The organism is Rhizobium mongolense subsp. loessense, from assembly GCF_900099775.1.
GTDB lineage: Bacteria > Pseudomonadota > Alphaproteobacteria > Rhizobiales > Rhizobiaceae > Rhizobium > Rhizobium loessense.
On record NZ_FMTM01000002.1, the window covers coordinates 343,741 to 457,996 of the forward strand.

General features: G+C 59.4%; 106 protein-coding genes and 3 pseudogenes (1 of these 109 cut by a window edge). 43 read left to right on the forward strand and 66 right to left on the reverse strand.

Annotated features, from left to right (window positions below):
• The 4 genes from BLP23_RS09275 to BLP23_RS33630 form a co-directional block, all read right to left on the reverse strand.
• Positions 1-126: the beginning of a hypothetical protein gene (locus tag BLP23_RS09275; RefSeq protein WP_092584589.1), read on the reverse strand. Its footprint begins 150 nt before the window's first position; the window shows 126 of its 276 coding nt (coding positions 1-126); the start codon lies at positions 124-126; the stop codon falls past the left edge of the window.
• A 398-nt stretch (positions 127-524) separates the two neighbouring features.
• Positions 525-743, reverse strand: coding sequence for a hypothetical protein (locus BLP23_RS09285; RefSeq protein WP_092584591.1), 219 nt, complete (start codon positions 741-743; stop codon positions 525-527).
• Between the two features lie 131 nt (positions 744-874).
• Positions 875-1,084, reverse strand: coding sequence for a cold-shock protein (locus BLP23_RS09290; RefSeq protein ID WP_003588915.1), 210 nt, complete (start codon positions 1,082-1,084; stop codon positions 875-877).
• An 826-nt stretch (positions 1,085-1,910) separates the two neighbouring features.
• Positions 1,911-2,054, reverse strand: a complete 144-nt coding sequence (locus BLP23_RS33630) for a hypothetical protein (RefSeq protein WP_167363860.1) — start codon at positions 2,052-2,054, stop codon at positions 1,911-1,913.
• A gap of 254 nt (positions 2,055-2,308) precedes the next feature.
• Here BLP23_RS33630 and BLP23_RS09300 point away from each other — a divergent pair, with 254 nt between their 5' ends.
• Together BLP23_RS09300 and BLP23_RS09305 are read left to right on the forward strand one after the other, a co-directional pair.
• Entirely contained in the window at positions 2,309-2,806 is a 498-nt protein-coding gene (locus BLP23_RS09300; RefSeq protein ID WP_092584593.1) for a cupin domain-containing protein, read from the forward strand.
• A gap of 306 nt (positions 2,807-3,112) precedes the next feature.
• Complete coding sequence (locus BLP23_RS09305) at positions 3,113-4,579, forward strand: MDR family MFS transporter (RefSeq protein WP_092584594.1); 1,467 nt, start codon at positions 3,113-3,115, stop codon at positions 4,577-4,579.
• A gap of 762 nt (positions 4,580-5,341) precedes the next feature.
• Here the strand turns inward: BLP23_RS09305 and BLP23_RS34385 are convergent.
• Positions 5,342-5,560: a hypothetical protein gene (locus tag BLP23_RS34385; RefSeq protein ID WP_074073006.1), complete on the reverse strand. Its 219-nt coding sequence runs from the start codon at positions 5,558-5,560 to the stop codon at positions 5,342-5,344.
• Between the two features lie 600 nt (positions 5,561-6,160).
• On the opposite strand from BLP23_RS34385, the gene BLP23_RS09315 reads away from it, so the two are divergent.
• Positions 6,161-7,075, forward strand: a complete 915-nt coding sequence (locus BLP23_RS09315; RefSeq protein ID WP_092584595.1) for an aldo/keto reductase — start codon at positions 6,161-6,163, stop codon at positions 7,073-7,075.
• Positions 7,075-7,755 (forward strand): DUF6064 family protein, encoded by a 681-nt coding sequence (locus BLP23_RS09320; protein ID WP_092584596.1) that lies wholly within the window; start codon positions 7,075-7,077, stop codon positions 7,753-7,755. Before BLP23_RS09315 ends, BLP23_RS09320 begins: the two co-directional genes overlap by 1 nt.
• A gap of 192 nt (positions 7,756-7,947) precedes the next feature.
• On the opposite strand, the gene BLP23_RS33035 is transcribed toward BLP23_RS09320, so the two are convergent.
• From BLP23_RS33035 to BLP23_RS09340, 4 genes are all read right to left on the reverse strand, one after another.
• Positions 7,948-8,544: a hypothetical protein gene (locus BLP23_RS33035; RefSeq protein WP_139187047.1), complete on the reverse strand. Its 597-nt coding sequence runs from the start codon at positions 8,542-8,544 to the stop codon at positions 7,948-7,950.
• A gap of 119 nt (positions 8,545-8,663) precedes the next feature.
• Positions 8,664-9,104 (reverse strand): SyrB-like regulator, encoded by a 441-nt coding sequence (locus BLP23_RS09330; RefSeq protein ID WP_092584598.1) that lies wholly within the window; start codon positions 9,102-9,104, stop codon positions 8,664-8,666.
• 108 nt (positions 9,105-9,212) lie between these two features.
• Entirely contained in the window at positions 9,213-9,443 is a 231-nt protein-coding gene (locus BLP23_RS35225) for a hypothetical protein (protein ID WP_407691780.1), read from the reverse strand.
• Positions 9,444-9,478: 35 nt separating this feature from the next.
• Positions 9,479-9,748 carry a hypothetical protein gene (locus tag BLP23_RS09340; RefSeq protein WP_092584600.1) on the reverse strand — a complete coding sequence of 90 codons (270 nt, stop codon included), beginning with the start codon at positions 9,746-9,748 and terminating at the stop codon, positions 9,479-9,481.
• 73 nt (positions 9,749-9,821) lie between these two features.
• Here BLP23_RS09340 and BLP23_RS09345 point away from each other — a divergent pair, with 73 nt between their 5' ends.
• From BLP23_RS09345 to BLP23_RS33040, 3 genes are all read left to right on the forward strand, one after another.
• Complete coding sequence (locus BLP23_RS09345) at positions 9,822-10,052, forward strand: helix-turn-helix transcriptional regulator (RefSeq protein ID WP_092584601.1); 231 nt, start codon at positions 9,822-9,824, stop codon at positions 10,050-10,052.
• The gene (locus tag BLP23_RS09350; RefSeq protein WP_092584602.1) at positions 10,049-11,311 is read left to right on the forward strand and encodes a type II toxin-antitoxin system HipA family toxin; all 1,263 of its coding nucleotides are present in this window, start codon (positions 10,049-10,051) and stop codon (positions 11,309-11,311) included. The genes BLP23_RS09345 and BLP23_RS09350 overlap by 4 nt, the downstream gene beginning before the upstream one ends.
• Before the next feature lie 232 nt (positions 11,312-11,543).
• Positions 11,544-12,026 carry a hypothetical protein gene (locus BLP23_RS33040; RefSeq protein ID WP_139187048.1) on the forward strand — a complete coding sequence of 161 codons (483 nt, stop codon included), beginning with the start codon at positions 11,544-11,546 and terminating at the stop codon, positions 12,024-12,026.
• 30 nt (positions 12,027-12,056) lie between these two features.
• Here BLP23_RS33040 and BLP23_RS09360 read toward each other — a convergent pair whose 3' ends face one another.
• Both BLP23_RS09360 and BLP23_RS09365 read right to left on the reverse strand, forming a co-directional pair.
• A complete protein-coding gene (locus BLP23_RS09360) occupies positions 12,057-12,452 on the reverse strand; it encodes a DUF983 domain-containing protein (protein ID WP_092584604.1) in 396 nt (131 codons plus the stop codon).
• Positions 12,453-12,600: 148 nt separating this feature from the next.
• Positions 12,601-14,004: an aminotransferase-like domain-containing protein gene (locus BLP23_RS09365; RefSeq protein WP_092584605.1), complete on the reverse strand. Its 1,404-nt coding sequence runs from the start codon at positions 14,002-14,004 to the stop codon at positions 12,601-12,603.
• A 511-nt stretch (positions 14,005-14,515) separates the two neighbouring features.
• Between BLP23_RS09365 and BLP23_RS09370 the strand changes: the two genes are divergently transcribed.
• On the forward strand, positions 14,516-14,818 hold the full coding sequence (locus tag BLP23_RS09370; RefSeq protein WP_092584606.1) for a hypothetical protein: 303 nt from the start codon (positions 14,516-14,518) through the stop codon (positions 14,816-14,818).
• A 758-nt stretch (positions 14,819-15,576) separates the two neighbouring features.
• On the opposite strand, the gene BLP23_RS09375 is transcribed toward BLP23_RS09370, so the two are convergent.
• Positions 15,577-16,455: a LysR substrate-binding domain-containing protein gene (locus BLP23_RS09375; protein WP_092584607.1), complete on the reverse strand. Its 879-nt coding sequence runs from the start codon at positions 16,453-16,455 to the stop codon at positions 15,577-15,579.
• 110 nt (positions 16,456-16,565) lie between these two features.
• On the opposite strand from BLP23_RS09375, the gene BLP23_RS09380 reads away from it, so the two are divergent.
• Together BLP23_RS09380 and BLP23_RS09385 are read left to right on the forward strand one after the other, a co-directional pair.
• Positions 16,566-17,495, forward strand: a complete 930-nt coding sequence (locus tag BLP23_RS09380; protein WP_092584608.1) for an NAD-dependent epimerase/dehydratase family protein — start codon at positions 16,566-16,568, stop codon at positions 17,493-17,495.
• A gap of 16 nt (positions 17,496-17,511) precedes the next feature.
• Complete coding sequence (locus BLP23_RS09385) at positions 17,512-18,132, forward strand: LysE family translocator (protein WP_167363861.1); 621 nt, start codon at positions 17,512-17,514, stop codon at positions 18,130-18,132.
• Between the two features lie 211 nt (positions 18,133-18,343).
• On the opposite strand, the gene BLP23_RS09390 is transcribed toward BLP23_RS09385, so the two are convergent.
• The 6 genes from BLP23_RS09390 to BLP23_RS09415 form a co-directional block, all read right to left on the reverse strand.
• Complete coding sequence (locus BLP23_RS09390) at positions 18,344-19,417, reverse strand: lipocalin-like domain-containing protein (RefSeq protein WP_092584610.1); 1,074 nt, start codon at positions 19,415-19,417, stop codon at positions 18,344-18,346.
• Positions 19,407-21,821, reverse strand: coding sequence for an ABC transporter permease (locus BLP23_RS09395; RefSeq protein WP_092584611.1), 2,415 nt, complete (start codon positions 21,819-21,821; stop codon positions 19,407-19,409). Before BLP23_RS09395 ends, BLP23_RS09390 begins: the two co-directional genes overlap by 11 nt.
• Positions 21,821-22,477 carry an ABC transporter ATP-binding protein gene (locus BLP23_RS09400; protein WP_092584612.1) on the reverse strand — a complete coding sequence of 219 codons (657 nt, stop codon included), beginning with the start codon at positions 22,475-22,477 and terminating at the stop codon, positions 21,821-21,823. Before BLP23_RS09400 ends, BLP23_RS09395 begins: the two co-directional genes overlap by 1 nt.
• Positions 22,478-23,094: 617 nt before the next feature.
• The gene (locus BLP23_RS09405) at positions 23,095-23,670 is read right to left on the reverse strand and encodes an exopolysaccharide biosynthesis protein (protein ID WP_233426664.1); all 576 of its coding nucleotides are present in this window, start codon (positions 23,668-23,670) and stop codon (positions 23,095-23,097) included.
• 78 nt (positions 23,671-23,748) lie between these two features.
• Complete coding sequence (locus BLP23_RS09410) at positions 23,749-24,051, reverse strand: hypothetical protein (RefSeq protein WP_092584614.1); 303 nt, start codon at positions 24,049-24,051, stop codon at positions 23,749-23,751.
• A gap of 52 nt (positions 24,052-24,103) precedes the next feature.
• Positions 24,104-25,087, reverse strand: a complete 984-nt coding sequence (locus tag BLP23_RS09415; RefSeq protein ID WP_092584615.1) for a TerC family protein — start codon at positions 25,085-25,087, stop codon at positions 24,104-24,106.
• A gap of 609 nt (positions 25,088-25,696) precedes the next feature.
• Between BLP23_RS09415 and BLP23_RS09420 the strand changes: the two genes are divergently transcribed.
• Entirely contained in the window at positions 25,697-26,371 is a 675-nt protein-coding gene (locus BLP23_RS09420) for a L,D-transpeptidase (RefSeq protein WP_092584616.1), read from the forward strand.
• Between the two features lie 14 nt (positions 26,372-26,385).
• Positions 26,386-26,928, forward strand: a complete 543-nt coding sequence (locus BLP23_RS09425; RefSeq protein ID WP_092584617.1) for an OmpA family protein — start codon at positions 26,386-26,388, stop codon at positions 26,926-26,928.
• Positions 26,929-27,272: 344 nt separating this feature from the next.
• Here the strand turns inward: BLP23_RS09425 and BLP23_RS09430 are convergent, their stop codons facing one another.
• Positions 27,273-28,037 (reverse strand): response regulator transcription factor, encoded by a 765-nt coding sequence (locus BLP23_RS09430; RefSeq protein ID WP_092584618.1) that lies wholly within the window; start codon positions 28,035-28,037, stop codon positions 27,273-27,275.
• A gap of 13 nt (positions 28,038-28,050) precedes the next feature.
• Complete coding sequence (locus BLP23_RS09435) at positions 28,051-29,289, reverse strand: GAF domain-containing sensor histidine kinase (protein WP_092584619.1); 1,239 nt, start codon at positions 29,287-29,289, stop codon at positions 28,051-28,053.
• Between the two features lie 283 nt (positions 29,290-29,572).
• Here BLP23_RS09435 and BLP23_RS09440 point away from each other — a divergent pair, with 283 nt between their 5' ends.
• The 5 genes from BLP23_RS09440 (at position 29,573) to BLP23_RS09460 (ending at position 34,927) form a co-directional block, all read left to right on the forward strand.
• Positions 29,573-30,589 carry an ABC transporter substrate-binding protein gene (locus BLP23_RS09440; RefSeq protein WP_092584620.1) on the forward strand — a complete coding sequence of 339 codons (1,017 nt, stop codon included), beginning with the start codon at positions 29,573-29,575 and terminating at the stop codon, positions 30,587-30,589.
• Positions 30,590-30,655: 66 nt separating this feature from the next.
• A complete protein-coding gene (locus BLP23_RS09445) occupies positions 30,656-32,107 on the forward strand; it encodes a sugar ABC transporter ATP-binding protein (RefSeq protein ID WP_092584621.1) in 1,452 nt (483 codons plus the stop codon).
• Positions 32,104-33,051, forward strand: a complete 948-nt coding sequence (locus BLP23_RS09450) for an ABC transporter permease (protein WP_092584622.1) — start codon at positions 32,104-32,106, stop codon at positions 33,049-33,051. Before BLP23_RS09445 ends, BLP23_RS09450 begins: the two co-directional genes overlap by 4 nt.
• Positions 33,048-33,998 carry an ABC transporter permease gene (locus BLP23_RS09455; protein WP_092584623.1) on the forward strand — a complete coding sequence of 317 codons (951 nt, stop codon included), beginning with the start codon at positions 33,048-33,050 and terminating at the stop codon, positions 33,996-33,998. Before BLP23_RS09450 ends, BLP23_RS09455 begins: the two co-directional genes overlap by 4 nt.
• A 14-nt stretch (positions 33,999-34,012) precedes the next feature.
• Positions 34,013-34,927, forward strand: coding sequence for an SMP-30/gluconolactonase/LRE family protein (locus tag BLP23_RS09460; RefSeq protein ID WP_092584624.1), 915 nt, complete (start codon positions 34,013-34,015; stop codon positions 34,925-34,927).
• 157 nt (positions 34,928-35,084) lie between these two features.
• On the opposite strand, the gene BLP23_RS09465 is transcribed toward BLP23_RS09460, so the two are convergent.
• Together BLP23_RS09465 and BLP23_RS09470 are read right to left on the reverse strand one after the other, a co-directional pair.
• Positions 35,085-36,530 (reverse strand): ATP-binding protein, encoded by a 1,446-nt coding sequence (locus BLP23_RS09465; RefSeq protein ID WP_092584625.1) that lies wholly within the window; start codon positions 36,528-36,530, stop codon positions 35,085-35,087.
• Positions 36,527-37,249 (reverse strand): response regulator, encoded by a 723-nt coding sequence (locus BLP23_RS09470; RefSeq protein ID WP_092584626.1) that lies wholly within the window; start codon positions 37,247-37,249, stop codon positions 36,527-36,529. Before BLP23_RS09470 ends, BLP23_RS09465 begins: the two co-directional genes overlap by 4 nt.
• Before the next feature lie 363 nt (positions 37,250-37,612).
• Between BLP23_RS09470 and BLP23_RS09475 the strand changes: the two genes are divergently transcribed.
• From BLP23_RS09475 to BLP23_RS09490, 5 genes are all read left to right on the forward strand, one after another.
• Positions 37,613-38,002, forward strand: coding sequence for a c-type cytochrome (locus BLP23_RS09475; RefSeq protein ID WP_324613726.1), 390 nt, complete (start codon positions 37,613-37,615; stop codon positions 38,000-38,002).
• Between the two features lie 105 nt (positions 38,003-38,107).
• Positions 38,108-38,278, forward strand: a complete 171-nt coding sequence (locus BLP23_RS33635; RefSeq protein ID WP_167363862.1) for a hypothetical protein — start codon at positions 38,108-38,110, stop codon at positions 38,276-38,278.
• 96 nt (positions 38,279-38,374) lie between these two features.
• Positions 38,375-38,845: a (2Fe-2S)-binding protein gene (locus BLP23_RS09480; protein ID WP_092584628.1), complete on the forward strand. Its 471-nt coding sequence runs from the start codon at positions 38,375-38,377 to the stop codon at positions 38,843-38,845.
• A 10-nt stretch (positions 38,846-38,855) separates the two neighbouring features.
• The gene (locus BLP23_RS09485) at positions 38,856-41,030 is read left to right on the forward strand and encodes a xanthine dehydrogenase family protein molybdopterin-binding subunit (protein ID WP_092584629.1); all 2,175 of its coding nucleotides are present in this window, start codon (positions 38,856-38,858) and stop codon (positions 41,028-41,030) included.
• 97 nt (positions 41,031-41,127) lie between these two features.
• Positions 41,128-41,451, forward strand: a complete 324-nt coding sequence (locus BLP23_RS09490) for a hypothetical protein (RefSeq protein ID WP_092584630.1) — start codon at positions 41,128-41,130, stop codon at positions 41,449-41,451.
• A gap of 349 nt (positions 41,452-41,800) precedes the next feature.
• Here the strand turns inward: BLP23_RS09490 and BLP23_RS09495 are convergent, their stop codons facing one another.
• From BLP23_RS09495 to BLP23_RS09560, 15 genes and pseudogenes are all read right to left on the reverse strand, one after another.
• On the reverse strand, positions 41,801-42,115 hold the full coding sequence (locus tag BLP23_RS09495; RefSeq protein WP_092584631.1) for an EthD family reductase: 315 nt from the start codon (positions 42,113-42,115) through the stop codon (positions 41,801-41,803).
• 46 nt (positions 42,116-42,161) lie between these two features.
• Positions 42,162-42,320 (reverse strand): annotated as a pseudogene (locus tag BLP23_RS34390) (IS5/IS1182 family transposase); the annotation flags it as partial.
• Positions 42,321-42,329: 9 nt separating this feature from the next.
• Positions 42,330-42,463, reverse strand: a pseudogene (locus tag BLP23_RS34395) (transposase); the annotation flags it as partial.
• A gap of 96 nt (positions 42,464-42,559) precedes the next feature.
• Complete coding sequence (locus BLP23_RS09505) at positions 42,560-43,501, reverse strand: ABC transporter ATP-binding protein (RefSeq protein ID WP_092584632.1); 942 nt, start codon at positions 43,499-43,501, stop codon at positions 42,560-42,562.
• A 22-nt stretch (positions 43,502-43,523) separates the two neighbouring features.
• Entirely contained in the window at positions 43,524-44,159 is a 636-nt protein-coding gene (locus tag BLP23_RS09510; RefSeq protein ID WP_092584633.1) for an ABC transporter permease, read from the reverse strand.
• Positions 44,156-44,788 carry an ABC transporter permease gene (locus BLP23_RS09515; protein ID WP_028739468.1) on the reverse strand — a complete coding sequence of 211 codons (633 nt, stop codon included), beginning with the start codon at positions 44,786-44,788 and terminating at the stop codon, positions 44,156-44,158. Before BLP23_RS09515 ends, BLP23_RS09510 begins: the two co-directional genes overlap by 4 nt.
• 40 nt (positions 44,789-44,828) lie before the next feature.
• Complete coding sequence (locus tag BLP23_RS09520) at positions 44,829-45,647, reverse strand: phosphate/phosphite/phosphonate ABC transporter substrate-binding protein (protein WP_092584634.1); 819 nt, start codon at positions 45,645-45,647, stop codon at positions 44,829-44,831.
• Positions 45,648-45,653: 6 nt separating this feature from the next.
• Complete coding sequence (locus BLP23_RS09525; RefSeq protein WP_092584635.1) at positions 45,654-46,658, reverse strand: ornithine cyclodeaminase family protein; 1,005 nt, start codon at positions 46,656-46,658, stop codon at positions 45,654-45,656.
• 118 nt (positions 46,659-46,776) lie between these two features.
• Positions 46,777-47,709, reverse strand: a complete 933-nt coding sequence (locus tag BLP23_RS09530) for a glycine betaine ABC transporter substrate-binding protein (RefSeq protein ID WP_208603135.1) — start codon at positions 47,707-47,709, stop codon at positions 46,777-46,779.
• Between the two features lie 70 nt (positions 47,710-47,779).
• Positions 47,780-49,276: an HAL/PAL/TAL family ammonia-lyase gene (locus BLP23_RS09535; RefSeq protein ID WP_407691781.1), complete on the reverse strand. Its 1,497-nt coding sequence runs from the start codon at positions 49,274-49,276 to the stop codon at positions 47,780-47,782.
• Between the two features lie 5 nt (positions 49,277-49,281).
• On the reverse strand, positions 49,282-50,049 hold the full coding sequence (gene hutC, locus BLP23_RS09540) for a histidine utilization repressor (RefSeq protein ID WP_092584637.1): 768 nt from the start codon (positions 50,047-50,049) through the stop codon (positions 49,282-49,284).
• Positions 50,046-50,897: a MaoC/PaaZ C-terminal domain-containing protein gene (locus tag BLP23_RS09545; RefSeq protein ID WP_092584638.1), complete on the reverse strand. Its 852-nt coding sequence runs from the start codon at positions 50,895-50,897 to the stop codon at positions 50,046-50,048. The genes hutC (BLP23_RS09540) and BLP23_RS09545 overlap by 4 nt, the downstream gene beginning before the upstream one ends.
• A complete protein-coding gene (locus tag BLP23_RS09550) occupies positions 50,894-51,700 on the reverse strand; it encodes an SDR family NAD(P)-dependent oxidoreductase (protein ID WP_092584639.1) in 807 nt (268 codons plus the stop codon). Before BLP23_RS09550 ends, BLP23_RS09545 begins: the two co-directional genes overlap by 4 nt.
• Complete coding sequence (locus tag BLP23_RS09555; protein ID WP_092584640.1) at positions 51,697-53,247, reverse strand: acyl CoA:acetate/3-ketoacid CoA transferase; 1,551 nt, start codon at positions 53,245-53,247, stop codon at positions 51,697-51,699. Before BLP23_RS09555 ends, BLP23_RS09550 begins: the two co-directional genes overlap by 4 nt.
• Before the next feature lie 101 nt (positions 53,248-53,348).
• The gene (locus BLP23_RS09560) at positions 53,349-54,374 is read right to left on the reverse strand and encodes a YeiH family protein (protein WP_092584641.1); all 1,026 of its coding nucleotides are present in this window, start codon (positions 54,372-54,374) and stop codon (positions 53,349-53,351) included.
• Between the two features lie 102 nt (positions 54,375-54,476).
• Here BLP23_RS09560 and BLP23_RS09565 point away from each other — a divergent pair, with 102 nt between their 5' ends.
• From BLP23_RS09565 to BLP23_RS09600, 8 genes are all read left to right on the forward strand, one after another.
• Entirely contained in the window at positions 54,477-55,400 is a 924-nt protein-coding gene (locus BLP23_RS09565) for a LysR family transcriptional regulator (RefSeq protein WP_092584642.1), read from the forward strand.
• A gap of 126 nt (positions 55,401-55,526) precedes the next feature.
• Positions 55,527-56,213, forward strand: a complete 687-nt coding sequence (locus BLP23_RS09570) for a helix-turn-helix domain-containing protein (RefSeq protein ID WP_022713957.1) — start codon at positions 55,527-55,529, stop codon at positions 56,211-56,213.
• 436 nt (positions 56,214-56,649) lie between these two features.
• On the forward strand, positions 56,650-57,783 hold the full coding sequence (locus BLP23_RS09575) for an aminomethyl transferase family protein (protein ID WP_092584643.1): 1,134 nt from the start codon (positions 56,650-56,652) through the stop codon (positions 57,781-57,783).
• Between the two features lie 10 nt (positions 57,784-57,793).
• Entirely contained in the window at positions 57,794-58,399 is a 606-nt protein-coding gene (locus tag BLP23_RS09580; protein WP_092584644.1) for a dimethylamine monooxygenase subunit DmmA family protein, read from the forward strand.
• Positions 58,396-59,361, forward strand: a complete 966-nt coding sequence (locus BLP23_RS09585) for a PDR/VanB family oxidoreductase (protein WP_092584645.1) — start codon at positions 58,396-58,398, stop codon at positions 59,359-59,361. The genes BLP23_RS09580 and BLP23_RS09585 overlap by 4 nt, the downstream gene beginning before the upstream one ends.
• A 30-nt stretch (positions 59,362-59,391) precedes the next feature.
• Positions 59,392-60,432 carry a heme-dependent oxidative N-demethylase family protein gene (locus tag BLP23_RS09590; protein WP_092584646.1) on the forward strand — a complete coding sequence of 347 codons (1,041 nt, stop codon included), beginning with the start codon at positions 59,392-59,394 and terminating at the stop codon, positions 60,430-60,432.
• A 50-nt stretch (positions 60,433-60,482) separates the two neighbouring features.
• Positions 60,483-61,820: an NAD(P)-binding domain-containing protein gene (locus BLP23_RS09595; protein ID WP_022713951.1), complete on the forward strand. Its 1,338-nt coding sequence runs from the start codon at positions 60,483-60,485 to the stop codon at positions 61,818-61,820.
• A gap of 113 nt (positions 61,821-61,933) precedes the next feature.
• Positions 61,934-62,533 (forward strand): methyl-accepting chemotaxis protein, encoded by a 600-nt coding sequence (locus tag BLP23_RS09600; RefSeq protein ID WP_092584647.1) that lies wholly within the window; start codon positions 61,934-61,936, stop codon positions 62,531-62,533.
• A 3-nt stretch (positions 62,534-62,536) separates the two neighbouring features.
• Here BLP23_RS09600 and BLP23_RS09605 read toward each other — a convergent pair whose 3' ends face one another.
• Positions 62,537-64,906 (reverse strand): trimethylamine N-oxide demethylase, encoded by a 2,370-nt coding sequence (locus tag BLP23_RS09605; RefSeq protein WP_092584648.1) that lies wholly within the window; start codon positions 64,904-64,906, stop codon positions 62,537-62,539.
• Positions 64,907-65,152: 246 nt separating this feature from the next.
• On the opposite strand from BLP23_RS09605, the gene BLP23_RS09610 reads away from it, so the two are divergent.
• A complete protein-coding gene (locus tag BLP23_RS09610) occupies positions 65,153-66,937 on the forward strand; it encodes a trimethylamine N-oxide permease (RefSeq protein WP_092584649.1) in 1,785 nt (594 codons plus the stop codon).
• A 729-nt stretch (positions 66,938-67,666) separates the two neighbouring features.
• Here BLP23_RS09610 and BLP23_RS09615 read toward each other — a convergent pair.
• The 3 genes from BLP23_RS09615 to BLP23_RS09625 all read right to left on the reverse strand — a co-directional run bounded on the left by BLP23_RS09615 (position 67,667) and on the right by BLP23_RS09625 (position 72,154).
• Positions 67,667-71,062 carry an acyl-[ACP]--phospholipid O-acyltransferase gene (locus tag BLP23_RS09615; RefSeq protein WP_092584650.1) on the reverse strand — a complete coding sequence of 1,132 codons (3,396 nt, stop codon included), beginning with the start codon at positions 71,060-71,062 and terminating at the stop codon, positions 67,667-67,669.
• Positions 71,063-71,154: 92 nt separating this feature from the next.
• Positions 71,155-71,436, reverse strand: a complete 282-nt coding sequence (locus tag BLP23_RS09620) for a YiaA/YiaB family inner membrane protein (RefSeq protein ID WP_092584955.1) — start codon at positions 71,434-71,436, stop codon at positions 71,155-71,157.
• Positions 71,437-71,467: 31 nt separating this feature from the next.
• The gene (locus BLP23_RS09625; protein ID WP_092584651.1) at positions 71,468-72,154 is read right to left on the reverse strand and encodes a PspA/IM30 family protein; all 687 of its coding nucleotides are present in this window, start codon (positions 72,152-72,154) and stop codon (positions 71,468-71,470) included.
• 108 nt (positions 72,155-72,262) lie between these two features.
• Here BLP23_RS09625 and BLP23_RS09630 point away from each other — a divergent pair, with 108 nt between their 5' ends.
• Positions 72,263-72,880: a TetR/AcrR family transcriptional regulator gene (locus tag BLP23_RS09630; protein WP_092584956.1), complete on the forward strand. Its 618-nt coding sequence runs from the start codon at positions 72,263-72,265 to the stop codon at positions 72,878-72,880.
• A gap of 316 nt (positions 72,881-73,196) precedes the next feature.
• Here the strand turns inward: BLP23_RS09630 and BLP23_RS09635 are convergent, their stop codons facing one another.
• From BLP23_RS09635 to BLP23_RS09665, 6 genes are all read right to left on the reverse strand, one after another.
• A complete protein-coding gene (locus BLP23_RS09635; protein ID WP_092584652.1) occupies positions 73,197-74,042 on the reverse strand; it encodes a carbohydrate ABC transporter permease in 846 nt (281 codons plus the stop codon).
• A gap of 6 nt (positions 74,043-74,048) precedes the next feature.
• Entirely contained in the window at positions 74,049-74,966 is a 918-nt protein-coding gene (locus BLP23_RS09640; RefSeq protein WP_407691782.1) for a carbohydrate ABC transporter permease, read from the reverse strand.
• A 121-nt stretch (positions 74,967-75,087) separates the two neighbouring features.
• Positions 75,088-76,341 (reverse strand): ABC transporter substrate-binding protein, encoded by a 1,254-nt coding sequence (locus BLP23_RS09645; RefSeq protein ID WP_092584654.1) that lies wholly within the window; start codon positions 76,339-76,341, stop codon positions 75,088-75,090.
• A gap of 604 nt (positions 76,342-76,945) precedes the next feature.
• Positions 76,946-78,091, reverse strand: coding sequence for an ABC transporter ATP-binding protein (locus BLP23_RS09655; RefSeq protein ID WP_092584656.1), 1,146 nt, complete (start codon positions 78,089-78,091; stop codon positions 76,946-76,948).
• Between the two features lie 128 nt (positions 78,092-78,219).
• Positions 78,220-79,158, reverse strand: a complete 939-nt coding sequence (locus BLP23_RS09660; protein ID WP_092584657.1) for a PfkB family carbohydrate kinase — start codon at positions 79,156-79,158, stop codon at positions 78,220-78,222.
• A 1-nt stretch (position 79,159) separates the two neighbouring features.
• Positions 79,160-79,960: a beta/alpha barrel domain-containing protein gene (locus BLP23_RS09665; protein ID WP_022713937.1), complete on the reverse strand. Its 801-nt coding sequence runs from the start codon at positions 79,958-79,960 to the stop codon at positions 79,160-79,162.
• A gap of 232 nt (positions 79,961-80,192) precedes the next feature.
• Here BLP23_RS09665 and BLP23_RS09670 point away from each other — a divergent pair, with 232 nt between their 5' ends.
• Positions 80,193-80,954, forward strand: coding sequence for a DeoR/GlpR family DNA-binding transcription regulator (locus BLP23_RS09670; RefSeq protein WP_022713936.1), 762 nt, complete (start codon positions 80,193-80,195; stop codon positions 80,952-80,954).
• Between the two features lie 159 nt (positions 80,955-81,113).
• Positions 81,114-82,148 carry a LacI family DNA-binding transcriptional regulator gene (locus BLP23_RS09675; RefSeq protein WP_092584658.1) on the forward strand — a complete coding sequence of 345 codons (1,035 nt, stop codon included), beginning with the start codon at positions 81,114-81,116 and terminating at the stop codon, positions 82,146-82,148.
• Here the strand turns inward: BLP23_RS09675 and BLP23_RS09680 are convergent.
• The gene (locus BLP23_RS09680; RefSeq protein ID WP_092584659.1) at positions 82,136-83,089 is read right to left on the reverse strand and encodes an alpha/beta hydrolase; all 954 of its coding nucleotides are present in this window, start codon (positions 83,087-83,089) and stop codon (positions 82,136-82,138) included. The genes BLP23_RS09675 and BLP23_RS09680 overlap by 13 nt on opposite strands.
• Before the next feature lie 9 nt (positions 83,090-83,098).
• Positions 83,099-84,247, reverse strand: coding sequence for a Gfo/Idh/MocA family protein (locus BLP23_RS09685; protein ID WP_092584660.1), 1,149 nt, complete (start codon positions 84,245-84,247; stop codon positions 83,099-83,101).
• Between the two features lie 434 nt (positions 84,248-84,681).
• On the opposite strand from BLP23_RS09685, the gene BLP23_RS09690 reads away from it, so the two are divergent.
• From BLP23_RS09690 to BLP23_RS09715, 6 genes are read left to right on the forward strand one after another with little or no spacing between them, the layout of a single operon-like run.
• A complete protein-coding gene (locus tag BLP23_RS09690; RefSeq protein WP_092584661.1) occupies positions 84,682-85,503 on the forward strand; it encodes a sugar phosphate isomerase/epimerase family protein in 822 nt (273 codons plus the stop codon).
• Positions 85,504-85,513: 10 nt separating this feature from the next.
• Positions 85,514-86,590: a Gfo/Idh/MocA family protein gene (locus tag BLP23_RS09695; protein ID WP_092584662.1), complete on the forward strand. Its 1,077-nt coding sequence runs from the start codon at positions 85,514-85,516 to the stop codon at positions 86,588-86,590.
• Positions 86,590-87,411 carry a sugar phosphate isomerase/epimerase family protein gene (locus BLP23_RS09700; RefSeq protein ID WP_092584663.1) on the forward strand — a complete coding sequence of 274 codons (822 nt, stop codon included), beginning with the start codon at positions 86,590-86,592 and terminating at the stop codon, positions 87,409-87,411. The genes BLP23_RS09695 and BLP23_RS09700 overlap by 1 nt, the downstream gene beginning before the upstream one ends.
• Positions 87,408-88,241: an alpha/beta fold hydrolase gene (locus BLP23_RS09705; protein WP_092584664.1), complete on the forward strand. Its 834-nt coding sequence runs from the start codon at positions 87,408-87,410 to the stop codon at positions 88,239-88,241. Before BLP23_RS09700 ends, BLP23_RS09705 begins: the two co-directional genes overlap by 4 nt.
• Positions 88,238-88,960 carry a ribulose-phosphate 3-epimerase gene (locus BLP23_RS09710; protein WP_092584665.1) on the forward strand — a complete coding sequence of 241 codons (723 nt, stop codon included), beginning with the start codon at positions 88,238-88,240 and terminating at the stop codon, positions 88,958-88,960. The genes BLP23_RS09705 and BLP23_RS09710 overlap by 4 nt, the downstream gene beginning before the upstream one ends.
• On the forward strand, positions 88,960-89,904 hold the full coding sequence (locus BLP23_RS09715; RefSeq protein WP_092584666.1) for an ROK family protein: 945 nt from the start codon (positions 88,960-88,962) through the stop codon (positions 89,902-89,904). Before BLP23_RS09710 ends, BLP23_RS09715 begins: the two co-directional genes overlap by 1 nt.
• A 326-nt stretch (positions 89,905-90,230) precedes the next feature.
• Here the strand turns inward: BLP23_RS09715 and BLP23_RS09720 are convergent, their stop codons facing one another.
• Positions 90,231-91,769, reverse strand: a complete 1,539-nt coding sequence (locus BLP23_RS09720) for an FAD-dependent oxidoreductase (protein ID WP_092584667.1) — start codon at positions 91,767-91,769, stop codon at positions 90,231-90,233.
• A gap of 443 nt (positions 91,770-92,212) precedes the next feature.
• Between BLP23_RS09720 and BLP23_RS09725 the strand changes: the two genes are divergently transcribed.
• A complete protein-coding gene (locus tag BLP23_RS09725; RefSeq protein ID WP_092584668.1) occupies positions 92,213-92,500 on the forward strand; it encodes a DUF1330 domain-containing protein in 288 nt (95 codons plus the stop codon).
• A gap of 45 nt (positions 92,501-92,545) precedes the next feature.
• On the opposite strand, the pseudogene BLP23_RS33060 reads toward BLP23_RS09725, so the two are convergent.
• Positions 92,546-92,718: pseudogene (locus tag BLP23_RS33060) on the reverse strand (IS1595 family transposase); the annotation flags it as partial.
• Positions 92,719-92,768: 50 nt separating this feature from the next.
• On the opposite strand from BLP23_RS33060, the gene BLP23_RS09730 reads away from it, so the two are divergent.
• Positions 92,769-93,338 (forward strand): chloramphenicol phosphotransferase CPT family protein, encoded by a 570-nt coding sequence (locus BLP23_RS09730; protein WP_092584669.1) that lies wholly within the window; start codon positions 92,769-92,771, stop codon positions 93,336-93,338.
• Between the two features lie 112 nt (positions 93,339-93,450).
• On the opposite strand, the gene BLP23_RS09735 is transcribed toward BLP23_RS09730, so the two are convergent.
• The gene (locus BLP23_RS09735) at positions 93,451-96,528 is read right to left on the reverse strand and encodes an AAA family ATPase (RefSeq protein WP_092584670.1); all 3,078 of its coding nucleotides are present in this window, start codon (positions 96,526-96,528) and stop codon (positions 93,451-93,453) included.
• Positions 96,525-97,667 (reverse strand): exonuclease SbcCD subunit D, encoded by a 1,143-nt coding sequence (locus BLP23_RS09740; protein ID WP_092584671.1) that lies wholly within the window; start codon positions 97,665-97,667, stop codon positions 96,525-96,527. Before BLP23_RS09740 ends, BLP23_RS09735 begins: the two co-directional genes overlap by 4 nt.
• Positions 97,668-97,743: 76 nt before the next feature.
• On the opposite strand from BLP23_RS09740, the gene BLP23_RS09745 reads away from it, so the two are divergent.
• The gene (locus tag BLP23_RS09745; protein ID WP_092584672.1) at positions 97,744-98,574 is read left to right on the forward strand and encodes a BrxR family transcriptional regulator; all 831 of its coding nucleotides are present in this window, start codon (positions 97,744-97,746) and stop codon (positions 98,572-98,574) included.
• Positions 98,575-98,766: 192 nt separating this feature from the next.
• On the opposite strand, the gene BLP23_RS09750 is transcribed toward BLP23_RS09745, so the two are convergent.
• The 13 genes from BLP23_RS09750 to BLP23_RS09815 form a co-directional block, all read right to left on the reverse strand.
• Positions 98,767-100,059, reverse strand: a complete 1,293-nt coding sequence (locus BLP23_RS09750) for a hypothetical protein (protein WP_092584673.1) — start codon at positions 100,057-100,059, stop codon at positions 98,767-98,769.
• A gap of 44 nt (positions 100,060-100,103) precedes the next feature.
• Positions 100,104-100,835: a histidine utilization repressor gene (gene hutC, locus BLP23_RS09755; protein WP_092584674.1), complete on the reverse strand. Its 732-nt coding sequence runs from the start codon at positions 100,833-100,835 to the stop codon at positions 100,104-100,106.
• A 61-nt stretch (positions 100,836-100,896) separates the two neighbouring features.
• Entirely contained in the window at positions 100,897-101,910 is a 1,014-nt protein-coding gene (locus tag BLP23_RS09760; RefSeq protein WP_092584675.1) for a zinc-dependent alcohol dehydrogenase, read from the reverse strand.
• 2 nt (positions 101,911-101,912) lie between these two features.
• On the reverse strand, positions 101,913-103,241 hold the full coding sequence (gene hisD, locus BLP23_RS09765) for a histidinol dehydrogenase (protein WP_092584957.1): 1,329 nt from the start codon (positions 103,239-103,241) through the stop codon (positions 101,913-101,915).
• Positions 103,242-103,282: 41 nt separating this feature from the next.
• Positions 103,283-104,083 (reverse strand): ABC transporter permease, encoded by an 801-nt coding sequence (locus BLP23_RS09770; protein WP_092584676.1) that lies wholly within the window; start codon positions 104,081-104,083, stop codon positions 103,283-103,285.
• A complete protein-coding gene (locus tag BLP23_RS09775) occupies positions 104,080-105,024 on the reverse strand; it encodes an ABC transporter permease (protein ID WP_092584677.1) in 945 nt (314 codons plus the stop codon). Before BLP23_RS09775 ends, BLP23_RS09770 begins: the two co-directional genes overlap by 4 nt.
• A 69-nt stretch (positions 105,025-105,093) precedes the next feature.
• A complete protein-coding gene (locus BLP23_RS09780) occupies positions 105,094-106,209 on the reverse strand; it encodes an ABC transporter substrate-binding protein (protein WP_092584678.1) in 1,116 nt (371 codons plus the stop codon).
• Between the two features lie 33 nt (positions 106,210-106,242).
• Complete coding sequence (locus tag BLP23_RS09785; protein WP_092584679.1) at positions 106,243-107,376, reverse strand: ABC transporter ATP-binding protein; 1,134 nt, start codon at positions 107,374-107,376, stop codon at positions 106,243-106,245.
• Between the two features lie 313 nt (positions 107,377-107,689).
• Positions 107,690-108,457 carry an SDR family NAD(P)-dependent oxidoreductase gene (locus tag BLP23_RS09790; protein ID WP_092584680.1) on the reverse strand — a complete coding sequence of 256 codons (768 nt, stop codon included), beginning with the start codon at positions 108,455-108,457 and terminating at the stop codon, positions 107,690-107,692.
• 538 nt (positions 108,458-108,995) lie between these two features.
• On the reverse strand, positions 108,996-110,990 hold the full coding sequence (locus BLP23_RS09795) for a glycosyltransferase (RefSeq protein WP_092584681.1): 1,995 nt from the start codon (positions 110,988-110,990) through the stop codon (positions 108,996-108,998).
• Positions 110,972-112,204, reverse strand: coding sequence for an HlyD family secretion protein (locus BLP23_RS09800; RefSeq protein ID WP_092584682.1), 1,233 nt, complete (start codon positions 112,202-112,204; stop codon positions 110,972-110,974). Before BLP23_RS09800 ends, BLP23_RS09795 begins: the two co-directional genes overlap by 19 nt.
• Positions 112,205-112,959: 755 nt before the next feature.
• The gene (locus BLP23_RS09810; RefSeq protein ID WP_092584683.1) at positions 112,960-113,547 is read right to left on the reverse strand and encodes an RES family NAD+ phosphorylase; all 588 of its coding nucleotides are present in this window, start codon (positions 113,545-113,547) and stop codon (positions 112,960-112,962) included.
• On the reverse strand, positions 113,544-114,233 hold the full coding sequence (locus BLP23_RS09815) for a hypothetical protein (protein WP_233426666.1): 690 nt from the start codon (positions 114,231-114,233) through the stop codon (positions 113,544-113,546). The genes BLP23_RS09810 and BLP23_RS09815 overlap by 4 nt, the downstream gene beginning before the upstream one ends.
• Positions 114,234-114,256 lie beyond the last annotated feature (23 nt).

The following is a 114,256-nucleotide window of genomic DNA, read 5'->3' on the forward strand; positions in this document are numbered from 1 at the left end:
ATGCGTCTTGAATGAAGCCTCGCCGCCGCCGTGATACATGTCTCTGATGACCATGCGCAGAATTTCCTGGATAGCGATCTGCCAGGCCGTATTGATCGACTGAAGTTCCTTCGTATCCTGTGCCATTGAGGCTTCCTGTGGTGTGAGTGAACTGTCAGCCTGCCTACTGGCCATGCTCGTTGTTGCCCCTTCAACCGCACAATTGCATCTCCAGGGTGTTTCACGTTCAAGACGAGGCGATGCGGGAAGTCTCCGCGAGGGCGATCTCCGAGCGCCGCCGATAACTCGCTTGTTTTGCCTTGCGGTTGGCATACCCGATCGCGTTTGCCTTTCTAGCCCCGTCATCGTCAATAACCCCTGCGATACGAACCCTCTCGGCTCCCCGGGTATGATTTTCGGCCAGCGCAGCAACCAGTTGCTTCCGTCTCAAGGCGGTTCCGCTCATCTAGCATCAATCGCGTGCGCTCGAGGCGTCGGGCATCCCTCCCCGCAGCAATCGCCGTCCGCTCGGGTTGAAATAACGGTCATCTGGCCTTGGGGCGTTTTGCAAGCAGGGCGGAGGTTCCCATGTCATTGAGCTCCCTTGCAAGGCGCGCCTCACGGAGCCGTATGGTCTTCGCCTCTCGGGACTGGGCAACGGCGTCGAGCTCTTCGATCGCCTTGTTCTTTGCGAAGAACTGCGTCTGGATACTGCCAAAAGCGATCTCCGCCTGTTGGCGAGATTTGCTGTAGGTCTCTGTCATCTTGGCTCCGATAAGGCAGGCTCGACGCGCGAGCGAAAGCAAAAAGGCCAGGCAAATCGCCTGGCCCCGAATTGATAGCCTGCTTCCGGCAGTACCAGTACATCCGTGGTCAAAGGAAAGCAGATATCGATTTAAGCGTTCTGAAGATTGCAGGCCGACATCTTGCCCGACTTGTTGTCGCGCTCGAGATCGAAACCAATCTTCTGGCCTTCGACGAGTTCGCGCATTCCGGCACGCTCGACGGCAGAGATGTGAACGAAGGCGTCAGCGCCGCCGTTGTCCGGCTGAATGAAGCCGAAGCCCTTTGTGGAATTGAACCATTTAACTGTGCCAGTGGTCATGATGAACCCTTTCATAGCAATATTGAAGAACCGCAGCGCCAACGCGATGCGGACGGGATAGCGATTTTTGAAAGGAAGTTCGTTCAGGCCGCGGTGCCAATCGCGCGATAACCAATCTAGCAAGCAAAATTCGACAATCAGTCATATAACTGACCTAAGCCGTGTCGTCAACTATTAGTTTTCGGCTTATGTGCGCGTCATCTTTTGGTTGTTCTCGCCACCCCTACACGTGATAGGGCTGCCTTCTTGGAGAACATCGTGCTTTGAACTGCCGAAGGGCGTTCAGGAACCAAGCCGGGGCTCAGGCAATCGTCGCAGATTCCGCAGCCGTCCGGGTCCATAAGCTGGCTTCGGCGGCTGCGCTGGCAACACAGGCAGATAAAGGAGTTCTGCGACGGCCCGCGTGGTTGCGGCGGCAATATCTCGATTTCGTAACAGGAAGGTTCGACTGATGACGGGGCCATTTTTTTCACTCCTCGTACGCTCCCGCAATTGAGATAGGAACGGCAGTCCGCTCCTGCAAGCACCCAATGGAGCAGCACGAGCGGATCGCGGGCGCAGTTGTTCCTGCTAGTCTATTTGGTCAGATCATGTACCGGCGGGTGATGCCGAGGTCGATGCCGTCGCAGGCGAAAGTGACGACGATCCGCGATCCGTCTGGAATATGCGAAGAGCGGCGGCTTCGACGCGCCGAGCGTGATTTTTGCGGGCGGTCACGAAGCGGCTCCCATTGTGCCGCACCGCTTCGATTTCGCTAAGACGTGCGCTGCAGACGCTCCAAAAGGCGCCCGATAAACTGAAGATCAATGTCGATCAGCGTCAAGTGCTAGTCGACACGACCAACCGCGACGGTCAAGTCAAGGCCGGCGGCATCGTCGAACCATTCGAACTGATTAAGGTCGGTCGAGATTGGCGATCGCCACAAGTTCGATTTTCCGAACGCCAGCGATACGGACAAAGGCTTGGTCACCGCTTCGGTATCCTCTACATTCTCAACGAACCATCGAAGCGGTCTTCGATCGCCAGTGGTTCCGATCGACGAGGTGAACGGTGTACCGGCACTGGGAACTGCCGATGCAGGCGACCATTGTAATCGAGCGGATGTCAGAGCGGCTGGCTGGTCCGCACCGAGCGCCGATGTCGTCGACACTGTTCGCAACTCAACGTATGGGCGGCCGCCTGATCGAGCAATCCAGATCCAAATAGACGAGAATCGAGAATAAAGTGACTCACGACCACAATCACGACGACGACCAGCACCACCATGCGCAAGACCATTGGCGCGAGAATGGCGTTAAGGTCATTCCCGGCAATTCGCTCGATCCGAATACGGCACAGACACCTGGCATGAACCGCGCCACCGCCGTCAGCAAGGCGCGCGCCGGAGCGGAGAAGATCTGGGCCGGTACCGTGACGATCCATGCCAATGCCAAGACCGGCGCTCACCATCATGGCGATCTCGAAAGCATCATCTACGTGGTCAAGGGCAAAGCCCGGATGCGGTGGGGAGAGGAGCTTCAGTATACGGCTGAAGCTGGTCCTGGCGATTTCATCTACGTGCCGCCATTCGTTCCCCATCAAGAAATCAACGCCAGTCAGGACGAGACCCTGGAATGCGTCCTCGTCCGCTCGGGCCAGGAACCGGTGGTCGTCAACCTTGATATCGAACCGGTCGAAAAGCCGGAAGAGGTCCGCTGGATTGATCCAATCCACCGCGAGTAATTGATCGGTAACGCGAATGGACGACGTAATGTCGAGGCGTTTTGCTTTGTTCGGTCATCCGCGCGCTTAAGACGCATCTTCAACCTGATGTTAGCCTGCTTGGCCGAATCCGGCGATTCACTTGCGATCCATGGTGCTTTCGTACCTGATTTTGGTCAGCAAGCCTGTGATTCGATCGTGGCAGCCTGGGGCGGTAGCGGCCACATCGTTGCTTGACGCGAGGGTCCTGAGGAGTAGTTAGGTCCTCATGCAATAGCCCGTCATCGCCACCGAGCCTCTCACCCCCCTTTTTCCGAAGAGCCATCTATGTCTGAAAAAACTTCCCATCGCGGGCTCGTTGTGGTCGCGATCATGGCAAGCATGGCGATGATTGCCATCGAAGCAACGATCGTTTCGACGGCCATGCCGCAAATCGCCGCCCAGCTGGGGCAGATCAACCTCTATGCCTGGGTTTTCTCGTCATTCCTGCTGACGCAGACGGCGACAACCGTTGTTTTCGGCAAGCTCGCGGATATTTATGGCCGCAAACCGATGATCCTCCTGGGTATCGGATTGTTCCTGTTCGCATCCGTGCTTGCCGGCTTCGCATGGTCGATGCCGTCGATGATTGCTTTTCGGCTGCTCCAGGGTATCGGTGCAGGATCGATTCAGCCCGTCGCCATGACGGTAGTTGCCGATCTTTTTCCCGGAAACCAGCGCGGCAAGGTCCAAGGCTATCTCGCAAGCGTTTGGGCGCTGTCGGCCGTCGTCGGCCCGCTCCTCGGCAGCCTGATCATTCACAATCTCCCATGGGCCTGGGTATTCTGGATCAACGTGCCGGTCGGACTTCTCGCCGCATTGGGGTTCATATTGTTTTTGCACGAGGAGAAGCGGAGCCGAATAGCCTCTGTCGACGTGCTCGGCGCCGCACTTTTCGCCATTTCGATTTCCTCACTGATGATTGCCTTGACGGAAATGGAAAGTGCCGTTTCAGGCCAAGCCATCGCTGCCCTCGTCGTCTTTGCCGTCACTCTGGCCGCTTTCATCTGGCAGGAGCGTCGTGCCGAAGCGCCCATGGTCGCTCCGGACCTGTGGCTGAAACGGCCGATAGCGTTCGCAAACCTGGCGGTCTTTTTCGCAAGTATGTCGATCATGGGTCTGACGACCTTCCTTCCGATGTACGTGCAGACGGTTCTCAACCGCTCCCCTCTCGTGGCAGGTTTCGCATTGACCATGTTGCTGCTGGGTTGGCCCTGCGGTGCAACGATCGCATCCCGCCAGTTTGCCCGCTTCGGTTTGCGACCCATCATGATCGCCGGCAGCGTCTGCATTCCGGCGGGCACGTCCCTGCTGGTTCTGCTGACGCCTTCGAGTTCGGCTGTCCTGGCTGGCGCCGGTTCATTGGTGATGGGTTTCGGCATGGGATTGCTCAACATCTGTGCCTTGATCCTCACGCAGGAAAGCGTGAATTGGTCTGAACGCGGCAGCGCGACCGCCTCGAACGTCTTCTCGCGCAATCTCGGTAGCACGCTCGGCGCAGCCGTGCTCGGTGCAGTACTGACATATGGCCTGGGGCACACCGCCAGCGGCCAGGCGATAACGCCGGAGCAACTGCGGGCGCTCTTGAATGGCACGGGTGCGGTCGTCACTCGTGCAGAAGAGCTCCGGCTCGTCCTTCAGCATGCACTACATTCTACCTTCTTGGTCATGCTGGTGACTGCCGTATTGATCGTTCCAGCCTGCCTTTTTGTTCCGCGACCCTTGGAACGTCGGGAAATACAGCAGGAGGCCTGAGGAGGCGATCTCCGGTCATGCCCCTTTGGTATCGTTAGCGCTCGCTAAGCGTTCGATCTCGATTGCGCCCTGGTGATTGTGCTTTCGGGGTCGACCCCATGACTTTGTCCATAGTTATTCTTCCCAGTCGTCGTCGGACTGAGTTTCGGCATAGCGTTGGACCCCACCGCATGGTTGAACATTGACCCCGACGCCGGGCCGAAGGAAGTCAAACTTCTGTGCAAATTCGCAAGCAAGTATGTGACGAAGCGGAGCCATCCGGCTGCAGGAACCTAGGAAGATTTTGTCGAGATGGAGAATGGCGGTCGACCCGGCGCGGGCGAAGGAACGTTTTCAGGAGCCTGTGCCGCGCGCCTATGTCGGATGCAAGTGCGCCAAGCTTCATGGCGCTTTACCGACGCAGGGAACAAACATCTGGGAGGGCTTGCAACGTCGGCCGGTTTCTCAACCTACTCAACCTCATCGTCTGCCTGTCGTAAGCGTGCCGTGATGACCGCCCGGTGGCGCACAGGTTGCCTGCCATGGATTTAAGCGGCGTTATAGCCGCGCGTCCCGTTCCAGAGAGCAACGCATCGATCTAGTTTGCGAGATAATCCGCGATCTGGTCGATCATGTCAGCGAGATCGGCTTAACACTGATTTCGTCGTGGCAATTGGAAGGTTGCGCATCGTTTGAGCCCTGCGAGCTGCTCCGCCAACACCTCGTTGACGGGGCACGCCAAAGCTATTGACCAGAGCGCACCGTTCCCTTCCGACGCCCTGCTTATAACTGAGACCTCTTGCCGCGATATGTCTTTGGTGGCGGCAGAGCTTCGTGTGCTTGCGCCAGCGTCTCCAACCAAGCCGCCAGACCCTCTGGAATTTCCTCGTTTCCCGCTTCAAGCGCCTCGATCCATGACAACTCGCATTGAAGCGCGGACGCAATGTTGATCGGCGTCCAACGGATGTGCAGGAGGCATTCGGAAAATCGTTCGGGTGTCATGGTTGCGGGCATTTTTCTGGCAAGTGATTCCGGTTTGCGCACAGTCGCACAAAGGTTGTCGGAGTCAATCGTGCATCATCTAAGGGCAAAGTTAACTCACCCGACGCGGATTGCCCTTGTTTCACGCAACCCCTGATCCAAACCGGACATCAATGCCCCTCACCGGCCTCAGCTCGAAGGCCCGTTTCGGCGGGCCGGAGCCCTGGAACGGGAACTTGGCCGAGCCTTGGCCAACTCTTGAGACGATGCTTTCTGAAGACACGCTCCTTGGCCATCGGCATAGGCGAGATTGTGGCAGCGTGTCCGGCGGCTCATTTGCACCGGCTCGGCTTCGCGTCCTAGCGAGGCGCATGCGTCCGCGTCCCAAGTCCCAGATGATACGACGTGCGCCTTGCGGCATTCCATTCCGCCATAGAGTTGCTGAAAGCCGTTGCTCGGCGAAGTCCACAACGACTGTCGGCGGGCGTCACTATATTAGCCGCGGTCGACGCTTTGCAGACCCTCGGCAACGTTCTAAAATCGCGGTGGAAGCCCGAGACGATCGAGATCGGCCATCGCCTCATCGGGTTCGCCAGTTGCCGCCGATGTCACGGAGACCGGATGCTGACGACACGTCGAATGCTGATGCAGTCCTCCCTAGCTGTGATGGCCGCAATTCCGTCGCTCTTGGCACATGCCCAGGATCAGCGGCCTGTCGCGCGCCGCATCCCTTCGACGGGCGAAGCGATTCCGGCCGTTGGACTTGGGACTTGGATCACCTTCAACGTCGGAGACGATCCGACGCTTAAGGACGAATGCGCGGACGTCATGGCAGCCTTCTTCGAGGCTGGCGGACGCATGATCGATTCTTCGCCGATGTACGGATCATCGCAGCCAGTCGTCGGCCATGGCTTGCAAAAGCTCGGGCAGCCGGCGGCACTTTTTTCGGCGGAGAAGGTCTGGACGTCCTCGGGAACTGACGGTCCAAGCCAGATCGAGCAATCCCGCCGACTCTGGGATGTGCCGCGCTTCGACCTCATTCAGGTCCACAACCTCCTTGCCTGGGAGGCGCATCTGCAAACCCTGTTCGCAATGAAGGCGGCTGGCTCCGTACGCTATGTCGGGATTACGACCTCCGAAGGGCGCCGTCATGATCTTCTTGAACGGATCATGCGCCACGAAGCCATCGATTTTGTGCAACTCTCCTATAATATTATCGATCGCGAGGCCGAAGAGCGGATCCTGCCGCTAGCGGCGGAACGTGGAATTGCCGTGATCATCAACCGGCCCTTCCGGCAAGGCGCGCTGACTAGTCGGCTTGAGGGCGAACCTATGCCCGAATGGGCGGCCGAACTAGGTGCATCGAGTTGGGCCCAGTTCCTCCTGAAGTTCATTCTCTCCCATCCGGCCGTCACCGTCGCGATCCCAGCAACGACCCGTGTCGACCATGTGCGTGAGAACGTCGCGGCGGCGACGGGCCCCTTGCCAGACGCCGCCACTCGCGAGCGCATGGTAGCCCATGTGCAGGATCTTTGATGTCGGAATGGTGGACCTACAGCCTTGAGGATTTTCTGCTCTTTTCGCCACGCGTCTACTGGCGGATGTTCGAGTTGCACAATGCGATCCTCTGGCCGCTACAGGCACTCACACTGGCTTCCGGCTTTGCCATGGCTGCCCTTATCATGCGGCAGTCTTCTGCCTCTGGGCGCTGCGTCGCCCTCGTTCTCGCGATCCTTTGGGCCTTCGTCGGATGGTCTTTTCTATGGAACCGTTACGCGACCATAAACTGGACCGCCGCCTACGTCGCACCGGCATTTGCCCTTGAGGCCCTACTGCTCTTCGTCATCGGCACGCTGCTTAACGGACTTGTCTTTTGCCGGCGCGGACCCGCCGCCTGGACGGGATTTGCGCTCCTTGCCTTCGCGCTCGCCGGGCAGCCGCTGCTAGCGCCGCTGCAGGGACGGGTCTGGACCTCGTCCGAGATCTTTGGCGTCGCGCCCGATCCGACAGCGATCGGAACGTTGGGCTTCCTGCTTCTCGCCCGCAGCAAGTTCTTACCTCTGCTCCTTCCGATCCCCCTCCTCTGGTGTTTCTTGAGCGGCCTAACCCTCTGGAGCATGAGAGCGCCGGAGGCATGGGCATCATTTGCGGCCGTGGCGCTCACGCTTGCAGTCTGCATCGGAGCGATCCTCGACCAGCGACAACCGACCGCATGATTGTTGCGATGCCGCTGCGTGAAGGAAGGCGCTGTCTCTCACCGCCCGCCAGTGGAGAGCGCCTCCTGGAAGCCACTGCCACAACAGCTATGCGGCGATGTTGGCGTGATCCTCTCGGAGCGTGGACGTCGAATATCTCTGCCATCCAGGGCAAGCCGGTTTGTCAGGGCAACCGCCAGGAGATATGTAGTCTCACGATCCGTCAAATCGCTCAAGCATCTGTGCAAGCTGAAGATTCTGCAGATGCAGCTTTTGCGCCAATTGGCTTCTCAGTTGCCTGATCTCCTCGTCCAGGCTTGCCACCTCATCGAAGAAGCCTTCTCGAGAGGACGAGGATTGCGCACTTTGATTGCTATTTGCGATGGCAGCGTTCCCCGAAACCATGCCGGCGCGGGTTCTCTTCGAGCGTTCCGGCCGCTTGGCCCGCGGTGTTCGTGGAGATTTTTTACTTGGCTTGCTTTCCGGCACCAACGCATGCGCATCGGCATCGGGTTGGCTAATCTCATGACGAATGGGCCTTTGGACCTCTTCCCCATCGCTTGGCGGCGAGATTGCCGGGGTAACATCAAGATCGCTGTCGGGTTCATCTGAAGTCGTATCAACAGCGGGATTCTCAATGTGGTCAGGACGACCGGATACTTCCGTCGCGTCGGATGAAAGCGCCGACGCGTGTCGTGCGCCGCTTTCGTTCGCCTCGGTATCGGCATCATCCCCAACCGAATTCTCTCGTGTTTCTGTCGGCCGTCCTCGCGACGCTAACTGAGCAAGGAATTTCCATGGTGTTTTCATAGTGCTTCAACCTCGAGCAATCCGCAGCAGGGCGTTGCCGCAGCTTTAGATCCGGGCTCGCGATTGAGGTCGGCGAGTTTCTCTACCGTCGATCGCCCAATCGCCCCGACCCTAGTCGATCAGACGAGCCCGAGCCGCTTGCGCAGATCGGTATTTTCCGCGCGAAGCTTATCTGCCAGGGTTTTGCGGAGCCTTTTATTCTCTTCTTCAAGCTGAGTAAGATCTGCCAACTCATCGAGAGCTGGTAGCGGCGCCTTGGCTGTTTTTGCGGTTTGCTTTGGCGCCCGATTTCTACCGGTGTCCTTGATGGCGTCCTTGCTCGTGCTCTTGGCGGTGATTTTAGTTTCTTGGGGCGTCAGCTTTGCCTGCCCGGCTCCTTCACCACGCTTCCTGCGACTACTGGGCAGCTGCGCGGTCTTCGCAAGTGATGCAGCTACCGTTGCTCCGGCAGATGCCTTTTCGCCCCGTAGTGCGCGCGGCTTTTTAGGCGCTGGCACTTTTGCCGCTGCATCCGTCTCTGCGACTTCGGTAATGGAGCCCGTATTGTTCTCGTCAGCCATCAATTATCTCCCCTCTGTAGGCAAGAGTTCTTTTGAGCTGAGTGAAAGACGGAGTCAACATGAGCGCGCCCTGGATAAGCGCTTCTATAGCAACCTCACCGATCTCGGTCAGATCCATTTCTCTTGTAAACTTGAGCGCGGTTGATCCGGTAACGCTATTTGCCAATCCCTCGTGGTCATAACCACCGGGGCGCGGCGGATAAGATCAAGAGCCTCATCAATACCAAATGCGCTAAGGTCGCGTTGAAGGGACGACTTCGAGACGCCTCTCATGGCCTGTCCCAGATGATCGCGATCAACGCGCCGCAACTTGCCGTCACTGACCGAATTAATCGCCACCTTCAAGCCAAAGTCGCCTTCAATTTTTGCTTCATCTAATTGCCAACCATCAGCAAATGGCGTGACAAGATTCGATCCGACGCTTTGAAAAGCACCACGGCGCAGGAGCTTTTATTCTTTACCTCAGGAATCGGATTGAAGACTTTTATGTCAGGAAGCCATGTCGGGACCTTCTGAATGCTCTTGAAAATATAAGCAGCCGCATCCTGCCCACCGATTTTGGAGTGGCGGATTTCGACCTCTCTCTTAGAGGAACTAAATTCCCGATCGGGAAATTTTTCTGACTCAGTCAGCTTAGAAATCATTTGTTTTCCCGATCGGGAAAATTTTATAGACAGAGAGCGGATTTCTTTGGTAATTTCCCGATCGGGAAAATCAATGGCAAAACAAGTCAGAAGTCCAGCCGATATCGGCGCCCTGGTCAGGACAGCCCGCAAGGAGCAAAACTTGCGGCAGGACGAGCTCGCCGGTGTCGCCGGCGTTGGCCTCCGATTCATTGTCGATCTCGAAGCCGGCAAGCCGACAGCTCAGATCGGGAAGGTGTTGCAGGTACTGCAGACACTCGGGTGCTCAATCGACATCTTTGAACCAGGTGAGCGCAGACGATGACGACAAAGGTTCTCAACGTATGGTGGGACAGTCGTGTCGTTGGCCAGTTTACCCAAGACAGGCATGGCGATATCGCCTTTATGTACGGAGAGGCATGGCTTAGCGATCGGAATACGCCGCCGCTTTCCGCCTCTTTGCCGAAGCGACCGGAACAGTTCTCGCGCCGTGAATGCCGCCCATTTTTCGGAGGCCTTCTGCCTGAAGAAAACCAGCGTCTGGTTGCGGCACAGGCTTTGGGCGTTTCGCCGGGCAATGATTTCGCACTTCTCGATCGTTTGGGCGGCGATGTTGCCGGCGCGCTTCAGCTGCTGCCGGAAGGTGAAGTTCCACCAGATGAGACGATGGATGCCAGAATCCAGCCGACGCCTCTAGATGATGCGGGGATCGTTCGGATATTGGACGCCCTTCCGAACAGGCCTCTATTGGCCGGCGAAGAGGGCTTGAGGCTATCCTTGGCAGGCGCGCAATCCAAAGTCCCTGTTGTCGTCGTCGATGGCCGGATTGCCCTTCCGCTGCCGGGTCAGCCAACCACGCACATCTTGAAGCCGCCCATAGCGCGCTTTAAAGGGACCACCGAAAACGAGGCATTCGTGATGAAGCTCGCCGCCGCGATAGGCCTCAATGTTGCCCCTTTAGAGGCAAGATCTGTGGAGGGGCGTCCATTTCTCTTGGTCGAAAGGTATGATCGCGTGCGCGATAACCTCGGCATCATGCGTCGTATCCACCAGGAAGATTTTTGCCAGGCGCTCGGCGTGCCACCGGAAAGCAAATACGCCAGCGAAGGCGGGCCGACTTTCAAGGACTGCTTCGAGCTATTGCGGCGGGTATCGGCGCGTCCCGCGGCGGATATCGCTAAGCTGCTGGACGCAGCAATTTTCAATCTGATTGTCGGAAATGCCGACGCTCACGGCAAGAATTATTCGATCCTCTACGATGATCAGGGGCCGAGGATCGCGCCATTGTATGATTTACTTTCCACGGTGCTTTATCCCGACTTGTCTTCCAAGATGGCGATGAGAATCGGTAAAGGAGCAACCATTGCCGAGATAGACGCTGAAGGATGGCAGGTATTCGCGAAAGATGTTGGAGTTGGCCTTGCTTTGGTTCGTCGACGTGTTGCCGAACTCTGTGGCGCAATCATGCAGGAGAGCGGAGAATCCGGAATCATGTCAGTTGGCGTTCTCGGTGGTCAGGGCGCTCTCGAGGTCAGCAAAATCGTAAATAATCGCGCGAAGCTTGTATCTCTGACTGTCGGTTAGATGTCAATTTTGGCCAGAAGCGAGGTGCACTCATGCTCTCGCAGGTGATGAGTTGAATTCGGTAAATCGAACTCCAATGCATATTCTATGTTTGCTAGGGTGCTTGAGAGTTCATCCATAGGCCGCCCGGTCGCGCAAGTCTTTCATTAGGCATTATCTAAATGGCAAAAACTAACCTTGTTCGCCCGAGCCGCGATGGCGATCAGTCTCACTACCTTTGGGCAGTGCGACGATGCTTAAAGCTATTGTCCGCCAACACCGACCTTGTGCAAGTTACTATCGAGGGGATATCGCCAACAGAAGGTTGAGCCGGGCAACCGTCACGGCCGCAGAAGACGTTGTCGACATCACCGAATATTTCGGCAGCGAGGATTTTGCGGATGCACGGCTCGTGCGTTACATGCAACTCAAGCATTCAACTTTGCACGCGCATCAGCCAGCCAATGGAGGAGAGAAATCAATCACGGGCTTCGCGGAGCGGTACAGGGAGTTGCTCAAGACCTTCGCTGAAGATGCGTGGCTGCGGAATTATGGCGGTCTTGGTTGGACGAAGCTCGAAACGGCTGAACTACATTCGCAAGGCCCAAAAGAAGAAGATGGCGGGCAACGCATTTGCCCGCCTGGACGAGTACTGGGACCGTCAAAGTGTCTCACACAAGAGCCAAAATCGCCCAGTGAGACAAATCGACGAAAAAATCTTGAAAAATCAATGTGAAAATAAAGAGGTGGTGGGCCCGGAGAGGACTTAAACCTCTTTCGACGCAGGAGAGGCGCGGGCTAGCTTGCCCTCTTCCGCCTTGTAGAAATATTGGCTGGCGACCAACCATCCCTTCAGCGGCCGCAAGGGCGGGATGCAAGTAGCCAGCATAAAGGGACCGGTGACCAGCAGATGGACCCACAAGGGCGCGCTATACTGGACCTCGAGCCACACGCCGAGCAGGACACTTGGCACGCAAGCGAAGCAGATGACGAAAAATGCCGGACCATCCGCCGGATCGGCGAAACCGTAGTCGAGGCCGCAGACTTCGCATTCGGGCCTAATTTTCAGGAAGCCGTTGAAAATGTGCCCCTGGCCACAGCGCGGGCATCGTCCTTTGAGCCCGGTGGTCGTCGGCGGAATTGGTGGCCACTCCGTTTGCATGACGAAAGATCCTTATACAGCACATGCAGGTATGCACGTATTGAATGAATTCATTTGACTGCATTCAATATAGTTACATTTTTCCAATTGATGCGATATGGCATATTGCCGCGGAGCTCACCTCGGATCAATTGACATGCGGACCAATCTAGAAGAAGGACGCCGCGAGTTCAGGTGAGCCTTCAAGTGCGTGCCCCATGAATTCGAGACTACCCCGCAGCTTTTCGCGGTCGATAGGGCCACCAAGGCAGACGCGCACCGCTTCCAGCGCCTGACCTTCGACCGTGAACGCGTCGCTGGCGACGACGCCAATGCCCGAGGCGCGCATGTGGCTGCCGAAGGTCGACCGCGTCCAGCCGTTCGTCAGCGGCAGCCAGATGTTGAAGCTGATGGGATCGCCCCGATAGCTACCGGGCGGAAGGATGGCTGCGACCAGTTCCTGGCGTGCCGCTGCCTCCTTGCGGATGAATCGAAGGATGACATCGGCGGTGCCATCCTCGATCCACCGTGTGGCAAGCGCCATGTTGAGCGGAGACGCCATGACATTGTTGGCACGCATGGCACTGACGAAGGGCCAGATCGCCTTGGTATCCGGTGCGACGACATAGGCCAGCCGGAGCCCGGCGCCGATGCATTTCGCCAAGCCGCCGATATGCCAGGTGAGGTCCGGAGCCATTGCTGCAAACGGCGGCGGCGCATGCAGCGGAATGAAGCCATAGGCGTCGTCTTCAATGATCGGGACGTGATATTTGCGCGCCACTGCGCAAATCTCTTCGCGCCGCCGCTCTGGGACAGTCAGGGTAAGCGGGTTCTGCAGGGTCGGGTTCAGATAAATTCCCTTGGGTTTCAATCTCTCGCAGGCTTCGGCAAAGGCTTCGGGCAAAATGCCATCAGCGTCCATCGGCAGACCCGAAAGATTGATGCGCAGTTGCGCCGCAATCGAGCGGATGCCGGGATAGGTGATGCATTCCGACAGGATGGTTTCAGAGGGCTTTGCCAGCAGGCCGCAAATCGCCAGCAGAGCCGGGTGAGCGCCGGGCGTCACGAAAATACGCTCCTGCGACGGAACAAGGCCGCGACGGCTGAGCCAGATGGCTGCGGCCGCCTTGTCCATGCCCGAGCCGCCAAATCCCTGATAGCGCAAAAGCGGGACAAGGCTGGAAGCCACTGCCGAGATGCCCTCGCGCATCCGCGTGATCAATTCCGGATCGGTCGGCTCCGGCGGCATATTCATCGAAAGGTCGATCGCCGACATACGGCGCGGATCGGGGGCGGTGTCGGACCCAAATCCCCGGCGCTCCTTGTCGGCCCCGCCAGTGACGAACGTGCCGCGGCCAACGTGCGAGGCCACCAGTCCGCGCTTCTGCGCCTCGGCATAACCACGCGCGACGGTGGTGAAATCGATATCCAGATGTTTCGCCAACTCGCGCTGCGGCGGCAGACGATCCCCGATGGCCAGATGACCGCTGCGCAAATCCATCTCGATAAGGTCGGCGATGGCCATGTAGCGGGGGCTGTTGCTTCGGCTGAGGTCGGGTCGCCAGTCTTTCATCGGAATATCACTATGTCCTTCTTCATCGGAATTGACTGTATATTGTTGCAACAATCTTCTGTCACGAAGAATGTCTCAAACACCGATGCGAATTTCGGCCAGTTAAGCCCATTCAAGCGATTGGCAGCCAAGACCCACAGCCGTGCGGTCGCCGCGGCTTGAAAGAATTGGCCGCTTGCTGCATCTCCAGGTCCAGCAGATCACTAGGCATCAAGCTTTTTGCCGTTGGCATTCAGCCTCGACTTTCCGCTGCATTCAAACGGTTTTTGCGGCCGAACATTGGCTTAGCACCAAAAGTTGCCCCGCAGAGATACGAGACAACGATCTGGAAGTCCTGCAGAAACAGAGAACGAAAGCGCGGCCACGATCACCGGCCACATCCGATCTTGCCAGTTCAACCACTTGCAAGGAAGAGAAAAGCCGCCCAGAGCAGCGGCTTTCAGGTGCGCGGTGATAGCGGTCAGGCGTGGCGGGCCTCGCGTGAAATCGCTCCATCGAGATTGGCGATCTGATGCTCTATCACGTGATAATGAAAAGCGGATATCGTGCCGTCGCTCAGAGCCATCTGGACGGCCTGCCTGTGGATCGCGGCTTCTTCCGAACGGAGATCACGAACTTCAGCGGCGCTGAGCAGCCTTCGGCCCCTGTCAGCCGCGATACGGCCGTCGGCGGCACGGATCTCAGCAAGTATGGCGTCCAATCGGCTGTCGGGGATGAACATCGGCATTGGATCCTCAAGCGGGTCATCGTCGCCTGGCTCGGTCCGAACCCAATGATCGCGACGATCATGCTTGCCGGCGTGCGCACCGTGTGAAGCACGCGAAGCATGGGATGCAGCGAAGGCGGTTGCTAGTGGGACAGATATAAGGATGGCGGTGAGCGCCGTCTTAACAATCAAAGAGCGCATTTTGCATCTCCTTAATGTGGAGGACGATTGTCTTTTCATCCTCGCGTGCGCAGTGTCGTCCAGTTCCGTCGGGTCGCGGTGGTCACTCATCGCCGGCGGTTCTCGACCTGCAGCGAGACAGGATAGAACCTTGTGAGCGAGACCTGTAATTAACAAAAGATAATTTTTGCCGCTTCTGGACGTTCCGCAATCCAGCCTACCTTTGCGTCATGGCGGTGGAATAGTGGCGGAGAGTGGCGAAGGCTCTGCCTGCCATGACAGAAATGACCCAAAAGTGCCCCCCTGACGAAACTCCGCCCACGTTCGACGAGGTGCTTTCGAGCGTTCCAAAACACCTGAATGACGGCTCCGCCGCGAAGGCATAATTGACGAAGTGTCTTTCGGCGCATAGAAGTTTGACCCCACCGTGTGCATTGACCGTGTGCATTGAACATTGACCCCAACAGCCCGCTAAATTCAGCAATCGAAGAAATGAGATACCCTGCTTCCGCCAGGGTCAATGTTCTGCGCAAGGGGTCAAACCTCCGTGCATTTTTCTCATGCCGAGGCAGGCACTGGAGAAAGTCGAGTGCAGTGGCGGTGGATCCTTTTGGTCAGCCATGTTCTTTCGCCCATTACCGCAGTGATGACGAATCTGGGGAACTCGTAGAGCAACGGACTCATGGTTAAGTGCATCGCCTCATTTCTTCGGCGATCCATGATCGGAAATGCTTCACCTGGATCTTGGTGGCACTAGAGGAGGCAGTCAGCACCCTGTAGCAGTAGGACGACGGAACGAACAGATCGGCAGCCATAACAAGTCTGCCCGCCAAAATGTCATCAGACGCGATCGCTGCGGATACCAGCGCCACCCCGTCACCCGACACCGCCGCCTGGACGAGCAACCCGGCATGGCTGAAGGCTCGGGTGAAAGACAATGTCTTCCCGAGCATGCCTCGCGCTTCCAGCAACAGCATCCAAGGGTGCGTTGAACCTTCATAGATTATTGGAAGGCCATCTATGTCATCGATCAAGAGGTCCGGGCGCCCTGACCTTTCAAGAAGGCTTGGGCTCGCGACCATCACGAAGCGATCCGGAAACGTCAAGTCGTCTGCCGCATGCGGTTCATACCTCGCATGTCGGACCACGACGTCACATTTGCCCGAGTTTAGCGGTACCGGCTCATCTGTCGCCTCCAGCCTAAAGTCGACCTCTGGATGGGCGAGGTTGAAGCGCGGGAGTCTTGGGATGAGCCATTTCATTGCGAATGAATGAGTCGTCGAAACCCGCAGCACCCGGTCGCCGCCGCCATCAGCAAGGTCGCTTATTTTCTGGTCGAGCAGCAGAACTGCCTTGGCAACAGTCTCGGCAAGTTCTTTGCCTTTATCGGTAATCGTCACACCGCGCGCGTGCCGCTCGAACAGGGGGAAGCCCAGAGTTTGTTCAAGAGTCTTGATCTGCTGGCTCACGGCAGCCGGTGTCTTATGAAGTTCAAGCGACGCAAGCTTGAAGCTCTGCCAGCGCGCGGCGCATTCGAAGTCAACAAGTCCCGCGAGGCTGCGCATTTGTCAGTCCATAATGACATAGGAATTCTTATTCATCGGCTTAGTATTTGTCGGTTGCGCTGTCAATAGATGCGTGGGAATCAAGGGGTCAGTCAGGAGCTACAATCACCATGCAAAAAAATGCCTTAGTCATAGGCGGAACCCGCTTTTTCGGCCGGCTGTTGGTAAGGCGGCTTCTCGAAGCTGGCCTCAACGTAACCGTGGCGACCCGAGGGATCACTTCGGACGACTTCGGGTCTACCGTTAGCCGCGTCACGGTCGACCGGCGCGACAAAGTTGCCATGGAGCGTGCCTTTGCTGGAAGAGGAGACTTTGACGTCATCTTCGACCAGATGTGCTATAGTCCGCTCGACGCTCGGATATCGGAATCTGTCTTCGCCGGGAGAGTGGGCCGTTACATCATGGCGTCGACCATCGAGGTCTATGCACATTTGCTCTGGGCCAAAAGAGCTCCGTTCGACGAAGATCTCATCGATCTGAGCAACGAGCGCGCAAATCCCGAATTCCCCTGGCACGACGAGGCATACTCCGAAAGCCTCTATGGGGAAGCCAAACGCGCTGCTGAGGTTTGGTTTCATCAGTCCGGCATACTGCCGGTCGTCAGCGTTCGGATCGGGCATATTCTGTCTGGGCCGGACGATTTCACCGGCCGGCTTCGAAGCTATGTTGATCGGGTATCCAGCGGCCGACCGCTCTTTTATTCGATCAACAAGGGCAAGAGTTCGTTTTTCAACCCCGCCGGAATAGCCGACTTTCTCTACTGGGCTGGGCAACAGACCTTTACTGGTGCGATCAATGCATGCGCGAACGGCACGTTGACGGCTCTGGATATCCATCAAGCGGTCGCATCAGTCATGGGAAGAGAGGCTCAATCGGAGCCCATGACCGGGATTAGCCGAGCCGCAGTACTCAGTCCATATGACTTCCCCGCCGATTACGCGATGTCGAGCAAAAGGGCTATTTCTCTAGGCTACAAAGCGCCAGATGTTTTTCAGTGGTTGCCCGGTGTCATTGCCGCACACCTCAAGCCCGCACGGTAGGCCCAGCATGTTCGCAATGGAAACGATCGCTTCGTTCGTGCTTGCCTCTAGCCTCGTAGTCCTCGTGCCAGGCCCAGCAACCTTTTTTGTGATGGGACAGGCCGGACGGGGCATGGCCGCCGCCGCCGGAGGCATTGCGGGAATTGTCGTTGGTGACATAGTCCTTATTACAGGTGCAGGCCTAGGTTTTGCGGCGCTCGTCGCCCAATGGCCTTTTCTAATTGATGCAATCAAGGTCTTTGGATCAGCTTATGTGGCCTACATCGGAATAGGGCTGATCAGGCAGGCGTTGAGTTCCCGGGGCAGCATGGACAGCCGCGGTGAGGTTGTTCCGCCCCGGCGCCAATTTGCCAAGGGAATTGCGCTGACGCTTTCCAATCCAAAACCGATTATATTTTTCGCAGGCTTCTTTCCCGCATTTCTACCGCTCGGCCACCAGCCGACCTTACTGGGGTTCTATGCATTGGGCGCGATTTTTCAGGTAGTTAATGTGTGCTACTTTGCTGCGTTGACGCTCTTGGTCCGGCTGTTCAGCCGGAGCCTCTCAAGGGCAGTTTTCCAGGCAGCGACCCTCAATCTGCTGAGCGGCATCGCCTTGTTAATTTGCAGCGGCATCCTCCTCGCTACCCTTCTGTGAGCTGAGGCAAATTGGACGAAGTAAGAGATCCGGTGCGCGAATGCGCTCACAGCCGAGTGGAACACCGCGAGACTTGCGCAATTCCATTTCAGCGGGCTGATGAACGCTTCGAACCCGTCGCCTGGTGGGTGGGGCTCTTCGACGCTGTCTCGACGTCTTTCGCCTGAGGCGCGACATAAAGTTCGGCCGCGCATATCGCGGCCGATCATCGTTAGTATCCCGTCATTTCCAGATAGCCATGCCCCCCGGCACTTCCGTTGAATGAAATTGGACCTTCCCAATAGGGCGTGGTAGTCGCCATCCACGCATGGTCGTTCAAAGGGCTAGTCGTGACGTCGAAGCCGCGCTCGGGGATCCGGACGCGCCATGCAACCGGGACATCCCGATCGCCGACGCGTGCTGTTCGCAAAGGGGTTATCTGCAGAGATCCAGGCGGCAGAGGGGTAGGCTTGCCATCCGATGAAATCCAGTTCGCCGACGTGTAGCCGCCGCGGCCGTCGCGGAGCCGAAACCCCATGACCTTTTCGCCGGAATCCAGATGAAGCGAAAACCACTCCCATCCGGTCTGATCCTTGGCGAGGGGCTGCGAGGACCATTCCCGATCAAGCCATGCCTTGCCGCTGACCCGAACGGTCTTGCCGGCAATGTCGAGAGTACCAGACACCTCATAGAACGGCTGCGAGTAATAGTAGCTCGCCTGCCTTTCGGCCGACTTCACCGAATAGCCTTGGTCTCCCTGCAGCACGAGAGGAGCGCTGGCTGAGAGTTCGAGCGTGTAGGCGAAATCTTTTCCGGTTGCGTGCAGGCTAACCTTGTCTAGCTGGTCGGCGCCCGGTTTGGGCAGGCCTTTCATTTCCCAATCATCGATCCAGGCAGAAAAGGGTACGGCCACGACACCTGCTTGGCCGACCCCTCCGCGGGCGAGTTTTTCAGCCAAGAGATGCCTATCTTTCGCCGTGATCGCGGCATGGCCCATCCAGACTTGAGGATCGGACCAGCCGCCCTCGGTCTTCGGCGCCAGGGCGGCGCGGAAAAGCGTCCATTGTACGCCGTACCGCGTCCCGTCCTCACTCTCAAGGTTTGCAGTAACGTACCACCATTCGATGCGGAATTCAGGATGGGGGCCGTGATCTGCCGGAAAACGGAGTTGTATTCCGGGACGTGGAACAGCAAAGCCCTCGGCAGTCGAGCCCAGTCCGGCAAACCCTTGCGAAATAGCGGCGGCAGGAACGGAGATTGCCGTGGCTAAGGAAACAATGGCGGCCAGAAGACCTCTAGCGTTCATTGGCAAACACCCTCAGCAAATCCGATGGCGCGACCGTCGCCAGCCGTCGGAGCGGAATAAAGACCGACAGGATCGCCGCAGCCAGCGCCACCGACCCCAGGACGAGCCAGTCCATCGGAAAAATCCGCAACGGCAGCCGCCAGCCGAAAGCCTCGACATTGACAATCGACAGCAGCACCCAGGCAAGCGCAAGGCCGACAGGGACCGCGGCAACGAAGGTCGCGAACCACAACGCCAGAGTGCGCAGCACTTCGAGCAAGGCAAGATCGCGCCGCCTGATTCCCATCGCCCAGACAGGTGCGAGCTGCGGCAGCCGAATGCCCGACAAGGTCAGCAGGCTGGAGAACATCGCAAAACCTGCAACGCCGAGGGTGAAGAGATTGAGCATTCCGGTCACGGCAAACGTCTGGTCGAAGACCGCCTGAGATTGCCGCTTCAGGGAAGCCTGGTCGATGATGTTTTCAGAAGGCAGACCGAATTCGGTCGTCAGGCGTTCCTTCAGCGCCGGGGTGTCGGCCGGCGGAACACGCACGCCATACCTCAGCTTTGGAACGTCAGTGTAATGTGCCGTCAGGGCTTCGACGCCGACGATGACCTGTCCTTTTGGATTGCCGTAGTCGGAATACACCCCAACGACCGGGAGTTTCCATTCGCCGGGCAAGATCAGACTATCGCCAATTGCGAGCCCCTTGCGACGCCAGAGCTGCTCGTTGATGAGCGCCCCTTGCCCTGCAGCCACCTGGTCCCAGACAGTGATCGTGCCCGACAGGAGCGGCCAGCTGTTGCGATAGGTCGGATCACCTGCTGCCGCGCCGAAGATCTGCAGCCTGTCTCCGAGCACCTCACCCTCGACGCTCCAGATGGGAAGAACCGACGTCGAATGGTCCAGCAGCCATGCCCGTAAGCGCATCGCTTCGTTCTCCTCTCGCGCCGTGACGTAAAGCTCGGCCGCCAGCCGTTGGTCGAGCCAGCCGATGAAAGTCAGGCGGAAGCTGGAGACCATCGTGCCGACACCGACATTGGCGGCGAGCGCCAGCAGCAGCGCCATCAGTGCCAGGCTGAGCCCAGGCAGTTGTTGCCGCGTATCGGCCCAGAACCACGTGACGAGCACGCGTGACGAGTTTCTCTGCATGATGGCAAGAAACGCCGACAGCATGCCCGGCAGCATCAGGGCCGCTCCGAGCAAGAGGCAAGCCAGGACCGCGAAGCCTGCGATCAGCCCGTGTCCGACACTCGCCAACGTGGCCGATGCGATCAGCAGAGCCAACCCGCCCAAAAGCTGCAATCGGACACCGATTGCCGTCGCACGGGCCCAGGCACGAGGCTGCGCTGCAGCCAGCAACGGCATGCGCCGGACCCGCCAGAGGCTTTGGGCCGACGACACGATCGTTCCGCCGATCGCTATTCCCAGCCCCGTTGCCCACCATTCCGGCCGGATGGTCAGCGTACCCGGGACGCTCGCTCCATACAGCCCCATAAGGGTTCCCGCCACACCGGGGAGCAACAGGGAGGCCACGAAATATCCGATCACGACGCCGATTAGCCCGGACAGGAAGGCCAGCGTCAGAAGCTCCGTCATCAGCAGGAGGTTCAGCGTCGACATGGAAAGCCCGAGAGAGCGCAAGGTCCGGAAGGTCGCTCTGCGCTGCTCGAACGCCAGGCCGACCGTCGCATAGACGATGAACAGACCGACGGCAAATGCGAGGAAACCGAATGCCGTGAGGTTGAGGTGGAAGCTGTCGGTGAGCTGGGCGACATCTGGCCGGTCGCCCGGTGGCTTTAATGCGACCTCTGGTGCGAGAATGTCAAGTGAAGGCAGATTCGGCCGCTGTTGCGGCGCAACGACGAGACGGCTCAACACACCGTGCCTTTCGAGAACCTGCTCGGCGACGGCGATATCGGTGAATGCTGCTCCGTCCGGCAGATCCGGCGACACCTCGACCTGCATCTGCGTTTGCCCCTTAAGCCTCAGGGCGGTCGCCTTGGAAACCACGAGGGTATCCCGATCCGCCATGAAGGCAGCCAGGTCATTCCACTTTTCGGTTTTAAAGCCCCGCTGCGCCTGCGCTGGCATCGTCAACGGATCACCGCCGATAATGCGCACACGGACATTTCCGAAGCGATGGTCGCCTTCGATGATGGGAGAGACATTCCAGCCTGCCCTTCTCAATCTGGAATACGTGCTTAGGGGAACGGAATGGCCGTTACTCGGCACGAGTTGCGTCAGTTCGTTCTGGTCGAGCACGGAGGCTGCCCGCGCATAACTCGCCCGTGCCTCTGCGTTGATCGCCTGGACACCCGACCAAAGCGCGGTTGCTAACGAAAGACCTAGGATAAGCGTAGCAAGCTGAAGAGGCCGACGCTGCCAATGCGAAACGAGAGCCGTTGCGGCGGTCCATATCATCAGGCGATCTTTCCGCCACTGAGATGAACGCTGCGGTCGAGCATCTGTGCCAGCCTCGAAGAATGCGTCACCATCAGCAGCGCAGCGTCTGCACTCCTCGTCAGCGCCAGCATGATGGCGAGCACCGCGTCGCCGGTCGCTTCGTCGAGATTGCCGGTCGGTTCGTCGGCGAGAACCAGGGGCGGCCGCGCGGCAAGCGTTCTGCCGATCGCCACCCTCTGCTGCTGGCCGCCGGAAAGCTGCTCGGGGTATCGGGCGAGAAGTGCCTCGATGCCAAGATTTTCCACGAGCTGCCGCTCCCAGGCAGGATTGTGCCGGCCAGCAAGCTTTGCATGAAAGGAAATGTTGGCCGCGACATCGAGCGACGGAATCAGGTTGAACTGCTGAAACACCAACCCGACCGCCGAACGTCGATACTGGGCCCTTTCCCGATCATCCAGAGCGGCAATATCTCGGCCCGCTGAAAGAATCTGCCCGACATCGGGATAGTCAAGCCCGCCGACAAGGTGAAGCAGGGTACTCTTTCCGCTTCCGGACTCCCCGGTCAATGCGACGCTTTCGCCAGCATTGAGATCGAAATCGATGCCTTTCAGGATCTCAAGAGGTCCTTCTACGGTCGAATAGGATTTTCTGACATTGCGGAGCGAGAGTAGCATCTGAGTTCGGGATCGATGAAGATGTCAGAGTATTTAGGCCTAACCGTCGGCTTTGTAACCGTTCTTGCATGGCGATTTTGGGCAGGCAGCATCAATACTCGGCGCCAGCGCATGAATGCCCAATTCCGCACACCGCGAAAGAGGTGACGATCGACATGCGAAGTGTGTCTCACGGAGACCGGTCCATCGGCGACGATCAGCTTCGGCTTCGAATGAGGGCTCACGCGACGGGACAGCGTCGTACCGGCCGACGCGAGCGCGGAAGCGATCGCAAGGATCGCGCGCTAATGCTACGACGCGATAGTCTCGCCAGCCGCTTCAGCTCGTCCGCCTTCACCTTCGGCATCAGCGCCATGCTCGGATATCGGCTTGTGCTGCGCATCCGCGATCTGCCCTCGACGCGGCCTTGCGTGTTTAATCCCGCCGGGACGCCCAAGGACGCAAGCTTGTTGATGGCAAGTCCGGGAGACCCGATCATGGCGAACTGGCCCGATTTGTTTCGCTGCGCTGCGCCGTGCTTCGGGAGCGCCACCGGTGAAGTAGATAAGAACGGAGCTGTCTGCAGGCGACCACGGCTCTTGAGGACGTTTATGGTCGACACTCGCCAGGTGGGGCCTTTACGCCGCAAAGACCATGGACGCCATCAAGCTGAGCAGAACCGCGGTTGTGACGATCGTCGCCAATGCGAGCAGCAGCCCAATCAGGGTGACGAGGCCGTCGCCCTCCATCATGGCAACTGACAAGATCAACAGCGACAACACCGGCAGCACGTTGCCAAAGGGGATCGGCAGGGCAATCACCACGGCGAGCAGGAAGATGGGGAGGCCGAGCAAGGCCTGCGCAGTCGACCCGGTGAGAACCTTCATCCGATCAGCGCGCACGACTTTCTCAACCCTTGCGATCATCGGAACCGCGTGACGGACAATAAGATCAAGCGTCGCAAAGGTAACCTGGCGGTTTCTCACGATGGCGGGCAACCACACCGTCCGACGACCCGCGCTAATCTGGAGCGAGACCAGAGCAAGCGTCGTGCCGAACACCATGCCGAACGGGCCAGGTATCGGCGTCAGGGCCGGGATTGCCAGAAACAGGACCGTGAAAGCGATGCCGGCCCGTCCCATGGATTCCAAAGCCTCGCCAATGGAGAGGCCGCCTTTCGCCCTGGCGAGTTCCAGCATCTTCCTCAGTCGCACGGAGGCCACTCCGCGCGACTGTTTGTGCTCGTCTCGTTCGCACATCTTACTCAATCCATTTCAAACCCGAACCGCGCATTACGCATCCTCGCCGGCGCCCCCCAAAACCCGAAGGAGGGCTGCACATTGCGGATCTTGGCTATCGAGAAGCTCCGCCGGCGATGTACGGCCGATTGCCATGTTGACGACAGTAGCCGCCGCCCAGCCGTAGTCGCCGGCGGCACGCTCGATCAGCTGCGGGCTCTGGGAGGCCAGGCAGGACTGGGACTGACGAACGATCTCCACGGGAAGCTTCGCGCGCTCGGCTTGTTCCACTATCTGAGCCTGCAGCGGATCGACGACGAGAACGGCAAAAATCCAGCCGATGAAATCCGAGAACATATCTATTTCCTTCCTGTTTGGTAGCTAACGGTGTTCCTATGAGCAGCGCCGATCATGCAAGCTGCTGTTGGTTCCGCGTCTTGAGGAGGCTCCAGACCACCCCGGTGACGATGATGGCGAAGGTGATGCCGAGCGACAGCGCCGCCGGGAACTTTTCAAGACCGAGGAGATCGGCGAGAAAGATTTTCGAGCCGATGAAGATCAGGACGACGGCAAGCGCAGGCTTCAGATAACGGAAGCGATGGATCATCGCCGCGAGGGCGAAATAGAGGGCTCTAAGACCGAGGATCGCGAATATATTCGAGGTGTAGACGATGAACGGATCCGTTGTGATTGCGAAAATCGCAGGGACCGAATCCACGGCGAAGATGACATCGGCCACCTCGACCATCACGAGCGCCATGAAGAGCGGCGTGATGAACCAGGTCATCTTACCCGTCTTGGTATTTGCCTTTCTGACGAAGAAACGCTCGCCGTGATGTTCGTCGGTGACGTTGAACCGGTTGCGCATGAAGCGGACAAGCACGTTCTTCGAGACGTCGGGCTCGGCATCCTTGATGACGAGCATCTTGATGCCAGTCACGATCAGGAACGCGGCGAAGATATAAAGAACCCAGGCGAATTCGGCAACAAGCGTCGCGCCAACCCCGATCATGATGGCACGCAACACGATGACACCAAGAATGCCCCAGAAAAGCACACGGTGCTGATAGATGCGCGGCACGGCAAAGAAGGAAAAGATCAGAGCAATGACGAACACGTTGTCAAGCGCTAAGGTCTTTTCAACGACAAAGCCCGTCATATAGGCAAGGCCGGCGTCGGAGCCGAGATACCACCACACCCAGCCGCCGAACGCAACACCCAGCGCGATATAGAGAGTGGAAAGCTTTACGCTTTCGCGGACGCCGATCTCCTTGTTCTTGTTATGGAGAATACCGAGGTCGAACGATAAAATGGCGATGACGAGGGCGAAAAAGCTCGACCACATCCAGAGCGGCGTTCCCAGCCACTCGACAAGCAAGAACGAGAGATCCAAAGATAATCCCCTATCGGCACTGGGTTGTCGGAAAACGGTCCGACATCGCAAGAGTGCCGAGGCTCTCGCCAGAGGGGCCCGGACCAACGGGTTAGCCCGCAGATGGGGATTCACTTTTCTGTCGTCAAGGGCAGCCTGAACTCGCCTTTTCCATCGGAACGCGACGGCGAGCCGATCCGAAAATCTGTGAGCGCCGAGGATAGCTTCGTCTAGGATATGACGAGCTCGACGTCGCAACGGCGCAGCTGAAACTGCTTCCCGAAGGTCTAAGGCACCTGCGAGCGCTGATATCAGCGGCAAGAGGGTGACCGTGGAAATCTGTACGCGGATTTTATCCGGGCGACGCGCAGCCGAACAGGCGCGTGTGGCCTTCGCAAACATGACAGTATTTTCGACGCAGCGTCACGCCCGCTGACAACTTCATCTATCCGTTAAAGTGATCCTTGCGTTTGTTGGTTCCAACCTCCTAAGTAACGCCAAACGAAACAGATGCAGAACAGCCGTAACGGGACCACGGTCTTTCAGCAGGAACCGGAATTTTCTGTTGTGGCCAATTCAAAATCTGATTTACTGACACTTCGCTGTTTGGCTTTGAGGGGGATATTGCCGATGGTGTGGACACGCAGGGATGTGTTACTTGGTGGTTTGGCTTTACTTGGCACCGGCGCGGTCCAAAAGCCGGCATTCGCCCAGGCGTCTTCCTATTTTGCCGGCACCGCCGTCGACAATGGCGTAACGTTCCGAAGGACCAACTTCGCCAAGATCGATAAGCGGTGGCACCGCCAGGTTGTCAAATACTTCAGCAGCGAGCCGATCGGCACCGTTGTTGTCGATACAAGGCACCATTTTCTCTACTTGATCATGGAGAACAAGACAGCCATCCGCTACGGCGTCGGCGTCGGCCGCGAGGGCTTCAAATGGTTTGGCCGCGCCACGATTGATCGCAAATCACTTTGGCCGCGCTGGACGCCGCCGCCGGAGATGCGCAAGCGCCATCCCGAACTGCCCGAATTCGTGGCGGGAGGCTCACCGAAGAATCCACTCGGCCCCCGCGCCATGTACCTGCTTCGCGACGGCGTGGACACCGGTTATCGCTTCCACGGAACGCTGGAGCCGGCAAGCATCGGCAAGGATGCCTCCAGCGGCTGTATCCGCATGTTCAACGAAGACGCCATCGATCTTTACCAGCGTTGCCCCGTCGGCACCGCTGTGCAGGTTCTGCCGCATATTGCCGACCAGGCTGAAAATGCCGTTCAGGTTGGCGAAATAGCCCCGGTCCAATAAGGAATATCATCCAGATGTCTTCAACGATCGGATACGCGAGGAGCGTTGTTGCCGCGGCCATGCTCTTGGTGCTTGCCGCCTGCACAACCACCAATATCGCCTCCATGGAAGAACCTGCCGCCGCCCCGATGACCGGTCAGACCAACGATCCCGCGCCAGGTTTCGAGAATATCACGGCTGGCAGCGAAGAGGATTTCATCCTCAATGCCGGCCGACGGATCTACTTCACGCAGGATTCCGCCACGCTCGATTCCGTAGCCATGGCGACGTTGGATAACCAAGCCACTTGGCTCAACAAGAACCCGAATTGGCTGGTCAAGCTGCAGGGATTTGCCGACGATTCCGGTTCCGCGTCCAAAATGGTGGCGCTGTCGCAGAAGCGCGCCGATGTGGTGATGGCCTATCTCGCCTCGAAGGGCGTGGACGCCAGGCGCATGTGGGCCAAGGGTTACGGCAAGGACCGCGAAGTCCGCGACTGCGCGGAGCGCTCGTGCAAGGTGCAGAACCGGCGCGTTGTCTCCAATCTGCGCACCCAGCGCGATGATGAAGGAGCTTGACACCGGACCGGGCCTGCGGCTTCGCACCTGCCCGTGACGTGATCGCAAAGGAATACCGACCGTGGCCAGCAAGCCGAAATGCCGTTCTGGATGGGCGGGTCGTCCGGCGGACCGGATATTCTTTGAAACGAAGCCACTTAGAGGTCGGTTTCGACCTAACAGCGCGAATATGCTGCCAGACCTCCCGCCTGTGGTCGTGACATCGGCAGCTTGAGCCGGATAGTATCTCTTGGATCAACAGTTCGCGAGCGGCAACGGGGGTCGCCGCGAATTCTTCTCGAAACTCGTGCGAACCATCAGCGATCGCCCATAATGGGAAGAACACATCGATAGCTGCGGCGAGTTCAGGTTCGAGCCCGCCTGCGATGCCTGTCGCGCGGGCTTTCATGCAATCCATCAAGCCACTCCTGCACCTCTGCCTCAGCCCGCTCCAGAGCGCTGTAGTTCAGGAGTTTGCGCAAGAAAGCGACCGCAACGGCGCGGGCGCGGAGATTGAAGCGGCCGTCCTCGTGGTCGTCGCCGGCGGTCTGGTAGACGTCCAGCTTGTCGTAGAGCTGCTGCAGGCGGTTCTGCACGCTGCGCAACGAGAGGCCCCGACGCTTGGCGATGGCCCGGTCCGTGAGGCCCAGCGCGATGTCGACGAGGATCTCGTATTCGGAATCGGTGAAGCCGTTCGTCTGGCCGAGGCTCTTCTGCTGCAGGCCCCGCACCTCGCGGTCGATGACGCACTGGCTCTCGATGAAGATCGATCGTAGCGCCAGCTTCAGCCGCTCGTCGGAGGCGGATTTGAGCACATAGCCATAGGCGGCACCGTCCGGCACGATGCGGGAGACGCCGCGCACATAGGCCTCGTCCGAGTAATTCGACCAGAACAGGATCCGCGTCTCCGGCCGCTCCTTCCAGATCGTGCGCGCCGCCTCGATGCCGTTGCGGCTCGCCATCTGCAAGTCCATGACGATATGCGCCGACTTGTGGTCGCGGGCGAGCTTCTCGCCGACGGTTCCGTTTTCCGCCTCGATCACCGTATCGCATTCCGGCAGGGCCGCGTTGACCGCCTCGTGCAGATAGGACCGGTGCAGCGGGTCGTCCTCGACGATCAGAACCTTCATCGTGCCCTTCTCCTCAGTTTGACCCGCTCGCCGGGTCGTGCGGCACGAGCGGCAGCACGACGCGCACCACAGTCCCGCGATTGTTGTGGCCAGGCCCGGTCGTGAAGCGCGCCGAGATGAGCCGCGCACGGGTCTTCATGTTGTCGATGCCTCCGCCGATCCGTCCCCGCGTCTTGGCGAGCCCGCTCCCGTCGTCGGAGATTTCGATCGACAGCCGATCGTCGTCGACCTCGAGCCGAACCATGACAGCCAGCGGGGCGGCATGGCGCACCGCATTGTTGATCGCCTCCTGCGCGATACGGAACAGCGCGACGCTGACAGTCGGTTCCAGTCGCTCCAGTGCGCCGTGCGTCTCGTCGACGAGGCCCCATTCGATGCCCGATCCCGTGTCGCGGGTCGATCGGTCCAGATGATGCTCGATCGCTTGGGCGAGGCCGAAGAGCTGGAGCACGGAGGGTTTTGCCTGCTCGATGATTTGCCGCAGATCCTGCATGCAATGCTGGAGGGAGCGGGAGACGGGCTCCAGCGCCTCGGGCGCCACCTCGGCGTTGCGCGACAGCCGATCGATCCGGCGGGCGAGCCGCGTCAGGTCGGCGAGCGTCTGGTCGTGCAGGTCCATGCCGATCCGCTGGCGTTCCTGCTCCAGTGCTTCGGTCAGCTTCAGCGCGCCTTGTCGCAACCCCTCCTCGCGGGCGCGGGCCTCGGCCTCCACGATGGCCGAGCGCTGCGCCTGCTCGGCCGCCTGCAGCGCGAAGAAATAGGGCGTCAGCAGGTCGGCGATGATGCGGGCGCGTTCGATATCCTCCATTGTGTAGACATCTGCCCTTTGCGACGAACAGGAGAGCGCCGCGATGATTGTGCCCTGGACCTTCATCGGTACATGCAAGCGGCTCCTCAGCGACTGTTCGACGATCGGCCTCTTGAACGCGCCCTCGAAATGGAAACGCGGGTCCGTCATGGCGTCGTCCGCCAGAAGAAAGTCCACCTCGCCCCAGAGCAGCGAGCGGATGGGGCTGTTGACCACCGGCGCGCCGGCAAGGTCGCCCCAGGCAGTCTCGATGCCCGTCTCGTAGGCGGTGTGGTAGTTGCCGCCCTCAAGAAGCACACAGACATCGAGATGATCGTGCGGGATGATATGGGCGACCTCGGCCGCGACTGAACGGATGGCCGAGCGGAAGTCGAGCTGGCCGGCGAGCAGCCGGGAAATGCCGAGATAGTGGTCGAACATGGCTGCGGGTGCGAGATGCAGCATTGTCATTTCCTCCCCCAGACGGCAGCAGGCTCCTCAACCCGCCGCGATCGCTTCGCAGTAAGCGCCCGCGGAAGTGCCGCCGTCTTGCGGAAACCCGCAGCTTGTTGCGCAAAACCCGCAAACGACTTGCCGCCTTGCCCCTATACAGGCCGGTCGATCTCCCGCATCCTGCCCTTACTGAGAGGAGGATGCTCAGTGCAAGAACAATTTTTCACTCGAACCCATTTTGGGCAGGCAGGAGTGAAGCGATCCGCTGACCGGCGCGATCATGAGGGAGAGAGACATGACAATCCGCAAGATGCTTCTGGCATCGGCCGCTATAGCTTGCGCCGCGATGCCCGTTTCCGCCTTTGCCGAGACGTCGGCAAAGAAGATCGCCCTGTCCAACAACTATGCCGGCAACTCGTGGCGCCAAGCCATGCTGACGAGTTGGGGAAAGGTGACGGGCGAAGCCGTGAAGACTGGCGTCGTTGCCGCAGCCGACGCTTTCACCACCGCCGAGAACCAGGCGACGGAACAGGCCGCGCAGATCCAGAACATGATCCTGCAGGGCTATGACGCGATCGTGCTGAACGCCGCCTCGCCGACGGCGTTAAACGGCGCGGTCAAGGAAGCCTGCGACGCCGGCATCACCGTCGTTTCCTTCGACGGCATCGTCACCGAACCCTGTGCCTGGCGCATCGCCGTCGACTTCAAGGAAATGGGCCGCAGCCAGGTGGAGTACTTGTCGAAGAAGCTCCCAGACGGCGGCAACTTGCTCGAGATCCGTGGCCTTGCCGGTGTCTTCGTCGACGACGAGATCTCGGCGGGCATCCACGAGGGCGCCAAGCAGTTTCCGCAGTTCAAGGTAGTCGGCTCCGTTCACGGAGACTGGGCGCAGGACGTGGCGCAGAAGGCTGTTGCCGGCATCCTGCCAAGCCTGCCCGACATCGTCGGCGTGGTGACGCAGGGCGGCGACGGTTATGGCGCGGCCCAGGCGATTGCCGCGACCGACCGGAAGATGCCGATCATTGTCATGGGCAACCGCGAAGACGAACTGAAGTGGTGGAAGGAGCAGAAGGACGCGAAGGGCTACGAGACCATGTCCGTATCCATTGCGCCGGGCGTCTCCACGCTCGCCTTCTGGGTCGCCCAGCAGATCCTCGACGGCAAGGAGGTCAAGAAGGATCTCGTCGTACCCTTCCTGCGCATCGACCAGGACAATCTCGAAACGAACCTCGCCAATACCCAGGCCGGCGGCGTCGCCAACGTCGAATACACGCAGGAAGATGCAGTCAAGGTCATCGAGTCGGCAAAGTAAATCTCCCGGCGACTGCCGCGCGGCCGCAAATGGCTGCGTGGCATTCTTTGCGAGCAGGCGGGCAGCATGAATGACGTATTGAAGGCCGTGATCGCGGTCGATGGCGCCAAGGTGAGCTTCGGCGCGGTCAAGGCACTCGACGGCGTGACGCTCCATGTCATGCCGGGCGAATGCGTCGGGCTCGTCGGACATAATGGAGCTGGCAAGTCCACGATCGTCAGCGTGATCAACGGCGGCCTCACACCGCACGAAGGAAGCGTCGCGAGCGACGGCGAGCGGCTGGAGCGCTATGGCATCAATGTCGCACGTGCCCACGGCGTGCGTTGCGTCTTCCAGGAACTTTCGCTCTGCCCCAACCTTTCCATCGTCGAGAACGCGCGCATCATGCATCGCGATCTCGGTGGCTTTGGGTGGCGGAGGCGCGCTGCAAAAATCATTGAGACGAGCCTCGACACCATCTTTCCCGGCCATGGCATTGATAGCACTCGGACCGTGGGAGATCTCTCGATCGCCGAGCGGCAGATGGTCGAGATCGCCATGGCCTTTTCCGACGCCGGCACTCCGCCGCGGCTTGTGATCCTCGACGAACCGACCTCGTCGCTCGATGCAAGCCTTGCTCGCCAGATGCTCGACTATGTCCGCCGCTTCGTTGTCGCGGGCGGGTCCGTCATCTTCATCTCGCATATCCTCCACGAGATCCTGGAAACCTCCGACCGCATCGTCGTCATGAAGGACGGCCGCGTTGTCGCCGAACGTCCGGCGCACGGCTTCGACCATCATGGCGTCGTGGAAGCCATGGGCACCGTTGCGAAAGAGGAGACCGGGCAGCGCTCGGCGCGCGAACAGTCCACCGCTCCGCTCATTCTGTCTCATCAGGCAGCGGGTCTTCCCTTCATGGCGCGCAAGGGCGAGATCATTGGACTGGCGGGTCTGGCGGGTCACGGGCAGACCGAGCTCCTGCTCGCCCTGCATGCCTCCCAGTCCGGCAACTGGCTGCCCGAGCGTGATCCGCTCGTCACCTTCGTCGCCGGCGACCGCCGCCTCAACGGCGTCTTCGAGCTGTGGAGCATCCTGCGCAACTTCTCCATCGCATCGCTCGGCGACCTGTCCCGGCGCGGCCTCATCCTCACAAGCGAAGAGGCGACCAAAGGCGCCGACTGGAAGCGGCGGATCGAGATCCGCACGCCCGATATGGACAACCGCATCCTGTCGCTTTCCGGCGGCAACCAGCAGAAGGTACTCTTCGCGCGCGCGCTTGCGACGCGCGCTCCGATTGTCCTGATGGACGATCCGATGCGCGGCGTCGACATCGGCACCAAGCAGGAGGTCTACGCGATCATCCGCGAGGAAGCGGCCCACGGCCGCACCTTCATCTGGTACTCGACGGAGATGGACGAGGTCCGCCTCTGCGACCGCGTCTACGTCTTCCGCGAGGGCCGTATCGCGGCCGAACTCGCCGGCGACGCCGTCAACGAGGCGAACATTATCGCCGCCTCCTTCGAGGGGGTCGCCGCATGACGTTCCGGCTTTCGTCCGACGCCATGCGTCTTGCCATTCCCGCCCTGTCGCTGACGATGCTGCTCGCCGCCGTCTTCTGGCTGCAGCCCCGCGCCATGAGCTATGTCGGACTCAACCTGCTGTTCAACCTGGCTGTGCCCATCGCTCTCGCGACGATCGCCCAGATGCTCGTGATGGCCGTGAACGATCTCGATCTATCGATGGGCACCTTCGTCAGCTTCATCGCCTGCGTCGCCGCGACCTTTCTGCGGGATGCCCCCGTGACCGGCGTTCTGATCCTTGCCGGCGCGATCGCGACCTATGCGGGGCTCGGCGTCGTCATCCATCTGCGCAACCTGCCGTCCATTGTCGTGACCCTCGGCATGAGCTTCGTCTGGGGCGGCCTTGCCGTACTGCTGCTGCCATCACCGGGCGGGCAGGCGCCAGACTGGGTGCGCTGGCTGATGACCGTCAAGCCCCCGTTGGCGCCGATGGCTATCGTCGCCAGCATCGTCGTCGCCGCCGTCGCCCATCTCGTCGTCATGCGGTCCTCGCTCGGCGTGCTTATCCGCGGCATCGGCGGCAACCAGCGCTCTGTCGAGCGCGCCGGCTGGTCGATTGTCGGGGCGCGCGCCGCCGCCTATGGCCTTGCCGGCTTTTTCGCGGTTCTTGCCGGCATTGCCCTCGTCGGCCTGACCACCTCAGCCGATGCTAATATCGCGCTGCGCTACACGCTGCTGTCGATCGCCGGCGTGATCCTCGGCGGGGGCGAGTTCATCGGCGGCCGCGTCTCCCCTATCGGTGCCGTCATCGGCGCGCTGACGCTGACGCTCGCCGGCTCGTTCCTGTCCTTCCTACGCATCTCGCCGGACTGGCAGATCGGGGCTCAGGGCGCGATCCTGATCATTGTGCTTGCGCTCCGCCTGATGCTGAACCGCCTCGAGAAGCGGGAGAAACGCCGATGATCCTGCTCCTGCGCCTTTCCGGCAAACCCTGGATCTGGTCGTGGCTTGCCGCCTTTGTCGTGTGGTTCCTGACGATCATGGTGACGCTCGGCGCCAGCACGCTCGGCCTGTCCCAGGCCGCGCTCACCTTCGCGGCCTTCTCGGTCATCGTCGGGATCGGCCAGATGTTCGTCATCACGCTCGGTCCCGGCAACATCGATCTCTCGGTTCCCGCCACCATGACGCTTGCCGGCACGGTGGCGCTAAAGCTTATGAATGTCGAAAACGGCATGATCCTGCCTGGCCTTCTTGTCGTCATCGTCATCGGCTTCGTCGTCGGCCTCTGCAATTACGCGCTCATCAAGGCGCTACGCATTCCGCCGATCATCGCGACGCTTTCCATGAGCTTCATCGTGCAGTCCGCCGCGATCTGGACGAATCGGGGATTGCGCATCAAGCCTCCGAGCGTGCTTGCGGAGTTCACCACGTCGAACACGCTCGGCGCGCCGAACGTGGCGATCGTCGCGCTCCTCATCTCGATCCTCGCCTGGTTCCTGCTCGAGAAGACGATCTACGGGCGCTGGATCTCGGCGATCGGCCAGAGCATGTCGGCCGCGCGCATGGCGGGCATACCGGTCGACGGCACGCGCTTCGTAACCTACCTGTTCTGCGCCGTGCTCGCATCGGTCGCAGGCTATCTGCTCGCCTGCTTCTCCGGCGGCGCAGCGCTCAACATGGGCTCGGAATATCTCCTGATGTCGATCGCCGTCGTCGTCATCGGCGGCACGGCGGTCGCCGGCGGCGATTCCAACGTGCCAGGCATCTGGGGCGCATCGCTTTTCATGTTCCTGGTCGTTTCCATGCTCAACACCTACGGGCTCGGCGCGGGCATCCGCCTCATCATGACCGGCCTCATCATCATCAGCGTCATCATGCTCGCCGGCGGTCGCCGGCCTGGCATGCGATAAACGGAAAGAGCGTCATGGCCGAGGCCGACATCTACGAAATCCACGACCCGCGCTTCCGACAGATGATCGTGATGAGCGCCGGTCTCGAGGAACTCTATTCCGGCTGCCGCTGGGCGGAGGGGGCCGTCTGGTTCAACGACGCGAACCAACTTCTGTGGAGCGACATTCCCAACCAGCGCATGATGCGATGGACACCCGAGAGCGGCGTCTCCGTCTATCGGCAACCGTCCGACTTCACAAACGGCCATACGCGCGACAGGCAGGGACGGCTCATCTCCTGTGAGCATGGTACGCGCCGCGTCACACGCACCGAGGTCGATGGCTCGATCACCGTTCTCGCCGACCGTTTCGAGGGCGCGCGGCTCAATTCGCCGAACGACGTGGTGGTGAAGTCCGACGGCACGATCTGGTTCACCGATCCTACCTACGGCATCATGTCGGACTACGAAGGCCATCGCGCGGAGCCGGAGCAACCGACCCGCAACGTCTACCGGCTCGATCCGACAACCGGCGAGCTTGCGGCGGTCGTCACGGATTTCATCCAGCCGAACGGCCTTGCCTTCTCGCCCAACGAGACAATCCTCTACGTGGCCGATTCGGCAGCAAGCCATGACGAAAACCTACCGCGTCACATCCGCGCTTTCGACGTGGTCGATGGCAGACGGCTCGCAAACGGCCGTGTCTTCTGCCTCATCGACAACGGCATTCCAGACGGCATCCGCACAGACGTGAACGGAAACCTCTGGTCGAGCGCCGGTGATGGCGTGCATTGCTTCGACCCGACGGGCAAGCTGATCGGCAAGATCCGCGTACCGCAAACCGTCGCGAACCTCACCTTCGGCGGGCCCAAACGCAACCGGCTGTTCATCGCGGCAACCCGCTCGCTCTATGCACTTTACGTCGCTGTGACCGGCTCTCAGCTGCCGTAGGATCACGATATTGCCTTGACAGGATTTGAACCAAAGACCGGTCATTCCAGACGATGATGGTGGACCGGATCGTTATCATGCGTAGGGCCGGCGGATAGCACACGTCAAATGAGATACAGTCATCGACTGGCGTAAACTGCTGCCTTACCCATAGACTTCAACCAGACATCACCTTGGGCAGAGACACAGACGCCCGCAACCCCGGCCACGTCTGCGCCGGCCGGTTCTTGGAAAGTACGATATCTCCACCGTGGTGGCGCACGATGGCTCGGGCGATCGAAAGCCCCAGCCCGACGCCGCCAGTCTCGCGGCTGCGCGACTGCTCCAGGCGGAAGAAGGGCGCGAACACCTGTTCGGTTGCGTTTTCAGGAATGCCGGGGCCGTCGTCCTCGACGACGATGTCGATCGTCGTCGGCGTATGAAGGAGATGGACCCTGGCCTCGCCGCCGTAACGGAGCGCGTTTTCGACCAAGTTGCGGATGGCCCGGCGCAGGCCTTCGGGGCGGCAGCGATAGTTGATCTTCGCGCCTTCGGAAAATTCCACGTTCTGCCCTAATTCCGCAAGGTCGTCGCAAAGGCTTCCAACAAGCGCGTTGAGCTCGACCGTCCTGGTTTCCTCGACGGTCGCCTCCCCTCGAGCAAAGGCAAGCGTCGCCTCCGTCATCGTCTGGATTTCGTCAATCGTCGCCAGCATCCGTTGCTGTACGTCGGGATCGGAAACGAATTCGGCGCGCAGACGCAAGGATGTCAGCGGCGTACGCAGGTCATGGCTGATCGCCGCAAGCATGCGCATCCGGTCCTCAACGAAACGGTGCAGCCGCGACTGCATCCGATTGAACGCCTCCGCTGTCTGGCGGATGTCGTCGGGCCCGGATTCGGGTAGCTTCTCCACGGTCTCGCCCCGCCCAAGAGCCTCGGCGGCCGAGGCAAGCCCTCGCAGCGGCCGGGTAATGCGATTGGCAGTGAAGACACCGATGATCGAAAGGACGATAGCCGTTATCCCGAGCGAGAACAGCGATTGCGTGTTCCAGAGCGTGCTCGGCATCACCTTGTGATAGGCGGAATTCAACCAGCTTCCGTCGCTCAGCCGGACGGCAAGCCCCATTCCGTTCGTTTGATCGAAATAGAGGAACTTGGCCGGATGCGGCAGGGACCACGGTCCAGACGCCAAGGTGCTCCAGTCATCGGAAGCGTTTGCGGCCGCGAAGAGGCCGGGTTCATAGCCAAGCTTCGCCGGCAGGTCCTTCGGCACCTGCCAGTTCCGACGCGACGCGGGCAGGTTCGGTAATGGTTCTGCAAGCTGTGCTAGTGCCACCGTCCGCCACTGGTCAGCGTCGGCCGGATCGCCGGCGGAAATCCAGAAGCGCGAATAGCCTGTTCCACTGGCAAGCAGGACGTCCTGGCGAAGGGGAACAGGCAGGGATTCGAGCAGCCTCGCAAGCGATGCGGTGCGGCTGAAGAACTCGCCCTTAGCGGCCGCCCGCAGGGCCTTGTCGCGCTCGTCCCAGGAGATAAGGAATGCAAGGGCCTGCGATATAACGAGCGCAAGCAGCATGAAGCCGATGAACTGGGCAGCAAGGCTCCTTTTCCACCATCGCGTCATCCGGATGCCACCTCCGCAGAAAAGCTGTAGCCGCCACCCCAGTGGGTTTTGATGATGGCGGGATTCTTCGGATCGAACTCGATCTTCTTGCGCAACCGGCTGACCTGGTTGTCGATGCTGCGATCAAAAAAATCTGCGGTGCGGCCGACGGTCAGATCGAGAAGCTGGTCGCGGCTGAGGACGAGGCCCGGATGTTCCAGGAAGGCCTTTAGCAGGCGAAACTCCGCGGTGCTGAGCGCGATACCGACGCCGTCCTCGCCGATGAGTTCCCGGCGCCCGACATCGAGCCGCCATTGATCGAAGGTCACGGTTTTCGCCTTGATCGTCTCGCGCTGCTGCGGCGGCAGGCTATTGACCCTGCGCAGCACCGCCCTAATGCGCGCCAGAAGCTCACGCGGGTTGAAGGGCTTGGTGAGATAGTCGTCGGCGCCGAGCTCCAACCCGATGATGCGGTCGGTATCGTCCGCCATCGCCGTCAGGAATATGATCGGTGTCTCCAGTGTGCCGCGTAGCTGGCGACAGACTGACAGTCCATCCTCGCCCGGCATCATGACATCGAGAACGATCAGGTCGGGGGCGCCGCGTTCGACGATTCGCCGCAGCGCCGCGCCGCTTTCGGCGACGCTGACGTGATAGCCCTGTTGGGAAAGATACTTGCCGACAAGGTCACGGATGTCCCGGTGATCGTCTACGACGACGATATGGGGTGCCGATTGCATAGAGCGCCTCACGCATGGAATGAAGACATGAACGGCAATATAAAATGGCGGAAAAATCCCGGCATCTCGAAAAGTGTATCAAAGTTTGTCAAAACCGGCGATCCGGTTACCTGGCAAATTTCCCGCCCTTCCAAGGAACGGCCTGAACCGGCGTATCCGTCTTCGGTCCGGCCCCCCAAGCGCGTATGGATGCATATCCGGACTGCTTGAGACATTTCGCGACAATTTTCCTGCCCGTCTGGCACATCTCTGCGACAAACCGCCCCTAGCCTGCAAGCATCGAAACGATCTGCAGCGAAGCAGCCGTTCATCTGCATCCGGGCGATCCCAAAGATGCAAGACGCAATGACGTAAGGATTTTCGATGAAACCAATCTGTCTCGGTTCAATGCTGGTGTTTTCGCTATCGCTCGCGGCTGCAGGCCAAGGCCTGGCGCAGGAGCCGGTCAATCCGGAGGGCGAAAGGCTATTCCGCACCCGCTGCGGCACCTGCCACAGTGCCAACAGCGGCGAAAACCGGATGGGACCGCATCTTTCCGGCCTTCTCGGCCGGTCGGCGGGAACCATCGAAGGCGCACGTTATTCGAAAGCGCTCGGCGGGTCCGGCATCGTTTGGGACGAAGAGAGGCTGCAGGCCTTTCTCGCCAATCCACGGCAGGTCGTTCCCGGCACGACGATGACCGTGAGTATTCGTGACGAGGCGCAGCGATCGGCGATCATCGCCTATCTGCGGAGCCTTTCCACCGCCAACTAGGGCGATGCGCCAGGCGGGGAAAGACGGAGCGGAAGCTCCGGTAGCCGCCCGAGATCGGACCGTCCGTCTCAGGCAATTCAAACTTCAACCAGAAGTGAGGCATCCATGAAGAATTTTCTCATCGCATTCGCAGCCTCCGTCGGCTTTCTTGCGGCGGCAGGCACTGCCTTGGCTCAAGGGTCCGGTTGCACGCGGCTCCAGTCCGCCAGCTCGCAATCGCAGCCGGTTCCTCCGGCCGACCAGTCCGGATCGGACGCGCAGCGCAACGCCGGCTGACCAGGATACCACACCTGCATCCTGATCGAGCGGTGTGCGATGGCGGGCAAACCGCCATCGCATCTGGGACTCTCTTTTAAGAGATTGGAGCATGTCATGGTTCAATTGACCATTAACGGCGTGGCCCGCGATATCGAGGTGGATCCGGAGACGCCTCTTTTATGGGTCTTGCGTGAACAGGCCGGCCTGACCGGCACGAAGTTCGGCTGTGGCATTGCGCAATGCGGCGCATGCACAGTGCATATCGACGGCGTCGCCACACGCTCCTGCGCTATGCCGGTCAGCGCGATTGACGCCAACCAGCAGATCGTCACGATCGAAGGGCTTTCCCCGGATGGCTCCCATCCGGTCCAGCAGGCATGGCTCGCGCTCGACGTGCCGCAATGCGGCTACTGTCAGGCCGGCATGATCATGGCGGCCACCGCCCTGCTGAACACGACCCCGGATCCGACGGATGACGATATCAACGCGGAAATCACCAATATCTGCCGCTGCGGCACCTATAACCGGGTGCGGGCTGCGATCAAGCTCGCCGCTGCAAACAGCAGTGCCGCGCAGAAAGGCTAAGGGTAGGACGATGAATGTGGTCACGCTATCACGCCGCAAGTTTCTCATCGGTACGGCCGCGGCGGCCGGCGGATTTTCACTTGGCTTTCAGATTCCGCTGTCGGCAAATGCCGAGCAGGCGCCATCGGATATACTGCCAGAAGTCAATGCCTGGGTTCTGATCCATCCGGACGACACCGTCGTCATCCGCATCGCCCGCTCGGAAATGGGACAAGGCACGCTCACGGGACTGGCGCAGCTGGTCGTGGAAGAGCTCGAATGCGACTGGTCCAAGGTTACGACCGAATATCCGACGCCCGGGGAGAGCCTTCGACGCGAGCGTGTCTGGGGCAGTTTCTCAACCGGGGGCAGCCAGGGGATTCGCGGCTCGCACGAATACGTCAGGCAGGGCGGAGCCGCCGCACGCGAAATGCTCATTGCAGCCGCCGCCAGTACCTGGAATGTCAAGGGTTCCGAATGCTCGGTCCAGAACGGCATCATCACCCATCCCGGTTCCGGACGTACGACGTCTTATGGCGCCGTGGCGGCGCTTGCCACACAGATGCCGGTTCCGAGCACCATCGCGCTCAAGGACCCGAAGGACTGGAAGATCGCCGGCAAGCCGCTTCCGCGGCTCGATACCGCCGACAAGCTCATCGGAAGGCAGATCTATGGCGCCGATGTGCAACTGCCCGGAATGCTGAACGCCGCTGTGAAGGCCTGCCCTGTGTTCGGTGGCAAGATTTCAAGCTTCGATGCCGCCGCCGTCGCGGCGAGGCCGGGCGTGCGCAAGGTCGTGCAGGTCGATGAGGCAACCGTGGCCGTGGTTGCCGAAACGTGGTGGCAAGCGCAATCGGCGCTCAACGCGTTGCCGGTCGTCTGGGACGATGGTCCGAACGCCGCCGTCACCAGTGCCTCCATCGCCGCAATGCTCGCCGAAGGCCTCGATGCCGACGAGGCCTTCGTCGGCACTTCGATCGGCGATGCGCCCGCAGCACTTGAGGGAGCAGCGCGGGTCGTCACGGCAACCTATTCCTTCCCCTATCAGGCCCACGCCACGATGGAGCCGATGAACGCGACGGCGCGATATACGCCAGACAAATGCGAGGTGTGGGTGCCGACGCAAAACGGCGAAAGCAGCCTCGTCAACGTGGCGGAAGCTTCCGGCCTGCCGATCGGACAATGCGAGGTCTACAAGCTGCATCTCGGCGGCGGCTTCGGCCGGCGCGGCGCCAACGAATCCTATGTCCGCCAGGCGGTCACGCTCGCCAAGGAGTTTCCGGGCACGCCGGTCAAGCTGATCTGGTCGCGCGAGGAGGACATGCTGCACGGCTCCTATCACCCGACGACGCAGTGCAGGATGCGGGGCGCGCTTGATGCCGACGGCAATCTGACGGCGCTTCACATGCGTATCAGCGGTCAGTCCATCCTCTCCTCGCTCCGTCCCCAGATGTTTCGTGAAAACGGTCACGATCCCATCGTGTTCCAGGGGCTGAACGCCAGCGGCAGCGAAGGCGTCTTCGGCTACACCGTCGCAAATCTCCTCATCGACCATGCCATGCGCAACCCTCCAGTACCGCCCGGCTTTTGGCGTGGCGTGAACCTCAACCAGAATGCCTTCTACCTGGAAAGCTTCTTGGACGAGCTTGCCCATGCGGCCGGGATTGATCCGCTCGATTTCCGCCGGAAGCTGATGGCAGACCACCCGAAGCATCTGGCGGTTCTGGAAGCCGTTGCCGAACGCATCGGCTGGGACACGCCGGCGCCGCAAGGCATATACCGTGGCCTGGCGCAGATCATGGGTTTTGCCAGCTATGTCGCCGCCGCTGCGGAAATCTCCATCACCGACGGACAGTTGAAGATCCACCGCATCGTCGCCGCGACGGATCCCGGTCATATCGTCAACCCCGCCCAGGCCGAACGCCAGGTCGAAGGGTCCTTCGTTTACGGTCTCTCTGCCTGCCTCTACGGCGAATGCACCATCAATGGCGGCCGCGTCGAACAGGAGAATTTCGACAGCTACGAGGTGATGCGGATGGAGCAGATGCCGGCGGTCGAGACAATCATCATGCCGTCCGGCGGCTTCTGGGGCGGCGTTGGCGAGCCGACCATCGCCGTCGCCGGCCCGGCCGTTCTGAACGCCGTCTTCGCCGCTACAGGCAAACGGATCCGGCAACTGCCGTTCAAGAACAATAGCCCCTCGTGAACAGGGTGCCTTTTATAGGCGTAAAAGGGTTCCCGCAACAAATGCCTTAAGAGCCTCCTTGCGGAACCTCCTCTCGAACCAACCAAGCGAGTTTGTCATGCGCGACGAAGACGAAGATCAAGGACGTGACTATCTGGAAGAGCATCTGGACCGTCGTCGGCACGCTATATCCGACTGCGTCATCGGCCTCGCACTTTTCGCGTTCTCCATTCTGGCGATGGCTATAGGCCTGGACTCCGCGCCGGCGCACACGGCGCCGGCCTCCAGCCGACCCCTGTTGGCATTCGTCATCGCGATGCCCGCAACCCCCTGCATCGACGACAGGATGCCGGCGGGAGGCAGCTCGCAGGCAATGAGATTGCGCCATGTTCTGGACCGGAACATCGACACGACGCTCACCCTTCGCAAGGGGTCGTCGTGATTGACCGCAATTACCACGCTGTAGGGCTGGCGATGGATAAGTGAATGAGCGCGAAACCTCAAATTAACTTCGGGTTGGACCGACATCAAGATTTAATGAAATCGTCGATGCATGCCAACAGTGTGAAAAAAGTTCATGGATGTCGGCAGACTAGGTCACCATCATAAAGCGCATCCAGATTTTGGCTGAAGCGAGTTTGACGAGAGCAAGGTAGTTTTCGCTTCAACGGCAACCACATGTTCCCGATCGTCGACCGGTTCGGCATCGGCTACGTCACCATGGATCAGGTGCGCCAGCACTGTGCCGATCCCGGAAAGTTCAACGGCTACGCCTGACGCGCCGAAGCCCCCTACCCTCCAACGATTTCGCTGATCTGCACGATGGGCGCGATGTCCGTATAGTTGGCGACGTCCGCGGCGATCTCCGCGCGGTGGGGACCTAACGCCTCCTGGAATACCGCCAGGGTCGGCGAGTAGACGTGGCACGCCGCGACGAACTCCGGCGCGCTTCCAGGTTCGCGACCCGCAAGGCCCTTATCGATCTCGTAGCGCAGGCAGGCATCGCCGAGCCGTTCCTGGATCAGTGGCATGTGGCGGGTGCGGTAGTAATCGTGATCGAACTTCGAGCCGCCATCGGCCGGATAATAGACGCTCATCTTGATCATGGTCGGGCTCCTGCTGAACGCCTCTTCGAGCGTCCGAGGGGCCCTTCTAGCTCACCGACTCGTAAAGCCGCAACCAGATTTTGGCTGAAGCGAGTTTGACGAGAGCAAGGTAGTTTTCGCTGTGCTTTTCGAAGCGGGTGGCGACGGCACGGAAGTGCTTGAGTTTGCTGAAGAAGCGTTCGACGAGGTCGCGGTAGCGATAGAGGAAGGCGCTGCCCGCCTTGCGCCATCTGACGTGGTCGTATACGGGCCGTAGCGCTCGGGAATGTCCGCCCACGGCGAGCCGGTCCGAAGACGCCAGTAAATCCCATTCAGAACACGCCGGTCGTCAACCCAAGGCACCCCGCGCGGTCAACTCGTAGCGAGGCTGGCCCATCAGCAGCTCCCTTCAAGAAGCTTGAATCAGAACCTTGCAGCTACCGCCAGAGTTTATGAGTGCGTGACCTAGAGCCGATTGGCGCGCAATAAGCTGTCACGAGACAAATATCCCGCAAGCGTTCCGTCGGCGGCCCTGACGTGCAGACCCGGCATCTCGCCGGAGAGGATGAGCGCCAAGGCGTCGTGAACCGTGGCATCAGCGGCGATCTCGGCGTCCCCCTCGAACGGTTCCGGTGTGGTCATGATCATCGATACGGGGATCAAGCTCAACCTCTTTATGGCTCGGTCGGGGCCGAGGAAATTCTCGACAAATTCGTTGACGGGACGCGCAAGGACCTCTTGCGGGGTGTCATATTGAAGGAGGCGGCCATCCCGCATGATCGCAATGCGATCACCCATCTTGACTGCCTCGTCGAGGTCATGCGTGACAAGGACCACCGTCTTCTTCACCTTCTTGAGAATATCGCGGAATTCGTCCTGAAGTCGAACGCGGGTGATCGGATCGATGGCGCCGAACGGTTCGTCCATCAGCATGATTGCGGGATCGGCGGCGAGCGCGCGCGCGAATCCGACGCGCTGACGCTGCCCGCCTGACAATTCGTGTGGCAGGCGCTGCCGCATGATGGCCGGATCAAGGCCTACGAGATCCAGGAGCTCGTCAACCCGGCGATCGCTGCGCGCCTTATCCCAGCCAAGAAGGCGCGGCACGGTTGCGACATTGCGTGCGATCGACATATGCGGAAACAGACCAACTTGCTGAATGACATAACCGATGCTGCGCCGTAGTTCCTTCTGATCGACGCGGGCGATATCTTTGCCATCAACCAGCACGCGTCCCGTCGTTGGCGTCTCCAATTGATTGATCATGCGCATGGTCGTGGTCTTGCCGCAGCCCGAAGGACCGATCATGGCAACCGTCGTACCGGTCTCGATCAAGAGATCGAGATTGTCGACCGCACGCTGGCCGCTTGCGTCGTAAGTCTTCGTAACATGATCGAGATGAATCATACTGATATCCGTTTTCGGCCGCTTAGCGCCGTTGGGTGAAGACGCGCTCGAGAGCGCTGAACGCCAATTCCGCAAAGATTGCGAGCAGGGCTATCGGAACCGCTCCGACAAGAAGGCGCGGCATGTTCATGATCGCAATGCCGGCATTGATGAAATCGCCAAGTCCGCCCCCGCCAATGAAGGAGGCCAGCGCCGCACCGCCGATGACTTGGATGGCACTCGTCCTGACGCCTGACAGAATCGACGGAACGGCCAGAGGAAGTTCGATTTCCCGCAGCATCTGCCCGGTGCTCATGCCCATTCCGTTTGCTGCATCGATTACGGAAATGTCGATCTCGCGGATGCCGATGATCGTGTTCAACAACAGCGGCGGCACGGCAAGGACGACGAGGGCGATGATCGACGGCAACAATCCGATGCCGAGAAACGGCATCGTCGCCGACAGGATAGCAAGGCTCGGTATAGAGCGCAGAGCGCCGGCAATATTGACCACCGCAAAGGCGGCGCGAGGTGCCCGTGCGACGGAAAATCCGAGCGGCACGGCAATGACAAAGGCTATGCCGAGCGATAGGACGCACATCAGAAGATGGCGATTGAAAGCGTTGGTGAAGGCGCCGGAGTTGTTGACGATCCAGCTGAATGCATCGATGAGGATCATGCTGCTTTACCTCCACTGCGACGGCGCAGCAGTTTTTCGAACGATGCAAAAAAATAGTCGGCAAAGAGCGCCAGAAATGACGTCAGCAACCCGCCTGCAATGATCTTTTCGGGAAATCGCTGATCGATGCCTTCGAAAATGATGACGCCCAGGCCGCCGGCATTGATATAGGCGGCGACGGTACCGATGCCGATTACCGTCACCATGGCAATGCGGATGCCGCCGACAATATGGGGCATCGCCAGCGGCAGCTCGACTTCCCATATCCGGCGCGCCGTGCCGTAGCCCATGCCATCGGCGGCTTCTAGTATGTCGCGCGGAATAGCCTGGAACCCCATGCCGATGTTGCGGATCAGGATCATCAGCGAATAGGCCGCAAGTCCGGTAATAGCGGGTGCCGCTCCGATACCCATGACGGGAATGAGAAGCGCAAACAGCGCCAGGCTCGGCACCGCGAACAGGATACCGGTCAAGACGACGATAGCTGCAAAACTCCGCGGCCGCCTTGCAGCCCATATCCCGACGATCAGCGAGATCACCAGGGCAATCGCAACTGAGGAAAAAACGAGATACAGGTGCTCCAGCAGTGCTTCGAGTAGCCGGTCGAGGTGTTTAGGGACCCATTTCATCGTCTGAGACCTCCGAGTCCGGGCGCTCGTTCGCCACCGTCTACCATGTGATCCTCAATCTGCGATCGGCGGCGTCGGCTCTCTGCGCTAGGACATCGTAGGCCGACGGAGCGACCGCTGAAAATCGCCTGAGGCCGAGTGCCCCCAGAACCGCCGTTCCGTCGGGCGTTTCATGCAACGTCACGAGGCTCCGCCGTAATGCCGTGACCATGTCCCCGGGCAATGTTTGTGCGGCAACCAGTAGAGGAGCGGGAAGCGGATCGGTCGTTGCAAGAATGCGAAGACCATCGATCGCGTCGGGTTCATGCATCGACAACAATTGGAAGGCGTAGGCGTCGATCGCGCCCGCCTCGATCCTGCGATCCTTGAGGGCCGCAACGATGCCTGAAGGGTTGAGCAGTGGTCCGACCGCCGCGCTCTGCTTCATCCTGCCCGTGAACTGGCCGGCGAGGTAGGAACGCGCCGCGTGATAGCCCGACTGGGAATCGCGAACGGTCCAACCCCACCGTGCCGCAGCGAGATCCGCCACCGCGTTTACCGGCCCGGTGGAGGCGACCAGGATGTGGCTGGAATAGAGCGGCTCGTCACAAGACCATGCCTCGCTCGAGACGGGTGCGGCAAGGGCAGTCGGTCTTGCGCCCTCCGGCATGCGCGAAAACGGATAGCCGCACATGAAGACCACTCCCATATCGAGCCTTGTCCATAACTGCGACAAGGGTGCTGGCGCTGCGTGAGCGATGATCTCGAGCTCGATTCCGGAATGCACGCTGACGAGCGCAAACAGCTCGTCCCAAAGCCCGCGAATGCGCGGACTGAGATTATACATTCTCGAACAGGCGATTGGCTTGGACATGACCATGGCAGTTTATGCGAACCGCAGACGCTGGCCGATGTTCATGGCTCTTGCCTTGTTCACCATAGCGGCGCCGAGCGCCACGTCCGTCGTGCTAAGGCCGCGGTGCCAGAACAGGATCGTCTCCTCGTCATTTTCGCGGCCGGGTTTCATGCCGCAGACGATCTGGCCGATTTCGGCATGCAGATTGTCGGCCGTCACCTTGCCCTCGTCGACGTGACGGCGAAGCGCTCCGAAAGGCTTGCCCGGGCCGCATTGTCCCCAATCGTCGACGACGACCTTGTCCATGATGTCGGTCAGATCGAATTCAAGCGCGCTCATCGTGCCATAGGGCACGACGAAAGCTCCCTTCTTCACCCATCCCGTCTTGAATAGCGGCGCTGGTTCCGGCAGGCGGCTTGCCTCGACCATGATGTCGGCACCCTTGAGGCAATCCTCCCAGTTGTCGGTGACGATGATCTTCTTGCCGAGATCCGTCTCAAGCCGCGTTGCGAAGGCATCGCGGCTTTCCGGGCGGCGCGAATGTACGCGGATCTCATCGAAGTCGAAGAGATGATCGAGAAGGCGGACATTCCAGTAAGAGGTTCCGCGGGCACCAATATGCCCGAGTATTTTGCTGCCCTTGCGGGCGAGATATTTTGCACCAAGGGCGGTCACGGCACCGGTGCGCATGTCAGTGATTGCCGTTGCATCGATGACGGCCCTCGGCACGCCCGTGTTCGGATCGAACAGGTTGAGGACCGCAAGCTCTGAAGGCAGATCGACCTTGTAGTTGTCGACGAAATCGCCGACGACTTTGACGCCGGCATAGTTCAGCGCTTTGACATAGCCGCGAAGCACGTTGAAATGGCCTTTGTCGGAGCGCTCCGGCACAAGATGAACACGCGGCTCGATGACGGTTTCGCCCCTGCCCTGTGCATCCAGCGCCTTCGATACCGCATCGAGAATCTCGTCATTCGTCAGCGCCAGAGACTTGGCATCGAGGGCGTTGAGGTAGTCGATCCAGATTTCCTGCATTCCCGCTTCTCCACATTCCTGTCCGGCTGCTGAACGGAGGAATTTTCGAATAAGTATTGTGAAAGGGCGGCCGCGCCAGCCGCGGCCGGATTGATACCCCGCACGCAGGGCGTCACAATTATTTCGGCAGCAGGCCGTTTTCCTTGAGGAAGTCTACCGCCACGTCCTCGGATTCCTCGTGATCGGTCTCGACCTTGGCATTGAGAACCCGCATTTTCTCGTTATCCAAATGGGCTCCGACCGCTTCCAGGAGTTCGGCAATCTTCGGATTGGCCTTCAGCACGTCCTGGCGGACAACAGGGGCCACGTAATAGGGCGGAAACAGACCCTTGTCGTCTGCCAGCGGCACCAGCTTCTTCGAGCCGATCTGCCAGTCGGTCGCCGCGCCGTTGGCGACGTCAATGTCCTTTTGTTCCAGCGCGTCATAACGAAGACCGAGCTTGGCGAACTGCTTGAACTCCTTGAACTCCGCGTCGTAGACGCGCTTTAAGCCCGGCAGGCCATCGGCGCGATCTGGAAATTCAGCACCGCCGCCGAAGACCAGGGTCTTGGAAACCTTGGCGAGATCCGACAGGCTCTTCAGATTGTCGGCCTGCGCCGTTTCCTGCCGGACCACAATGACGTAACCATTGTTGATGCCGCTCGGCTTTAGCCATGTGAGGTTGAACTGCTTGGCGTAGAAGTCCCTGACCTGCGTGTAGACCTTGTCGGTGTCGGTCGACATCTCACCCTTGACGACAGAAGCCAGGGCCGTGCCGGTGTACTCCGGATAAAGATCGATCTCGCCTGCCACCAATGCCTGATGAGCAATCAGCGTGCCACCGAGGTTAATCTTGCGCTCGACGGTGAAACCGGCATTCTCCAAAACGGCGGCGTACATTTCGGCCAGAATATACTGCTCGGTGAAATTCTTGCTGCCGATCTTGATGGTCTGTGCGGATGCAGACTGGAACATGGCGACGGCCATGATGCCGGCTACAAGGATGCCTTTTGTCCAATTTTTCATAATCATTCCCTCTGGTTGACTTTTCAACGAACGGACTGACGGCATCTTCCAGATTGACCGTCAGCATGACCACTCGGCGCCCTGCCCTTCTTGCCGTGGCAGTGGCGAACCGGGCTTATTGCGGGCCGAGCCCGATCAATGCGGCAATCGTCGCAAAATCCGGCGCCTGCGCGCGATCCTCTTCAAGCGCGGGGACATAGTTGCGCACAAAGGCATAGGCTTCTGCCGATCCCTTGCCCAGTTCGCCTGAGACGCCTCGCAGCTCGACGGCCTGTACCGATGCGATCAGTTCGATGGCCACCAGATAGCGAAGGCGCTCGACGATCGCCTGTGCCTTTGCCAAAACGCTCGGAGCCATCGACGCCTGGTCTTCGACGCCATCGGCAACAGGAATGGGCGAGAGCGAAACCGGCATCGCCAGATGGCGGATTTCGGCTTCCATAGCCGAGACGGTCTTTTGCACGGTCGCAAAACCGGTGCGGCTCTGGCCCATTGGCGTCAGGAAGCGTGGGAGGTCGGACATGCCCGGCGACATGATCTTCATGATCCGATACGCGGTACCTGCCGCGCAATGCGCCATGGCCTGCCCCAGCCTTTCCCAGGCGAGCACAAAAGCGGTCATGTCAAAATTGCCGTGGGAAAGGATGACACCCTCAGATGCGATGACAACAGGATTGTCGGAGGAACTGACGAGCTCGATTTCCGTCGCCTGCCTTGCCTCATCTATCGCATGCCTCAATGCGCCCCAGACCTGCGGGGCGCAGCGGTAGCTCAAGGGGTCCTGGAGACGTCTTGCTGCATCGGCAGCAAGCAAGGAGCTGCCCGAAAGAATCTCCATGAGCTCAGAGGCGACACGGCGCTGTCCAAAGGCCGGTCTGGCAGCCAAAGCACGATCGTCGAAGGCGCTGACATTGGCCCGGAACGCTTCAAAGTTAATGGCAATCGCCTTAAGAGACCAACCGAAGAGCCGCTCGATGTCTTCGAGCGCCAAGCAGGCAAGGCCAATGGAGAGGCTGTTGGCCACGACGAGCGCATGCCCGTCTTTCGGTGCTAGTTCGAGGGGCTTCAGGCCCGCTTTTTCAAGAGCGATACCGGCCGGCAGCACTTCGCCGCCGAGCTCGACATCGCCAAAGCCTAGAAGCCCCCGGCTCATATGAGCAAGCGGAGCTAGATCCGCTGCACCGATCGAACCCAGTGACGGGACGACAGGGTGAACACCCGCATTGATGGCGGCGACCAGACCGTGGAAGACGCTCGGCGAAACGCCGGAACCGCCCGCCGCCAGGCCGACTGCCCTAACGGCCATCATTGCGCGCACGGATTCCTTTGCAAGCGGCTTTCCGACACCGACCGAGCGGGCTTGCGGCACACGCATCTGGAACGCCACCAGATCGTCCGTTGCAAGTCGCGTATCGACACCCGCTCCAAGGCCTGTTGTCAGGCCGTAGACCGGCAGATCGCTTTCCGTATAGCGATCGACGACGGCTCGTGCGGCCGCAATCCGGGCCTCGACATCGGCGGATATCTCGATCCTTGCGTGACGACGGGCCACCGCTGCGATGTCCTCGATCGTCGGCGGTGCCGCGCTGAACGTGATGGGTGGACGGCCGATGGCGCTCACTTTTTCTCTCCGAGAATGGCGACGGGCTTAGGAGGACCCTTGGTGGACCGTGCTTCCAGCCGGTATTGCGCGCCGGGATAATACAACAGCGCACAAGTCACGACGGCCTCACCCGACCAGGTTCTTCTAAAGACCCGCAGGCAAGGGTAATCGTTCTTCAGGCCAAGATATTTGCGCACCGCCGTATCCGGTTTGACGGCCTGAACGATATGTTCGAACGCCGTTATCGGAGCCACCTTCGTCAGATATTCGTGCGGCGTCATGCTGTGGAAGTCGGTCGACAAATAGTCAGGCGCGACCAAGGGATTGACGTAGCGCTCCTCGACCTGGATGGGTTGGTCGTTTTCCATATGCACGATCAGCGAATGCATCACTTGGGCGCCGAGGGTCAGTTCAAGCGCGTCGGCAACGTTGGCATCCGCCTTCATCAAGCCGACCGCGACGATCGCCGCCTTATGCTTGTGACCCCGTTCAAGTATTTCGTCGGCTATGTTGCGGATTTGCAGGAGATCCACGTCGAGGTGCTTTGGCGACACGAACGTTCCGATCCCGGCCGACCGCTTGAGAACACCCTCGAACATCAACTCCCGTAGCGCCCGGTTCGCAGTCATGCGGCTGACCCCGAATGCCGCCACGAGTTCGCTTTCAGAGGATACCCGGTCTCCCGGCTGAAGCTTGCCCTCGGCGATCTCAGTGAGGATCTGCTCCTTGATCCGTATATAGTGGCGCGCCTCGCCGGCGGCCGGTTTGACCGCTTTCGTCATGACAACCTCGCGATGCCATTGTCGAGGATGGTAGCGCCCCGTGGAGCAACGAGGCCCCTGAAGCGGACTTCGGCATCGTTACACCAGATCTGCAAGGTGATCGTTTCACCGGGAAAGATCGGCGCGCTGAAACGTGCTGCGATCGAGCTTAACCCCGTAGCCATGCTTGGATCGATCGCAGCGACAATGGCGTAACCCGCATAGCCGAAGCTGCATAACCCGTGCAGGATCGGCCGGGCAAAGCCGCTCTTGCGGGCTGCCTGCGGGTCGACATGCATCAGATTGAGATCGCCGTTCAGGCGGTAAAGCAGAGCGGCGTTTTGCGGGATGTCGACATCGAATTCGAAGTCCGGCGGTCTGTTCGGCACCTTGGACAGCGGTTCAGGCGTAGATCCTGCCGATCCGCATCCACCGTCGCTCCGGCACGCGTTTGTCTGGACGATCGTCGCAACTGGCTGATCACCGTTAGCGGTTGCGATCAGGCGCTCGAAGCTGACAAACATCCCTTTTTCAACGCCCCGGTCGACCACCGACAAAACGCGTGAACGGGAGATTAGGGGCACATCGACGGGAACCGGCCGGTGGATCGTCAGGCGATGTTCGGAGTGCACCAAACGCGTCCAGTCGACGCCGGTCTGCTGCATCCATGGGCCGGGGTGCGCCACGATATTGGCAAGGGTCGGCGCGGTCACGAGATCGCGTTCATAGACGTACTTCAGTTCATGATCGTCAAGCGCATCGGTGCCGTAGCCAACCGACAGGGCGTAAAGGATGGCATCCCTTGCGCTGACCACTTGTGTCGCTTCCGGGATTGGAAAGTCGAGGATGGATTGAGCCGAAATCGTCACTTTGCGGCTCCCCCGGATGTATCGGGTTTGCGAACGCCACCTGATAGGCGGATTCCGCCGTCAACGGAAAGCAGTTCGCCGGTGACAAAGTCCGCACCCTGAACAAGCCAGACAATGGCTCCTGCAACGTCTTCCGGTGTTGCGACACGGCCGAGCGGCGCGGTTTCCGAAAATCGCTTGGCAACGGCTTCATAGGTATCTGGCCCGAGTGTGTCGCGCATCCAGCGCGTATCGATGATGCCGGGACAAACCGCGTTCACACGGATATCGGGACCGCAGGTGCGCGCCAGGGCCAAGGTCAGCGCATTGAGCGCGCCTTTGGAGGCCGTATAGGCAAGCGAGCTGCCTCCTCCGGTAAAGGCAACGTTGGATGAGACATTGACAATCGCACCGCCGCCGCTGTTACGCATCGCGGGCACTGCCGCCCGACACATCTGATAAGCGCCGATGACATTGACACCGAAAACGTTCTGAAAATCTGCGGCCGACAGCGTCTCCAGATCGAACGGATCGGACTTGACCGTCATTGCGGCATTGTTCACCAAGGCGTCGAGCCGCCCCCATCGATTGACGGCGCTCGCAACCATCCGGCGGCAAGCCGTATCATCGGCAACGTCGGCCTGGACGACCTCGACCTGAGCGCCCAGACTGCGGCAGATATCGCCGGTCTCATCGGCCTCTTTTCTGCTGCGGCTGTAGTTGACGACCACCCGGGCACCGCCCTCGGCGAATTGCTTCACGCATGCAGCCCCAACGCCGGTTGCCGAGCCCGTGACAATGATGGCTGCTCCATCGATTTTCATGGGACAAAATCCTTCATCGCATGGATCGAAAACAGGCGCGCATCCATTTGCCTGAGTTGATCCGACACCGCGACGCCCTTCGGCAGACGGTCGAGAACATGCGCGGCGAGATCGATACCGGGGGCAAACTCCGTCAACGTCAGGCGTCCCTCGATCACACGAAAGACAGCCCGCTCTGTGACGACGAGCTGCGACTGGCCCTCCAGCGCAAAGGCTGGGCTCGAACTGATCTGGTCGACATCATCGACAATCTTGCAAAGCCTTCCGTCCTGCACGATGTCGAGCCTTCCGTCGGTGACAGTAATTTGCGCGCCACCAGCCGAAAATGTACCGAGATAGACAATGCGCTTGGTCGTCTGCGAGATATTGGTGAATCCGCCGACCCCGACGATAGAGTTATTGAAGCGGCTGACGTTGACTGCGCCATGTCTATCGACTTCGGCCATACCGAGAAAGGCGATATCGAGACCACCGCCATCGTAAAAGTCAAATTGCGATGCCTGCGTGACGATGGCGGTCGGGTTGATGGCGGCGCCAAAGGACAATTCCTCGGCCGGCACGCCGCCGATGACGCCGGATTCGATCGTCACCGTATAATCGTCGAATGCCTCTTCGCTCGCGATGCGGCCGATCCCGGCGGCAATACCGATGCCGAGGTTGATCGTCGGAAAATTCAGCGGCGCCAGCTCCAGGAAGGCACGTCGCTGAATAATTTTATCGACCGACAGCGGCGCCGGCTGGAGGCGGCTCACCGCCATCCGGACGCGCCCTGTATAGGCGATATTGTCGGTCTCGACGAAGCTGATCCCGTGCTGGACCGGATCTTCGCAGACGACGACATAATCGACCAGCATTGCCGGGACACGAACATCGTTCGGCTGCAGCGAGCCACGCGCAGCAATCCGCTTGACCTGCACGATGACGATACCACCGGAATTTCGGCCTGCTTGTGCCATGGCGAGCACGTCGAGTGGGAAGGCCTCGTCCTCGAGGGTGATGTTACCGTCTTCGTCGGCCGTCGTTCCGCGCAATAGCACGCAGTCGAGTGGTATCGACGGATAAAGCAGCCATTCCTTGCCGCGCATCGACACACGCTCGACGAGTGCACGCGGCGTCGTTGCATTCATGCGACCGCCGTCATGAAGCGGATCTATGAAAGAGCCGAGCCCGATATGGGTGACCACACCGGGCTGACCGGCGGCGATCGCCCGATAGAGCTGCGCGATGACGCCCTGCGGCCAGCAATGCGCTTCGATCTTTCCCTCGACCGCAAGCCTTCCAAGACGCGGCGTTCCGCGCCATCCCCCGGCAATCACGCAGGACACCAGGCCTTCATAGCCAAAGTGCCCCATGCCGCGCGTCTGACGATCGCCCGTACTGGCGGCAAACAGAAGGGTCAGGTTGCGGGGCTTTCCAGAGGCGAGGAAGCGCTCCTCGACAGCGGCCGTGATTGCCTCAGGATGGCAGCATCCTCCAAAACCCGAAGCCGCGACAGTCATCCCGTCTTCGAGAAGATCCGCAGCTTGTTGTGAAGAGATGACCCGCATGAACGATCTTTGTTTCCGCCCCACCTGTATATACAGGCTAGCCGCTGATCGTTTCGAAGGCAACCGGAATCTTTGCATGTATTTTGGGCATGTTGCCTCGATCAGGCAACTTTCAGCAACCCAATCAGACAAAGACCAAGAGCCGCCAGCGCCAACAGCGACAGCGCCGCCACCGCCAGTACCCGGCTGCCGGTCTGAGCGCTGGACCGAATATCGACGGAGAGACCCAAAGCGGCCATGGCGGTGACGGTGAAGGCGGTGGAGGCAGCCGACATCCCGGAAAGCAGCGGGGTCGGGATGACATCCAGGGAGCGAAGCGCCGCCATGGCTGCAAAACCGATGATGAACCATGGGAGAACATGGCGAAGTTTGACTGGGGAGTCGCCAAGTCGGCGGCCATGAACTGCGCCAAGCAGAAGGATGACGGGTCCGAGCATCATCACGCGGATCAGTTTGACGAGCGTGCCCACCTGGGTACTGACGGCTCCGGCAGAGGCCGTGGCCGCCAATACTTGCGGGACCGCATAGGCCGTCAGCCCTGCGAAAACGCCATATTGTACGGCGGTGAGACCAAAGAGCACGTGAAGAACTGGCAGCGTTAGAACTGCAGCGACGCCAAGCAGCGCGGTAAAGGCTATTGAGGCCGCGATGTCGTCCGGTTTGGCGCCGATCACGGGCGCTGCGGCGACAATCGCAGAGTTGCCGCAGATTGAGTTGCCGCAAGCAACCAACGTCGCCAGGCTGGCCGAGAGCCCCAAGAGGCGCCCTATGAGAAAGCTGCCTGCCAAAGACAGAGCAACCAGAATCGCAATTCCGCCGACAAGCGGCAGTCCAGCCTGCCGGACTGCAGCCACGCTGAGCGACGCGCCCAGCAACACGACCGCAATCTCGAGAAGCGTCTTGGCGGCGAATTGGATGCCGGGAATGAAACTCTGCGGCAGGCGGACCGAGGAGCGAACGGCAATGCCGACCAGAATGGCAAACACGAGGCTCTCAATCCAATGCGAACCAAAAATCATCATCTGCAGTTGCTCAACGAAATGCGCAGCGAGTGCGACCGCGGCACAAAGGATGAGTCCTGGCAGGGCTGAAGGAAGCGATAGGGAGCGTGCGGCTGACGTGAGCATCGGTAGGACCTTGCGGAATGGCTACACTGTCACACACCCGATCATCGACTTCTATTGAATAGTTCCGTAGAGTTCGTTCGGGAAAATCGAACGGATGGAATCATGACTTTCGAACAGCTTTCCATTTTCGTCGCTGTTGCGGAACGCGAGCATCTGACCAAGGCGGCCTTCGTGATCGGCCTCACGCCATCGGCCGTCAGCTCGGCAATCCGCAATCTCGAGGCCTCCTATGGCGTCGAACTTTTCCATCGCGTCGGACGCCGCATAGAGCTCACATATGAAGGTCGGGTGTTTCTCGGAGAGGCAAAAGCTACGCTCGCCCGTGCGAGGGCCGCAGCCCTCGTCTTGTCCGATCTCGGCGGGTTGCAAAAGGGTGAACTCGTCGTTTTTGCAAGCCAGACGATCGCGAGCTATTGGCTACCGGCGATGCTGATGCGGTTCAAGATCCGCTACCCGGGCATCGACCTAAAGCTCATGATCGGCAACACGACCACGGTGGCAAGGGCGGTTGTCGATGGATTGGCCGAAGTCGGTTTTGTCGAAGGCGGCGTCGAGGAGCCGGCGCTGTCTTTTCAGTCTCTCGCCGAGGACGAACTTCTTGTTGTCGTCGGTCCGCGCCATCCTTGGGCAACTGGCAAACCGGTTGCACCAGTGGACCTGGTTTCGGGCACAAAATGGGTCATGCGAGAAAAGGGGTCCGGAACCCGATCGGCTTTCGAGACCGCGATTTCCAATGCCGGAATAAGCTTTGCAGACCTGGCTGTTGCGCTTGAGCTGCCGTCGAATGAGGCGGTCATATCGGCGGCAAGAGAGGGCATCTGTGCGACAGTCGTGTCTGGAGCCGTGGCCGCGCCCCTCTTGGCGCAAGGTCTGCTGGTAAAGGCGCGCTTCCCTCTGCCGTCCCGCCAATTTGCAATCCTGCGGCATAAACAACGGCACTCTAGTCGTGCCTCGTTGGCGCTGGAAACGATTTGCCGCGAAGATAAAGCTGGCGAAATCCAAAGTTGGGAGGACTGGACGCTCTAGCGCATTGAACATCGATGAAAGCGCTATCACGGACCGTCTCGGCAGTATCCTGACTTTCTTCACGGTTGAGAAAATTTCACTATGGCGATAGGATGTCCGGGGAGAGGAAAACGCGAAAGGTCATCCATGAAGGCCAAGCCCGATGACAAATTGAGCCAAGCGGAGCAGCCGCACGGGAACCGGATCGCCCTTTCCCAGGATCCGCATGCTGTCCGCGAACCGAAGGAAAACAACCTCGAAATGGCGATCGGCCACGAGGTTCGCGCCTATCGCAAGAGGCTCGGCATCACGGTCACCGATCTTGCTGCCGCAACCGGCATTTCACTCGGCATGCTCTCGAAGATCGAAAACGGCAATATCTCGGCATCGCTCACTACGCTGCAATCTCTTTCCCGCGCCCTCGGCGTGCCCCTTACCGCCTTCTTCCGGCGTTACGAGGAGCCGCATAATGCTGTCTTCGTCAAAGCCGGCCAAGGCATCGAGCTCGAGCGGCGCGGCACGCGGGCGGGACATCAATATAATCTGCTCGGACATATCGACAACAATTCCAGCGGCGTTATCGTCGAACCCTATCTCATCACGCTGACGGCCGATTCCGACGTCTTCCCGACATTTCAACATGAGGGCATGGAATTTCTGTACATGCTGGAAGGTGAAGTCGTGTATCGCCACGGCGACCAGCTTTTTCCGATGCAGCCGGGCGACAGCCTGTTCTTTGACGCCGATGCGCCGCACGGGCCGGAAGTGCTGGTCAAACTGCCGAGTCGCTACCTCTCAATCATCTGTTATCCTCAGCGTGGCAAGACGGAATAGGTTGCTCCAAAAGAACAAACTATTCTTACAAGTTGACCACAAAGGCCCGCTGGTCCTTTCCGAACGCGAACGAAATCCCGTCCCCCCGGGCAAGCCCTGGCAGCTACGAGCCAAGCCGGTTTCGCCGCGGCTGTCGACGCCCGGCATCAACGCTGCTGGCGCACCGGACAAGGGCCAAGGCCCCGGTTCGTCGGTGACCTCGCCGTCGAGAGAGATCCCTCAACGGTCGCAAGCACCATCACCCGCTTCCAGACAGCCTCGGACCGGTGACCATCGCCATGCTGATGGCCAACATTGTCATCGCGGCCCAACGCGCGGTGGGGCAGACGCCGCTGAAGATTTGAAGGAATCCCTGCTCAGGCAGGCTTGCCACGACGCAAAAGACGAATATAGTGAGGAAACAAATATTCCGTAGAAGAAATAAAAGGGAACGAGAATGGCTTTATCTTGGCGTTTCTCCGCCTTGGCGGATCGGCATCGCGCTCTCGGATCGAAGCTTGAGGACTGGAGCGGAATGGGAACCGCCTGGACCTATGAAAAGGACATGTCGGAAGAGCACGTCGCCGTCCGCACCAAGGCCGGCATCATGGATGTCTCCGGCTTGAAGAAGGTGCATCTGGTCGGCCCCCATGCCATCGCCGTGCTTGACTACGTCACGACCCGCGACATGACGAAGATCTACCCCGGACGCTCGGTCTATGCCACGATGCTAAATGATCGCGGTCATTTCACCGACGATTGCATCGTCTACCGCACAGGCCCGAATTCCTGGATGCTGGTGCATGGCTCCGGGTCCGGTCACGAGGAGGTCGTCAAGCAGGCGGCTGGCCGCAATTGTGCAGTGCTGTTCGACGACGATCTGCATGACCTCTCGCTCCAGGGACCTTTGGCGGTCGACTACCTCGCCAAATATGTGCCTGGTATCCGCGACCTCAAATATTTCCATCACGTGCAAGCGACGCTCTTCGGCGCTCCGGTGATGATCTCGCGCACCGGCTATACCGGTGAGCGTGGCTACGAGATCTTCGTGCGCGGCCAGGATGCCGTCATGGTCTGGGACCGGATCGTCGAAGAGGGCAAAGAAATGGGCATTGTTCCCTGCTGCTTCAGCGTGCTCGACATGCTGCGAGTCGAAAGCTATCTGCTCTTCTATCCCTATGACAATTCGCAGATGTATCCCTTTGCCGACCAGCCGCCCGGCGACAGCCTCTGGGAACTTGGCCTCGATTTTACCGTCAGTCCCGGCAAGACCGGCTTCCGCGGTGCCGAGGAGCACGCGCGCCTCAAAGGCAAGGAACGCTTCAAGATCTTCGGCATGCTGATCGATACCGATGGCCCGGCTGATCTTGGCGATGAGGTGTGGGCCGACGGCAAAAGAGTCGGCATCATCACATGCCCTAGCTATTCGTCGCTGACGAAGAAATCTATGGCGATCGCTCGCCTCGATGTCGACAAGGCTGTTCATGGCACGGAGCTCGAAGTGCGCGGCAAGAGCGTGAAGGCCATGGCCAGCGCGCATACGCTTCCCTTTGACGATCCGGAAAAGAAGAAGCGAACCGCCTTGGGTTAGGGAGCGCGCCATGCTCGTTGCAGGCATCAAGAGCCGTCCGGTCTACAAAGGTCTGACCATCGAGCCGCATGCCAAGCGGCATATCTTCGCGCTCGAGGGTGAGGGTGCGACGGCGCTCACCGACCAGAAACCGGCCCTCGACGAAACGATCCTGTCACGGAGCGAAATCCTCTATGTCACGTCCGGGTCGAAGGGCAAGGGCCATGACACAGCGCTACTCGAGCTTGGCACAGATGTCTTCTGGACGTCGCCGACGATTGCGACGCTCCTCTTCCGCCTGAAGGGATTGCTGGCAAGCGCCCACATGGGCATTCGCCTCTATATCGCTGGAACAGAAGGTTTCATCGGACAGGCCATGACGGTGGGGCTCGAACATGGCATGGATTACGCCTCGATCATCACCGAACATCGCGGCTCGCTGGCACGGCGTGTCCAGTGCGTGCATTGCAAAGGGATCACTGACGACGTGACTGTCAGCCCTTTCACCTGCAGCCATTGCCGACTGATGCTTCTCGTGCGTGATCATTATTCGCGACGGCTCGGTGCCTTTCAGGGCGTCAACATCGATGCGGAAGAGCCGGGCAGCGCGCCCGATCCTGAGGAGTTGTTCCTTTGAGCGGTGGTACTGAAGTTCCCGTTCGCGTGACGAAGGTGACGCCGGTTGCCGAGCGCATCAAGCGCTTCCGCTTCGAGCGGCTGGACGGCAAGCCGATGCCATATTTCTCAGGCGGTGCGCATATCATTGTTTCGATGAATGATGATGGCCACCTGCGTCGCAATGCCTATTCGCTGATGTCGCCGCCGCATGATTGCGCGGCCTATGAGATCAGTGTCCTGCATGTCGAAGATTCGCGGGGCGGCTCCACCTTCATGCATGAGAAGGTCAAGGAAGGCGACAATCTGAAGGTCAGCTATCCGGTCAACCTTTTCCAGCCGGATTGGCGGGCCCGCAAGCATCTGCTGATCGCCGGCGGTATCGGCATCACCCCCTTCATCGCCATGATGGAGCAGTTCACCCGCGAAGGCGTCAAGTTCGAGCTGCATTATGCCGTGCGCACGCGCGATCGCGGTGCCTATTGGAAGGAACTGGCCGAGCGCTACGGCTCGCAACGGATCAAGATCTATTGCGACGCCGAAGGCATAACGATGCCGCTCGGCCGTCTGCTCGACAGCCAACCGCTCGGCACGCATCTTTACGTCTGCGGCCCATCGGGGATGATCGACGGCGTTTTAAGGGCCGGGATAGAGGCCGGCTGGCCGGAGCAGAACCTACATTCGGAGCGCTTCCTTTCCTCGTTGCCGGGAAAGCCCTTCACCGTCGAGCTCGTGCGCTCCGGCAAGACCGTGAGGGTTGGCCATCACGAAAGCATGCTGGAGGCCATCGAAGCGGCGGGCGTCGATGCGTCTTTCCTATGTCGAGGTGGTGCCTGTGGTCAGTGCGAGACGAGGGTCGTCACCTGCGATGGCAAGCTGCTGCATCACGACGTCTACCTGAACGATGAGGAAAAAGCAGCCGGCCGCAAGGTGATGATCTGCGTCTCCCGCTTCGAGGGGAAAACGCTGCATCTCGACCTCTAATGGCCCTGAAAGCGGAACAAGGAGAACGACATGGCAATCGCCTTCAAGCAGGAAAGTTTCCGCGACGATTTCAGCTACCGGAACAGCCCGGAGAACATCAGCCGGTTCCCGTTTCCCTTCGATCGCGACGAGTACATGTATTCCGTCAACATGGAGCCGCACGTGCGCGGCAGACCGGGGACGGTCTTCGAAAACCTGATTGACGTCGATGAGCATTACGTCGCAGAGATGCATGACCGTATGCTGGTGCTGAAGGAGGATCCGCTCCGCTACCAGGCCCTCCCCCATATGATGACCGCGCAGTGGGATGCGCTCGAGCTTCTGATGGAAGAGCAGGCAGCTGGCTATCCCGAGCATTTCACCCTCACGAGGAATGGCGACGAGTGGCGCTGGATCAACCGGCCGCTCGGCATCGACGACACCTTCACCTTCGGCGATGTCTCGACGCTGCCGTACGAGCCCTTCGAATATATCACGCGGCAGGCGCAGGGTGATTTTTGCATCGTAGACCAGCGCCACGGCAATCTTTGGATGGATGCCGGGATGGTGACGACCCAGGCCGACTGGTCGCTCGATTTCGACATAGGCATGAATTTCATGGAGTGGCACGGACCCGTGCCACTCGCCCACCAGATCGGCGTCTTCGACCGAGCGTTAAAATTCCTCCTGAACCTGCAGCAGGGAAAGCCGACGCGCCGATTCAACTGGACGATGACGATCAATCCACGGCTCGATACCAGCCCAGAAAACTACCACAAATGGGGGCCGGATCGCACGACCGTGACACCAGAAAATGTTGGCGAGAAGGTGCATCTGCGCGTCGAGCTGCAGAGCCTGTGGCGCCTGCCGCGTTCGAACGCCATCCTCTTCGTCATCCGCTGCTACCTCATGAACATGGGCGAGCTGGTCACCGTGCCGAAATGGGCGCGACGCATGCCACGCGTGCTGAGAACCTTGCCGCCGGAACTCATCGACTACAAGGGGCTCACCCGCTACCGCGAGGACACGATCAACTGGCTTTCGAAATATGACGACGGGGCGCCCACCAGCCCCGGCATCTTCCCGGATTAACGCGCGACGATGCGCCGAAGCAATGCAATATATCAAGAGGGGAATTCTTCATGACAAAAGTTGCCGTTATCGGCGCCGGTCCCTCGGGACTGGCACAGTTGCGCGCCTTTCAATCGGCCGCCCAGAAGGGCGCTGAAATCCCGGAGATCGTCTGCTATGAAAAGCAGGCAGATTGGGGCGGGCTTTGGAATTACACCTGGCGCACGGGGCTTGACGAATATGGCGAGCCTGTCCACGGCAGCATGTATCGCTACCTCTGGTCGAACGGACCGAAGGAGTGCCTGGAATTCGCCGATTATTCCTTTGAGGAGCATTTCGGCAAACCGATCGCCTCCTATCCTCCGCGCGCGGTGCTTTGGGATTACATCAAGGGCCGTGTCGAAAAGGCGAATGTACGCCATTGGGTGCGCTTCAGCACGCCCGTGCGCATGGTGCGCTTCGACGAGGAGACGAAGAAATTCACGGTGACGGCCCACAACCGCATCGAGGACCGCATGTATGACGAGGAATTCGATTATGTCGTGGTTGCGACCGGTCATTTCTCGACGCCGAACGTTCCCTATTTTGAGGGTGTCAGGACCTTCAACGGCCGTGTCTTACATGCGCACGACTTTCGTGACGCGCTGGAATTCAAGGGCAAGGACATCCTTATCGTCGGCCGTAGCTATTCGGCCGAGGATATTGGTTCGCAATGCTGGAAATACGGCGCCAGGTCGGTAACGACGAGCTACCGGTCGAAACCCATGGGCTTCAAATGGCCGGAGAATTTCGAGGAGCGGCCGCTCTTGACCCGGCTCGAAAACAAGACTGCGCATTTTCTCGACGGCTCAATGAAGGAAGTCGATGCGCTGATCCTCTGCACCGGCTACCAGCACCACTTTCCGTTTCTGCCGGACGAGTTACGGCTGAGGACTGCCAACCGGCTCTGGGCAGACGGCCTCTACAAGGGCGTTATTTTCGACAAGAACCCCCAGCTCTTCTACATCGGCATGCAGGACCAGTTCTACACCTTCAACATGTTCGACGTACAAGCCTGGTGGGCGCGCGACGTCATGATGGGCCGCATCAAGCTGCCGCCGGAAGAAGAACTAAAGGCTAATTTCGACATGTGGCGTGCCCGCGAGGAGACGCTCGAAGATGCCGAGCAGATGATCTGGTATCAGGGTGACTATGTGAAAGAGCTGCTCGGCGAGACCGATTACCCGAGCTTCGACATCGAAGGCACGAATAGAACCTTCATGGAATGGGAACACCATAAGGCGGAAAATATCATGGGCTTTCGTGATCACGCCTATCGATCACTAATGACCGGCAATATGTCGCCGAGGCACCATACGCCCTGGGTCGAAGCTCTCGACGATTCGATGGAAGAGTATCTGCGCAACTGAAGCATTCCAAGTCCTCCCTCAACCGCGAAAAGATCGTTCATCGCAACCCTTTCGTCGTTTTTTGAAATGAGACGAAGCAATTTCACCTGCAACTCACTTCGAACGTGGCCTTGATGGATTTTCAAACGAGCATTCTTAGCCGCATGAGCGGATTTCTCTACCGCTGCCGTGCCGACGAAAACTACACTATGCTGGAGATGACGAACGGCATCGAGCGCATCTTCGGCCATCCCGCGGACGAGATCATCGGCAACCGGACGCGGACCTTCACCTCCATCATGTGTGAGGAGGATGTGCCGATCATGGATCAGGTCGTCGGCCTGGCGCTCGCACGGCGTACCGACTGGACGATGGAGTACCGGATCCGCCATCGGGAGGGGAATTTCATCTGGGTGACGGAAACCGGCGGCGGTGTTTGGGACGAGAATGGCGAATTGCTCTACCTCGAAGGCAGCATCATAAACATTGAGTCCCTTTACCAGCGTATCGACGAGCAGACGGCTGGTATGCGCGTCACGGCGTCGAAAACCAATGAGATCCTGCAATCACTGCGCTACTTGAAACTGCTCGCCGTCAATGCTGGCATCGAGGCAGCACGTGCCGGTACGGCAGGGTCAGGCTTTGCAGTGCTTGCAGCCGAAATGCGCGCGCTTGCCAACGCCTCTGAAGAGGCCGCCCGCGCGATCTCGAACGCCCAGCTCAAGTCGAGCTGAAGTTTAAGCGCGCGGCCGCGTCTTCTCAGGATCATAATGCGAGAGCGGTACTATGACCGCCGGCAAGCGTTTCTGGTGGCCGTCCAGCTTGCCGATTTCCACCGCCGTTCCAACAGACGCATGCGTGACGTCGATACGGGCGAGAGCGATGGTCTTCCCAAGGACTGGTGAGCGGGTAGCGCTGGTGATCACCCCCACCTGAGCGCGGCCGATGTGAACGCAATCTCCATGGCCAACCGCCTCATTGGCCTGCACGTCGAGCCCAACCAGAAGATGACGCGGATGCTCCTTGCGCCGGATCAGCGCTTCGCGGCCGATGAAGTCATCCGCCTTGGATTTCAGCGGCACGGTGAAACCAATGCCGGCCTCGAATGGGTCGGTTTGGTCGGTGAACTCGTGATGGGCGAATATCAGCCCTGCCTCGATGCGGACCATGTCCAACGCTTCGAGACCCATAGGCTTCAAGCCATGCGGCTCGCCAGCCTTCCAAACCGCGTCGAACACTTTAAGCGCGTCCTTCGGATGACAGAAGATCTCGTAACCGAGCTCGCCCGTATAGCCGGTGCGCGAGACGACGACAGGCGCGCCTTCGAAGTCCCCGATGCGCCCAACCGTGAACCGGAACCACTCGAGTTCGCCGATCGCCGGCTGGCGCGGCGCCGTCCAGATGATTTCCTTCAGGATATTGCGGCTCTTCGGTCCCTGCACAGCGATATTGTGCATCTGGTCGGTTGAGGAGCGGACCCAGGCCCTAAAGCCTTTCTTTTCTGCTTGCTCACGCAGCCAGATGCCGCTTGCATCATCACCACCGATCCAGCGGAAGTTTTTGTCGCCAAGACGGAAAAGCGTACCGTCATCGATCATGCCACCGTTTTCGTAGCACATGGGCGAATAGACAACCTGTCCGGTCGACAGCTTACGCACGTCGCGCGTCAGGCAATATTGCAGCAGCTCCTCGGCATCGGGACCAGTCACTTCGAATTTTCGCAGCGGCGAGAGGTCGATGACGACTGCCCTCTCCCGGCAGGCCCAATATTCTTCGACAGGCCCCTCGGAGGAAAAGCGGTTCGGCAGCCAGTAGCCGCGATATTCCGCGTAGTCCCTCGTGAGTGCCGAAAGGCGTGGGTGGAAGGCGGTTTCGCGCGTCAGTTCAGCGTCGGAGTCAGGTGTCATGCGATAGGCTACCGCTCGTGAGAATTTCTCTTTTCCGGAAAAGGTTCGGACATGGATATCCGTCGGATCCCAGCCGTTGGCGGCATCGATATCGTCTGGACATGAAGAGGATACGCAGACGAGGTCGGTCAGCGCCCGCATCATCACATAATCGCCCGGGCGCGACCAAGGCTCATCGAGGTACAGCTGGTTGTTGTGATCGATGTTTGTATTGTAGAAATAGTTGAGCGCTTCCCAGCCCTTGCGAGGCGCAATCCCGTACGGCGCCAACGCGGCATTGAAGTTGTCCGTGCAATTGAGGTGGCCGGGATAGCCCATATCGTCATAATAGCGAGAGTTGCAGGCAGTCGCGAAGGCGTCGTGACGACCGACCGTGTCCTGGACGATCTCCACGAGAGGTTCGAAATCGCGATCGAACGCCTTTGACGGCAGGCCGGGGATCGGGTAGCTGCGGCCGAGCAGGGTGCGGGTGACCGTCGAATCCAGGGCCAGATCGAGACCTCTATCCACCTTGCGGGCGGCGAAAGCCTGAAAATCTGTGCATTGCCGCCCATAGACGTCGATGATCTGAATAAATTCGCCAGCGCGGACGAAATAGGCTGAAGCTGTTGCCGCCTTGATGCGGATATCCTCGATCGGATCGGCCATCGGCTCGGGCAAGGCCGAGGAATAATCGTGAGTGAGCTGGCTCCGCCTGATCCTAATCTCGATCGGCGTCGACGTATCCTGAGCCTCCGGCAACATCACGCCTGCGGGAGCAGCAATAATCAAGAGACCTTTCAAGGTGATGGTGAGTTCAGCGGAGCTTCGCGGCGTCGCTGCCGCTCCGAAGAGACGTAGCGCACCAGCCGCCGCAAGATCAGCGCCGCGACGGGCAAGCGCAGCGCGGGTGCGGATAGCGCTGTCTTCCCCCGTCGACAGGATGGCCTTCAGCCCCTCGGCGGCATTGGTGAACGTCGCGCCGAGACCTGCCGACAAGAAACACCCAGCCTCATCGACAAAGGAAAGTTCACACGGTTGACCGCCTTCCATGTCGGTGACGGTCACGTGGTCACCGACCTCGACGCGCACGACCAACGAGCCGCCGCCCTTGACGCGGTAGCGCTCCGTGCCCTGCGGCAACGCTCGAATGCCCGGATAGCGGACGATGCTGGGGGAAGCCGGCCGCACACCGGTCATCGCCGGATGGAGATCTCGCATTTGACCCTCATGGGGTTGGAAGCGGCGAGCTTTCGCCCGCTAAACAACGTTACAAAATGCCGTCGGAAAGTAAACCCATATTGACTAAAAAGAAAATATCTTCACTATGCATCAAGGGCCAAAGCTCAGAATCCGTGCGGGAACGCGGATCGCCCAAACTAGGCTGGCCCCGGAAACGCCGGGAGAGGCACGTTCAGGGAGACGCACGAAGAGACGTCCGGAACAATCGAATGGGGAACTTCAGCAATGACAGACGTAGTGGACGCCGGGATATCGGCCGGCACCGAAGGTAAGCTTATACGTGCCCTCGACTGGAAGGGTGCATTCTGGGTGGCTGCGGGCGTGCCGCCGCTCGTCCTTTTCTCCATTGGAGGCATTGCAGGCACGACAGGCAAGCTCGCCTTCGTCGTATGGATCATTTCCATGATCATGGGCTTCCTGCAATCCTTCACCTATGCAGAGATCGCCGGCATGTTCGGCAATAAATCCGGCGGCGCCTCCGTTTATGGCGCGACCGCCTGGCTGCGATATTCGAAGTTCATTGCGCCGCTTTCGGTCTGGTGCAACTGGTTTGCCTGGTCGCCGGTGCTTTCGCTCGGTTGCGCCATCGCCGCCGGTTATATCCTCAATGCATTTTTTCCGATTCCGGCAGCTGACTCGCAAGCAGCCCTCGACTGGATTGCCGCGCATGCCGCTTCAATCACGGCGGATAGCCCGCGCGTCGCAGAATACATAACAGCCCATGCCGGCACGGCGCCGGACGATGCCATCAAAGCCTTGCTGAGCACGGATGCAGTAGCGGCGCTGACGCCCGCGATCCGCAATTGGTCGCTCGTAAGCTTCAGCATTCCGTTCCTCGCTACCGCCAACATCAACGCCACTTTCTTCATCGGCGGCATCTTGATGCTGATCATCTTCGCCATCCAGCATCGCGGCATCTCGGAAACCGCAAGCGTGCAGAAGTGGCTGGCGATCATCGTGCTCGTGCCTCTGCTTTTGATCGGCATCTACCCAATCCTCAGCGGTCAGATCGTTGCTGCGAACGTCACGGGCCTCCTTCCGCCAACAGCAGCATATTCAGACGCGGACGGTACATGGAGCAACGGCGGCTGGACACTCTTCCTCGGCGGCCTCTATATCGCCGCTTGGTCTACTTACGGCTTCGAAACCGCCGTCTGCTATACCCGGGAACTGAAGAACCCCAAGACCGATACTTTCAAGGCGATCTTCTATTCCGGACTTGCATGCTGCTTGTTCTTCTTCCTCGTGCCCTTCGCCTTCCAGGGTGTGCTCGGCCATGCCGGCATGCTGGCACCTGGAATCGTCGACGGTACGGGTGTAGCGGAAGCCCTCGGTGGGTTGATCGGCGCGGGCCGCATCATCACCCAGCTTCTCGTCGTCCTGATGATCATGGCCCTCTTCCTGGCGATCATGACGGCGATGGCGGGATCCTCACGCACGCTCTATCAGGGCGCCAAAGATGGCTGGCTGCCGAAATACCTCGATCATGTGAACGAGAACGGCGCGCCGACCCGCGCCATGTGGACGGACTTCGGCTTCAATCTCTTCCTTCTGGCGATCGCATCGGATGTCGGCGGCTACTTCTTCGTGCTCGCCGTCTCGAATGTCGGCTACATTATCTTCAATTTCCTCAACCTGAACTCTGGTTGGATCCATCGCATGGATTCCGGTCACATCGAACGTCCCTGGAAGGCGCCGAGCTGGCTGATTGGCCTCAACACGGTTCTCGCCTTCGTCAATGCCCTTTTCCTAGGCGCCGGCGCAAAGGTCTGGGGTTATGCCAACGCACTTTGGGTTGGCTTCGCCTTCGCCGCCGTCATCCTCCCGGTCTTTGCCTATCGCCATTATGTGCGGGACGGCGGCAAATTTCCTGCGGGAGCGATGGACGATCTGGGCCTGACTGGTCAGGACCTTGGCACAAAAAAGGCGGGCGTCCTTCCCTATGTCGCACTTGCTGGCGGTCTGGCGATAGTCCTGATCGCAAACTGGATCTTCCAACTGCCGGCCTAACGCCTAAGACGATTCATTTTATCGCCGCTCTCCGTGAGGGCGGCGATACTTGGGGAAGGGTACGGAGCGCTAACTGTGTTTCTCCATAGCGTTTGACCCCACCGTGTGCACTGAGCGAGAGCATGCTAAATTCTGCAATCGAACAAATGAGACATCCTGCCTCCGCCAGGGTCGATGCTCTGCGTCGAAAGCGTGCAAACGTCCGTGCATAATCACACCAGTTTGCGCATCCATCTTACCTATTCGCCATTCGACGCAACCCTCCGCTGTCGCAAGGCGAAGCTTGATCCCTGGCTGATCGGCGCAGGTGTTACCTACCGCTTCTGATCTTTAGGTTCTGGTCGGTCAACACAGGCTCGGCCTCGCCTTCGAATACGATTGAAGGGGCCGGCCAGCCGGTCGGCTACCTGACGACGATCCGCGTCGGCAATGGCGGCGAAGTCATCGCTCGTGACATCGACCTGGGGACCCATCGCAAGGAGTCGTCCTTGAAGCTCAAGTCGCATGGCTGTGCCCTTGCACAGGTTGACGACGGACAACGCCACGGGCACGCTTGCCTCTTTCGTGTTCCAACGCAACCATTCTGGCACGTCGATGCCGTCGAGTGGGCGCCCACCCCATCGCTTACGCAAATAGGACTATCAGCGGAAACTCCGCTTTGCTTAGCGCCCTACCCCTACAGGTCCTTCCATGCTGAAGTAGTCGTTTATATAAGCCTTGTGTGAGGCATCATGCAGCGTGCTGCGGTGGATTCAAATGTTGGACAATCTTGCTCGCTGCAACAAAATCCACCTTTCCCGAACCCAGCACTGGTACCTTGCCGATTTTGATTTCCGCCGGAACCATCATATCCATCGCTCCCTTGGATCTGGCAAAGGCAGCGAATTCGGCGCGAGTAGCGTTTGGCGCATCTGTCAGCAGCACCAGTCGCTCACCCTTCTTTGCATCCGGAATAGATGAAACGACCGAAAGGGCACCGGCCCACAACTGGCCGGCAAGCGCCTCGACGGCAGCGAGCGAAATCATCTCGCCGCCGATCTTGGCGAAGCGCTTGGCACGGCCACGGATCCTGACGAAGCCATCTTCGTCGATTGTGACAATGTCACCCGTGTCATGCCAGCCATCCGGGAGCGGCTCGATAACGCCAGGGTTCTCAGCGCGGAGATAGCCGGCCATGACATTGGCGCCGCGGATGAAAAGGCGACCACCCTCATCGATACCCGGAACGGGCTCGAGCTTCCACTGCATGCCGGGCATGATTTTGCCGACGGTGCCTGAGCGGTTGAACATTGGCGTGTTGAGGGAGATCACGGGTGCCGTCTCAGTAACACCGTAGCCTTCAAGGATACGCAGGCCGAACTTCTCCATATAGGTCTCGCGGGTCGATGGTTTGACGGGCTCGGCACCCGAAAAGATGTAGCGGATCGATCGGAAGTCATAAGGGTGCGCAGTTCGCGCATAGCCGTTCAGGAAAGTATCGGTCCCGAAAATGATGGTCGCGTTGGAGGTGTAGATCAGTTCCGGCACGATGCGGTAGTGAAGCGGCGACGGATAGAAATATACCGGCACGCCCGAGACCAATGGCAGAACGGTCCCCGCCGTCAGACCAAATGAATGAAACACCGGCAAGATATTGAAGACTTTATCCCCGGAATGGAAGTCGATGCGCGAGGCCGCCTGGGCGGCGTTTGAGAGAATATTGCGATGGGTGAGAACAACACCCTTCGGCGTTCCCTCCGAACCAGATGTGAACAGGATCACGGCGGCATCATCGGCGCTGCGCTTGACCAGCGGCGTGTACCTGTTGAGGAAGCCCCGACCTTTGTCCACGACGGTGACTGTCGTGCGCAGCTCGTCGAGCCAGACGATCTTTATCTCTTTTTCGAGCTCGGCAATCACGGGACCAAGCTTGCCCTGCTCGACGAAGGCACGTGAGGAAAGAACCTGCTTTACCTCTGCCGCCCTGCACGCCGACAAGATGTTGGCGGCGCCGGCGGTGAAATTCAGCATCGCCGGAACCTTGCCCGCTGACATCACAGCGAGAACAGTCGCAGCAGTGCCATTGGCGTTTGGAAGCAGGACGCCAAGCGTCTGTTCATCGGGAAACAACGCCTTGAACTTGGCACCCAGAACCGAAGCGCCGGTGAGAAGCTTGGCATAGGAGAGCTGGCCGCTAATCGGATCCTCGACTGCAAGTTTCCCACCACCTCCTTCCAAAGCCGTCTCGATGATACGGTCCAGGACCGTCAGATTGGTGTTCGTCGTACGGAACATCAACATCGACATGACCTGGTACAGGGCCGCGCCTGCGGCGACACGGCGCTTGCGGCCCTTGATGTCTGCGGGAACGTCGAGCTTCACCGGCTCAAGGATCGTCACTTTGACCTTAGGAAAGAGGCGACGGCGCACTTGGCCAGCCGAAAGGCGCGAGAAGTAGCTCTTCTCAAGCCCGTCGATACGGACGGGCACGATCATCGATCCTGTCTTGTCGGCAACCATAGCCGCGCCGTCGTAGACCTTCATCAGCGTCCCGGTCACCGTCAGGCGTCCCTCGGGAAAGATGCCGATCGCATTGCCCTCGTTGACAATCTTGATGAGCGACCGTGTCGCCATCGGCTTCGTCGGATCGAGCGGCAGGAATTTGCACATCTTCAGGAAAGGACGAACCCACCAAGCCTGAGCTATCTTGTAGTCGACGGCGAAAACGGGCTCTTCCTCAGTTATTGCAAGCGCCAGTGCTCCATCAAGAAAGCTCACGTGATTGAGCGCAATGATCGGTGCCCGACCAGCCTTCTTGATGTTCTCCAAACCTTCCACCTCAAGGCGCAGGAAGGCACGGAACAATACGGAAATGAAATCACGGAACGGATTGGTGGGCAGCGTCTTCAACATCATCCAGGCAGCGCCGACATTGATGAGCGAAAGGCCTAGAATGATCATCGGAACGGAGACACCGACGGCTTGCAAGACTGCGACCAGCGCAAGACCGGTTGTGATAAATAACGCGGACAAAACGTTCGCAGCTCCGATCACACGGGCACGGCGGGCTTCGTTTGCCCAGGCCTGCATCGCCGCGAACGTCGGCACGGCCATGAATGCGCCCCCGACGGCCATACCGGCGAGATCGATCGCCACGCGCATGGTCTTTGCGCCGGCAAAGAACGCGGTGATGGTTTCAGCATGAGAGGCGGACTGCAGGCCCCACAGGTTCCAAGCGAGATCTATTCCGAACAGTGCCACTATGACGGTGCCGACTGGCGCCGGCAGCAAGACGACACGGCCCGCCGACATCCAGCCGGCGATCGCTGAACCGACTGCAATGGAAATCGCGAAAACGGCAAGATAGGCGGGGACGACGATCTCCGAACCGCCAAGGATTTCCGTAACCATGAAGGGCAGCATCGACATGACGAATGCGCCAACGAACCAGAACCAGCAATTCATCAGCGCCGAGCGCCAGATCCGCTTGTCTTCCCGAAGCTCATTGACGAGAGTGACGCTCGAGCGGATGACATTCCTGTCGATAACAAGCTCGGGCGCTTTTGAACCCGTGGCGGGGATCATGCGAGCGGCGAACCAGCAAAGCACCGAAAGCCCCATCATCATCGGTCCGAACACCCGGACATTCTCGCCGTTCGTGAAGGCAAGCGCTGCAACGATCGTGCCCGTCAAGATGGCTATGAAGGTGCCGCCCTCGATCCAGGCGTTGGCCTTTGGCAAGTCCTGGCGTTCGAGATGATCGGGAAGAATGCCGTACTTAATCGGGCCGAAGAGCGACGCGATGACTCCGAAACCGAAAAGAGCCAGCATAAGGACCCAGATCGACGACAGCGCGATACCGATGACGGAGATCGCCGCGACTGCGATCTCGCAACGCTTGAGGATTTCGGCCATCTGCGCCTTGTCATATTTGTCGGCAAGCTCGCCGCCCAGCGCCGAAAGCAGCAGGAATGGAATGATAAAAATTCCGCCAGCGAGCGTCACGAGCCAAGCTCCCTCGGCGGCCATCTGCGCAAGGATCAGGAAGATAAGCGTCTGCTTCAGGAAATTATCGTTGAAGGCCGAGAGAAACTGCGTCCAGAATAACGGCGCGAACTTCCTCGATGTCATAAGATTGCCGTGCATGGCTGTTTCCCCGTTAGATCGCATGAGAAAGCCACAGAGTTGTTACGCAAAAATTGCGGACAGAAACAACTCTGTGGTGTGGTTAAGAAGTCTTAGTTTTCGTTGCCACGATTGAAGTTGACGAGGAGCTTTTCAGTCTTGGCGTCCTCGATCTTGCGGATCAACTTCTCCGACTCGGCGTTATCGCGCAGCGTCTTGGTGATGTTCACCGTCGTTTGCACCAGCATCAGTATGCCCATGGCGAGATAGCCTTTGCCCCAGAGGTCGAGCGGCATCATGTAAAGGCCGGCTGTAAGCATGAAAGCTGCCGTGCCGAAGGAAATGTATGAAAAGCTGACCCAGCTGGAGGAATGCTTCTGGAAACTGTCGTTCATCATCATAGTCCTTTTGTTAAGTGAAATGCGTTCAGGCAGCGTTGTTGATACGAGTGCGGAGCCTCGCCAACACATCATCAGCCGATGACCGCAACGGCGCACCACAGCCGGCATTGGCAAGCTTCTCGATGATTCCGGCAGAGCGAGGCGTGCTGTCCATCTCCTTAAGCACGGAGGCAATCGTATCGTTCTGGCTTTGACGAGCGCGAAGGCGCGCAAGGGTCTCCTCAGCCTCGTCGAGTGTGGCAAGACCAGATCCGGCAGCGGCGAGATCAAGTTTCTGGGCTTGTTCCGTTGCACGGGCGAGCCGCTCGCCGCGCTGCAGATCCTGCAATCGCGCTTCAGCGGCACGCACGATCCCCTTCAGCTTGGCAATCGCCGTTGTGAACTGGGCTTGGGCCTTTTCCGACGCATCCCGCTCGGCTTCGAGATAAGCGATCGTGTCGGCCGCTTCGCGGGCAAGACCCTCACTGCCTTTTTCCAATGCGACAAGAGTGCGTGTTTCGAGATCAGCGATCCGGGACATGATCGTGGCGTGCTGGCTCTTTTCCTGCTCATTTTGTGCAATTGCCACCGCCACTGCACGGCGGGCAGACTGGACGGCGTTTGCCGCATCGCGAGTTTGCTGACTGAGCAGAGGTATGGCGTTGCGGTCGGCGAAAGCACGTTCGGCGTCATGCGCCCTGCCCCGCAGCAGTGTAACAATTAAGTTGAACATTTCGAGTCTCCCATTTATGAACGTTGTTCACGAAGTGGTTTTGCCACAACTGTGAACATTGTTCAAGCTTTTTTTGAACAACGTTCACGAATGAAATTGGAGTGGCTGATGGCCAGTCGAAGAGAAGAAAAACGCGAGGACCTGAAGGCCCGGTTAATCGACGCCGCGCGCAACAGGATAGCCAACGAAGGGCTCGCAAACTTGCGTGCACGCGACGTCACGCAGGATGCCGGTTGTGCGTTGGGAGGTCTTTATACAGTCTTTGCTGACCTCAATGAGCTCATTATCCAGGTCAACTCCTCAACGCTTAAAGCTCTGGAGGAATCGTTGGCTCTTACCGAAGTCAAAAACCGCACCCCGACCGATCGACTGCGGAATTTGGCACAGGGGTATCTTAAGTTTGCGCTTGCCCATCGTAATCTGTGGAAAGCACTGTTCGATCACTATCCGCCCGAAGGCAGTCCAACGCCCCAGTGGCATCTCGATGAACATCTATTCCTGATGGACGTGATCGCTGAGCCCCTCGCCGAACTGCAACCGGATATGTCTACAGAGGATAGAGCAATTCGTGCTCGCACGTTGTTCGGGGCGGTGCATGGGGTGATCAGCATCAGCCTGGAAGCGCGTTTCGTCGGCTTGCCAGCTGATCGGCTAGAACGCGAACTCGATGAATTCGTCCTGACCATCGCGGCTGGGGCGGTCGCAGGACGGGCGCCACGGGCCTGACGGGAATGTTGGTTTCTAAAACGCTGCGTAATTATTCCAAACTAGGTTAGTCTCGCTCACCCCATCTGCCATTTGGCGGGTGCCCCATAATTAGTTAGGAACGGAAAGGCGTTTCAGATCACAGCGGAACTCAACACGCTGACATCCGCGAGCGTCCAGGGAGATTAAAACAACACGCGAATGTGGGGCAGCTCGGGTTGCCCACTCGGTTTGATTGACGATGTTTAAGGCGGCGAGTTTTTTTCGGGCAGCGCTACCAGCGATTGTTTCATATTCGAACCGGCGCCGGGACCATCCCGCCCGGCTGCGCGCCTCCTCAGCTCTTTACCGACCCGGCTGCCATGCCCGCGAGGAAGTAGCGCTGGGCGATCAGATACAGGACCAACAGCGGGAGCGATCCTAGTACGCTCATCGCCATCATCTCGTTCCATTCGAAGGCATGTTGGCCCATAAGCAACTCGATCCCAATGGGAACAGTCCGCATATCCATCGACTTCGTCAAAGTCAGAGCAAAGAGGAATTCGTTCCATGCCAGCAGAAACGTATAGACTGCGGTCGCGACGATGCCAGGCACTGACAGTGGGATGATCACACGCCACAGCGCCGTCCAACTTGATCCGCCATCGACGAGTACCGCCTCGTCAAGCTCCCTTGGTAGGGTATTGAAGTAGCCGGTCATCAGAAGGATCGCATAAGGCAAGGTGAAGACCATATACGTCAAAATCAGCGCAAAATAGGTGTTAAAAATGCCGAAGGCGACAACCATCCCGAAATACGGGATCAAAAGCGTGATCGGCGGAACGGTCTGCGTACTGATGATGAACACGTTCAGCGTATTCTTGAACCGAAATGAATACCGGCTGAAGCCATAGGCCGTCAGAATGGCGATCAGCAACGTCAGAAGTGTTACCACTCCCGCGACGAGATAGCTGTTGAGGAAGAAACGAATCTTCGTTGGGTCGTTGAAGATCGAGAGGTAGGCGACGTTCGTGAAATGGTCGGGCAGCAGCCGCGGCGGCAGGGCAAAGATCTCGGTGTTTGATTTCAAAGAAGTGAAAAACATCCACAGGATCGGAAAGCCGGCGAAGACCAGACCAACCGCGAGCCCGAGATATGTCAGCAGGGTCGGTAGTATGGTGCGACTGAGAGAACGCTTTGCCATTGCCGGTCACCTGGCCTTCTGATGTTTGATGTAGAAGTATGTGGCGCCCATCGAGATGATCAGAATGAAGATTGCGCTCGCCGACGCACGGGAGAATTCGTAACTCGAAAACGCAAGTTTGTAGGTGTAGGTGCTAAGCACCTCGGTTGCGTAGATCGGACCGCCTCCCGTCGTCATCCACACGAGGGGAAAGACCTGCATTGTCCAGATGAAGTCCAGCAAGGCAATGCTGATGATAATCGGCATCAGTTGCGGGATCGTGATGTAGCGGAATTTCTGGAACTCGTTAGCGCCATCAATGCCGGCGGCCTCGTAGAGATCCTTGGGGATGCCCTGAAGACCAGCGAGAAGGCTCACCATATAGAGCGGGTATCCCGCCCAGATATTCGCGAAGGTCAAGGCGTGCAGCGCGGTTTTCGTCGAAGAGAACCACTCGACCTTGAAGTTAATGATATTGAGCGTCATCAGGATGCTGTTGATCACCCCATTGGGATCCAGCAGCAACCGCCAGATGATGGCGATGATCACTGCAGTGAAGAGCCACGGCATAATGTAAAGAACCCGCAGGATGCTTCTGATCAACGGATCGACACGCTGGCTGTTTAGCAAAAGGGCGAAGGCCAGACCGATCAGAAGATGGAAGATGACGCTCATCACAGTGAAGTAGAGTGTCTGCCCGACCGACTGCCAGAAAACCGGATCTTTGAAGATCGTCACATAGTTCTGCAATCCGACGAAAGCCGCGTCCTTTTTCGTGATCGCGCCGTCCATCAGCGAATAGCGCAGGACGGTGATCATGGGAAACAGCATCAGAAGGCAGAATAGAAACGTCGCCGGGGCAACATAGAAGAAGGGAACAAGCCTCTTTTTCGTTTTGTAAGACAGCATGCCACGCTTGCGCGTTTTTGCTTGCGTGCGGATCATAGTTTCTGTGGCGAGGCTCATGAGATGTGATTTCCGCCTATCGTGAAACGCATCAATTCGTCCTGATGCAGCGGCAGCGCGATGAACTCCATCACGCTGCCGATGATTGTCGGTGGCGTCCTTACTTGTCGAATTCGACCAACCACTGCTTTTGTGTGTTGGCGGCCGCCTCCTTCGCGGTTTGCTGACCGTCGAACATTTTTTGAACTTCAACGTTCATCTGCCGCATGAGATCTTCGGCCACCGGCAGGCCGACGAATTCGTTGGCCAGCTTCCCACTTTGAAATATCTTGAAGGCCTCTTCAAACAGCGGGTCCGCTTTCGAGAAATCGGGTTTGGCGTGGATATTGCCCGGGAAGGCATTGGCGACCGACACGAGGCGGCTGTTCACTTCTGGGCTCATCAAATATTCAACGAGCTTCCAGGCTTCTGCCTTGTGTTCGCTTTTGTCGCTGATGCCGATACCCCAGGAGGCATAGGGCAGCCCGCGTTTGCCGGTATAGCCGTCGACAGCTGGAAGGGCGGAGATACCGAACTTGAGATTGGGGTTCCGCTGGCGGATGAGATTGATGTGGGCGAGTGAATCGATCATCATACCCACTCGGCCGTTGACGAATTCTTCGACCTTGTCCTGTTCCTTCTTGGCAAAAATGCCAGGCGCGATGACGCCGGCGTCCTGCAGCGACTTGATATATTCAAGTGTCCCGACCACGGAGGCGTTTTCGAGGTCGGGCTTGCCATCCTTCAGCATGGACGCTCCGGATGCCCAGACCCAGGACATCACGTCATTCTGGATGCCGCCGGGATTCTGCAACGAAAGCGGTAGCACCCAACCGTATTGGTTCTTGTCCGCATTGGTCATCTTCTTCGCCGCATCGGCGAATTCTGTCCGGTTCGTCGGCGTCTTGTCGATGCCGGCGGCCTTTGCCAGATCGAGATTGACGAAGACCGGGTAGACGAACGAGGCAAGCGGGAACATGACGCTTTGCCCGTTGACCTTGATAATGTCGGCGATCTGGCTCTGATCATATTTGGCGTCAGCCATCAGGCTGTCCATCGAAGCGATTGCGCCCTGCTTTGCCAAGCCGTTGACCCATGCTCCGTCGAGGCCAACGACATCGCTGAGTGTCCCCGACGCGGCACCAACGACGATCTGATCATGGGTGGCGGAATAGGGGCCGCTGACGAGCGTCACTTTGATGCCGGGGTTTGCGGCCTCGAAATCGTCCATGATGCTGCGCAGAGCACCGGCGGGCATTTCGGGCTCCCACCATTGAATGAACTCTAGATTGGTCTGAGCAAAGGCGCAGGTGGCGCATAGTGCCCAGACCGCCACAGCGGACTGAGCCGCCATGATATATCTTCTGACGTTCATGTTTCCCTCCCATAGAAACGAATTTTGCTCGATCCTCCCGATCGAGACCGAAGTAGGTTCCTTTCGGGGTCTATCTGTCAATGAAGAACTGCCATCGGAGAAAGCCTGCAGGCTACAGGAAGGAACAAAAAGCCATCAAGCCATTGAATATTATAGGCTTTACCCGTGAAATTCGCGTCGATTTTTTTCTAACCTGCATCTTCCTCGTGTCGCATTTTTTCTTTACTTTCGTAAACAAATGAAAGCCACCCCGCCCAAAGGAAAACAAATGAAAGGATCGTTGATCGAAGAAAAGCGGCGTTCAGCGGGGAAACCTACGCGCCATCGACATCGCAAAAATGCGCTTCGACCGGCTGATGGTGATCAGCTGCGCTCGGGTTGCCATCGAGCAGCAGAAAAGGATCCAACGTCGGCTGCAAAGTCACCGGCTTCCAAGACGGCGTGAGATCTTGGGCTCTTGATACGGGGACACGCCAAGCCGCTCGGCGAAGAGCGAAGAGCGAAGAGCGAAGAGCGAAGAGCTTGGTGGCAACAGTTGTGAGCAACAAAGCAAGCATGCGTTCTTGCGGCTGCCCACTAACCATGCCCGCTATCGCGGATCATGCTAGATTGCCAAATGCGTTTGTGGGTCGAAGAAGTGTAACTTGGCCGCATCGATCGCCAGATCAATCATTGCGCCCGGCTTGACCGAGCTGACGGCTTCGAATTTCGCTACGGCGTTTGCCGCACCGCTCAAGTCCTCGACGGCATCGGGGTCGCCGGAGTCGATACGCACCGCTTCGATATTCAAATGAACGATCAGTTCGGAGCCCAATTCCTCAATCGATCTTACAGCGGCCGGGATCGTCGCGTAGCGCGATCCGGATTCCAGGCTGCTGTCGTAAAGGTCTTCTGGGCGGATTCCGAAGATGATCGTCTTGCCCTCGAACGTCGCCAGACCGGGAGAGCGCTCGAACGCGGTTGTCGATACAGGTATCGAAAAGGTGGGCAGATTGATCCTGCCGTTCTGCAAACGGCCTTCGAACAGGTTCATGGACGGTGAGCCGATGAAACCGGCGACGAAGGCGTTGACTGGCCGACTATACAATGTCTTTGGCGTGTCGACCTGCTGAAGGACGCCACCCTTCAAGACCGCAACCCGGTCGCCCATGGTCAAGGCTTCGGTCTGATCGTGCGTTACATAGATTGTCGTGACGCCCAGCTGTCGTTGCAGGCTGACGATTTCGGCCCGCATTTGCACGCGCAGCTTGGCGTCGAGGTTTGACAGGGGCTCGTCCATGAGAAAGGCCGCCGGTTCCCGCACCATTGCGCGTCCCATGGCGACCCGCTGGCGTTGGCCACCCGACAGCGCCGCCGGTTTGCTGTCGAGCAGCGTATGCAACTGGAGCGTCTTTGCTATTTCATGGACCCGCTTCGTCCGCTCCTCCTTGCTTTTCCCCGCAAGCTTCATCGAGAAGGCAATGTTGTCGAACACTGTCATATGCGGATACAGGGCATAGTTCTGGAAGACCATCGCTATATCCCGATCCTTCGGCGCGAGATCCTCGACATTCTCCCCACCGATGCTCAGGGTTCCGCTGCTGATCTCCTCCAGCCCCGCGATCATGCGCAACGCCGTCGATTTTCCGCATCCCGAAGGGCCTACGAGGATAAGGAACTCGCCATCATTTATCGTCAGGCTAAGATCCTTGATTGCGTGGAATTTCGTTCCAAAGGTCTTGCAAATCTTGTCCAGTACAACAACAGCCACGGCACTTCCTCCCTACTATCACCGCCATCCAATCCTCCAGACAGCCCTCCCGGCGCGACTGCAGATCGAACCGAACCGTCATCTGCGCCGCGCTGTTCTGATCTCCAGGGCACCCGTGTAGTGAACTCTCAGTCTCGCGACGCAATCGGTCTGGCCACGGGCGCATTATCCTTCGCCATCCACGCGAGACAGACGCTTTGATCGGGCAAAGCCATGCGGCCACCCGGGCCGGTCACGGAAATCGCCGCTGCGGCAGTTGCATAAACGGCGCAAGCGACAGGCTGCTTTCCCTGTGTAAGGGCAAAGGCATAGGCGCCGTGAAAGCAATCTCCGGCGCCGGTCGTGTCGACTGCTTTGACCTTATAGGCCGGAACATGCCACAAAACGGCATCTCCCGTCTGCTTGATATAAGATCCTCGTTCGCCGTCGGTCAGAACGACTGCGGTACGGTCATCAGACCATAGCTTGCGCAGGATCAACGTTGGATCGGTTTCACAAGAATAAGTCTGCGCAAATTTCAACGGCAATACCAGGTGATTGGATAAGCTCATTAATCGTTCGGTTGCAGGCCCGATCGCCCATTCAATGTCTGCCACCACCGCCAGGCCCAGCTTGCGGGCGCGCGCAACAACCATATCGGCGTGGACGGCATAGCCGTCGATCAACAGCACCTGGGCTTGCGCGAGGGTGCTATCGGTCAGCGTCTCGGAGGTTCCGTGCGGCACATCATCGTCATAGGCGATAAACCTGTCGCCTTCAGGTCCGACCGTGATCACCGAACGTATGGGCCTGGCATCTGGGCGACGCGGCGCAAAAGATATATCGACTCCGTGCCGCTCAAGCTCGCGGGCGCTGACGTCGGCGAGAGGCTGATCACTCAACCAGCCGATGAAACCAGCCCGCCCTCCCAGCTTTGCGACAGCAACAAGGGCCGTCGCAACATTGCCGCCGTGGTCCTGAGTGCGATTTATCACCTTCCCTTTGCCAGCACTCAGCGGCCGGTCGACATAGATGATATCGTCGATCGCCATGGCCCCAAAGCCCAGAACCTGAAGGTTGCGTGTCACCTCAACCGCCCGCGGCCGCGAGCGCCTCTTGCGGCGCCATACCACCGTGAATGACCAGCTTGAAGGCGCGCGCCGCCATCGTCGTGTCGCCGTGCCCCCAAAGGTTTCGCCCCACCACGGCACCCTTTGCCCCCGCGCGCAAGGCATCGGAGGTCTGTGTCAGGGCTCCTAGCAGATTATCCGCCTTCGGACCGCCCGCGATAACGATGGGAACCGGGCAAGTGGCGACAGTCTCTTGGAACGAAGCGAAGTCCCCGGTGTATCCGACCTTGATCACGTCGACGCCGGTCTCAAACCCGATCCGCACGGCATAGGCGATTTCGTCGGGGGTGAATACGATCTTGCCGCCGTCTGAATAATCGCGGGGATAGACATGCGCAACGACCGGCATTTCAAAACGAGCAGCGGCGTTGACGGTATCGGTGAGCCAGCGAATGTATTCGCCTTCGGTATTGCCGCGCACCGGAATGGCAACGGCCAGAGCATCGGCTCCGTAGCGCACCGCATCTTCAGGGGTCGCAATCAACTGACGGATTCGATCGTCCGGCGTAAAGCAGCCGGCTTGAATAACCAGCGCCGCCTTGCCGGCATAGGCCGGCCACAAGTGACGGGCAGCCCCCGGCTGAATGCTGATATAGTCCGGCTCTCCGGCCATCACCCGTTTCAGGGCGCCCGGCAGATCCGCCAGACCGCCCTCGCGGACGTTGCCATAGCCAACGAAGTGGTCGACGGCGCCACCGAATAAATGCCCCGACGGATGAGAAAACAGCCGTGACAGGCGAATTTTGGTTCCAAGGCCCATATCAATGCTGTCCCTTATAAGGTTCGATCTCGCAGGGAAACCCTAACTCGAAAGTAAACGAATATTCAATATTTCGATTTCTTTCGTTTTCATTTAAGTTTACGACTGCGCGTGCTGACCAACGCCAGCATCGGCTTTGCTCTCGTTCTTTGACCACGGCGGTCGACGACGCATTTTCGATTTTCGAAAGATCGGCACCGCACCTTACTCGGAAGCCAATTCGGGGCTCACCATGCTTGCAGAACAACGGCGACATCAGATTATGCTGGAACTCCAACGGACCGGCCAAGCGCGCACCAGCCAGCTGGCTGAAAATTTCGGCGTGTCGGAAGTGACCATCCGATCCGACCTGGAAATTCTGGATGCCAAGAAGCTGCTCATCAAGACACATGGCGGTGCGATAGCCTTGCCGGCCAGTTCGCCCGCTGCAGCCTTCGAAGAACGCATGAACCGCAATTTCGATGCCAAACGACGTATCGCTCAGATGGCGGCACGCCAGATCATCGACAACCAGTCCGTGGTGTTCGACAGCGGCTCGACGCTGCTGCAGGTCGCCATGCAAATGCCCCCGGTCAACAATGTCGTGGTGGCCACAACCGCCATGAATATTGCGCAGCATCTGATGTATCGGCCAGGCTTGGACGTGCACATGATAGGCGGTCGAGTCTTTCCCAGCACTGTCAGCACGATTGTCTCGGATTCAGACAAGGCCGTGGGCGGTCTTGTTGCCCACCAGGCGTTTCTCAGCGCTCATGCAATCGATCACTCATTCGATGTCGTCGATGTCTCGGAAGACATTGCACGGACCAAACGAAATCTGGTCCGCATGGCGAGGCGCGTGATCCTTGTGGCGGATTCCAGCAAGTGGGATATTGGCGCCTCATCCAAGGCATTTTCGCTTTCACGGGTCGATTTGATTATCACCGATACGGGCATGCCGCATGGGATTCGCAGTCGATTGGACAAGCTGGGAGTCGAAGTGCGCTATGTGTAAGAAGCGGCGATACGCTGCCGATCGTGCTTTGTGTAACAAAAAATTTTGCGCATGCGATATTGTCAGGCTACAAACGCAGTTCGAAAGCCCTCACACTGACTGCCTTTGCGACATCAGCTGACGCAGATGTTCCTTGGCGCAGTGCAACCAGAATTGCCAATGCATAAGATGACGATCAAAACCATGGACGATTTCGCACGGTCCTGCGGCGTTTCTCGTCCAACGCTTTCGAGGTATTTCGATAGCCCGAACAGCGTAAAGCCGGTGACGCGCAAACGCATCGAGGACGCGCTGTCGGCATCCGACTACCGTCCCAATCTCTATGCCCGCAACCTCAATCGCAAGAGGACGCGGAACATTGGCATTCTCGTGCCTGTCATAACGGACCCATTTTATGCCGAAATGGTCAATCGTCTGGAATTACTCGTCCGCGGCGAAGGTTACTGGCCAATCGTAATCTCGTCCCACGGCTTGCCAGATCTGGAAGCCGAAGCCGTGAACACATTGTTGTCATTGAAGGCTGCTGGCGCGATCATCGCGCCTTTAGGCCTCGCTTCCGAGCCTGGCATCTTCGAGAAACTTCGGGAGAGCATTCCCATTGTCTACTTCGATACGTTCATCGAAGGCAACACGCCGTTCATTGGCAACAACAACGCCCAAAGCGTTGCGACAATTGTCGACTATCTTTGTCGATCGGGCGAGCCGCCTGCATATTTCGACATTCCGCATGTCAACCACAATTCCGGAGAGCGGCTTGCAAGCTATATCGCCACGATGGAGTCGCTCGGATTTGAACCGGTCGTATTTGGCGACGCTGAGAACTACAGCTGGAATTTCGAACAGATGGGTTATGAGCAGACCGATGCAATGATCACGGCTGGTACGCTCCCGGGCAGGACAATTCTTTGCGCGAACGATCGCCTCGCCTTCGGCGCGATGGCAGCCGCCCATTCGCGCGGTCTGCGCGTCGGGCGCAGGAGCGATAGCGATCTTCGCATAGCAGCCCATGACGACCACCCCCTCAGCCGCTATACTTGCCCGCCATTGACGACAATGGCACAGGACTTCACGGCCATGGCGCGCAGCAGCGTCGACACGCTGCTTTCCATGCTGGACGAATCCGATGATTCCGCACAGGTCATTGCCCGAAAGATCATATTCGACGGTACTTTGGTGATGCGTCAGTCAGCGTGATCGACAAGGCTGCGCCATCCGGCAACTGCCTCTTCCACCGCCCGCCGCGCCGCCGAAATGTGCCGCCCCATGGAAACGAAGCCATGAATCTGGTCCTGCCAACGCCGCAGGATTAGAGGGATTCCCGCCTCGGCAAGCCGGCGGGCATAAGCCTCCCCTTCGTCTGCGAGGATATCATGGCCCGCAATCGCGATGAAGGCCGGCGGCACACCCGCGACATTCTCGACGATCAGGGGGGAGACGCGCCAATCACCGATATCAGCCGCATCGCGGATGTAATGATCCCGGAACCAACGCATCGTCGAGGTGGTCAAACCGTATCCTTCCGAAAACCTGACATAGCTGTCGGCTGTCTGTCGGGCATCGGTGTTGGGATAGAGCAGGAGTTGCGCCGAGATTTTCCGCGCAGCGCCATCTCGCGACAGGAGTGATAAGACAGCGGCCAGGTTGCCGCCGGCACTATCGCCCGCGACCGCGATCCGGTCTGGATCAATACCAAGCCAACTTGCCTGCTCCACCACATGGGCAAGAGCCGATACGCAGTCCTCCAAGCCCGCCGGGAACTTGTGCTCCGGCGCCAGCCGATAGTCGGGGCAAAATACGATACAGGCACCGATATTTGCAAACCACCGGCAAATCTCGTCATGCGATTCAAGCGTGCCGACAACCCAGCCGCCACCATGAAGGTAGAGAAGCGCCGGCGCATCCGCGATCGGAGCACCCACGCCGCGATAGATCCGGAGCGGGATCGGGTCACCCGTTCCAGCGATGGTCCTGTTCTCGATGGCGGCAACCAGTTCGCGATCGCCCTGCAATATCGGGCAACCGGCGTCATAGGCAGCGCGCGCCTCGTTCGCTGTCCCGAGTTCGAAGGGTGGCTGGTTGGCGGCGCGACCGAGCGCCAGGACATGCGCGGCGCCGGGATCTACTCGATGTTGCATCGCTTCACCTCAAGCAAGCAGGCTGCGGGCCTCATCTTCGCCGAGCAATGGTGGTCGCGCAACTGTTCCCGCAACCGCAACCGCGCTCCGGCTTTCGCTGGATGCCAGGGTCGCTTCCATGATCTCGAGAACATGAAGCGCTAAATCGCCGGAGGTGCGCGGCGCCCTGCCCTCGCCAAGGGCGCGGACGAGATCGGCAACGCCCAGCATGCGATAATTGGCGCGATCGGGAGCGTTATACGGCCAGTTCGGCGCGCCAAACAACCGGCCCTCGCTTTCGAAATCCTTCCATTCGGCACCGCGCTCGGAGAGCGAAACTGTTCCGCCGAAGGTATCAGGATCGGGCAAGCGCAACGAACCTTCCGTGCCATGCAGTTCGATCGGATGATTGGAGTGCCGAAAGATGTCCCACGACGCACCGAAATTCACCGTTGCACCCGACTGAAACTCGAGAAGCGAGAGCACGTTGGTCGGCGTCCCGACCTTGAACGTGGTGTTCTTGAAGGGGCCGTCGGCGGTGATCAACCGCTGTTCCTGGCCTTTCGTCGCCATCGCCATGACGCTTTTCACCGGGCCGAGCAGATTGACGAGCATTGTCAGATAATAGGGGCCCATATCAAAGAGCGGGCCGCCGCCGGGTTGATAGTAGAATTGCGGATTGGGGTGCCAATGCTCCATTCCGCGGCCAAACATAAAGGCGGTGCCGCTAACCGGTCGGCCAATCGCACCTGCATCCATCAGGCTTCGCGCACGGCGGCCGGCGGCTCCGAGGAATGTATCGGGAGCGGAACCTAACAAAAGACCCCGACTTCTGGCTTCGGCCACAAGCTTGCGGCCCTCGGCAGCCGACGTGGCAAGTGGCTTTTCGGTGAAGACGTGCTTGCCCGCAGAAAGCGCCGACATCGTCACGTCGAAATGGACGGCCGGGATCGTGAGGTTCAGGACAAGGTCGACTTCGGGGTCGGCCAACAGCGCGTCGACCTCCATTGCCCGAATGCCGTATTCCTTCGCCCTCAGCGCCGACATGTCCGGTGAGATGTCGGCGCATACCCTCAATTCGACTCCGGCAAACAGGGCAGCGTTGCGCAGATAGGTCATCGAGATATTGCCGCAGCCGACAACGCCGATGCCTAGTCTGGTTCCCAAATATGCATTCATAAATTGGCCTCCCCCGCCAATTCAGATGTTTCGACGATTATAGATGGGGCATCGCTGCCACGAACAGGCGCTATAGAACATTTTATTTCTTGACGCGCGATAATTTTTTATAAAACATGCGGAAATAGAGACCCGGCGGGTGTCCGTGGCTCGCCTGGAGGGTAGACGTTACTAAATCGAGAGGGCAACGAACGTCGCTCAGCGAGCCCGTTTCTTGCTTGGGAAGGAGATCGCGGGCAGTTCTTTTTCAGTGAGCATCCAGCTCTTTCAACAGCGGCGCCAGTCGATCTCTGCTGGCATGGTGGACACATCCAATCTCACTTTCAGAGCGTGGAGTTTCGCCCCCATCTCACCCACCATGCCTAGCGCCGATCATCCCGGTACAGCGGCATATCATCGAAGGCCTGACGCGGGACGATATCAAGGAATAGGGCATGAGTATCAAAGACCTGAAAGTTGGCTGCCAGACATTCACGTGGGAAATGCTCGGAAAAAACTGGAATGGCGGTCCGGACTATCTGCTGGAAGCTATTGCGGAGGGCGGCTACGCGGGCATCGAGATTACCGACACGATGATCGGCCACTACGCAGATAGCCCCGATGATTTCGCCACGAGCCTTCAAAAACATGGGCTGACGCTCGTGGCTTTCGCGATGGGCTCGAAAAGCGGCTTTACCGTCCAGGAAGAGATCGAGAACGACCTCAGGACCACACAGCGCTGGATCGATTTCGCGGCCGTCTTTTCCGGTGCCCTCGTTTCGATCGGCTCGGCAACAGTGGTCTGCGAAGGACCACGGAATGCGAAATTCGAAATCGCCTCGGAGTTCTACAATCGGGCTGGTGAACTGGGTAAAGCTTCGGGCGTGGATATCGCCCTGCATCCCAGTTCGCACCACAACACCCTTCTGTTCAACCGTGCCGATTATGACCGGATCTTCTCGCTTATCGACAAGAGCCTGGTCGGCTGGGTGCCGGATACCGGCCATATCCTGCGTGGCCATGGGGACGTGATCGATACGCTGCGGACCTATCAGGACCGGATCCGCTATCTGCATCTGAAGGATGTCGATGCGAACGGCAAATGGGCCATGCTTGGCAAGGGGGTCTGCGATACGCCCGCCGTGATCGACATCGTCGCTGCGGCGCCGCGCTTCAATGGCTGGCTGGTCCTGGAAGAGGAATCGGACACAGCCGCCGCTGACCCTGCGACTGCCGTGAGGACGAACCGTGAAACAATGCGCCGCTACGGCGCCTGAGGAAGAAGTCATGATCCGCAAGGAAGACCGTCGGCTGCGTGTGGGCGTGCTCGGCTGCGGCCCGATTGCACAGTTCGCCCATCTCGAATCCTGCGCGAAGGCCAGGAATGCCGACCTTTATGCAATTTGTGACGCAGCGCCCGACCTGCTTGCGCGCATGGGCGCGACATACGAGCCTCAGAAGATGTATGCCGATTATGACGCAATGCTTGCCGATGGGGAGCTCGAAGCCGTCATCATCGCCACATCAGACGCCTATCATGTGCCGATGTCGATCAAGGCGCTCGATGCTGGAAAGCATGTGCTTTGCGAGAAGCCCACCGGTGTGACGATCGAGGAAGGCCAGGCGCTCGCCGACGCCGTCAAGCGATCCGGCAAAGTGCTGCAGGTCGGTCACATGAAGCGTTTCGACCCAGCGCTGGAGGCTGCACGGGATTTTGTCCGTGACGACATCGGCGAGATTTTCGCGCTGAAAGCCTGGTACTGCGACTCCACCCACCGCTACACAAATACCGACGCTGTCCAGCCACTGCCGATCACCAGCAAGTTCGCCAGGAAACCCGGCGGAAATCCCAAGGCTGACCTGCGCCAGTATTTCATGCTGGCGCATGGCTCGCATCTCGTCGATACCGCCCGTTTCCTGTGTGGCGGGATCGTCGCGGTCCGGGCCCGCCTTCTTGAGCGGGCCGACGCCTATTGCTGGTTCGTGGAGACCGAGTTCGCCAATGGCGCGCTCGGTCATCTCGATCTGACGGTCGCGGTCCGCATGGACTGGCATGAGGGCTTCCACCTCTATGGTGAAAATGGTTCAGTGATCGCCAAGACCTTCAACCCCTGGTATCTCAGGGCGAGTGAGGTCGAGATCTTCCACGAGAAGGACGCCACGACCCGCAAGCCGCTGGGAGCCGATGGGCACTTCTTCCGCAGGCAGCTGGAAGGGCTTGCCGATACCGTGCTGAACGGCGCACGGATGCGCGGGGCCGATATCGAGGATGGCATCGCCTCCATCCGCGCCATGGTCGCCATCGCCCGCTCGGCAGAAACGGGCGAACGTGTGGAACTCGCAACCGTCACGGGATCGGTCTGATGCAGCTCGGCATCTTTGCAAAGACCTTCCCCGGCACCGATCCCCAGCGGGTGCTGTCGGCTGTGCGTGAAAGTGGGTTTGCGACGACGCAGTTCAATCTCGCCTGTGTCGGCTTGCCGTCGATGCCGGATGCAGTGGCACCGGAAACAATTGCCGCGATCCGGGCGGCATCCAGAGAAACCGGTGTTTCGCTCGCGGCCCTTTCAGGCACCTATAACATGGCCCACCCGGACAAATCCGTGCGGGATATGGGGTCTAAACAGCTCAAAATAGTGATTGAAACAGCAGCGGCGCTGCAGATTCCGCTGGTGACGCTTTGCACCGGAAGCCGCAATGGCCAGGATCAATGGATGTATCATCCAGACAATGCGCTTCCATCTGCCTGGGCCGATATGGCGGCCGAAATGGAAAAGGCGCTGGGGTTCGCCGAGCGGCACGACATCGCTCTTGGCATCGAGCCGGAACAAGCAAACGTCGTCACGTCCGCCGCCGATGCAGTGCAGCTGATCAGAGAGATGGGTTCTAAGCGCCTGCGCATCGTGCTCGATCCGGCAAATCTCTTCGAGCGGGCGACGCCAGCCGAAGTGTCCGACATCGTCCAAAGGGCGATCGATATCTCGGCTGGTCATGTGGCGATGGCCCATGCGAAGGACCGGCATGCCGATGGCCGCTTCGCGACAGCAGGTCAGGGCATCGTCAACTTCCCTGCCTTTATCGACGGTCTGCGCGTGACCGGTTTCGACGGTCCGCTCGTCACGCACGCCCTTGCGGCAGTGGAAGCACCCGCCGTCGCCAGGTTCCTTTCGGATCTGATCCGATGAAGACGCACATCACTTTCAGACAAGACGATACCGACCTTTCAGTCCACGACTGCGGGACCGGCGACGCTTTGGTCTTTCAACACGGGCTCGGAGGCAGCGAGGCCCAGGTCGCACAGGTTCTCCCTCAGGGGCTCGACTGGCGGCGGATCACCACTGAGTGCCGCGGGCATGGCAGCTCGGCGCTTGGCACGCGACGCCCCTTCTCGATTGCGATGTTTGCAGCTGACGTGATCGCTGCTGCAGACAAAAGGGGGATAGGCCGGTTCATCGCCGGTGGCATCTCCATGGGCGCAGCCATCGCGCTGCACCTGGCAAAAAAACATCCCGAACGCGTCAAGGGCCTCATCCTGGTACGCCCGGCCTGGTCGTTTGCCTGCGCCCCCGAGAACCTTGCACCGATCCGCGAGATCGCGTCATTGCTTCGATCCCATTCGCTTGCCGATGGCCGGGCGCTTTTTGCAAAGTCGGCGACGGCGCAACGTCTGCGTGTGGACGCGCCGGACAATCTTGCTTCCCTGCTCGGCTATTTCGAACGCGCGGATGCGTCAGCCTTCGCCGACGTGCTGGGCGACATCGCCTCGGATGGAACCGGCGTTTCGCAAGAGGACGCGGCAAACCTCGCTCTTCCCGCCCTCGTCCTCGGCAATCGGCAGGATGCCATTCACCCTATCGCCGTCGCACAATTGATGGCCGACACGCTTCCAAAGGCGCATTTCCTCGAAGTGCCTGCAAAGGCTTCGGCGACTAAAGCTCATTTCGCCGCGGTCCGAACAGGCATTCTGCAATTCCTCAACACAGAATTCAAACATCGGAGCGCTGCTCACCCATGACGTCGAAATCTTTTACGGGCGGCGCCGCCATCGCCGCATTGCCCCGGCACAGACTGCTCGGCGAGTTTTCGCTCTGGTCCGCGGATCTTGCCAACATGGAGCGCGACCTTCACCGCATCGAGCCCTATGTCGATCTTCACCATATTGACGTTGCCGACGCGCGCTTCACGCCTGGCTTCCTGTTCTTTCCCGATTTCGTCGCCCGCATCGCCAAGCTGACGGAAAAACCGATTCATGTGCATCTGATGGTCGAGGCCGAGATCGTCGAGGAGCAAACACGCCAGTTCATCGAGGCGGGCGCCGATCTCATCAGTGTTCATGCCGAGACCGGCGAAGCCGGTTTGCGCGCGGTCGAACTCGCAAGACAGCTTGGCGCCGAAGCCGGTGTCGTACTGCGATTGGAAACTTCAGTCGCCCAGGCAGAACCGTTCCTCGCTGAGGTCGCATTCTTCACGCTGCTCGGCACGTCGATCGGCGTCAAGGGACAAAGCCTTTCCGACAAAGCCTGCGACCGGCTGCGCGAAGCGCGGTCGTTGATCAAGCGCCTCGGGCGCGAAAAGGCGATTGTTCTTGCGGCAGACGGCGGCATTCGCGAACAGACCGTTCCACTGTTGCGGGCTGCTGGAGCAGAGACGGTCGTGCTCGGATCGCTGGCGTTCGGCGACAAGGATCTGCCGGGCCGCATCGCTTGGCTGCATGCTTTGGAGACCCATCCCTGATGAGCAGGATTGCTCTTGCATTTGATCTGGGTGGAACGGAGCTGCGCGCCGCGCTGGTTGGCGACAGTGGCAATTTGCTTGCGTTCGCGTCCATGCCAACGCTTGCCAAGGATGGACCGGGTGCGGTCATCGAGCAGATCGCGATGCTCGCGGAGAAAACCTGCTCGGAAGTTCCCGACGCCAGGCCGCTTGGTATCGGCATCGGAGCGCCCGGTCCGCTCGATCCAGTCGCGGGTATCCTTACCGCACCACCGACCCTCCTGGGCTGGCGTGAAGTACCCCTTGCGAGCCTTCTTCAGGGCCGCTTAAACCTGCCTGTGCGGCTTGAGAACGATGCGAACGCCGCCGCTCTCGGCGAATGGCGTTTCGGCGCCGGCCGCGGCGCGGCCTCGCTGGTTTTCGTCACCGTGTCTACCGGCATCGGTGGCGGAGTGATCTCCGATGGCCGGATCGTGCACGGGCGCCGCGGGCTCGCAGGCGAAATCGGCCATATGACCATCACCAGCGAGAGCGAACGATGCCTTTGCGGGGCGGTAGGGTGCTTCGAGGCGGTGGCGTCGGGTACTGCGCTCGGCCGGCGTGCCACGGCTCTAACAAAGCCAGGCGACGGCTCGGCACTGCGAACGCTGTCCCATGACGGCGAGGTGACGGGCCGACACGTCGTCGAGGCTGCGCGCAGCGGTGACGAAACAGCGCTTGAGCTAATTGACAGGGAAGCCCGCTGGCTAGGCATCGGCTTTACCAATCTGCTCCATCTCTATTCGCCCGACATAATCGTCATGGGCGGTGGAATTTCCTATGGCTATGATCTTCTTCGCAAACCCATCGAGGCCACCATTCAGGAGCGAGCGATGCCCGCTTACCGCGACGTGCCGGTTGTGCCGGCGCAGCTCGGCAGGCATGCTGGCTTGGTGGGCGCCGCTAGCTTGATCTTTCTCAATTGAAAGATATTCGCAAATGGTCTTATTCGACGTGGAGAGTTTCCAGTGCCTGCCTGCCGTTTGGTGTAAGGCCCCATTGGCTGAGTCCTTTGTTTGCCGCAGCGAATCTGGCAGTACCACTTATTGTCATCGTTCGAGAAGAAATCGACCGAGGTAGATGTCTCGTGAGGCTCATGCTTGGCAACCTCGTCGATAAACTTAATGAGCCTTGAGTAGTGCCTGGCGGGTGCCACTTGCACGCCAGAACCGAGATTGTGAAGTACACGCTCGACATAGTTCAGCTCCATTTCCATCACTGCGGTGGTGCGAACGTTTGCACCTGTGCATCGTCAGCGGGCTGCCATTTCACGCTCCATCGCCACCTCGATCGTCAGATTGTCGATGTCACGGGAAATCGAAGCGACAGCCAATAAGTGTCCGTCACGCTTGAAGCGCAGCAGACAGTTCCTGCCAGCGATGTCCCCTTCGACCGTGATCTTATCCCATCGTTCGGCGTGGCCGACATAATTGATCCTGACGTCGTAGTGTTGGCTCCAGAAGAACGGCACGGCTGCGAACTTTTCATTCTGACCGAGCATATTAAGCGCCGCGGTTTGCCCCTGCCTCTCGGCGACCACCCAATGTTCGACGCGAATGTCCTCTCCGCTATAGGGATCGGGCCATCGCGCAATGTCACCGGCCGCGAAAATTCCAGGGGCGCTGGTTTGCAAAAAGCTATTCACGACGACACCGCGATCCACAGTCAGCCCTGCCATTTCCGCGAGGCCGGTCCGCGGTCGTACGCCGATGCCGGCGACAACCAGATCAGTGGTTAGCGTTTTGCCGCTGCGAAGTTCCACCTCGTTGCCATTGATACTGCTCGCGATGTCCTCCATGTGGAAAACGACGCCGTTCTTCTCGTGAAGGCCCCGGATAAAATCGCCCATCTGTGGACCCATGACCCGCCCCAGTGGCTGCTTGTGGGGTGCAACGACTTGGACGTCCATTCCGCGAGAGCGCAGGGCGGCGGCGACCTCGAGGCCGATAAAACTGGCGCCAAGCACGACAACGCGCTTGGCAGTCTTGGCCTGCTCAATTATGGCCCGACAATCGGCAAGCGAGCGTAGCGTATGAACATGGGGCTGGTCGGCGCCTGGAATGGTCAGGTGAACGGGTTCTGCACCGGTCGCAAGTAGCAACCTGTCATAGGGAATCGAGCCTCCGCCAGCGAGGATGATCTCACGGATGTGCGGATCGATGCGAACCGCTTGCGTACCGAGACGGAGGTCAATCTGGTTTTTCGAATAGTAGCTCTCTGCCCGCAGTGGGACCCAGTCCTCCGGCGCCTTACCGGACAGGTAGTCCTTTGATAGGTTCGGCCGGTCGACAGGCGGCGCTTCGTCGTCGCTGAGCATGACAATGCTCCCAGGATACTGCTCGCGCCGCAGCCTCTCGGCCGCGGCAAAGCCGGCCGCACCGCCGCCGACGATGACGATCTTCCCCGGCATTGCTTCCGCAGACGGCTCGCTTGTTGTTGGTTCTGCACGCTTGCGCTTTGCGACTACGAAGATCTTGCCGTCGCGTTGCTCCACCGACCAGCATGCCAGCGGCCTGAAAGCCGGTGCGCGCAGGGCCTCGCCAGTCCTCAAGTCGAAACATGCATGATGCCAAGGGCAGCGAATGGTGTCGCCGGAGACCAGACCGTCGACGAGGGGACCGTGGTAGTGCGTACAATGTGCGTCCACGGCGAATATCTGCGGCCCACGACGCATGAGCAGCACCTGCGCATCGCCGCAATGGCCGACAAGCTTACTGCCGTCGGGAAGATCGGCAAGTCCGATACCTCGCACCAAATCCGGCCCAATTGTGTTTGTGTGCTTAGGAGTCATTCGTCTTCTCCTTGGCTTTAGAGGTCTCCCCGGCGGGGCGAAGGGCGAACTCGGTTTCGCGGTACCTTTGATCTCAATGTTGCGGCTGCCGGTCGCCATCTTCTGCCGGGCAGCTTGTTGTCATTGGACGCGTTAAGCAAACGAATTTAATAGATGGCTTATCCCGTTAGCTCCGGCACCCCAAGATACAGTGCAGCTACTGGCTGTATGATCGCGGATTTTGAAGCCGGATTGCACCCTATCTGAGTCGCAGGGGGGTTCAGAGAGGGGCTGGATGTAAGCGCTATTCGGTAACAAATGCCACGAGCGTCAGCTTGTAGGCGCGAAGCTGCCCTTATGGAGTCGCCTCAGCAGGTCAGGTTAGGGGGAAAGTGGCCATTGCATTAGCGGCGGCGGCGAAGGAGGATAGCCGACTAGGTCAGCGTACACAGGGGGTATTTCGAATGGCCGCTTATCTTATCGCCGACATAGAGGTCCACGACCCACAGGCGTATGAGGAATACAAGGAGAAGGCGTCGTCGACGGTCAAGCAGTTTGGTGGGCGCTACCTGGCTCGCGGTGGAGAGCAGGAGGTCCTCGAGGGAAGTTGGACGCCAACGAGGCTTGTCCTGCTGGAGTTTCCTGACATGGCGACGCTGCAAGCATGGTACAGCTCAAGCGAGTACGCCATCGCCAAACCGTTCCGCCTCACCAACGCACGCAGCTGTTTAGTCGCCTTGGAGGGCGTGTGAGCACCCGCGCACGTCGGATATAGCCGCCAAAAGGGTTGCATTCGCTCAGTGCGTAGCGAATACGAATGCCGACCGCGATTTGGCCAAGACAGGTCGTGGTGGTGCTCTCCGTCGATAAATGCGCCGTTCCGGTTCAAGGTAGACTGGGTCGAGCAATCGCCGGGCAAAGATTCGGGCACGCCCTCGGCGATGGCTTCCCTGTAAGCCCATCGATTTTCGCAGCGGCGCCGAACGCGATGACACTGGCAATATCAGGTGGATTTTGAGAATGCCCGCTAAGATTATCTTCCTTCACGGCGCTTCCAGCAGCGGCAAATCAACCATTGCGCGAGGCATCCAGAAAACGATTGACGAGCCTTTCTGGCACATCTCAATAGATCATCTCAGAGATTCCGGCGTTCTTCCGTTGAGCCGCTTCGATAGCGGCGAATTCAAATGGCGGGACGCAAGAAGCCAGTTCTTTCAAGGGTTCCATCGCTCCTTGGCCGCCTATGCAAGTGCCGGAAACAACCTCATCATCGAGCATATCTTGGACACTGACGGTTGGCTTGACGAATTAGCGGATCTTCTTGCTCCCTTTGACGTATTCTTTGTCGGCGTGCATTGCTCGCTACCGGTGTTGCTTGAACGGGAAAAGGCACGAGGCGACCGACCGATTGGTAGTGCGGAACAAGATTACAACGCGATACATCGAAATGTTCGTTACGATCTCACCATCCAGTCGGAGCACGGAGCAGATCGGAACGTTGAGCGAGTGATTGCTGAATGGCGAAGGAGACGAGCACCGTCAGTCTTTGCCCTGAAGACCAAGGAAATGAAACTAGAACCACCTGTTTAACGCCTAACACACATGGACGACCGGCAGCGGCCCACCACGCGCCTTGACCTCGGAAACCGAAGACGCCGTCTGTCCTCCCGGCACAAGCGGTCAAGCCTCTACTAGCGCCATGTCATTCAACCCCTCGTGCCTCGATGAGGCTTCCCCGCGGTTCTTTTCGCACATAGAACCCGTTCGGAATCGTCTCCTGCACCAATGGCACGTGAGAAATCAGACCGACCACGCGCCTCTGACCTGCGAGATTGGTAAGTACCTGCAGGACCTGATCGAGCGTGCCGGACTCATTTTGGGTATCGAGGCTGCCGAAGCCCTCATCGATGAAAATGGTGTCGAGCCGCACCTGCCCGCTCACGCTCTCGACGATATCAGAAAGACCAAGCGCCAAGGCCAAGGCGGCCATGAACGTCTCTCCCCCTGACAGTGTCGACGTGGGACGCGCCTTACCGGTGTGTACGTCAAACACCCGGATACCAAGGCCGCGGCGCGAGCGGCCTGCTCCACCTTCGAATTCACGTTCGAGGCTGAAGCGACCGCCGCTCATAGGACCAAGCCGTTGGTTTGCTGCGACCAGCACCTGGTCGAACATCGCACCGATCGCATAGGTCTCAAGGTCCAACCGCAACGGATTTTCAGCATTGAACAGGGCCGCAAGCGTTCGCAGCGCGGCCGTCTCTGTTTCGATCTCGTCGAGGCGCTTCAGTTGACTGGCGACATCGAGCTGAAGCTTCTCGAGTTGCCGTATCCGCGCCTGCGCTTGGGCCCGCGCCGTCTTGGCAAGATCGAGCATCTCGTCTGCTCTCTCATAAGCCTCTTGCAAAGTATGGGTATGTGGCCGTTCGCGGCCCTCGACTGCGCGTCTCGAAGTCTCTTCGTTGCTATGCGCTATCGCCAATGCATTGCGGTAATCTGCGATCTCCTGCGCATCAGCCTCGACCGTGCCGATCAGCTGCTTGAAACCGTTGAACTGAGGTTCCGTCAAGCCGCTCTTTGCCAGACGGGCCTTGAACTCCGCTTGAGCCTTATCTCGGCGAACAATTGCGTTCTCATACGCCTGCCTGGCCGCGTCTGCTGCTGTATTGGCAATGATGGCGGCTTCACGGGATCGGCGTGCAGCATCCTCCGCAATTCTTGCCGCATCCATTCGAGCTGCGAGCTGGCGTTCATGTTCGCAAAGCACAGCAGTCAGTGCGTCCGGCGTCCGCAGTTCCTGGGGAACCGTCGCGATCGCCTGCTCGAACCTGTCTCGCGCGAGCGCTTCATTGGTTTTCGATATCTCGAACGCCGTGCGGAGGCCATCGCGCTGCTCTTCCGTTGAGCCAATCTCGGTCGCTAATGCGGTCAGTGCGGCCTCAGCCTGGACGAGATCGATCGCCGGACCGAGCTCGTCGATCTGCCGACCCAAGCCGACAATCGCGATGCGGAGATCGGCGGCCGGCTGTTCAGACTTAGGGAGTGCGCCCAGTCTTTCCTGGCGTTCCTGCCATTTCGCTCGCGCGGAAACGAAAAGGCGAGAAGCGTCCTGCTCGGACCTTTGCGCTTCCTCCCATTGGGCTTTCGCATCTCGAAACGACTGATCGAGGCCGGCATGCTCGGCCCTGCCGACAGCGGGCAGAGGGTGATCGGTCGATCCGCAGACAGGGCAGGCCCCGCCCGCTGCAAGCCTGGCAGCCAAATGAATAGCTTGGGCCTCGGCAAGGGCGGCCTCTGCAGCGTCAAAGCGCGACCGCGCGGCCTGTTCCCACCGGACCGCCTCTTCGTTCTTTTCTTTCAATGCCTGCATTTCAACGCGCGCCCTTTCGGCGACGTCGAGAGCCGCCTGATGGAGCTCGGCGGTTTTAAGCTCATTTTCAACGAGCAATCGCTGATGGACTAGCCGCTGGCGCGCGGCGTCATTCTCCCGAGTGGATCCGAGTGCCCGCTCCTTTTCGAGTTTCCGGCTACGCATTTCCTCGATACGCGCCTCGACGCGATTGAAAGCCTTCTTCGCCTGCTGAACGGCCTTTAAGGCTGCATCCGCCTTATGGGCGTAAAGGCTTGCGTCGGAAAGGGTCAGTTGATGGCGTCCAAGCGTACCGACCGCTTGCCGCAGGGCCTCAATTTCTCCCGATCTTTCCCGTTCCTCTTCGTGCGTTCTGACGGCGGCTCCAGCTTTTTCCGCCGCTGCGCTGTTTGCCTCCGCGGCCGCTTTCATTGTTTCCTCAGCTTCGAGACTTTCCGTCTCGGCACCTTTGGCGTGGCGCTCGACGTCCAGGAGCGCTTGGGCACGCTTGGCATTGTCGACGCGCTCCTCCAGTTCACGGATATGCTCAGCCTTTCCAATGAGGGCTTCGACATCCGACCTGGCTTTCTCGGCGGCTCGAAACTGGTCCTCGAGCTGACGGGCGGCAGCAAGTGCCGTGCGTGAAGCATCGAACGTCTGTGCGGCCGCCATCTCCTTCACAGTTTCCGCGTCGTGGACGACTTTCGCCTCGTCAATGCCGGCCGCAAGTGCGTCGGGACTCTCAAAACCCTCGGCCGAAAGTCGCCCTGCGCACACTTCGCGTTCGTGCCGAACCCGCCGCTCAGCTGCCGCCGCATCCTCCTTGAACCTTGCCGCCATGCGCCGATACATGGAAACATCAAAGAGCTCACGCAGGATCTCGAGCCGCTTATCGGTCTTTGCCGCCATGAACGTCTCGAACTTACCCTGTGGCAACAGCACGATCTGCCGGAATTGTTCAGCACCGTAGCCGAGGAGCTGGACCACGGCCTCTTTGACTGGACCGGTCTTCTTTTCCGCAATGACCGGGCCGGGGTTCGCGTCGGTTATGTCCTCGAGTGGAAGTCCGGTCGCGTCAAAAAGCCAGGCTTCATGGATATCCCTGGTCTCACCGTCACCACGCTGTTTGGGCCGGGTCTGCTCCGGCCGTCGGCGCAGAACATAGCGCTTGTCAGCGATATCGAATACAAACTCGACTTCGGTCGGAACGCCGGGATCAGCATGATCGGAGCGAAGCGACGCTGTCTCCTGTTCAGCTTTGGCCGCCTCGCCGAACAGCGCGAAGGTCATGGCACTGAAGATCGATGACTTGCCGGACCCTGTCGGCCCGTAGATGCCGAAAAGGCCTGAGGCAATTGCGTCACGAAAGTCCACCACAACCCTGCCGGCATAAGGACCGAAGGCCTGAATCGTCAGTCTGACCGGCCTCATGCCTCCGCCTCCGCGCTTCGAAGATCCGACAGGGCAGACCCAATCAACGCCAGCTCCGCGTCGACTGGGTCTTGGCTGCGAACCTGCATCAGGAACTCCCGAATGACCTTTGACGGATCCTGCAGGGTGGCTTGCACCTTGATTTCGGACATGATGTCGAGCGCCCGCTCATCTCGTGTATAAGTCAGCTGACAAGCATTCGGGTATAGCTCGCGAAGGCGCTTCATCGGATCGATCAGCGGCACATCATCCGTCAGCACTGCCTTGATGAAATCGATCGATGGTTCCCCGTGCAGCAGGTCAGCGAACTTGCCGCGCAAGACCCTAACGCCCCGGGTAGGCGCGAATTGCAGTGCGGTGATCGCTACCCTGCCCTGTTCATCGAGATCGACGAGGCTCATCGACTTTACGCTTCCAGCCTCGTCAAAACCGAAAGCCAGCGGCGCACCGGCATAGCGGATGTGCGGCTTGCCAACCGAATGCGGCAGATGCAGGTGACCGAGCGCCACGTAGTGGGCGCCATCGAACATGTCGTGGCGAACCGTCTCAATGCCACCGACCCGTGCCAGAGGCCGCTCTCCTTCACTGGAGCTGCCGCCCTCTACAAAGGCGTGGGCAACCACGACCCAGCGCGCTCCTTCCGGAAGATGCCGCCGCGCTGCGATGACCTGGGCGCGAATGACATGTTCGGGCATTGCGATCGTCTCATCGCCAAAGCAGTCGCGTGCGGCGAATTCGTAGCCGAATGGTAGTGCCGAAATGGCAACCGGACCAGCTGCGTCATGCAGGATCAAAGGTGTTTCGTCCGCCAAGAGTGGTCCGCGGATCAAAGCTCGCCGTACGTCCGTCAGGACGGACATGGCGCCGATCCTGTCACCAGAATCATGATTGCCGGCAATCATGACCACGGCCGTTTCCGTCTCTCGCGCCACTCGGCCGAGAAAGGCATTGAATTGCCGCACCGAGCTTGCGGGAGGAGACGCGCGATCGAAGATGTCGCCGGCGATTATGAAGACGTCGGGTCGGTGCTTGTCTATCGCTTGCAGGATCTGGTCGAGGATCGCCGCATGGTCATCCTCAAGCGACATGCCGTGGAACTGGCGCCCGAGATGCAAGTCCGCAGTGTGAAGCATCCGCATAATTTAGATCCGTCTATTTTTTACATGTATAATTTTTAGATGGACAGCCGCTGGCGAGTCAAGCTACTTTTCCCCGATGGAATTCGACGACCTGAAACATGCTCAGCGCGAGCGACTGATCTTTCTCGATCAGTGTCTGACGTGGCGTGGCATGGCCAACCGGCGCGATCTGATCGACCGCTTTGACATCTCTACCGCTCAGGCAGCCCTCGACTTCCGCCTTTATCTTGAGCGTGCCAGGCATACGCCTCCCACCTACGATCCTGTGCGGAAGACATATCTGGCAGCCCACGACCACAAGCCTCTTGTCCCTTCCACGTTGAACGAGGCTTTTGCGGCCGTGCTGGCTGAAAGCAACCTGCCCCTCTCTGTCGCCCTACCCCAACCGGAACGTCGCGCTGATGCTTCTGTGGTGTCGCGTCTTTATCAAGCGATGAGGAACAGGTGGGCGATTCACATACAGTATACGTCGATGACGTCTGGTGCCGATGCCGGACAATGGATTGTCCCCACACATTTCGTATCAGATGGCGAAAAGGTTCACGTGAGAGCCTTCAGCTTCAAACATGAGGCGTATCGAACCTATCTGCCCATTCGCGTCAGCACCGGCAGTAGTTTTGAGACGCGTGCTCCGTCAGAGCAATTCCCCGACGATACGGATTGGAACACGCGGGCAAGGATATGGCTCAGGCCAAAAACCGGCCTGACGCCGGAGCAGGCCGCAGTCGTGCGGACCGAATACGGCTTCGAAGGTGAATTGCTCTGCGTCGAGACACGAAAAGCTCTCGAATTCTTTCTCGACCGTCGATGGGGTCTGGACCAGGAAGACGCCCGACTCGAGCGGGTGAGGACGGAATACGATGACGACCTGGAGAAGGCCAGGCGCCGGTCCGTGACAATCGGCTGATCGTCTGGATGCGACCGAACGACCATATAGGTCGTCGCACTCAAGCGCTGTGTTCATTTCTTGCGGCCTTCCTCGGCACTTATGCATTCTCGAGCACTTGAGGCAGCGCTGGTCGACCGGTCCGCGGTATTCGCGGCAGCGACATGTTGATCTCGGTTCCATCCTCGCAACGGCCAGGATGGCAGGATCAAGTCAGCCTCTGTCGGGATCGATCATGTCCAGGAGGCGGGAAACTGCATCCTCGCCTGCCACTGGCTCGCTGCCGGCCATCACCGCGACGGAAAAGCCGATGAGCGAGGAAACGGGGTTATGGGTCGTGGCGCCGGCCCGCAGGTTCATCACCAGTGTCGGGCAGAGGAAAAGGCCCAGCCGGATGACCCGGCGCCAGTCGGCCGGAAGCATGGCCCGCGCCTTCAATTCGCCAAGCAGGGGACGCCAAAGAGCTTCGGCCTTTACGTCCAGAAGGGAGCGTCGGACCGGGCTCGGCTCGAAATCGGTCGTGACCCGCAGCAGATCGCCGTCAAGCACCACGCTGGCCTTGTAGTGCCCGGCCGCCATGGCAGGATCATAGAGCCACAGCGGATGGGCGAGGATGTTGTGGAAGGTCGTCTTCACCTCGGCGAGCAGCGTTGGAATGTTCTCGCCGGCGAATGCTGGGTCGAAGAAGGACAAACGCGCCTCGCCGTCGTGTTCCTCGTACCAGACGTTCGCGTTATGGGCGTCGCCATGTGCAGTCACGCCGCCCGCGTCCGCCAGCCGTGACGGGTCGAGCCGCTCGTGCGCTTCATGGAAGAGGGCACCGATGCTGTCCCGGTACTCGATGCCGTTGACCGAAATGCGACAGCGTGAAAACGTCTCCCAGTCGAGCGTCAAGTCGGGAAAGACGAAGTCCTTGCCGACATAGAAGCTTGCCATGCGCCCGCCCGGATAGGTGCCGGCGGGGGGATCAATCAGCCGCTCGGAGAACAGCCGGTGGATCGGCTCGGCCGCAACTTCATCGGCGCTCACCGGATGCAGCGTGTCGAGATAGACCTTCAACACCGCTTCGTTCAGCCTGCGCTCGGCGTCCACAGCCCTTTTTCGCGCCGCGGCATCGTCCTTCAGGTCCAGCGTCCGTAAAACATCGGAGAAGCGCGGATCGGTCCGCCGGCGATAGACGAGGATCTGTTCACCCGGAAGCGCCGACATCAGCAGAGGCTGGTCCACAGGCAGGCCAGCCCGAGCCAGGATGTCGGCGCGGTAATATTCGCCGCTCATGGCCTCCTCGCCCTCTTCCTGGTGGAACTTGAAGAAAAATGCACCATCGGCTGTCTCGAAGAAGCCGTTGAGCGAATTGAGGCTGTACTGATCGTGATTGATCACGACATTCTTCGGCGCGATCTCGAAAAGGTCGCGCAGCAGTTCGGCCAGTAATCGTTCCGCCTTGTCGTCCCCGGCTTTGGCTATCTTCCTGATTTCCGCGGTGCGGCTCATGGTCTGGCTCATGACATTCATTCCGGATGGATCGTTCTAAGTATGGGGATCGGCGGTCACTTGCCGCTGTGCAGATAGCGACTGCCGAGCGAATAGCGGCTGCCGACATAGGTGAACGTGTTGACGGTAGCGACGACCGGCCCGGTCCAGGTCTTGCGATGCAGAACCAGGCAACAGTCGGCGGGACGAATGTGCAGCAGGCGCCCCTGATTCTCGCCGGCCGGCAGGGCACTGATGAGGTGCTCCACCTCGGTCAGCGGGGTGGCGTTCTGCAGGTAGTCATAGGTGGCAAGCGTGCTGAAATCCTGGTCGATATAGCCCGAAACGAGGTCGGGATTGACATAGCGTTCCTCGAGTTGGACCGGTAGGTCGTTCTCGAAATGGATCACGAGCGAGTGGTCGACGGGTTTCACGGTTTCGAACTCGAAGGCGAGCAGAAGCTCGGCTTCCGGTCGTTCGATGCGCTCGAGCACGACCACCTCGGCCCGATGCCGGCTGCCGCGCGCCTTGATCTCGGTGATGATGTTGCTGATCTCGATCAGCGTCGATTGCGGCCTGGGCGGAGCGATGAAGGTGCCGACGCCCTGGATGCGGCGCAGATGCCCCTCGGAGGTGAGTTCGCGCAGCGCCCGGTGGACGGTCATGCGGGATACGCCCAGCGTCGAGACGAGTTCGTTCTCCGACGGAAGGCGGCTGTTGCGGGCCCATTTGCCGCTGCCAATATTGCCGAGGACAAATGCCTTCACCTTCTCGTAAAGCGGCGATGCGGAATCTGAAAGTGCATTCATGGTTCACTGCCTCTTCCGCCGCCTCGACGGGCTGGCATCCAAAATCATGTGACGGACCGGACTAGCCCGCCACCTCGATGATCGTCTTCAGCGCCTTGCCCTCGCCCCGCAACAGCTGTTCGTAAGCCTCGGGCACGTCGTCGAGCGCCGGCAGCACCTCGATGAAGCGTTGAAGCGCGGGCGCGAGCTCGACAAGCAGCCCGACGGCCTCGGGCAGCTCGCCGGCGAAGGCATGGCTGCCGATGAGCGATATCTCCCGCTCGACCAGGATGTTCGGGTCGAAGTTGAGCTTGCCGTGAGCGATGCCGACGAGCGCAAGCGCTCCACCGCTCGACATGATGTCAAGCGCCAGTTCAATCGCCTGGATACTGCCGCTGGCATCGAGGGCATGACGCAGCCGTCCGCCGGAAAGTGCTGCTTCGATCTCCGCCTTGCCAAGAGAAACGACCGTGCCGCCGGTCACCTCGGCAACGAGAGCCGACCTTACGGCATTGAGATCGGCCAGCAGCAGCGGGCCGTCATGCAGCCGGCAGAGAAGCAGGGCGCTCAACCCGCCGATCGCGCCGCAACCGATCACGAGAACCGGTTCCCCGGCCGGGACGGCGAGACGACGCACGGCGTGCAGCGCTACTGCCAGCGGCTCGGCCATCGCGGCGATATGCGGCGAAAGCTGCGGATCGTGACGGACGACCAGCCGGGCTGGCAGTTGCACCGCCTCGGCAAAGCCGCCGTCGCAGACCTCCCCGACGAAGCCCAGCGTCTCGCAGACGTTGCTGCGGCCGCTCGTACAGGCCGGGCAGGTGCCGCACCACATGCGCGAATCCGCGGAGACGACATCTCCAACCGCAACATGGATGACGCCTTCTCCGACAGCCGTCACGCGACCGCAGAATTCATGCCCCGCCATGGAGGGACGACGCGAGATCCACTGACCGGTGCGGTAGTTGTGAAGGTCGGAGCCGCAGATACCGGCGGCCCTGATCCGGAGATTGACGAAGCCCGGTGGCGGGGCCGATGGCTCGGCCACTTCCTCCACCCGCAGGACCTTTGTATCGTGGAGCCGCACGGCCTTCATGTTCAGGCGCCCTTCTTCAGGTAGGCATCGCGTACCGGCGAGACGGCCAGCGCGTGAGAAGAGAAGCCCTCGTAGATTGCCAGATTGTGCGAGTGCCGGGCAAATTCCGGATAGGCGGATGCTGTTACAAAGCCGACGGAGCTACGCTTGACGAAATCCGCAACCGACAGCGGACCGAAGGTGCGCGCCCAGCGGCTGGTTGGCAGTACGGCATTCGGGCCGAGCGAGAAATTGGCGATGCTGACAGGCGTATGGGTGCCCATCAGGATTTCGGAAGCCTCGGTGATGTGGCCAAGATGGATAAATGGCTCTTCGGACAGAAGCTCCAGATGCTCCGGTGCATAGGCGTTGACGAACTCGTAGCTCTCCTCGATCGAGGAGGTGAGCACCACGCCGCCCGTCTTGCCGGTGAGCACGGCCTTGGAGAAAGCGACGCGCTGCTCGGTCATCTTCGCCCAGTGCTCGGGAAGCGCTGCGAGCGCCTCTTCGGCGACGCGGCGGCTGTGCGTGACGAGATAGGCCGACGAATCCGCGCCGTGTTCGGCCTCAATCAGCAGGTCGAGTGCGGCAAGTCCACCATGGACCGTATCGTCGGCGAGGATCATCACCTCGGACGGACCGGCCGGAAGGCCGGTGTCGATGACGCCAGAGAGCGAGCGCTTGGCAGCGACCACCCATGGGCTGCCGGGGCCGACGATCTTCAGCGCCGGCTTGACGGTTTCGGTGCCGTAGGCAACCGCCGCCACGGCCTGGGCACCGCCGACCTTGTAGACGGTCTCGACGCCGGCAAGTCGTGCTGCAACGAGGGTTGCGCCATCGACGGAGCCGTCCGGCGCCGGTGGTGTGACGATGGCCAGATTCGGGACGCCTGCAACCGCGGCCGGAACCGAAGTCATCATCGTCACCGACGGGAAGGAACCCTTGCCGCGCGGCACGTAGAGCGCGACCGACTGGATGGGCGTAAAGCGGTCTCCGGCAAAGGCTCCGGGACGGATTTCCTTCAGCCACATGGCTTCCGGCTTCTGCTCCTCATGGAACTTGCGGATATTGTCGATTCCGAACTTTATGGACTCGATGACGCTCGCATCGACCAGCTTGAAGGCCGCATCGATCTCCGCCTCGGCGACCTTGAGATTGGCCTCGGTGATATCTGCCTTGTCGAATTCGCGGCCGAACCGGGCAAGCGCCTTGTCACCTTCTGTGCGCACGGCTTCGAGGATCGGCGCGACCCTTTCGACGAAGCTCGAGATGTCGGTTTCCGAGCGGCGCAGCAGCTGCGCCTTTTCCTCGACGTTTAGCTTGGAATAATCGTAGAAAGACACGTTGGTCATCGTCTTGTCCTTGATGTCTGGCCCGCGCGAGGCCGAAGGCGTCATTTCGATTTGAGGAAGATGTCGAGACCGACCAGGCGGTCGAGCAACGCGATCGCAAGTCCGGCGCAGGCGATGAACACCACCGAGATCGCAGCCAAATCAGGCGTGATGATCGAGCGGATGGAATTGTAGATCTGCACCGGCAGCGTCACACTTCGGGCATCGACGAGCAGCAGGCTGACCAGGAACTCGTTGAGCGCGAGGATGAACATCAGCAGCGACCCGGTGATCACGCCCGGCAGCACTGCTGGAAGGGTAATGTAGAGGAAGCGCTGCAGCGGCGGGGCCCCGCAATTGGCCGCTGCCAGCTCGAGATCCGGCGACAAGTTGCTCGCACTTGCCGTTACGGCCCAGATCATGAAGGGCAGATTGATGACGCAGCACGCGATCCCCACCGGCCACAGCCTGCCTAGTGCGTTCATCTGGCCGAAGACGAGCATCATGCCGATGCCGGAGCCGATCAGCGGAATGGTGAAGGGCAGCAGCAGGTAGATCTGGATGGAGCGAGCAAACCGTACCCGGTACTTCGCGAGTGCGATGCCGGCGAGCGTGCCGATGGGGATGGCGGTCACTGTGCAGATCGAAGCGACGATCAGGGAACGCAGGAAGGCCTGCCGGAGATCGCTCGCTTGCGCGATTGCGCCATACCATTTCAGCGACAATCCGTCCGGTGGGAAGGTGATGATGTTTCCGGCGGTGAAGGAGGCCCCGAGCACCACGATAGTGGGCGCCGAAAGCATGACGAGCGCAGTTGCGACGAATGCCCAGATGACGATGAACTTGCTTCGGCTGCCGGTCATTTGCGGTCTCCCCCCATAGCAAGCGTGCCCGCGCCGAAGAGCATGAACACGACGCCGACGAGGATGGAGCCCACGGCGACAAGCATAAGCGACAGCGTCGCCCCTAGACCCTGGTCGGAGGTACGGAAGAACTGGTCGTAGATCGCGTTGGCGATGAAGTCCTGCGTGCCGCCGCCAAGGATGGCGGGAATGGCGAAATCGGTGAGCGAGAGCGTGACGACCACGAGCCCGGCGCCGACGAGCCCTGGCCGGGAGAGCGGCAGGACAATATGGCGGAAGGTGCGAACCCAGTCGGCGCCGAGGGAGGCCGCCGCTGCCTCGAGCTCGCTCGGGATCGCGGTCAGGGCAGGTGCCAGCATCAAGACAGCGAAGGGCAGCATGTATTGCACAAGGCCGAACAGGACTGCGGGGTAGTTGTAGAGCAGTCGCATAGGCGGCACGCCGACGAGACCGAGCGCCTCGTTGACCATTCCCTGGTTGCCGAGAATGATGAGCCAGCCATAGGCGCGCACCACCTGGCCGATGAAGAAGGGCAAGAAGAGCGCCACGAGCAGGAACTTGCGAAGTGCCGACGAGGGCGTGCGCACCATCAGGTAGGCGTATGGGAAGGCGAACAGCAGCGTGATTGCCGTGACAATCACCGCGCCCATGAGGCTGCGACCGGCCACCGTCGCAAAGAATTTCTCGGTCAGAACGCGCTGGTAGTTGGCGAGCGTGTAGGTCTCCGACATCAGGAAGGTATTGGTATCGAGTGTTCTCAGGCTCGTGTCGCCGATCTGGACGAGACCGAGCACGAGCAGCCCCACGAGCACAACCGCCGGCATCAACATGAGATAGGGCAGGCCGCGGCCGAAACTCGATGGCCAGACGATGGCCGCAAGGCCTTCAAGCACATCCATGACTCGCCATGTCAAAGGATATGCGGCACGGGGAGCGCGCATGATACCGATCCTGTTTCACGAAAGAAGGCGTGCCCGCCGCCAGAAGGGACGCGGCGGGCAGACAAGGCCTCAGCCTTGCATGATTTCCTTGAACTTGGCGAACCACTGGCTCTCGTTCTCGACCTGAACCTTGGACGAGATGCGGATCAGATGCTTGAAGTCCTCTTCCTTGGTCGGATAGGAGGGATCGCCCACGAGATCGGCCGGCGGATTGACGCCCGGGACGACGCCTGGCAGACCGAGACCGTCGAGCCAGATCTGCTGGGCTTCCTTGGTGAGGGCGTGGTTGATGTACTGCTTGGCCCAGTAAAGCTCGTTCTCCGGCAGGCCCTTTGGGATCCACAGGCCGTCAGTATCGAACTTGGCGCCTTCCTCGGGCACGACCCACGCGATCTCGATGCCGTTTTTCTTGGCTTCGCGCGCGTTGGTTGAGATGGTGCAGGCGGCATCGATCTCGCCCTTCTGGAACCAGGTGGTGAAATCGGGGTCTTCGCCGAGCAGCGGCTGCTGCTCCTTGATCTTGGAAATGAACTCCCAGGCCGGCTGCATGTTGCCCGGAATGTCTTCGAGCTTGCCGCCGCCCGCAACCTGGGCCGGGAAGTGGAAGCCGATGCCGTCATTGTAGAGCGCGATGCGACCCTTCAGTTTGGGATCAAGCAGGTCCTTCCAGGACTTCGGCGCACCGTTCGGGAAGGCAGACGGGCGATAGGCGAGCACGTAGACATAGCCGTATGTGTTGACGATCGGATAGCCCTCGAGACCGACCGGCTTGGCAAGATCGGTCGCGTCTTTGAGGTTCGGCAAGTCCGACAGGTCCTCGGTCACTCCGCGCAGCGCCGACTTGGTCGCGTTCGTCGTCGTGTCCCAGTTGATGTGGATCGGCGGGACACGCTTCTGGGCAACCGCGGCCCAGACCTTCGGCTGGATCTCGTTGTCCTCGGTCAGGTCGTGACGAACGGCGATCCCGGTCATCTTGGTGAAGCTGTCGGACACGCCGGCCTTGAGTGCATCGACCCAGCTACCACCCCAGGCGCGAACGATGATTTCGGCCGGCTTTTCCGGCTCCTGGGCAAAGGCGCGGCTGACGCCGAGCGTCGAGAGGCCGGCCGAGGCGCCGGCCGCGGCCATGGACGCAAGTAGCGTCCGGCGGCGGATCTGCGCGGACAGGAACTTTTCATGCGACATTACACATTCTCCTCTGGCTAGACCTTCTCGGGGTCATTTTTGAAAGACATGCATATCTCTGGCATTCCAGCCGAGACGAACTTCTTCGCCAGGACCGAACTGCAAATGGGATTCGGGATCGTGGTCGAAGACGCGCATCAGCACGCCGGCCAGACCCGGAACCCGAATTTCGTAGACGACGCGCTCGCCTTCAAAGATGCAGTCGACCACCTGGCCGTCCACCACCGTTTCGAGACCGTCGAGGCTCTTGCTCTTTTGTGCGACGCGGATCTGCTCGGCACGAACGGCAGCGGCGCAGGGCGCACCGGCCGCAAGCGCGGCATCGGCAACCACGCCGGCAAGGCGCAGGCCGTTCGCCTCGAACACGACGCGTGAAGAAGTCAGGTCGAGGACCTTGCCGTCAATGAAATTGGTGACACCGATGAAGCTGGCGACGAAGGCATTGCACGGCGCGCGATAAGCGTCGACTGGACGAGCCTTCTGCTGGATTTCGCCGCCGCTCATGACGATGACCTCGTCGGACACCACCAGGGCCTCGCGCTGGTCATGGGTGACATTGATCGTCGTTACCCCGAGTTCCTTCTGGATGCGGCGGAACTCGAGCTGCATCTCCTCGCGCAGCTTGCGGTCGAGCGCGGCAAGCGGTTCATCAAGCAGGAGCAGGTCCGGCTCGAACACCAGGGCGCGGGCGATAGCGATACGCTGCTGCTGGCCGCCGGACAACTCATTGATGCGCCTGCTGCCATAGCCGCCCAGTCGGACGAGATCGAGATAGCGCTCGACCTTTTCCGGGATCATGCGTGCATCATGGCGGCGCATCTTGAGCGGAAAGGCGACGTTTTCGGCCGCCGTCATGTGCGGGAAGAGTGCGAGCTTTTGGAACACCATGCCGATTGCGCGCCTGTGGGGCGGCACGGCACTGACCGGCTGACCGTTGATGAAGATTTCGCCGCTGGTTGGCCGGTCAAAGCCAGCGATCATGCGCAGAAGCGTCGTCTTGCCGGAGCCGGACGGGCCGAGAATGGTCAGGAACCGTCCCTTCGGCAGGTCGAAGACGGCATTCCTGACGGCATGGACATCACCGAAGACCATGCCGACATCCTTGACGGAAACAGCGATCTGACCGGTCGATTCGGCGCGACGGAGGTCGGCAGCAACAACGCCCATGGCATTCCCCTGTCTTGCTCCGTTCGACGAACGAGGCCGACGCGAAGCTTCATTCTAACGTCCCGGTCGACAGGCAACCGACCGAGTTTTTGCGTTAAGTTGTCTATACATATTTGTACAAGTACCGTCAACCAAGTTTGCATATTTTTTGCGCCATAAAGTCGCCTGATCAATATTTGTGCAGTTGCGAAAAGCAGGTTCAACTCCACCGACAGTCTTGTCGTGCGCGAACAGAAAGGCAAGCACGCCCCACGAGTGTCCGGTAGGGTTTGCACCATCGGACGAACCATTCGCGCGACGCTTGGCGCCCATTTCAGATCGAGGCGAGATAGCCGCCGTCGACTGGAATGCAGTGGCCGGTGACGTAAGCCGCAGCATCGCTACAGAGGAAGACCGCCACGCCGCCGATGTCGCTCTCCTTGCCAAAACGGCGCTGCGGGATCTTGGCCAGCATGCGCGACTGCCAGTCCTCGTTCTCATAGAAGCCCTCCGTCATGGCCGTGCGAAAATAGCCGGGCGCAATGGCGTTGACGCGGATGTTGTGCGCTGCCCATTCGCTGGCCAGCGCCCGCGTCACCCCGAGAAGGCCGGACTTCGAGGCGCCATAGGGCGCCGCCGTCGGAATGCCGACGTAGGAGGTCAGCGAGCAGAGATTGACGATAGCTCCACCGCCCGCCTCCGCCATGATCCGGCCGGCCGCCTGGGCACAGAAGAAAGCCCCCTTCAAATTGGTCGAGAGGATCGATTCCCAGAGCGCCTCGTCCACGTCGAAGGACGGCCGAACATTCTCGAACCCGGCATTGTTGACGAGAATGTCGAGGCCGCCCAGCATCTCGGCCGCCGCTCTCGTGACGCCTCCGCAGGCCTCGACGTCGCGCACGTCCTGGGCAAGCGTCACCGAGCGACTGCCGGACTTCTCGATCAGTTCCCGGGTTTCGGCCAGCCCCTCGACCGCCCGCGCTGTGATCGCCACATCCGCACCGGCCTTTGCCAATGCAATCGCGATTGCCTGACCTATGCCGCGGCTTGCTCCGGTGACGAGGGCGCGACGGCCGGTCAGATCAAAATTCGGCTGGGTCATGATGGCTCCTTGTTCTCATTCCCGACGACATGTCTATACATTATATAGACCATGATCCCGACTTATGAATGTCGCGAACGCACCCATGGAGACTGCAAATGGCTAAACGTTCAAGCCCTGTCGTTGAGGAAATTCACGCGATCTGTGCTTGCAATTCCGGACTGACGTGGGGGCGAGATACCACGTCGGCGACATCGCAAAGCTTGGTTTTAACGAAGACCTCACGGCATGGCCAGCGACCGCGCGATATCGACGATGTCATCGCGCGAGCAGTCGGATCCTCCTGTTCCAGGCGACGCCCTGCACGAACCGGATGCCGTTTCTGCAAACAGGCCAGTTCGACATCCCGCATGTTCAGCGTCGAAGCCGGTTCACACTGTAGTCTTTTTTCAGAGGTCGGTGCGCCGAGAGCCAACCGGCACCCCGTGTCGGCACGGTCGCTCCTGCCCGGCAGCAAGGGTTTGACGCGACGACACAGCCAGTTCCGCTGTCCGGTCCCACTGAATTATGTATATGTGCGGGCCGAAAAACACCTCGCTCAAAGCGTCCGGGTTCGACCGAATGTCCGAAGCAGTAGGTTGATCGAGACAGCGACCTTGTCGATGTCACGAACGTCCTGGGAGTAACGCCCGGTATATAGCTTGACGATCATTTTATCGCGGGCCGACCCGCTAAGATCGAAATGGAGGTGCAGGTAGAAGGCCTCCTTGTCGCCATGGCGAGCAACGCTCCTTCGTCTTTGAGTGACCATCTTCAGTTCCGTTTTGAAGGGTGAAAAACCCTCCAGCGACAGCGTGACATCGGCAGATGCAAAGCGCGTCTCCGTCGGCACGGCAACGACTGCCTTGTCGAGCGCCAGACTGACCATGCGGCCGGGAACGCCGTCCACGTGAACCGCCTCATCAAGTTTGAACGCATTAAAGAGCCGTCGCGGTTTCTCGAAGCAGATCAAGGACGCGATAGCGAGAACGAGAATGTTGATGCCGGACCAGCAAGCCGCAATCGGAGAGAACTGTGCCTCGACTTGGGAGGTCTCAGGCACAATATTGATGACAAGACCGATGGCCGTCGCCAATATCAAGACCGCTATCCAGGCAAAGCTGTATCCATCAAAACCAATGGCCTCGTTGCCGCTGCCCTTCGGGGTTACCCTGAACGGTTTGCCGAAGGGACGCACCACACTGGAAATGACGGTTGGCAACATCCGAAACGTCGAAAAAGCTCCGACGGCACTCGATACGACGGGCAAATACCGCGTCGGTGTTATCCAGAGCATCAAAAGGAAATAGGCCGTCAGCAACGGCACTTGATTGGAGATATAATCCGCAGCGTTGGTGAAGTAGAGCGGCAGCAAGCCGAACCAGAGATATATGATCGGGATGATCAGTATCGTAAAGCGCACCAGATACTGGACCAACCACGACAACGGAAGGAACATGATGCGTTGAAAAAGTGAAAGACCAGGGCCGCGCAGCGGGCCATTGTGAAGATAGAGTGTTTGAATTCCCCCCTGGCACCAGCGCTCACGCTGTACGAAATAGCCAGTCAAATTCTCTGCTGCCAATCCCATCGACAGGCGCTCATTCAGGTAACGGGTCTTGTAACCCTTGTTGAGCATGGAAAGAGTGGTCAACAGATCCTCTGTGATGGATTCCGTCGGAAACCCCCCTATCGCATCGATCGCCTTGCGTCGCGAGATCGAGCATGACCCACAGCAGAAACTGACGTCCCAGATATCTCGACTCGGTGCAATTTCATCAAAAAACAGACGCTGCTCGTCCGGCCAGATATTTTCGAGACCGAGATTTGTCTGCACCGGATCGGTATTGAAGAAATGCTGCGGCGTTTGAACGATACCGATGGTTGCATCGGAAAAGAAGGGAAGCGTGCGGCGCAGGAAGTGACGATAGGGCACGAAGTCAGCATCGAATATCGCGATGAAGTCGCCGGAGCTGACCTTCAGACCGTTGTTCATGTTGCCGGCTTTTGCATGGCTGTTGTCGGGCCGTGTGACGTGGATTGCTCCCCTCTCCTTGCAGTACGCCTTGAGCCAATCACGACGCTGATCGTCGAGCACGTAGACTTTCAGCTTGTCTTGCGGATAGTCGAGCGCAAGCGCCCCTATGATCGTCCTTTCCAGGACGTCGAGCGGCTCGTTGTAGGTAGGAATGAACACATCCACCGTGGGCAATTCATGCTCGTCACCTCTAAAGAAGTCTCGCGCAAGCCTGTCCGCTTCTGCGCTCCGGTCCACATATCGACTCATCAAGACCAGGAAGAGCACGACTTCAAAGAACGCGAGAATTTCTACGATGAACAGAAACCAGACCCAGTAGAAGTTGGGGCCATCGTTGGGATAAGGAAGTACCGTCTCGAATAACCGCCAGAGTATATAGCGCAATGCAATGACGCCAACCACAGCGCATGTGATCGCGCGCGTCCAGCTGTGATTTCGCGACCAGTTGAAAGGCCCAAGCAAAAAGAACGCCAAAACCAAAAAAGTCGGCGCCAGTGCTATGAGATACTGAACCACAGGCCTTCCACCCAGTTCCATATGCGGATGTCAGGTTTGGGCAGGCGCACCTGAACGGAACGGCCCACCTGGCAAAAGTTCGCAAAATCCGTATTCAGAGCGGAGGGGGCCAGGCCTACGCGGATTCGATCGTTGCGCTTGGTTGTTTCGGGCTGGTTGGCGGCCAGCGTATCCTTCTCGGCGACCGCGGCACTGCCTCTGACCGATAGGACCACGCCTTTGAAGACGTCGCCTGCGCCTAACAAGCGCACCTCTGCAGTAAGGCCAGGATAAATCTCTTGGTAATCGACCTCTGGAACAAGGATATCGACGAACAGATCGCTGCAATCGAGAATACGCATCAGCTCGTTATTGAGGATGACGTTCGAGCCGTTGACGACGTTGCTACTCCATACGACTCCATCGAAAGGCGATGGAACTGATGCCGAAGTGAGACTGCGGACACGGTTTTCCTCCTCAATCAGCTGCTTTTGCACCTGTGCGGCCCGTGTTTCGTTTTCGGCGATGCGCGTGTTGAGATCATTGATACGAACGATCACCTCATCCTGTCGCTGGCGGGAATAGGGCACGTCGTTCTGACCGTCACCGAGAACGAAAACACCCTGGCGAACGGCTTCCAGCTTTTGTTCGAGCTGCGCAACGGTCAAGCCGCTGATTTCGAGTTCGCCCCCCGCCGCCTCCCAGGCGGCTTTCGCGGACTCGACCATCTTGGTGGAGAGGATACCCTTTGCCTCGAGCGCCAGCCGCCGGTCAAAGTCGACCTGCGCGACATTGTCCTGCGCCTGGGAAACCTTGACCCGCTTGTTCAGAATCTCGACTTGTCGCTCCAGGTCAGCAATAGTTGTACGCATAAAGACTTCCATGCGTACAGCCAACTGATCACGAAGCCGTACAAGCTCATCGCGTTCTCGCTTTAGCGCCGTAACATGTTCGACGGCAGTCATATGATCGGCCCGCAGTGAAGTCAGTATTGCGCGGTTTACGCGAGCATTGTGTATCAAGGCGAGCGGCTCTCCTGCCAACACGCGCGCACCAACTTTTGGGGGCGTTTCTGCGAGCTCGCCGTCGATAGGAGCGTTCACGATCGCAAATCGCGCATTCACTGTGCCGTCGAGGCTGGTATAGCCAGTCAGGCTGGGCAGCATAAGAACGATCACAAGCGCTAGGAGCGATATGCCGACCAGAATACGGGTGATGCGGTGGTTCCAAATCATTCGCACGTCCGAAAGTTAACAACCGCAAGGCACTCATGCGAGGCCAGCGCATAGTGAATGCAACCCCTTCTTGTGGTGATCTAGGCGCATCATAGCCGCGGGCAAGGGGGAGAGCTGGCTGCGCGCGATACGTGCAGTAAAAATGTTGCAATAATGCTAACCTTGGATCAGCTGTGAACCGCAGTAGAGGCTCGTTTTGTATCACGATGGACCGTTGACGCGTCTTATGGCGAAGTTGCCGGTCGTCCCATGGTCCTGCCAGCCCAGATGGGCTCAGTAGGATGCAGGGCAGCTCAAATCGAGCAAAACCGCAAGTCTGGGCTTCTCGCTTTCGGACTGCAGGTTCACATTGCGACCGGTTGAAGCCGTGGGTATCGCGGCATTTCAGCCCGCCCGAAAGCCTCACCAGCAACACGGGCACAGCACCTATTCCCAAGACGACTGATCTTTAGGCAATCGGCCATCTGGATCGTGAACTTCGACGCTGTCGCCTGCACCGAGGGTTGGCGCAAAGGCGGCGAGAATTGTTCCTCCGGCATGCTGATGCGATGGAAAGAGTGCCTGACCGTTCTCATGCAACCAGACGCCATAGAATGACGCGGCTATCATCGGCGTCGTCTTCATCGTCGGCCTGCCGCAAAGCCTGGATCTCCCTCCACAATACCATCGCCATACCCGGCCGCGACGCCCGCAACCCAAAGGGCCACCGTGTTGATCACGACGAGGAGCCTTCACAACGAAATCGACCTGCCGGGTTACGGAGCCAACCCGACCTTATAGCGTCCGGCCACTTGCCAGAACCAATTTTCATCGAGCTCGGTTCGACGTTCGGCCTCCGACAGTGCGGATTCTGCTGCCTCGAACAGGCCGAAGCACAGCTGGGAATCATCGTGGCGACCGTGGTAGGCAATGCCATCGGCTCCGACAGGATGACCCGCCAGAGCCTTCGACCAGGCCTGCGACGCGTCATATGGCAAACCCGCATGAGTCACTTCAGCCGTCGCGCCGAGGATTGCAAGTCCAGGACCGGTCATCCTGATCAGCCTCAGGTCCTTCTCCAAACGGATGCGGACATAGGCCTTGCGATGCAGGAAGGCAGGATCGATCAAAGAGTGTCCTGGCGAACGGAGGAATGTCTCTGCGAAGGCTCCGTGGATTTCCTGCGCCACGTAGAGCACGCCGTACGATCCGTCTGGCGCATTGAAGCGGCCGAGGTCGGACCGATCGAAATAGATAGGATCATATGCGGCTGTATAGAACCGATGGAGATCGGTTCCGTCCGGAAGCGTTATCAGCTCAGGGTGGCCCGAATGCAGATCGCTCGGCGGAAGCGGTGGCGTCACGCACCTTGCTCGCCATATCGGCGCGCCGCTTCCACAACGAGGGAGATATCGCCGGTCTTCAGGACGTCGATCGGCCTGCGGCTGCCGAGCCGCGCGTCAGGCCGCGCGAGGAAATTCAGGATCACCCAGGCGTTGTTTGTGGGTAATGCCTGGCGAACCTCCTTCAGGCCTGAGACGATCGAGCCATCGCGGTTGAACTGCAGCGTCGGATAGGCGCGCCGATTGCTGGGCCCGGGGACCGCCAGCAGGCTGCCGTCATTGACCCGCTTGTCGACCGCCTGACGAGAGACGCCTTGCATCAAGGTCCGGACCTGATCGAGGTCATAGGCGCCGCCGGCCTCCTCCAGGTCCTTCTGGGCGATCCTCACACCCTCGACCAATGCAAGACTGCGCGCATCGGGCTCGAACGCTGCTTGATTGATCACCGCCTTCTTTCCCGCGGAGCTTCCAGAGGTCACGACTTGGGCGGCGCTCTTGAGGCGTTCGCCGAGTGTTTCGCTGATCTTTCGCGTCGTCTCTGGCCTCGAAGATACGACGGCGACCTCAGCTCCTGCTGGCAATTTGAATCCGGCGAGCGCCTTCATAGGATCTCCCTTGACGACAAACACGGCCATGCTTTGACCGGCCCGTTTGCCGGCCGGCTGAAAGGAACCGGTTTGAGAGTTTGATTGAAGCTTCGGTGCCATTGGGTTGATCTCCTGAGCAAGAG

What these genes read in the sequence shown, in the direction of transcription:
- BLP23_RS09775 (WP_092584677.1), bottom strand. Translation starts at nt 105,024, where the DNA reads ATGCGCGCTCCCCGTGCCGCATATCCTTTGACATGGCGAGTCATGGAT.
- BLP23_RS09570 (WP_022713957.1), top strand. Translation starts at nt 55,527, where the DNA reads ATGAAGGCCAAGCCCGATGACAAATTGAGCCAAGCGGAGCAGCCGCAC.
- BLP23_RS09525 (WP_092584635.1), bottom strand. Translation starts at nt 46,658, where the DNA reads ATGCAGGAAATCTGGATCGACTACCTCAACGCCCTCGATGCCAAGTCT.
- BLP23_RS09315 (WP_092584595.1), top strand. Translation starts at nt 6,161, where the DNA reads ATGCTGACGACACGTCGAATGCTGATGCAGTCCTCCCTAGCTGTGATG.
- BLP23_RS09770 (WP_092584676.1), bottom strand. Translation starts at nt 104,083, where the DNA reads ATGACCGGCAGCCGAAGCAAGTTCATCGTCATCTGGGCATTCGTCGCA.
- BLP23_RS09720 (WP_092584667.1), bottom strand. Translation starts at nt 91,769, where the DNA reads ATGACTCCTAAGCACACAAACACAATTGGGCCGGATTTGGTGCGAGGT.
- BLP23_RS09790 (WP_092584680.1), bottom strand. Translation starts at nt 108,457, where the DNA reads ATGACCCAGCCGAATTTTGATCTGACCGGCCGTCGCGCCCTCGTCACC.
- BLP23_RS09675 (WP_092584658.1), top strand. Translation starts at nt 81,114, where the DNA reads ATGCATAAGATGACGATCAAAACCATGGACGATTTCGCACGGTCCTGC.
- BLP23_RS09800 (WP_092584682.1), bottom strand. Translation starts at nt 112,204, where the DNA reads ATGATTTGGAACCACCGCATCACCCGTATTCTGGTCGGCATATCGCTC.
- BLP23_RS09600 (WP_092584647.1), top strand. Translation starts at nt 61,934, where the DNA reads ATGGATTTTCAAACGAGCATTCTTAGCCGCATGAGCGGATTTCTCTAC.
- BLP23_RS09370 (WP_092584606.1), top strand. Translation starts at nt 14,516, where the DNA reads ATGCTCTATCACGTGATAATGAAAAGCGGATATCGTGCCGTCGCTCAG.
- BLP23_RS09760 (WP_092584675.1), bottom strand. Translation starts at nt 101,910, where the DNA reads ATGAAGGCCGTGCGGCTCCACGATACAAAGGTCCTGCGGGTGGAGGAA.
- BLP23_RS09710 (WP_092584665.1), top strand. Translation starts at nt 88,238, where the DNA reads ATGACGTCGAAATCTTTTACGGGCGGCGCCGCCATCGCCGCATTGCCC.
- BLP23_RS09375 (WP_092584607.1), bottom strand. Translation starts at nt 16,455, where the DNA reads ATGCGCAGCCTCGCGGGACTTGTTGACTTCGAATGCGCCGCGCGCTGG.
- BLP23_RS09455 (WP_092584623.1), top strand. Translation starts at nt 33,048, where the DNA reads ATGATCCTGCTCCTGCGCCTTTCCGGCAAACCCTGGATCTGGTCGTGG.
- BLP23_RS09460 (WP_092584624.1), top strand. Translation starts at nt 34,013, where the DNA reads ATGGCCGAGGCCGACATCTACGAAATCCACGACCCGCGCTTCCGACAG.
- BLP23_RS09780 (WP_092584678.1), bottom strand. Translation starts at nt 106,209, where the DNA reads ATGTCGCATGAAAAGTTCCTGTCCGCGCAGATCCGCCGCCGGACGCTA.
- BLP23_RS09815 (WP_233426666.1), bottom strand. Translation starts at nt 114,233, where the DNA reads ATGGCACCGAAGCTTCAATCAAACTCTCAAACCGGTTCCTTTCAGCCG.
- BLP23_RS09490 (WP_092584630.1), top strand. Translation starts at nt 41,128, where the DNA reads ATGCGCGACGAAGACGAAGATCAAGGACGTGACTATCTGGAAGAGCAT.
- BLP23_RS09410 (WP_092584614.1), bottom strand. Translation starts at nt 24,051, where the DNA reads ATGTTCTCGGATTTCATCGGCTGGATTTTTGCCGTTCTCGTCGTCGAT.
- BLP23_RS09695 (WP_092584662.1), top strand. Translation starts at nt 85,514, where the DNA reads ATGATCCGCAAGGAAGACCGTCGGCTGCGTGTGGGCGTGCTCGGCTGC.
- BLP23_RS09425 (WP_092584617.1), top strand. Translation starts at nt 26,386, where the DNA reads ATGTCTTCAACGATCGGATACGCGAGGAGCGTTGTTGCCGCGGCCATG.
- BLP23_RS09450 (WP_092584622.1), top strand. Translation starts at nt 32,104, where the DNA reads ATGACGTTCCGGCTTTCGTCCGACGCCATGCGTCTTGCCATTCCCGCC.
- BLP23_RS09320 (WP_092584596.1), top strand. Translation starts at nt 7,075, where the DNA reads ATGTCGGAATGGTGGACCTACAGCCTTGAGGATTTTCTGCTCTTTTCG.
- BLP23_RS09395 (WP_092584611.1), bottom strand. Translation starts at nt 21,821, where the DNA reads ATGATATGGACCGCCGCAACGGCTCTCGTTTCGCATTGGCAGCGTCGG.
- BLP23_RS09700 (WP_092584663.1), top strand. Translation starts at nt 86,590, where the DNA reads ATGCAGCTCGGCATCTTTGCAAAGACCTTCCCCGGCACCGATCCCCAG.
- BLP23_RS09550 (WP_092584639.1), bottom strand. Translation starts at nt 51,700, where the DNA reads ATGAAAATCGATGGAGCAGCCATCATTGTCACGGGCTCGGCAACCGGC.
- BLP23_RS09560 (WP_092584641.1), bottom strand. Translation starts at nt 54,374, where the DNA reads ATGCTCACGTCAGCCGCACGCTCCCTATCGCTTCCTTCAGCCCTGCCA.
- hutC (WP_092584674.1), bottom strand. Translation starts at nt 100,835, where the DNA reads ATGAATGCACTTTCAGATTCCGCATCGCCGCTTTACGAGAAGGTGAAG.
- BLP23_RS09380 (WP_092584608.1), top strand. Translation starts at nt 16,566, where the DNA reads ATGCAAAAAAATGCCTTAGTCATAGGCGGAACCCGCTTTTTCGGCCGG.
- BLP23_RS33040 (WP_139187048.1), top strand. Translation starts at nt 11,544, where the DNA reads ATGCTTAAAGCTATTGTCCGCCAACACCGACCTTGTGCAAGTTACTAT.
- BLP23_RS09430 (WP_092584618.1), bottom strand. Translation starts at nt 28,037, where the DNA reads ATGAAGGTTCTGATCGTCGAGGACGACCCGCTGCACCGGTCCTATCTG.
- BLP23_RS09750 (WP_092584673.1), bottom strand. Translation starts at nt 100,059, where the DNA reads ATGAGCCAGACCATGAGCCGCACCGCGGAAATCAGGAAGATAGCCAAA.
- BLP23_RS09290 (WP_003588915.1), bottom strand. Translation starts at nt 1,084, where the DNA reads ATGACCACTGGCACAGTTAAATGGTTCAATTCCACAAAGGGCTTCGGC.
- BLP23_RS09465 (WP_092584625.1), bottom strand. Translation starts at nt 36,530, where the DNA reads ATGACGCGATGGTGGAAAAGGAGCCTTGCTGCCCAGTTCATCGGCTTC.
- BLP23_RS33035 (WP_139187047.1), bottom strand. Translation starts at nt 8,544, where the DNA reads ATGAAAACACCATGGAAATTCCTTGCTCAGTTAGCGTCGCGAGGACGG.
- BLP23_RS09340 (WP_092584600.1), bottom strand. Translation starts at nt 9,748, where the DNA reads ATGATTTCTAAGCTGACTGAGTCAGAAAAATTTCCCGATCGGGAATTT.
- BLP23_RS09520 (WP_092584634.1), bottom strand. Translation starts at nt 45,647, where the DNA reads ATGGTCATGTCCAAGCCAATCGCCTGTTCGAGAATGTATAATCTCAGT.
- BLP23_RS09515 (WP_028739468.1), bottom strand. Translation starts at nt 44,788, where the DNA reads ATGAAATGGGTCCCTAAACACCTCGACCGGCTACTCGAAGCACTGCTG.
- BLP23_RS09725 (WP_092584668.1), top strand. Translation starts at nt 92,213, where the DNA reads ATGGCCGCTTATCTTATCGCCGACATAGAGGTCCACGACCCACAGGCG.
- BLP23_RS09680 (WP_092584659.1), bottom strand. Translation starts at nt 83,089, where the DNA reads ATGCAACATCGAGTAGATCCCGGCGCCGCGCATGTCCTGGCGCTCGGT.
- BLP23_RS33635 (WP_167363862.1), top strand. Translation starts at nt 38,108, where the DNA reads ATGAAGAATTTTCTCATCGCATTCGCAGCCTCCGTCGGCTTTCTTGCG.
- BLP23_RS09620 (WP_092584955.1), bottom strand. Translation starts at nt 71,436, where the DNA reads ATGAACGACAGTTTCCAGAAGCATTCCTCCAGCTGGGTCAGCTTTTCA.
- BLP23_RS09365 (WP_092584605.1), bottom strand. Translation starts at nt 14,004, where the DNA reads ATGAAAGACTGGCGACCCGACCTCAGCCGAAGCAACAGCCCCCGCTAC.
- BLP23_RS09735 (WP_092584670.1), bottom strand. Translation starts at nt 96,528, where the DNA reads ATGAGGCCGGTCAGACTGACGATTCAGGCCTTCGGTCCTTATGCCGGC.
- BLP23_RS09445 (WP_092584621.1), top strand. Translation starts at nt 30,656, where the DNA reads ATGAATGACGTATTGAAGGCCGTGATCGCGGTCGATGGCGCCAAGGTG.
- BLP23_RS09640 (WP_407691782.1), bottom strand. Translation starts at nt 74,966, where the DNA reads ATGATCCGCACGCAAGCAAAAACGCGCAAGCGTGGCATGCTGTCTTAC.
- hisD (WP_092584957.1), bottom strand. Translation starts at nt 103,241, where the DNA reads ATGACCAACGTGTCTTTCTACGATTATTCCAAGCTAAACGTCGAGGAA.
- BLP23_RS09740 (WP_092584671.1), bottom strand. Translation starts at nt 97,667, where the DNA reads ATGCGGATGCTTCACACTGCGGACTTGCATCTCGGGCGCCAGTTCCAC.
- BLP23_RS09615 (WP_092584650.1), bottom strand. Translation starts at nt 71,062, where the DNA reads ATGCACGGCAATCTTATGACATCGAGGAAGTTCGCGCCGTTATTCTGG.
- BLP23_RS09385 (WP_167363861.1), top strand. Translation starts at nt 17,512, where the DNA reads ATGGAAACGATCGCTTCGTTCGTGCTTGCCTCTAGCCTCGTAGTCCTC.
- BLP23_RS09555 (WP_092584640.1), bottom strand. Translation starts at nt 53,247, where the DNA reads ATGCGGGTCATCTCTTCACAACAAGCTGCGGATCTTCTCGAAGACGGG.
- BLP23_RS09305 (WP_092584594.1), top strand. Translation starts at nt 3,113, where the DNA reads ATGTCTGAAAAAACTTCCCATCGCGGGCTCGTTGTGGTCGCGATCATG.
- BLP23_RS09285 (WP_092584591.1), bottom strand. Translation starts at nt 743, where the DNA reads ATGACAGAGACCTACAGCAAATCTCGCCAACAGGCGGAGATCGCTTTT.
- BLP23_RS09730 (WP_092584669.1), top strand. Translation starts at nt 92,769, where the DNA reads ATGCCCGCTAAGATTATCTTCCTTCACGGCGCTTCCAGCAGCGGCAAA.
- BLP23_RS09580 (WP_092584644.1), top strand. Translation starts at nt 57,794, where the DNA reads ATGCTCGTTGCAGGCATCAAGAGCCGTCCGGTCTACAAAGGTCTGACC.
- BLP23_RS09350 (WP_092584602.1), top strand. Translation starts at nt 10,049, where the DNA reads ATGACGACAAAGGTTCTCAACGTATGGTGGGACAGTCGTGTCGTTGGC.
- BLP23_RS09685 (WP_092584660.1), bottom strand. Translation starts at nt 84,247, where the DNA reads ATGAATGCATATTTGGGAACCAGACTAGGCATCGGCGTTGTCGGCTGC.
- BLP23_RS09605 (WP_092584648.1), bottom strand. Translation starts at nt 64,906, where the DNA reads ATGCGAGATCTCCATCCGGCGATGACCGGTGTGCGGCCGGCTTCCCCC.
- BLP23_RS09590 (WP_092584646.1), top strand. Translation starts at nt 59,392, where the DNA reads ATGGCAATCGCCTTCAAGCAGGAAAGTTTCCGCGACGATTTCAGCTAC.
- BLP23_RS09625 (WP_092584651.1), bottom strand. Translation starts at nt 72,154, where the DNA reads ATGTTCAACTTAATTGTTACACTGCTGCGGGGCAGGGCGCATGACGCC.
- BLP23_RS09665 (WP_022713937.1), bottom strand. Translation starts at nt 79,960, where the DNA reads ATGGGCCTTGGAACCAAAATTCGCCTGTCACGGCTGTTTTCTCATCCG.
- BLP23_RS09480 (WP_092584628.1), top strand. Translation starts at nt 38,375, where the DNA reads ATGGTTCAATTGACCATTAACGGCGTGGCCCGCGATATCGAGGTGGAT.
- BLP23_RS09530 (WP_208603135.1), bottom strand. Translation starts at nt 47,709, where the DNA reads ATGCCGTCAGTCCGTTCGTTGAAAAGTCAACCAGAGGGAATGATTATG.
- BLP23_RS09475 (WP_324613726.1), top strand. Translation starts at nt 37,613, where the DNA reads ATGAAACCAATCTGTCTCGGTTCAATGCTGGTGTTTTCGCTATCGCTC.
- BLP23_RS09645 (WP_092584654.1), bottom strand. Translation starts at nt 76,341, where the DNA reads ATGAACGTCAGAAGATATATCATGGCGGCTCAGTCCGCTGTGGCGGTC.
- BLP23_RS09785 (WP_092584679.1), bottom strand. Translation starts at nt 107,376, where the DNA reads ATGGGCGTTGTTGCTGCCGACCTCCGTCGCGCCGAATCGACCGGTCAG.
- BLP23_RS09360 (WP_092584604.1), bottom strand. Translation starts at nt 12,452, where the DNA reads ATGCAAACGGAGTGGCCACCAATTCCGCCGACGACCACCGGGCTCAAA.
- BLP23_RS09690 (WP_092584661.1), top strand. Translation starts at nt 84,682, where the DNA reads ATGAGTATCAAAGACCTGAAAGTTGGCTGCCAGACATTCACGTGGGAA.
- BLP23_RS09635 (WP_092584652.1), bottom strand. Translation starts at nt 74,042, where the DNA reads ATGGCAAAGCGTTCTCTCAGTCGCACCATACTACCGACCCTGCTGACA.
- BLP23_RS09670 (WP_022713936.1), top strand. Translation starts at nt 80,193, where the DNA reads ATGCTTGCAGAACAACGGCGACATCAGATTATGCTGGAACTCCAACGG.
- BLP23_RS09440 (WP_092584620.1), top strand. Translation starts at nt 29,573, where the DNA reads ATGACAATCCGCAAGATGCTTCTGGCATCGGCCGCTATAGCTTGCGCC.
- BLP23_RS09470 (WP_092584626.1), bottom strand. Translation starts at nt 37,249, where the DNA reads ATGCAATCGGCACCCCATATCGTCGTCGTAGACGATCACCGGGACATC.
- BLP23_RS09345 (WP_092584601.1), top strand. Translation starts at nt 9,822, where the DNA reads ATGGCAAAACAAGTCAGAAGTCCAGCCGATATCGGCGCCCTGGTCAGG.
- BLP23_RS09595 (WP_022713951.1), top strand. Translation starts at nt 60,483, where the DNA reads ATGACAAAAGTTGCCGTTATCGGCGCCGGTCCCTCGGGACTGGCACAG.
- BLP23_RS09630 (WP_092584956.1), top strand. Translation starts at nt 72,263, where the DNA reads ATGGCCAGTCGAAGAGAAGAAAAACGCGAGGACCTGAAGGCCCGGTTA.
- BLP23_RS09705 (WP_092584664.1), top strand. Translation starts at nt 87,408, where the DNA reads ATGAAGACGCACATCACTTTCAGACAAGACGATACCGACCTTTCAGTC.
- BLP23_RS09435 (WP_092584619.1), bottom strand. Translation starts at nt 29,289, where the DNA reads ATGCTGCATCTCGCACCCGCAGCCATGTTCGACCACTATCTCGGCATT.
- BLP23_RS09420 (WP_092584616.1), top strand. Translation starts at nt 25,697, where the DNA reads ATGGTGTGGACACGCAGGGATGTGTTACTTGGTGGTTTGGCTTTACTT.
- BLP23_RS09485 (WP_092584629.1), top strand. Translation starts at nt 38,856, where the DNA reads ATGAATGTGGTCACGCTATCACGCCGCAAGTTTCTCATCGGTACGGCC.
- BLP23_RS09715 (WP_092584666.1), top strand. Translation starts at nt 88,960, where the DNA reads ATGAGCAGGATTGCTCTTGCATTTGATCTGGGTGGAACGGAGCTGCGC.
- hutC (WP_092584637.1), bottom strand. Translation starts at nt 50,049, where the DNA reads ATGACGAAAGCGGTCAAACCGGCCGCCGGCGAGGCGCGCCACTATATA.
- BLP23_RS09505 (WP_092584632.1), bottom strand. Translation starts at nt 43,501, where the DNA reads ATGATTCATCTCGATCATGTTACGAAGACTTACGACGCAAGCGGCCAG.
- BLP23_RS34385 (WP_074073006.1), bottom strand. Translation starts at nt 5,560, where the DNA reads ATGACACCCGAACGATTTTCCGAATGCCTCCTGCACATCCGTTGGACG.
- BLP23_RS09510 (WP_092584633.1), bottom strand. Translation starts at nt 44,159, where the DNA reads ATGATCCTCATCGATGCATTCAGCTGGATCGTCAACAACTCCGGCGCC.
- BLP23_RS09565 (WP_092584642.1), top strand. Translation starts at nt 54,477, where the DNA reads ATGACTTTCGAACAGCTTTCCATTTTCGTCGCTGTTGCGGAACGCGAG.
- BLP23_RS09745 (WP_092584672.1), top strand. Translation starts at nt 97,744, where the DNA reads ATGGAATTCGACGACCTGAAACATGCTCAGCGCGAGCGACTGATCTTT.
- BLP23_RS09495 (WP_092584631.1), bottom strand. Translation starts at nt 42,115, where the DNA reads ATGATCAAGATGAGCGTCTATTATCCGGCCGATGGCGGCTCGAAGTTC.
- BLP23_RS09400 (WP_092584612.1), bottom strand. Translation starts at nt 22,477, where the DNA reads ATGCTACTCTCGCTCCGCAATGTCAGAAAATCCTATTCGACCGTAGAA.
- BLP23_RS09610 (WP_092584649.1), top strand. Translation starts at nt 65,153, where the DNA reads ATGACAGACGTAGTGGACGCCGGGATATCGGCCGGCACCGAAGGTAAG.
- BLP23_RS09330 (WP_092584598.1), bottom strand. Translation starts at nt 9,104, where the DNA reads ATGGCTGACGAGAACAATACGGGCTCCATTACCGAAGTCGCAGAGACG.
- BLP23_RS09575 (WP_092584643.1), top strand. Translation starts at nt 56,650, where the DNA reads ATGGCTTTATCTTGGCGTTTCTCCGCCTTGGCGGATCGGCATCGCGCT.
- BLP23_RS09390 (WP_092584610.1), bottom strand. Translation starts at nt 19,417, where the DNA reads ATGAACGCTAGAGGTCTTCTGGCCGCCATTGTTTCCTTAGCCACGGCA.